The organism is Streptomyces sp. AM8-1-1 (assembly GCF_032229325.1).
Taxonomy (GTDB): Bacteria; Actinomycetota; Actinomycetes; order Streptomycetales; family Streptomycetaceae; genus Streptomyces; species Streptomyces achmelvichensis.
In genome coordinates this window covers 6389852-6503353 of the sequence record NZ_CP135086.1, presented here as the reverse complement: position 1 = coordinate 6503353, position 113502 = coordinate 6389852, and the positions used below count along the sequence as shown (strand labels likewise).

Here is a 113502-nt window from a genome sequence, read left to right as displayed (position 1 = left end):
TCACTTACCGGCATTCGGAGTTTGGCTAAGGTCAGTAACCCGGTAGGGCCCATCGCCTATCCAGTGCTCTACCTCCGGCAAGAAACACACGACGCTGCACCTAAATGCATTTCGGGGAGAACCAGCTATCACGGAGTTTGATTGGCCTTTCACCCCTAACCACAGGTCATCCCCCAGGTTTTCAACCCTGGTGGGTTCGGTCCTCCACGACCTCTTACAGCCGCTTCAACCTGCCCATGGCTAGATCACTCCGCTTCGGGTCTTGAGCGCGCTACTATGTCGCCCTATTCGGACTCGCTTTCGCTACGGCTTCCCCACACGGGTTAACCTCGCAACACACCGCAAACTCGCAGGCTCATTCTTCAAAAGGCACGCAGTCACGACGCAAGGAACAAGTTCCTTGCGCGACGCTCCCACGGCTTGTAGGCACACGGTTTCAGGTACTATTTCACTCCGCTCCCGCGGTACTTTTCACCATTCCCTCACGGTACTATCCGCTATCGGTCACCAGGGAATATTTAGGCTTAACGGGTGGTCCCGCCAGATTCACACGGGATTTCTCGGGCCCCGTGCTACTTGGGTGTCTCTTAAACGAGCCGCATGAATTTCAGCTACGGGGGTCTTACCCTCTACGCCGGACCTTTCGCATGTCCTTCGCCTATCCATACGGTTTCTGACTCGTCTCACCGCCGGCAGACGATGATAAAGAGATCCCACAACCCCGCATGCGCAACCCCTGCCGGGTATCACACGCATACGGTTTGGCCTCATCCGGTTTCGCTCGCCACTACTCCCGGAATCACGGTTGTTTTCTCTTCCTGAGGGTACTGAGATGTTTCACTTCCCCTCGTTCCCTCCACACTGCCTATGTGTTCAGCAGCGGGTGACAGCCCATGACGACTGCCGGGTTTCCCCATTCGGAAACCCCCGGATCAAAGCCTGGTTGACGACTCCCCGGGGACTATCGTGGCCTCCCACGTCCTTCATCGGTTCCTGGTGCCAAGGCATCCACCGTGCGCCCTTAAAAACTTGGCCACAGATGCTCGCGTCCACTGTGCAGTTCTCAAGCAACGACCAGCCACCCACCACCCCGCTGAAAACAGCGAGTTCACTGGGGCCGGCATCGCGAAGGACGAGCTCACGCTCGCACCCTCAGATACCCAACAGCGCGCCCGGCACAATTCCCTCGTCCTCACGTTCCACGCCGAAGCAGTACTAGTGACAACCAGAAAACCGTGCCGAATAGTCAACGTTCCACCCATGAGCTGACCACCGTCGAACATTTGCCGACGTAGTGGCTCTGGATCTCTTGCGAGATCTAGATGCTCCTTAGAAAGGAGGTGATCCAGCCGCACCTTCCGGTACGGCTACCTTGTTACGACTTCGTCCCAATCGCCAGTCCCACCTTCGACAGCTCCCTCCCACAAGGGGTTGGGCCACCGGCTTCGGGTGTTACCGACTTTCGTGACGTGACGGGCGGTGTGTACAAGGCCCGGGAACGTATTCACCGCAGCAATGCTGATCTGCGATTACTAGCAACTCCGACTTCATGGGGTCGAGTTGCAGACCCCAATCCGAACTGAGACCGGCTTTTTGAGATTCGCTCCGCCTCGCGGCATCGCAGCTCATTGTACCGGCCATTGTAGCACGTGTGCAGCCCAAGACATAAGGGGCATGATGACTTGACGTCGTCCCCACCTTCCTCCGAGTTGACCCCGGCAGTCTCCTGTGAGTCCCCATCACCCCGAAGGGCATGCTGGCAACACAGAACAAGGGTTGCGCTCGTTGCGGGACTTAACCCAACATCTCACGACACGAGCTGACGACAGCCATGCACCACCTGTCACCCGACCACAAGGGGGGCACCATCTCTGATGCTTTCCGGGCGATGTCAAGCCTTGGTAAGGTTCTTCGCGTTGCGTCGAATTAAGCCACATGCTCCGCTGCTTGTGCGGGCCCCCGTCAATTCCTTTGAGTTTTAGCCTTGCGGCCGTACTCCCCAGGCGGGGAACTTAATGCGTTAGCTGCGGCACCGACGACGTGGAATGTCGCCAACACCTAGTTCCCAACGTTTACGGCGTGGACTACCAGGGTATCTAATCCTGTTCGCTCCCCACGCTTTCGCTCCTCAGCGTCAGTAATGGCCCAGAGATCCGCCTTCGCCACCGGTGTTCCTCCTGATATCTGCGCATTTCACCGCTACACCAGGAATTCCGATCTCCCCTACCACACTCTAGCTAGCCCGTATCGAATGCAGACCCGGGGTTAAGCCCCGGGCTTTCACATCCGACGTGACAAGCCGCCTACGAGCTCTTTACGCCCAATAATTCCGGACAACGCTTGCGCCCTACGTATTACCGCGGCTGCTGGCACGTAGTTAGCCGGCGCTTCTTCTGCAGGTACCGTCACTTTCGCTTCTTCCCTGCTGAAAGAGGTTTACAACCCGAAGGCCGTCATCCCTCACGCGGCGTCGCTGCATCAGGCTTTCGCCCATTGTGCAATATTCCCCACTGCTGCCTCCCGTAGGAGTCTGGGCCGTGTCTCAGTCCCAGTGTGGCCGGTCGCCCTCTCAGGCCGGCTACCCGTCGTCGCCTTGGTAGGCCATCACCCCACCAACAAGCTGATAGGCCGCGGGCTCATCCTTCACCGCCGGAGCTTTCAACCCCTTCCCATGCAGGAAGGAGTGTTATCCGGTATTAGACCCCGTTTCCAGGGCTTGTCCCAGAGTGAAGGGCAGATTGCCCACGTGTTACTCACCCGTTCGCCACTAATCCACCCCGAAGGGCTTCATCGTTCGACTTGCATGTGTTAAGCACGCCGCCAGCGTTCGTCCTGAGCCAGGATCAAACTCTCCATGAATGTTTTCCCGTAATCGGGATGAACACCACAAGAGCGGAACAGCCGATCGGAATAAGACCGACTGTTCACAGCGTCCTCGCTGTGTCATTGCCTACCAACCACAAGGGCCGGCAGGACTTTCAAAGGAACCTCGCCATCCGAAGATGGACGGGGTATCAACATATCTGGCGTTGACTTTTGGCACGCTGTTGAGTTCTCAAGGAACGGACGCTTCCTTTGTTCCCGTTTCCGGGCCCTCCGGGCGCTTCCCTTCGTTTCCAACCTTACCAGACTCTTTCCGTTCCGTTTCCGGTGTGGAATTCGATCCAGTGGCCGTTGGAAGGCCTTTTGCCTTTCGGCACATTCACTACGTTAACCGATTCCCTTGGCTGCTCATAATCGAGTCACCGGGGCAGGATTTCGGCATGCCGAAATCGAACCCGTTCTGGGCTGGTCGTCTGTAGTGGGTGGCCGCTTCAGGTTGCTGAACAGCAGGGCCTGTCTCAAGCGGCTCGGGCTACGTTAGGCGTCTCGGGAGGCCGAGTCAAGTTGCCCTGCGGCGCGGCGTGTGTGCCCGGTACGGGCTCACCGTGGGGTCTCCGTCGATCCAGAAGCGCCATGGGTGGTGGGCTCCGTCGCCGCCGACGCCCGTGCGCGGACCGTTGCGGACCTGGTCAGGGGCAGGGGCGTTGCCGGGGAGCAGGGTCAGGGGTGAGTGACCGTCGGCGCAGAAGTCCGCACCGTTGAGGGTGCGGTCGACGTCGAGTGCCGTGGCCAGACGGGCCGGCCCCTTGGCCAGTTCTCTGTCATGACGGGCCGAGATTCGACGTTTGCGGGTGTGCTCCGCGCCTACCAGTACCTCACCGGCTCGCAGCAGGACACCGCCGGCGCGGCCGACCGGGCCGCACACCACGTTGAGGCAGTGCCACATGCCGTAGGTGAAGTAGACGTACGCGTGACCGGGCGGTCCGAACATGACGTCGTTGCGGGCGGTGCGGCCGCGGAAGGCGTGGGAACCGGGGTCGAGCTCCCCCGCGTACGCCTCCACCTCGGTGATGCGCAGTTCGATGGAACCGTCGTCGTGGTGGCGTGCGAGGGTGCAGCCGAGGAGTTCGGGTGCGACCTCCAGTACAGGGCGGTCGAAGAACTCCCGCGACAACGGCGTACGGTCGGGACTCTCGATCATGGCGTCCGAGGGTACCCGGGGAACCGGCTACGGTCGTGGGCGCGTATGTAGGGGTCAGGACCTAGAAGGAGTGGACATGGGCTTCAAGAAGCTGCTCGCGAGCATGGGCGCCGGCGGCGCCTCCGTCGAGACAGTGCTCACCGAGGAGAACGTCGTGCCGGGCGGGGTCGTCCAGGGCGAGGTGCGTATCCAGGGCGGTTCGGTGGACCAGCAGATCGAGGGGCTGTCCGTCGGACTCCAGGCGCGCGTCGAGGTCGAGGGCGGTGACCAGGAGGTCAAGCAGGACATCGAGTTCACCAAGCAGCGTCTCGGTGGCGCCTTCGAGGTGAAGGCCGGCGCGGTGCACGTGGTGCCGTTCGGGCTGGAGATTCCGTGGGAGACGCCGGTGACGAGCGTCGCCGGTCAGCAGCTGCGCGGGATGAACATCGGTGTGACCACGGAGCTGGAGATCGCGCGCGCCGTGGACTCGGGCGACCTGGACCCGATCAATGTGCACCCGCTGCCGGCGCAGCAGGCGATCCTGGACGCGTTCATCCAGCTCGGCTTCCGCTTCAAGAGCGCGGACATGGAGCGCGGGCACATCCGGGGCACGCGTCAGCGTCTGCCGTTCTACCAGGAGATCGAGTTCTTCCCGCCGCAGCAGTACCGGGGGCTGAACCAGGTCGAGCTCACCTTCGTCGCCGACGACCGTGAGATGGACGTCATCCTGGAGATGGACAAGAAGCCGGGCCTGTTCAGCGAGAGCAGCGACTCGTACAAGGCGTTCAAGGTGGGGCACCACGACTTCCAGTCGACCGACTGGAGTGCGTACCTCAACCAGTGGCTCGCCGATGTCGGCGGTCGGCGCAACTGGCTCTAGGTGCTGCCGTCCGGGCTGATCCGGACGACTGGCCCTAGGGTCGGATCGGCAGAGCTTCAACAGGACAGCCGCATCGGAGGTTCAGACGTGACCGAGCTCAAGAGGGCACCCCTTCCGCACGATTTTCATCCCGAGGTGCCGTCGTTCACGGTCGTGAGCGACGACATCGAGCCGGGGTCGGTGCTGAAGGATGCCCAGGTCCAGGCGGCGGGCAACACCTCGCCGCAGCTGCGGTGGGAGGGCTTCCCGGCGGAGACCAAGAGCTTCGCCGTGACGTGCTTCGATCCGGACGCGCCCACGGGCAGTGGTTTCTGGCACTGGGTGGTCTTCGACATTCCGGCGTCGGTCACGGAACTGCCGGCGGGTGCGGGCAGCGGGAAGTTCGAGGGGCTGCCCGACGGTGCCGTTCAGGTCCGCAACGACTACGGGTCGCGGGACTTCGGCGGCGCGGCTCCGCCGGCCGGTGAGAACCACCGCTATGTGTTCACCGTGTACGCCGTGGACAGCGAGAAGCTCGGTCCGGACGCGGATGTCTCGCCCGCGGTCGTGGGATTCAATCTGCGGTTCCACACGATTGCCCGTGCACAGCTGATCGGTGAGTACGAGGCTCCCGCGGAGCACTGACCGTTCGCTTGTTGTTTGCCCTGCCCTGGTCTTGGAGAGATCAGGGCAGGGCATCTTTTATTGCGTTGTCCATCTCGGCGCGCCCGGCCAGAGTTGATCCAAGCCCAGAGCCCGCCGAACAGGGCCGGGCCGGTGAACGGGAGGTGGGCGGGATGCGGGACACGCTGGTACTGAATGCGAGCTTCGAGCCGCTGTCGACGGTGACACTCAACCGTGCGGTCGTGCTGGTGCTCCAGGACAAGGCCGTCGTCGAGCAGGCCCACCCCGGACTCCGTGTGCGCGCGGCGGCGGTCGATCTCCCCGTGCCCCGGGTGATCAGGCTCTGCAGATACGTACGGGTGCCCTTCCGAAGACAGGCACCGTGGTCGAGACGGGGTGTGCTGATACGGGACCAGCACCGGTGCGCGTACTGCGGGAGACGGGCGACGACCGTGGACCACGTGGTGCCGAGGTCGCACGGTGGCGCGGACAGCTGGCTGAACACGGTGGCGTCGTGCTCCGAGGACAACCACCGCAAGGCGGACCGTACGCCGGAGCAGGCGGGGATGCCGCTGCTGCACCAGCCGTTCGTTCCGTCGCCGGCCGACGCGATGCTGCTGGGCATGAGAGCCGGTGAGCGCGCCGAGCTGCCGCAGTGGCTGGCGGCTCAGCCTGCCGCGTAGGCGGCGGAAGGATGTGGGAGCCCGTCCCGGACGACCGGGGCGGGCTCCGGTGTGTCAGCGCAGCACCAGCTGGACGATGGCGGCGCTGCCGACGACGACGATGAGCGCGCGGACGGCGGCCGGGGGCAGCCGTCGGCCGATCTTGGCGCCGACCTGGCCGCCGATGGCGGAGCCGACGGCGATCAGCAGCACGGCCTGCCAGTCGAAGTGGGCGACGAAGAGAAAGAAGATCGCCGCGACGCTGTTGACGACGGCGGCCAGGATGTTCTTGACGGCGTTGAGGCGCTGGAGACTGTCGTCCAGCAGCATGCCCATCAGGGAGAGGTAGATGATCCCCTGGGCCGCGGTGAAGTAGCCGCCGTAGACGCTGGCGAGCAGCAGTCCGGTGAGCAGGAGCGGGCCGCCGTCGGGGCGGGCGAGGGTGCCGTGGCGCTCGCGGTGACGCTGGACGGCCTTGGCGATCCAGGGCTGGAGAACGACCAGGACGAGGGCGATCCCCACGAGGACCGGCACGATCGTCTCGAACGCCGTGGACGGCAGCGTCAGCAGGAGTACGGCTCCGCTGACACCGCCGATCGCGGCCACGGCGCTCAGCCTCAGGACGCGCTTGCGCTGGCCGGTGAGTTCGGCGCGATAGCCGATGGCCCCGCTCACGGAGCCGGGGATCAGGCCGAGGGCGTTGGAGACGGTCGCGGTGACCGGGGGCAGGCCGGTGGCGAGGAGCACCGGGAAGGTGATCAGCGTGCCCGAGCCGACGATGGTGTTGATGGTGCCGGCGCCGATGCCCGCGGCGAAGACGGCGAGCATCTCCCAGATGGTCACGCTGTGCCCTTCGCTGATCGGTGCCTGCTGCACCGATCATGCCCGATGCCCCGCCCGTGTCCGACCGGGGGTGCGCGTCAGCTCACGGGGGGCTCTTCGCGCCGCTCCTTGCCGGTGTTGAAGCCGGGGCCTCCGCCGCTGCCCAGGTTCCCGAAGGCTCCGGACAGGCCCTTGAGGGCGTCGCCGATCTCGCTGGGCACGATCCAGAGCTTGTTGGCATCGCCCTCGGCGATCTTCGGGAGCATCTGGAGGTACTGGTACGAGAGCAGCTTCTGGTCCGGGTCGCCGGCGTGGATCGCCTCGAAGACCGTACGGACGGCCTGGGCCTCGCCCTCGGCGCGCAGGGCGGCGGCCTTGGCCTCACCCTCGGCGCGCAGGATCGCGGACTGCTTCTCACCTTCCGCGGTGAGGATCTGCGACTGCCGGATGCCTTCCGCGGTGAGGATGGCGGCGCGCTTGTCACGGTCGGCGCGCATCTGCTTCTCCATCGAGTCCTGGATGGAGGTGGGCGGCTCGATGGCCTTGAGCTCGACGCGGTTGACGCGGATGCCCCACTTGCCGGTGGCCTCGTCGAGCACACCGCGCAGGGCCGCGTTGATCTCCTCGCGGGAGGTGAGGGTCCGCTCCAGGTCCATGCCACCGATGATGTTGCGCAGGGTGGTGACGGTGAGCTGCTCGATGGCCTGGATGTAGCTGGCGACTTCATAGGTCGCGGCCCGGGCGTCGGTGACCTGGTAATAGATGACCGTGTCGATGTTGACCACCAGGTTGTCCTGGGTGATCACCGGCTGGGGCGGGAACGGCACGACCTGTTCACGGAGGTCGATGCGGTTGCGGATGGAGTCGATGAACGGGACGACGATGTTGAGACCCGCGTTCAGGGTGCGGGTGTAGCGCCCGAAGCGTTCGACGATGGCTGCGCTGGCCTGCGGGATGACCTGGATCGTCTTGATCAGGGCGATGAAGACCAGCACCACCAGAATGATCAGGACGATGATGATCGGTTGCATCGTGTTCCCTGTGCCCTTCGCTGCCGGATGGTGCAGATGATCGAGTTTCCCAGAACTGGGCCTGGGGTGTTGGGCGTTCGGCTTCGTTCCGTCACATCACGACCGCGGTCGCGCCGTCGATCTCGACGACGTCGACCTGCTGGCCGGCCTCGAAACTCATATCGGCGTCGAGGGCACGCGCCGACCAGACCTCGCCCGCGAGCTTGATGCGGCCACCATTGCCGTCAACTCGCTCCAGGACAACCGCCTGACGGCCTTTCAGTGCGTCGACTCCGCTGGCGAACTGGGGGCGTTGAGCCCGATGGCGGCTCGCGATCGGCCGGACGACCGCGATGAGGGCCACCGACACCACGGCGAATACGAGGACTTGGGCAACCGTGCCGCCGCCGAGTGCCGCGGCGACGGCTGCGGCGACCGCTCCGGCGGACAGCATCCCGAACTCGGGCATCGCCGTCAGAACCAGCGGAATGCCCAGTCCGACCGCACCGATCAGCCACCACACCCACGCGTCGATTTCCACATGGTCATGGTAGATCGGCAGGTCGTGCTCGGGACAGGGGGCGAGGCAGGTCGGCAGCGAACGGGCGGGCGCCGCTGCGGTGTTGGAGGGGCCGCGGTGGAGCGTGGGCAGCGGGGTGGTGCCGTCGGGGAGTGGCGTCGGACCGGGGCCGCGCGGAACAGGGCGGCCGCGGCGCCGTAAGCCGTCAGCCGTCAGCCGTCAGCCGAGCGGAAGGCCCTGCGCCGTCCAGCGTTCGCCGTTGCGCTCGACGAGCAGCGGGAGACCGAAGCAGAGGGAGAGATTGCGGGAGGTGAGCTCGGTCTCCATCGGACCGGCAGCCAGCACCTTGCCCTGACGGATCATCAGGACATGGGTGAAGCCCGGGGCGATCTCCTCGACATGGTGCGTGACCATGATCATCGAGGGGGCGTACGGGTCACGGGCGAGGCGGCCGAGACGGCGCACCAGGTCCTCACGGCCGCCGAGGTCCAGTCCCGCCGCGGGCTCGTCCAGGAGCAGCATCTCGGGGTCGGTCATCATCGCGCGGGCGATCATGGTGCGCTTGCGCTCGCCCTCGGAGAGCGTGCCGAACTTGCGCTCCAGGTAGTCGGTCATCCCGAGCCGGTCGAGGAAGGCGCGGGCGCGCTCCTCGTCGACGGCGTCGTAGTTCTCGTGCCAGGTGGCTGTCATGCCGTACGCGGCCGTGAGGACCGTCTCGAGCACGGTCTGCCGCTTGGGCAGCTTCTCGGCCATGGCGATGCCGGCCATGCCGATACGGGGGCGGAGCTCGAAGACGTCCACGCCGCCGAGGCGCTCGTCGAGGATCCTGACCGAGCCGGTGGTCGGGAAGAGGTAGCTGGACGCGATGTTCAGGAGGGTCGTCTTGCCGGCGCCGTTGGGGCCGAGGATGACCCAGCGCTCCCCCTCCTTGACCGACCAGGAGACGTCGTCCACCAGAGCGCGTCCGTCGCGGACCACGGATACGTCCACCAGCTCCAGTACATCGCTCATGAGCGCGTTGTCTCCCCATGCAATCGTCTTGAGGTCATAGGGGGCTTTTATGCACCTGTGGGCACAGCTCCCAGGGAAAACCTACGCCACCGGCCGGGTACCCCCGCCCCCCGGCCCGGTCCCTAGGCTGGGTCCATGCTTTCGGAACCACGCTCAGGACGACTGGCGGCATGGGGAAACGCCCTGTTGGCCGGACATGTATCACCGGACGACGCGGCTCTCGCGATCGTCGGCGAGGACGCGCTGCACCGGGTGGAGGGGCTTCCGGGCGAGGCCGGGCCCGTCGGGCTCACGCTGGCGCTCGGGCGGCTGCGCGGGCTCGGGGTGACCGGCTTCCGGGTCGCGCTGCCCGCGCCGGGGCATCCGCTGGGGCTCAGCGGACCGCCCGCCTTCAACGCGCGGGCGCTCGACGCGGAGGAGGCCGTCGTCGGGTACGGCGCGGCGTACGGGCTCGTGCCGGAGGTGTCCGAGGCGGGGCCGGCCGGCGATGTGCACGTCGAGGTCGTCTGGCACTGCCTGGAGGTACGAGAGGCACCGCCCGCGGACGTGCCGTCGCTCGGCGAGGCGGAGCGGGAGCTGGCGGAGGCGCTGCGCGAGGCGACGGAGGTGCTGTCGCGGCTCGATGTGGCGGCGTCCGGACCGGTGGCCGAGGCGGCGATCGACGCGTACCGGGCCCGGGCGGACCGGGGCCGGGAGACGCTCGCGCCCGGGTATCCGCCACGGGCGGCGCGGGTGTTGGAGCTGGCTCAGCGGATCGCGCTGCTGGTCTCGGTGGCGTACGAGAAGGGGCACGGGGGTGCGGTGAGCGCGTCCGAGATGGCGGCGCGGGGGGAGGCGCTGCGGCCGGTGGAGAGGGTGGCGCGGCGGGCGCAGGTGGCGGCGTACAACGCGTATGTGGAGGAGCGGGAGCGGTAGGGGTTGTGCCGGGGCGTGTGCCCCGGGGCCCTGGGTGCGGGACGTGCCCCGTGCCCCTGTCTGCGGGGCGTGTGCCCCGGGCACCTGGGTGTGCGGGGGCTTGGGGTGGGGCGGGTGGTGCGGCCCGGCTTCTTCGCGGGGCTCCGCCCCGGACCCCGCGCCTCAAACGCCGGCGAGGCTGAGTATCGGTGCCCCAGCACGCCGACGATGAAAGGGGCGCCTCGGGTAGGGCAGTGGTGCAGCCCGTACGCGGGGCTCCGCCCCGGACCCCGCGCCTCAAACGCCGGCGAGGCTGAGTTTTGGTGCCCCAGCACGCCGAGATGCAGAGGCACCTCAGGTAGTCGGCGGGGCTGAATGGCGGTACCCCAGCACGCCGACGATGAAGGAGCCGCCTCAGGTACGGCAGTGGTGCGGCCCGGCCCGTACGCGGGGCTCCGCCCCGGGCCTCGTATCCGAGCGCGCCGACGCCGGCGGGCATTCGAGCCCGCCGGCGTTGGCGAAGGGGTGTCAGCCGTTCAGGCCCAGGTTGCCGAAGGCCGGGTTCAGGACGCCGATCACGTTGACGCTGTTGCCGACCGCGTTCACCGGGATGTGGATCGGGGCCTGGATCAGGTTGCCCGAGGCGACGCCCGGGGAGCCCACGGCCTTGCCGTCGGCGTACGCGCCGCCGTCGGACGCCGACGCGGCCCCCGCGCCCGCGGCGACGATGCCACCGGCGACGATGGTCAGGACAGCGGCCTTCTTCAGGTTCATCACTTCGAAAATCCTCCTGGACATTCGCTGCGGCCGGCCGCCGCAGCACGCCATGGAGAACGCCCCACGGACGATCAGGATGCGCCGTCCGGGTGACATACACCCGACAGTATGAATCTCGGACCGGAGCGCGACGATCCGATCAATTGGTCAATCCGTGCCGTACGGCCCACAGCGCCGCCTGTGTGCGGTCCGCGAGGTCCAGCTTCATCAGGATGTTCGAGACGTGCGTCTTGACGGTCTTCTCGGACAGGACGAGCGCGCGGGCGATCTCGCGGTTGGACCGGCCGTCCGCGATCAGGCCGAGCACCTCCTTCTCGCGCTCCGTGAGCGAACCCCCGCGGCCCATGCCGTTGCCCGGCTCGTCCTGGGACAGCAGCGCGCCCGCGACCTCGGGCTGGAGCAGTACATGGCCCGCGTGGACGGAGCGGATGGCGCGGGCGAGTGCCTCCGGGTCGACGTCCTTGTAGACATAGCCCGAAGCGCCGGCCCGCAGGGCGGGGACCACGGTGCGCTGCTCGGTGAAGCTGGTGACGATCAGCACGCGCGCCGGGTTGGAGAGGTCACGCAGCTTGCGCAGGGCCTCGATGCCGTCGGTGCCGGGCATCTTCACGTCCATCAGGACGACGTCCGGTTTCAGTTCCTCCGCGCGGGCCACGCCCTCGTCCCCGTCGCCCGCCTCACCGACCACCTCGATGTCGTCCTGGACCTCGAGGAAGGTGCGCAGCCCACGGCGGACCACCTGGTGGTCGTCGACCAGCAGCACGCGAATAGTCCTGTCAGCCACCGGGGACCTCCATCTCGATCGTCGTGCCCTTGCCGGGCGCGGACTGCACGGTGAGCGTTCCCCCGACCCCGCCCGCCCTGTCACGCATCGAGACGAGGCCCAGGTGGCGGCCGGCCCGGCGGACCGTGCGGGGCTCGAAGCCCGCTCCGTTGTCGGTGACGCTGAGGACCGCGCCCTGGCCGCGTCGGGCCAGGACCACGTCGACCCGGTCGCCGCCGGAGTGCCGCAGTGCGTTGTGCAGGGCCTCCTGGGTGACCCGCAGCAGGGCCTCCTCCTGGGCCGCGGGCAGGGCCCGGACCCCGCAGGTGTCGAACGTGACCCGGGCGCTGTGGGCCCGGTCGAGGACCTGTATCTGCGTACGGAGCGTGTTGACGAGCCCGTCCTCGTCCAGCGCCGCGGGGCGCAACTCCACGACGGCCGCGCGCAGTTCGTCCGCGGCCTCGGCGGCCAGCGAGGCGACCTGGTGGAGCTCCCCCTTGGCGCGTGCCGGATCGCGGTCGACCAGGGCGGCGGCGGCCTGGGCCGTGAGCCGCAGGGAGAAGAGCTTCTGGCTGACGGCGTCGTGCAGTTCGTGGGCGAGGCGCGAGCGCTCCTCGGCGATGGTGAGTTCGCGGCTCCGCTCGTAGAGCCGGGCGTTGGTCAGGGCGATGGCCGCGTGCTGGGCCAGGATCGCCAGCAGTTCCTCGTCCTCCTCGGTGAATCCGCAGCCGCCGTCCGGCTTCGGGCAGCGCTTGTTGGCGAGGAAGAGCGCGCCGATGGTCTCGTCGCCGTCCTTCACGGGCAGACCGAGGAAGTCGGACATGTCCGGGTGGGCGGAGGGCCAGCCCTCGAAGCGGGGGTCCTTGCGCACATCGCCGAGCCGCTCGGTCTTGGCGTCGCGGAGCATGGCGGCGAGGATGCCGTGCTGCCGGGGCAGCGGTCCGATCGCCTTCCACTGTTCGTCACTGACCCCGTCGACCACGAACTGTGCGAAGCCGCCGTGGTCGTCCGGGACGCCCAGTGCCGCGTACTCCGCGTCCAGGAGCTCCCGCGCCGAGGCGACGATCGTCTTCAGCACGTCGCGGACCTCAAGATGCCTGCTCATGGCGAGGAGCGCGGTGCTCACGGCCGCGAGGCCGGAGCGTGGTCGGTGGCTCATGAGCTCACCGTACCCGCGGGGTGTGACGGTCCGTATCGGCCCGCGGACGCAGTCGACCGGGCCGGGAGGCCTAGGTCCTCGCCGGCCGTTCGCGTGGAAACGCAACGAGAGGCCCTAGGTCGAAGAACCGAGCAGGGAGGGGTCCCGCGCACGAGGTGACGGGGCAGGTCGCGTTCCTACGGTGAGGGCATCGACGCGGACAAGGGGATGGACGTCATGCCGGTAGCAGTGATCACGGGTGCTTCGAAAGGGCTGGGGCACGCCCTGGCGGCGGCTCTCGCGGAGCGGGGCTGGGACCTCGTGCTGGGGGCGAGGACCGAGGACGTACTGAGGGAGAGCGCGCGGCGGGTGGCCGCTCACGGGACGCGGGTCGTGGCGGTGGCCGGTGATGTGACCGATCCTGCGCACCGCGTGGAGCTGGTGGCCGCGGCCCGCGGGCTCGGCGGGCTCGATCTGCTGGTGAGCAATGCCAGTGCGCTGGGGGCGGAGCCGCTGGTGCGCCTGGAGGCCCTGCCGCTGGAGGGGCTGCGGGCGGCGCTGGAGACCAATGTGGTGGCCGCGCTGGGGCTCGTCCGGGAAGCGTTGCCGCTGCTGCGGGCGTCCGACGTGGGGACGGTGATCGCGGTGAGTTCGGACGCGGCCTGCGAGGCCTACGAGACGTGGGGCGGCTACGGGGCGTCGAAGGCGGCGCTGGATCACCTCACCGCGGTTCTTGGGGTCGAGGAGCCGGGGTTGCGGGTCTGGGCCGTGGACCCGGGTGACATGCGGACGGATCTGTACGCGGCGGCGGTGCCGGAAGACGACGGCCCGCGCCCGGATCCGGTCTCGGTGGTCCCGGGGTTCCTGCGGCTGCTGGACGAGCGTCCGGTCAGCGGCCGGTACGGGGCGCCGGCGCTGCTGGGGTCCGTATGAGGGGCGGCCGTGGGGCCGCGGAGGGGGAAGGGGTCGCCGTGCTGGACACGCTGCGGGTGCCGGAGGAGCTCTCGGCGAGGGTGCCGGCCGAGGTGCGCGGCTCGGGTCGGGACGATGTACGGCTGATGGTCTCGCGGGGGACGCGGGTGACCCATCACGCATTCCGGGATCTGCCCGGCCTGCTGCGGGCCGGTGACGTACTGGTGGTCAACACCTCCGCCACGCTGCCGGCCGCCGTCAACGGCCGCCTCGGCGGCGAAGCGGTCGTCGTCCACTTCTCGACGCGTGGGGACGACGGCCGGTGGGGGGTGGAGCTTCGGGCCCCCGACGGCGGGGGCAGCACTCTTCCGCGCGCGGGCGGGCCCGCGGGCGCGCGCGTGAAGCTGCCCGGCGGCGAGCATCTGGTGCTGGAGGAGCCGCTGGCTCCCGGAGGCTTGCGGCTGTGGTGGGCGTCGGTGTCCGTGGCCGTGCCGGGGCTGCTGCGCCGCCACGGGAGGCCGATCCGCTACGGGTACACGGCCGGGGACCAGCCGTTGTCCGCGTACCGGACCGTGTTCGCGCTCCCCTCCCCCGACGGCACCGGCTCGGCGGAGATGCCGAGCGCCGCCCGGCCCTTCACACCTCGGCTGGTGGCGGAGCTGGTGAGCCGGGGGGTGCAGTTCGCTCCCCTCACCCTGCACACGGGGGTGGCCTCCGCCGAGGCCCACGAGCCGCCGTACCCGGAGCGCTTCGAGGTGCCCGCGGCGACGGCGTGGCTGGTGAACGCGGCACGGGCGGGCGGGGGGCGGATCCTCGCGGTCGGCACGACCGCCGTACGGGCCCTGGAGTCGGCGACGGGCCCCGACGGGGTGGTGGGGGCGACGTCGGGCTGGACCGATCTCGTGGTCACGCCCGAGCGGGGGGTGCGTGCCGTCGACGGGCTGCTGACGGGGCTGCACGAGCCCGAGGCCTCGCATCTGCTGATGCTGGGGGCGATCGCCGGGCGTGAGGCTCTGGGGCGGGCGTACGGCGAGGCGCTCGAACGCCGCTATCTATGGCACGAGTTCGGCGACATCCATCTCCTCCTGCCCGCGGAAAGCACTCACTCTTTGCATTGCTGAAGCAACGGATGGTGAAACGGTTTGCCCTCCCATGTGAGCCCGCGCATAGGACGCAGATCACTTACGAAGCAGACTAGTGGATACAAAAAGGGCACTTGATCAGGGGATGAATGGGCATACGGGCGATTTGCCCGACCCCTGATCCACTATCGCGGATCGTACGTCACACCTTTGCCAGGGCTTTTTGCTGGCGCTAAGAATTGCAGCCGTCGCCCGCCGTAGAGCGCAGCGCCGCTCCGGCCTGATGCGACTTCCGCTACTCGAAGAGGTACGACGATATGTCTGCGTTCAGCACCCGTATGACCAAGACCCGCAAGGTCTCGATCGCCGGTATCGCCGCCGCCGGTGTCGCCGCTCTGACCCTTTCCCTCGCCCCGGCCGGCGAGAGCGACGCCGCCGTCGCCGTCGCCGAGCCCCAGGCCGCGCAGAAGATCGCCCCGGTGGCGATGACCCTCGACGCGCCGAAGACGCTGTCGCTCGACGCCGACCAGTCGGCGTCCGCGGCCAAGGTGAAGGCCGCGGCCGACGCCGCGGCGAAGAAGGCGGCCGCCGAGGCCGCCGCCACGAAGAAGGCAGCTGCCGACGCTGCCGCGAAGAAGAAGGCCGCCGCCGAGGCTGCCGCGAAGAAGCGGGCGGCCGACCAGGCCGCCAGCCGTGCCGCCGCTCGCAAGCCCGTCTACGCCAACAACCTGGACGGCTGGATCCGCGAGTCGCTCGACATCATGAAGAAGCACAAGATCCCGGGCAGCTACCAGGGTCTGCACAAGAACATCATCCGCGAGTCCAGCGGTAACCCGAACGCCATCAACAACTGGGACATCAACGCGATCAACGGCGTCCCCTCGATCGGCCTGCTCCAGGTCATCAAGCCGACCTTCGACGCGTACCACGTCGCCGGCACCAAGCACAGCCAGTACGACCCGGTCGCCAACATCGTCGCCGCGGCCAACTACGCCGCCGACCGCTACGGCTCGATCGACAACGTCAACAGCGCCTACTGAGGCTGACGACCCACACGCCGGAGGGCGGCACCCCATGCGGGGTGCCGCCCTCGGGCGCGTTCCGGTTCCGTCTACTTGCGCATGACCTCGGGCTCGTGGCGGCGCAGGAAGCGCGCGACGAGGAAGCCGCAGAAGGCTCCGAGGGCGAGCAGGGCGGCCATGTCCATGCCCCAGGCCGCTGCCTCGTGGTCCCACAGCGGGTCGGTGCTGGTCGGGTCGTCGGGGTTCGGGCTGATCTTGTTGAAGTCCAGCGTGGCCCCGGCGGCGGCGACCGCCCACCGCGACGGCATCAGATACGAGAACTCGTTGACGCCGATGGTGCCGTGCAGGATGAACAGACACCCGGTGAACACGACCTGGATGATCGCGAACATGACCAGCAGCGGCATGGTCTTCTCGGCGGTCTTCACGAGCGCCGAGATGATCAGGCCGAACATCATCGAGGTGAAGCCCAGCGCCATGATCGGCACGGACAGTTCGAGCATCACCGCGCCGCCCATGACCAGACCCTCGGAGGGCAGCTCACGGGTGGAGAAGCCGATCGCGCCGACCAGGGCACCCTGGAGCACCGTGATCATGCCCAGGACGATCACCTTGGACATCAGATACGCGGAGCGTGACAGACCCGTCGCGCGCTCGCGCTCGTAGATCACCCGCTCCTTGATCAGCTCACGGACCGAGTTGGCGGCGCCCGCGAAGCACGCGCCGACCGCGAGGATCAGCAGGACCGTGGTCGCCGTGCCGTTCGGGATGATCCGGCCGGTCTGCGCGTTCACGTTCGGCAGCAGACCCTTGTCCGGGTCGATGAGCAGGCTGACCGCGCCGAGCACCGCCGGCAGGATCAGCATCAGCGCCATGAAGCCCTTGTCGGACGCGATCACCGACACATAGCGGCGGACCAGCGTGATCAGCTGGGAGCCCCAGCTCTGCGGCTTCGGCGGCTTGCTCTGCTGCGTCACCAGGTTCACCGGCTGCGCGGCCACGGCGTCGATGTCGGCCGCGTACATCTGGTAGTGCTGCGACCCGCGCCAGCGGCCCGCCCAGTCGTAGTCGCGGTAGTTCTCGAACGCCGAGAAGACATCGGCCCAGGTGCTGTAGCCGAAGAAGTTGAGCGCTTCCTCCGGCGGACCGAAGTACGCGACGGAGCCGCCCGGAGCCATGACAAGCAGCTTGTCGCACAGCTGGAGCTCGGCCACGGAGTGGGTGACCACGAGGACGGTGCGGCCGTCGTCGGCGAGGCCGCGCAGCAGCTGCATCACATCGCGGTCCATGCCCGGGTCGAGACCGGAGGTCGGCTCGTCCAGGAAGATCAGCGACGGCTTCGTCAGCAGCTCCAGGGCGACCGAGACGCGCTTGCGCTGGCCGCCGGAGAGCGAGGTGATCTTCTTGTCCTTGTGGATGTCGAGCTTGAGCTCGCGCAGCACCTCGTCGATACGGGCTTCGCGCTCCGCGTTCGCGGTGTCGCCCGGGAAGCGGAGCTTGGCCGCGTACCTGAGCGCCTTACGGACCGTGAGCTCCTTGTGCAGGATGTCGTCCTGCGGGACCAGACCGATGCGCTGGCGCAGCTCGGCGAACTGCTTGTAGAGGCTCCGGTTGTCGTAGAGCACGTCGCCCTGGTTGGCGGGCCGGTAGCCGGTGAGCGCCTTCAGCAGGGTGGACTTGCCCGAGCCCGAGGGGCCGATGACGCCGATCAGCGACTTCTCCGGCACGCCGAAGGACACGTCGCGCAGGATCTGCTTGCCGCCGTCGACCGTCACCGTGAGGTGGCGGGCGGAGAAGGAGACCTCGCCGGTGTCGACGAACTCCTCGAGCTGGCCGCCGACGATACGGAACGTCGAGTGACCGACGCCGACGATGTCGTTCGGGCCGATGAGGGCCGTACCGGACTTGGCGATCGGCTGACCGTTGACGTACGTACCGTTGTGGGACCCGAGGTCACGGATCTCGAAGCGGCCGTCCGGGTGCGAGCTGAACTCGGCGTGGTGGCGCGAGACCTGGAGGTCGGAGACCACCAGTTCGTTCTCCAGCGCACGGCCGATACGCATCACGCGGCCGAGCGAGAGCTGGTGGAACGTGGTCGGGCTGCGGTCGCCGTAGACCGGTGGCGCCCCCGCCGCGCCGCCGGATCCGCCCGGACCGGGCTGGTGCGGGACCTGTGCCTGCTGCGGCTCGGGCCAATTCTGCGCCGGAGCCTGCTGCCACTGCTGCTGCGGCGGCTGCTGTTGGGCCGGAGCCTGCTGAGCTGCCGCCTGCTGGGACGCCGCCCCCTGTGCGCTGTAGGCACCCGCCGCCGCACCGGACAGATTCAGTCGCGGTCCGTCGGTGGCGTTGCCCAGGTGCACGGCCGAGCCGGGACCGATCTCCATCTGATGGATCCGCTGGCCCTGGACATACGTGCCGTTGGTGCTGCCGTGGTCTTCGATGACCCAACTGCGGCCGCCCCAGCTGATGCTGGCGTGCCGCCACGAGACCCTGGCGTCGTCGATCACCAGATCACCCTGCGGATCACGTCCGAGGGTGTACGACCTGGACGGATCGAGCGTCCAGGTCCTTCCATTCAATTCCAGTACGAGTTCCGGCACTCCATGCCCCACTAGTTGTCCCCCGAGTTACCCCCATCACAGGGAGTCTAGGGATGGCGAACATCGTGGGGAACTATTTCAGGCGCGGTCCCGTATCCGAAAGTCGGGCCATGTGAAGACCCCGTCCCGGTTGCCCGTTGACGGGGGAGAAACACCCCCGGAGAGTGGTAAGCACCCATCAGTCGGCACGGATCATGCTGGACTGGGGACAACTGGGTCAAACCCAGCAGGGATCGGGGGGTCCGGGATGAGCGCGACCGGCAGCGACGACAAGGTGCCCTGGGTCGATGTGGTGCTGTCGTCGATCGCCGCGGTGAGCTGGGCACTGGTGGGCATGGCGGGGGCGGCGGCGCTCGGCCTGCATCTGCTCGGCGCCGACGCATCGGCCTCGCTGGGCCCGATGACGGCGGCCGTCGTGGTGCTCGCCGTGAACGGTTCGGTGTCGCCGAGCGGTGATGTGTCCGCGTTCGGACTCGACGGCGCGACGGCCGAAACGGCCGTCGACTTCACGCCACTTGGGGTGGGTCTGTTCGGTGCCCTGCTCCTTGCGTACGTCTTTCTACGCTCTCTGCGGCGGGCCGGTCCGCACATCTCGGGAGGTGAACTCGGCGCTCGCGCGGGCGGTGTGGTCCTCCTGTTCGTCGCGACCGTCGGCGGGCTCGCGTGGGCGGGCCATGACGTCATCACCATCGACGGCGCGGAGCTGGGGCTCGACGGCGCGATCCCGGGAACCGGCGGGGACAGCGGAATCGAGGTGCCGGGACTCGGCAACATCGGTGACATCGGAGGGCTGCTGCCGGACCGCATCGGGGACCTGGTGGACGCGGAGGCGGCCGTCGGGTTCAGCGTGAACACCGCGGACTCGCTGGCGGGCGCGCTGCTGTGGGTGATCGGCGTGCTGGTCGTCGCACTGCTCGCCGGCCGGCGAGCCCCGCTGCCGAGCGGCGCGCTGTGGGAGGCGGTACGGCGGCACATCCGTCCCGCGGCCTCGGCGATGGTCGCGGTGATGCTGGTCGCCGTGCTCGCGGGGTACGCGGCGGCGGCCTACGCGGCCGTGGGGGACGACCACCCGAAACGGATCGCGGGTGCGGCACTGCTCGGCGCCCCCAACGGGGTGTGGCTCGGCGTCCCGCTGGGGCTGTTCGTGCCGTGGGACGGCGAGGCCACGGGTGAACTGGCGAAGGTGCTGCCGGACCCCCTGGACGAGTTCCTGCGGATCTCGGCGGACGAGCCGGCGACCGTGGGCAGGCTCGCCGAACTGGACGGGCGGGTGTGGCTGCTCGCGGTGGCGACGGCCGTGATGATGCTGTACGCCGGGGTGTTGGCGGCGTCCCGGACACCGGTCGGCCGCCGGGGAGCGGCGGGTTTCGCGGGCCGCTGCACGGTGCGGCTCGCCGTGGTGGGCGCCCTGACGCTGCCGCTGCTGGTGTGGCTGACGGACGTGTCCGCCGACGCGTCCCTGTCGGTCCTCGGCTTCGACGCGTTCGGTGCGGGCATCGAGCTGCACGGCCGGGCGGACATGGCGCTGGTGCTGGGCGCGGCATGGGGAGCCGCCGCGGGCGGGGCGGGGGCGCTGCTGGTGTACGTCACCCGGGGCGGCCGGCGGGAGGAAGGTGCCGTGGCGGCCGGGGTGAGCGAGGGGCCGGGGCCGTACCGGCCGGCGTCCCCGTACCGGCCGGCGTCCCCGTACCGGCCGCCGAACCCCGACACCAACCCATATCTGCGCCTGCCGCCCGAGGTCCGCGACGCGCCTGTGGAGGGCGGGGCCGCGCGGGACCGGGCTTCGTGGGGGCGGGATGCGGAGGGCCGGGATGCGTGGGGCCGGGATTCGGAGGGCCGAGGGGCACCTTCGCGGGGCGGCGACGCCCCTCCGCCCGGCCCGGGCTCTTCTCCGGGGAAGGATCCCGGCGCTCGCCCGGCAGGGGCTGCCGGCGAGAGGGACCGTGGTGGCCCTCCGGAGATCCACGGCGCGCCGACGGTCGCGGGACCCATGCCTCCCCTGCCGCCGCGCCGCCGGCCCCCGCCCGAGCAGGAGGACGGCCCGCCGCCGCCCAGGCCGCCGAAGTCCGGCAGATAGCCGGTCACCGGGTCGGACGCCTGTCCGCTCCTCGGGACGCGACGTCTCGCCGTCGTCCGGGCCCGATACGGTGGAACCACCATGAGCGCATCGCAGACTTCCGACGTACGCACCCTTCTCGTCAAGATCTTCGGGAAGGACCGTCCCGGGATCACGGCCGGTCTCTTCGACACCCTCGCCGCCTTCTCCGTCGACGTCGTCGACATCGAGCAGGTCGTCTCCCGTGGCCGCCTCGTGCTGTGCGCGCTGGTGACCGCCCCGACCGCGGGCGGCACCTCGGAGGGCGAGCTGCGGTCCACCGTCCACAGCTGGGCCGAGTCGCTGAAACTTCAGGCCGAGATCATCTCGGGCACCGGTGACAACCGGCCGCGCGGCAGCGGCCGTTCCCATGTCACCGTGCTCGGGCACCCGCTGACCGCCGAGTCGACCGCGGCCATAACGGCCAGGATCGCGTCCACCGGTGGAAACATCGACCGTATCTTCCGGCTCGCGAAGTACCCGGTCACCGCCGTGGAGTTCGCCGTCTCCGGTGTGGAGACCGAGGCCCTGCGTACGGTCCTGGCGACCGAGGCCGCCGGTATCGGCATCGATGTCGCGGTGGTGTCGGCGGGTCTGCACCGCCGCGCCCAGCGCCTCGTCGTGATGGATGTCGACTCCACGCTCATCCAGGACGAGGTCATCGAGCTGTTCGCGGCCCACGCGGGCTGCGAGGACAAGGTCACCGAGGTCACCGCCGCGGCGATGCGGGGCGAGCTGGACTTCGAGCAGTCGCTGCACGCGAGGGTGGCGCTGCTGGCCGGGCTCGACGCCTCGGTCGTGGACAAGGTGCGCGCGGAGGTACGGCTGACGCCGGGCGCACGCACCCTGATCCGTACGCTCAAGCGGCTCGGCTTCCAAGTGGGCGTGGTCTCCGGCGGGTTCACCCAGGTCACGGACGACCTCAAGGAGCGGCTGGGGCTGGACTTCGCGTCGGCCAACACGCTGGAGATCGTCGACGGGAAGCTCACCGGCAAGGTGATCGGCGAGATCGTGGACCGGGCGGGCAAGGCGCGGCTGCTGCGGAGGTTCGCGGCGGAGGCCGGCGTACCGCTGGCGCAGACGGTAGCGATCGGCGACGGTGCCAACGATCTGGACATGCTCAACGCGGCCGGGCTCGGGGTCGCGTTCAACGCCAAGCCGGTGGTCCGCGAGGCCGCACACACCGCGGTCAATGTGCCGTTCCTGGACACGGTCCTGTATCTGCTGGGGATCACCAGGGAAGAGGTCGAGGCGGCGGACGAGCCGAACGCCGAGCACTGAGCACTGGGCCCTGGGTCCTGAGCTGCGGGCGTCGGCGGCACACGCTGCGGCGCAGGTGAGCGGGCGGGCCGGAGACGGCCGAGGCCCCGGCACGGTGTGCCGGGGCCTCTCGTCTGCTGCTGGGGCGCTGCGGTCCACTCCGCCGGGCGCCGAGCGGGGCGGGCACGCGAGACGGCAAACCGCCCGCGTACCGACCGGGGCTCAGCCCACCGCCTGCTTCACCAGCGCTGCGATCCGCGTCTCCACCTCGGGTGTCACCTCGGTCAGGGCGAATCCGGCCGCCCACATCGTGCCCTCGTCCAGCTTCGCCTGGTCGCTGAACCCGAGCGTCGCGTAGCGCGCCGTGAACTTCTCCGCGCTCTGGAAGAAGCAGACGATCTTGCCGTCCAGCGCGTAGGCGGGCATCCCGTACCAGAGCTTCGGCGCGAGGGCCGGGACACTGCCGGTGATGACGGCATGGACCCGCTCGGCCATGACCCGGTCCGAGTCCCGCATCTCCGCGATCTTCGCGATCTTCGCGATCACGTCCCGTACCGCCTCCGCCGCCTTGTCCGCGCGCGAACTGCGGCGGGCCGCCTTCTTCAGCTCCTGGGCATGATCCTTCATCGCGGCCCGTTCGTCGGCCGGGAATCCCTCGTGTGTTCTGCTGCTGCTTTCGCCGCTGCTCATGGAGCCCTCCCCTTGGGTCACCGGCAACACGTCACCGAGAATGCCGGAACGATAACCGGCCACCTCGGCAGGTGGTGCACGGTTCCTCGGCGGCGCGTCCGCAGCCGAAGGACCGAACTACGGCCCCGGCACAGCCCGATGGGCCGCGGGGCCGTCGTCCGGCCTCCGTCGATTCCGGCCGGGTGTCGACACGGACAGCCGGCGGTCCAGCGCGGCTCAGTCGTGCGGCGCCCAGTACTCGAGCAGGGTGCCGACCCCGTGCTCCAGGGACTTCCAGGAGCCGGTGAAGCCGACGACGGCGAACGACGACGTCGGAAAACCGCTCTGGGTCATACGGGCGAGCGCATCCCCTTCCGCCTTGCCGGCGAGGGCGTCGGCCAGCGCGTGCATACCGGGGTTGTGACCGATGACGAGCAGGTCGTTGATCGAGTCGTCGGTCTCGTTCAGCAGCGCGATCAGGTCACCGAGCGAGGCGTCGTACAGACGCTCCTCGTACACCGTCTTCGGGCGGTGCGGCAGCTCGTGCACCGCCAGCTTCCACGTCTCACGGGTTCTGGCCGCCGTCGAGCACAGCGCCAGGTCGAAGGCGATTCCGGTTTCGCCGAGCCTGCGGCCTGCCACCGGGGCATCCATGCGGCCGCGGTCGGCGAGCGGGCGCTCATGGTCGGATACTTCCGGCCAGTCGGCCTTCGCATGCCGGAGGAGCACGATCCTGCGGGATTCGGGGGGTCCGGGGGGTGTGCCACCGGACGACGTGGCGACGCTCATGCACTCCAGCTTCGCATGAAATGCGCCAACGGGCGCAGGGTGTTGACCGGCTGCCCCACCACGAGTGATTCCGTCAGCGTGCGAGTGTGTGCCGGATGTGCTCGAGGATGCGTCCCATCGCGGGGTCGCCGTTCGCGGCGTGTGCCTGCGCCGGATCGGCGATCACGACGAGCAGGACGACGAAGGCGAGCATCGGGAGCGCCACGGCCCACCACGGAAGCCGGATGTCGACGCTGCCCTTGGTCCGTGACGGGGACTGCGTGTGGGCCGGCATGGCCGCCTCCGTGGGGTCTGTGGCTGATGACCTCAAACCTACGGATCATGCGTCCGGCGGCCCATCCGGTGACCCACCCACTTCACCCTGACCCTGGCCCCCTAGGGGACGGTGGTGCTAGCACCACCATCGAAGCGCGGCAGGCCAACGACCGTGTCAGGGAGAGGCGATGGAGGCGATGACGCCGATCACCACGGTCACGGCGAGCATCGCGCCGAAGACGAGGAGAAGCTTCTTCTGACCGTTCGGGGGGTTCGGATCGAGCACAGGCATGGGTTCAGTTTCGCACGACCGCTTCGTCCTCGATCGTCCGGTCCCGGCCGGCCAGCACACCGACCGCGATCTGTGGCACGAGCAGCCCCGCCATCAGCGCGATCGGCAGCCCCCAGCCACCGCTGTGCTGGTAGAGCACCCCGACGAGCAGGGGCCCGGGAATCGAGATCAGATAACCGGTCGACTGGGCGAAGGCGGAGAGCCGTACCACGCCGGCGCCGGTCCGGGACCGCATGCCGATCATGGTGAGGGCGAGCGGGAAGGCGCAGTTGGATATCCCGAGCAGCAGCGCCCAGGCCCAGGCTCCGGCGGCCGGGGCGAAGAACAGCCCCGCGTAGCCGGTCAGTCCGCACAGGCCCAGGGCGATCACGATCGGACCCTGGTTCTTCATCCGGGTGGCGAGCCGCGGGATGACGAACGCCAGCGGCACACCCATGACCATGGTCACGGCGAGCAGCACTCCGGCGGTCGAGGCCGAGACCCCCGCGTCGCGGAAGATCTGCGGCATCCAGCCCATCGTGATGTACGCGCCGGTGGCCTGGAGCCCGAAGAAGCAGGCGAGCGCCCAGGCCGTGGGGCTGCGGGTGATCTTCGGAGCGGGCGCCTGACGGGAGCCGGCCGCGGCGTCGGCCCGCTCGCGCTCGGCGGCGGGGCTGCGGTCGCGGATCAGGGCGACCCAGGGCAGTACGGCGAGGACGGCCACCAGGGCCCAGACGGCGAGGCCGGTACGCCAACTGCCGCCGAGCGCCTCGGTCATGGGCACGGTCGCGGCCGCCGCCAGAGCGGTGCCCAGCGCCAGGGCCATGGAGTAGAGGCCGGTCATGGAGCCGACGCGGTCGGGGAAGTACCGCTTGACGATCACCGGCATCAGGACGTTGCTGACGGCGATGCCCATCAGGGCGAGTGCGCTGGCGGCCAGGAAGCCGGGCGTACCGCCGGCGAACGGGCGGATCAGCAGCCCGGCGGCGATGGCGACCATGCCGGCGCAGACGACGGCGCCGGGTCCGAAACGGCGGGCGAGACGGGGGGCCGCGATCCCGAAGACGGCGAAGCAGAGCGGCGGTACGGAGGTGAGGACGCCGGCGACGCTGCCGCTCATCTGCAGACCGTCCCGCGTCTCCTCCAGGAGGGCGCCGAGGCTGGTGATGGCGGGACGGAGGTTGAGTGCCGCGAGGACGATGGCGGCCATGACGAGCCGGGTGATCCAGACGGTTCCCAGCCGGGTTCCGGGTGCCGCGGCGGTACGGTCCGTGGCGGCGGGCCTCGAAGGCAGGGGCTGGGCCTGCGACTCGCTCGGGGTCTGGGTCTGTGTCTCGTCCGGCATGAGGCCATCATAGAATCATGGGATGATTGGTTGTCCAATCCCGGACAACCGGTTCCGAGCAAGGAGCACGATGTCGCTGACCTCTCCCCGGCGCTCAGGGCTCACCGACCAGGTGATCGCGCAGCTGCGGAATCAGATCACCTCGGGCGAGTGGCCGGTCGGTTCACGGATTCCGACGGAGCCCGCGCTCGTCGAGCAGCTCGGCGTTGCCCGCAACACCGTCCGCGAGGCGGTCCGCGCACTCGCCCACAACGGTCTGCTGGACATCCGGCAGGGGTCGGGCACCTATGTGCTCGCGACGAGCGAACTGGCGGGCGTGATGCACCGGCGCTTCGCCGACGCCAGTCCGCGGCACATCGCGGAAGTGCGCTCCACGCTGGAGTCCTCTGCGGCGCGGATGGCCGCGGAACGCCGTACGGAACGCGATCTGAAGCAGCTGGACGCGCTGCTGGCCCGGCGGGAGGAGGCGTGGGCGACCGGCGAGGCGGAGCGGTTCGTCGCGGTCGACGCGACATTCCACCTGGCCGTGGTGGCCGCCTCGCACAACGACGTGCTCAGCGAGCTGTACGCCGACCTCGGCGATCTGCTCAGGGACTGGCTGCGCGACGACGTGGGCGCCGAGCTGCGCCCGGAGAACCACATGGACCACGCCCGCCTCGTCGAGGCGATCCGCGCGGGCGACGGCGACACGGCGGCCGCGGAGGCGGCGGGCTATCCGTTCCTGTGCCTCAGGGGGCGGCCTGCGGCTGGTGGCTGACCCAGGCGGAACGGACTTCCTTCCAGCACCGGTCGGTGATCTCGACGTACCCAGCGGGGGCGATGTCGGCGGGAGAACCGTCGACGTCGATGTCCCACCAGCGCTCGCACTCGATGTGCAACCGGACCCGGTCGACGGCGGGGTACGGATTGTGGCAGAAGGCGGTGGCCTGCGAGCCCTCGACGACGGTGCGGCAGTCGGCCGCGTAGACGGGCACAGGGGGCGCGGGAGCGGGCTTGGACATGGGCCGGTGAGGCTGGGAGAACGCGTCCGGAGTCACCCACAGGAGGAGTGTCACCGCTGCAAGCACGGGCGCCGAGCGCCAGTTCGTACGCATGAGCAGGACCTCCTCGGCCGTACGGCGGCGCAATCGCCGCGGCTGCACCACAAGGGGGATTGCTTCTCCAGAGTCCCTGTGATCCGGCGAAACCGCGCGGCGTCGGGGTCCGAACGGGGGTGTGCGCTGCTCGTGGCTTACGGGCTGCGGTCGTGCGGGTCGGGCGAACGGAGGGCCTGGCGCGAGGCGGGCGCCGGGGCGGCAGCGGCTTCGGCGGGGTCGTAGCCCGGGGCAACAGGCGGCCTGACACGGTGACCGGTGCCGGAACAGCGTCACCCGGACGCCGCAAGCCGGGAATGACGGGCAGCGACCCGCGGAAGCCAAGCGGGCCCGGGTGTGCCATCGGTACGGCGGGCAGCCGGTCATGGCGACGGCGAGTGGCCCGCAGCCGAAGCAGCGGCGCACCCGCCGGGCGTGGACGGCGGGCAGCCGGACTCGGGCCGGCAGGAGCGCGGGCCGGTGGCCGAGCCGAGGCGGCAAGGCCGGGACGGCGCAGGGCCACGGCAGCAACAGGGCACGGCAACCGCCAGCCGTCGCGGCGACCATCGGCAGGCAGCGGGGGCCGACCGGCCGGGCCGAAGCAGCACGGCCCGCACGACGTCACCCGGTCCCGTCGACAGCGGTCCACGGCGGGCAACGGGCGGCGGCGAGAGCCAGGGACCAGCCTCCGGGCGCCGACCGGCCGGGCCGAAGCGACACGGCCGGGGACGGCGCAGGGCCAGGACAGCAGAGCACTGCAACCGCCAGCCGTCGCAGCGGCACTCGGCAGGCAGCGGGGGTTCGGGCGAGAGCCAGGGACCAGCACCGGCGCCGACCGGCCGGGCCAAAGCAGGGCCCGCACGCTGTCCCCCGGCCCCGTCGACAGCGGTCCACGGCGAGCCGAGCCGGGGCCGAGCCCATCGGCCCCTGGGGCGCAGCCGGCGCCCCCTCCCGCCCTGGGCGAGGGGACAGTTCTGCGGCTACCGGCAGTCCGGAGCAGAGCCCGGCGCACCGCCGCGTCCGCGTACAACGAACGCCGGGCAGCCCGCACCCGCGGGCTGCCCGGCGTTCACAGCGACCGGCCCGAGGGACAAGCCGCCCCGCACGCCGACGCCGAAGGCGTCCTACGCGCCCATCATGTGGACGCCGCCGTCCACGTGCACCACCTCGCCCGTCGTCCGCGGGAAGAAGTCCGACAGCAGGCCCACCACACCGCGGCCCGCCGGGTCCGGGTCCGAGAGGTCCCAGCCGATCGGGGCGCGGTGGTTCCAGACGTCCGCGAGCTCCTCGAAGCCCGGGATCGACTTCGCCGCCATCGACTTGATCGGACCCGCCGAGACCAGGTTGCAGCGGATGTTCTGCGCACCGAGGTCACGGGCCAGGTAGCGGTTCGTGGACTCCAGCGCCGCCTTCGCCACGCCCATCCAGTCGTACTTCGGCCATGCGATCGTCGCGTCGAAGGTGAGGCCGACGATCGAGCCGCCACGCTGCATCAGCGGCAGGCAGGCCATGGCCAGCGACTTGTACGAGTACGCCGAGACCTGGACGGCGGTCGAGACGTCGTCCCAGCTCGCCTCGAGGAAGTTGAACGCGCCCTGCGGGCCGAAGGCGATCGAGTGCACGATGCCGTCGAGGCCCGACTCGTCGCTGGAGTGCTCACGGATCTTGTCGGCGAGACCGTCCAGGTGCTCCTGGTTGGTGACGTCCAGCTCGATGACCGGGGCGGGCTTGGGCAGCCGCTTCGCGATGCGCTCGACGAGGGTGAGGCGGCCGAATCCGGTGAGGATGACCTCCGCGCCCTCCTCCTGGGCCACCTTGGCCGCGTGGAAGGCGATGGAACCGTCCGTGAGGACGCCCGTGACGAGAATGCGCTTGCCGGCGAGGATTCCACTCATGTGATCAGTGACCCATGCCCAATCCGCCGTCAACGGGGATGACGGCTCCAGTGATGTACGAGGCGTCGTCGGAGGCGAGGAAGCGCACCGTGGCGGCGACCTCTTCCGGCTTCGCGTAACGGCCGAGCGGCACCTGCGAGACGATGCCGGCGCGCTGGTCGTCCGTGAGCGCCTGCGTCATGTCGGTGTCGACGAAGCCGGGCGCGACGACGTTGAACGTGATGTTGCGCGAGCCGAGCTCGCGGGCCAGGGACCGGGCGAAGCCGACCAGGCCGGCCTTGGAGGCGGCGTAGTTGGCCTGTCCCGCGGAGCCGAGCAGGCCGACCACCGACGAGATCAGGACGACGCGGCCCTTCCTGGCGCGCAGCATGGCCCGGTTGGCGCGCTTGACGACGCGGAAGGTGCCGGTGAGGTTGGTGTCGAGGACGGCCGTGAAGTCGTCCTCGGACATGCGCATCAGCAACTGGTCCCTGGTGACACCGGCGTTGGCCACCAGCACCTCCACCGGACCGTGCTTCTCCTCGATCTCCTTGTAGGCCTGCTCCACCTGCTCGGCGTCGGTGATGTCGCACTTGACGGCCAAGAAGCCGTCCTTCTGCAGGGCGGCGGGATCGCCGGAGCGGTACGTGATCGCGACCTTGTCGCCGGCATCGGCGAACGCGCGGGCGATGGCGAGGCCGATGCCCCGGTTTCCTCCGGTGACGAGAACCGAGCGGCTCAACGGATCACCCTTTCGATAGCGGTCTGGTATGCGAAAACCTATCGGTCCCATCCCCTTCGCGGAGAATCGGGCCCTGACAGCGCCTCGTTCGAGTCACTGTCGGGTCCCTACAGAAAGACGCTGGGCAACGGCCACCCCGGCGCGACATGATCGGGGCGACCCGTCTCGACGACAGGAGACATTTCGTGCCTCATACCATCGACGAAGCCTTCACGGCACTGCCGCTGCGGGCGCTCGCCGACGCGGCGCTCGCCAGGGCGCGGGCGCTCGGCGCCGACCACGCCGACTTCCGCTTCGAGCGCGTACGCAGCGCGGCGTGGCGGCTGCGCGACGCCAAGCCGGCCGGCTCATCGGACACCACGGACCTCGGGTACGCGGTGCGGGTGGTGCACGGCGGCGCCTGGGGCTTCGCCTCGGGGGTCGACATGACCATGGACGGGGCCGCCCGGGTCGCGGGCCAGGCGGTCGCGATGGCGAAGCTGTCGGCGCAGGTGATCGCTGCGGCCGGCTCCGACGAGCGTGTGGAACTTGCGGACGAGCCGGTGCACGCGGAGAAGACGTGGATCTCGGCGTACGAGATCAACCCCTTCGAGGTAGCGGACGAGGAGAAGACCGCGCTGCTCGCCGAGTGGAGCGGGCGCCTGCTGCGGGCGGACGGGGTGGCGCATGTGGACGCCTCGCTGCTCACCGTGCACGAGAACAAGTTCTACGCCGACACCGCGGGCACGGTCACCACGCAGCAGCGGGTGCGGCTGCATCCGCAGCTCACCGCGGTCGCCGTGGACGAGACGACCGGCGAGTTCGACTCGATGCGGACCATCGCGCCGCCGGTGGGGCGCGGCTGGGAGTATCTGACCGGCACGGGCTGGGACTGGGACTCCGAGCTGGAGCAGATCCCGGAACTGCTCGCGGAGAAGATGCGCGCCCCCAGCGTGCAGGGCGGCCGCTACGACCTCGTGGTGGACCCCTCGAACCTCTGGCTCACCATCCACGAGTCGATCGGCCACGCCACCGAGCTGGACCGGGCGCTCGGCTACGAGGCGGCGTACGCGGGCACCTCGTTCGCCACCTTCGACAAGCTGGGCAAGCTGGCGTACGGCTCCTCGGTGATGAACGTGACCGGCGACCGCACCGCCGAGCACGGACTCGCCACCATCGGGTACGACGACGAGGGCGTGCAGGCGCAGTCGTGGGACCTGGTCAAGGACGGCACCCTGGTGGGCTACCAACTGGACCGCCGGATCGCGAAGTTGACGGACCTCGGCCGTTCCAACGGCTGTGCGTACGCGGACTCCCCCGCTCATGTGCCGGTCCAGCGGATGGCGAACGTCTCGCTCCAGCCGGCGGCCGGCGGGCTGTCGACGGAGGATCTGATCGGCGGGGTGGAGCGCGGGATCTACGTCGTGGGCGACCGCTCGTGGTCGATCGACATGCAGCGCTACAACTTCCAGTTCACGGGTCAGCGGTTCTTCCGTATCGAGAACGGCCGGCTGGCCGGTCAGCTGCGCGATGTCGCCTACCAGGCGACGACGACGGAGTTCTGGGGTTCGATGGAGCAGGTCGGCGGCCCGCAGACATATGTGCTGGGCGGCGCCTTCAACTGCGGCAAGGCCCAGCCGGGCCAGGTCGCCGCGGTCTCCCACGGCTGCCCCTCCGCCCTGTTCCGCGGTGTGAACATCCTGAACACGACGCAGGAGGCCGGGCGATGAGCGGGCGCGGCACGATCCGCCGGGGGTCCGGGGGTCGTCCCCCGGGCACGCACAGTCTGAACACGACGCAGGAGGCCGGGCGATGAGCGGGCGCGGCACGATCCGCCGGGGCCCCGGGGGGCGTACCCCGGGCACGCACAGTCTCAACACCACGCAGGAGGCCGGACGCTGATGTCGACGAATCGCCACACCAAGCCCCACGAGATCGTCGAGCGCGCGCTCGAGCTGTCCACCGCCGACGGCTGCGTCGTCATCGCCGACGAGCAGTCCTCCGCCAATCTGCGGTGGGCCGGCAACGCCCTCACCACCAACGGCGTCACCCGCGGCCGCACCCTCACGGTGATCGCCACCGTCGACGGCAAGGAGGGCACCGCCTCCGGTGTCGTCTCCCGCTCCGCCGTCACCGCCGCGGACCTCGAACCACTCGTCCGGGCCGCCGAGGAGGCCGCCCGTACGTCCGGTCCGGCCGAGGACGCCCAGCCGCTGGTCTCCGGGGTCGAGGCGTCGCCCGACTTCACCGACGCTCCCGTGGAGACCTCGTCGGCCGTCTTCGGGGACTTCGCGCCGGCGCTGGGCGAAGCGTTCGCCCGCGCCCGGGCCGGCGGGCGGGAGCTGTACGGCTTCGCGAATCACGAGCTGACCAGCACCTATCTCGGCACCTCCAGCGGCCTGCGGCTGCGGCACGACCAGCCGAACGGCACGCTGGAGGTGAACGCCAAGTCCCCGGACCGCTCGCGGTCCGCGTGGGCCGGCCGTTCCACGCGCGACTTCAAAGACGTGGACCCGGCGGCCATGGACGAGGAGCTGGCACAGCGCCTCGGCTGGGCCGAGCGCCGGATCGAGCTGCCGGCAGGACGCTACGAGACCCTGCTGCCGCCCACCGCGGTGGCCGACCTGCTGATCTACCAGCTGTGGTCGTCGACGGCCCGGGACGCGGCCGAGGGCCGTACGGTCTTCTCCAAGCCCGGCGGCGGGACCCGCGTCGGCGAGACGCTCTCCCCCCTGCCGCTGACGCTGCGCAGCGACCCGAACGCGGCGGGCCTGGAGTCGGCGCCGTTCGTGATCGCGCACGCCTCGGGGGACGACGCCTCGGTCTTCGACAACGGTCTGCCGCTGCCGGCGACGCAGTGGGTGCGCGACGGCAAGCTGGAGCATCTCGTGACCACGCGGCACAGTGCCGCCCTGACGGGCCTGCCGGTGGCGCCCGGCGCCGGGAACCTGATCCTGGACGGCGGCGGCGAGCGGTCGCTGGACGAGATGGTCGCGGCGACCGCCCGCGGGCTGCTGCTGACCTGTCTGTGGTACATCCGTGAGGTCGACCCGGCGACGCTGCTGCTCACGGGTCTGACCAGGGACGGCGTCTATCTCGTCGAGAACGGCGAGGTGGTCGGCGAGGTGAACAACTTCCGTTTCAACGAGTCACCGGTCGATCTGCTCTCGCGCACGACGGAGGCGGGCCGGACGGAGAAGACGCTGCCGCGCGAGTGGGGCGACTGGTTCACCCGGGCCGCGATGCCCGCGCTCCGGGTCCCCGATTTCAATATGAGTTCGGTCAGCCAGGGCGTATAACCTCGGAGGCGTCTGTAGGGACAGACGCATTCACCGAAGGAGACGCGAGAGAAGTGACGGACATCGTCGACGAGCTGCAGTGGCGCGGGCTGATCGCCCTGTCCACTGACGAGGACGCATTGCGCAAGGCGTTCGCGGACGGTCCCGTCACGTTCTATTGCGGCTTCGACCCGACCGCACCCAGCCTGCATCTGGGCAATCTGGTCCAGATCCTCACGATGCGCCGGATCCAGCTGGCGGGGAACCGCCCGCTGGGTCTGGTCGGCGGGGCGACGGGTCTGATCGGCGACCCCAAGCCGAACTCCGAGCGCACGCTGAACGCGCCGGAGGTCGTCGCGGGCTGGGTGGACCGGCTGCGGGCGCAGATCGAGCGCTTCCTCGACTTCGACGGCCCGCACGCCGCGACCATGGTCAACAACCTGGACTGGACGTCGGGTCTGTCGGCAATCGACTTCCTGCGGGACGTCGGCAAGTACTTCCGGGTCAACAAGATGATCGCGAAGGAGGCGGTCGCCCGGCGGCTGAACTCGGACGCGGGCATCAGCTACACCGAGTTCAGCTACCAGATCCTTCAGGGCATGGACTTCCTGGAGCTGAACCGGCGGTACGGCTGCACGCTGCAGACCGGCGGCAGCGACCAGTGGGGCAACCTCACCGCGGGGACGGACCTGATCCACCGGGTCGAGCCGGAGGCCGTGGTGCACGCGCTGGCCACCCCGCTGATCACCAAGGCGGACGGCACCAAGTTCGGCAAGACGGAGTCCGGCACGGTCTGGCTGGACGCGGAGCGGACCACGCCGTACGCCTTCTACCAGTTCTGGCTGAACGCGGACGACCGTGACGTCTCCAAGTTCCTGCGGATCTTCAGCTTCCGGTCCCGCGAGGAGATCGAGGAGCTGGAGAAGCTGACGGAGGAGCGTCCGCAGGCGCGCGCCGCCCAGCGCGCGCTCGCGGAGGAGCTGACCACGCTGGTGCACGGAGCCGACGAGTGTGCCGCCGTCGTCAACGCCTCCAAGGCGCTGTTCGGTCAGGGCGATCTGTCCGAGCTCGACGAGCCGACGCTGCGTGCCGCTCTCTCGGAGCTGCCGCACGCCCGGGTCGCCGAGCTGGCGCCGGTCGTCGATCTGTTCGCCGAGGTCGGTCTCGTACCCAGCAAGTCGGCCGCCCGCCGCACCGTGAAGGAGGGCGGGGCCTACGTGAACAACACCAAGGTCACGGCCGAGGACGCGGTCCCCGGCCAGGAGGATCTGCTGCACGGCCGCTGGCTCGTCCTGCGCCGCGGCAAGAAGAACCTCGCCGCCGTCGAGGTGGCCACGGCCTGACACGGCCGCCGGCCGGGCTGTCTGTCAGCCCGGCCGGCGACCGCGGTGCCGAGGGGACCCGTTCCGGGTCAGGCGCGTTCCTTCTTGCTGCCGCGTACCGAGGTGTACGCCATGTCACCGAGGAAGACGATCACGATCGCCGCTCCCAGCTGGAGCGCGTGCCGGCCCCAGTCGATGCCCGGGGTGGCCGCGATGCCGAAGGCACGCGCCAGGGCGTTGCCGATCAGGGCGCCGATGATGCCGAAAATGGTGGTCAGCCAGAGCGGGCTGTGCTGCTTGCCCGGGATGATCGCCTTGGCGATCAGGCCCAGCACGAATCCGACGATGATGGCCCACAACCAGCCCATGGCTGCCTCCTTGTCAGGCTCTGCGAGCAGGTACGCCGCCAGTCTCGGCCCATCGCGCATACCGCGCATGTCGGGCGACGCCATCCGTGCACGGCACCCGGCATCGCCCTGCGCGCGTCCACCCGACCCCCTCTCGTAGCCGACGGAACGGCGGCGTACCGTGGACGGGGTCAGGACCAGGGAGCGTCCGGCAGGGAAATCGGGTGGTGATCGTGATGCGGAAGCAGACGAACGCAGAGGTCTTCCGGATCACCGGGGCCCGGCAGGGTCTTGCCGACGATGTCCGCGGACGGCAGCGGCGTTATGTGATCTCGATGTCGGTACGGACCATTTCCGTGATTCTCGCCGCCACCTTGTGGAATGTGGAACGTCATGTGGCGATCGTGGCCCTCGTGCTCGGCATCCTCCTGCCCTATGTGGCCGTCGTGATCGCCAACGCGGGCCGTGAGAACGCCCCTTCGATGCCGTCGACGTACGTGCCCGCACCGTCGCGGCCGATGCTCCCGCCTCCCGCGACGACCTCCTCGGCGACCTCTTCGGCGAGCGCCTCGGCGGAATCCGAGGCCGGTGCGGGGCCCTTTGCGAAAGAGACTCCGGAGCGCGAACGGGGCTGAATTCCCCGGGCTTGCCAAGCTCAGGAAAAGCTCAGATCAATCATGAAGTTCCGGTGCCTCGCACCCCGTTACCCGTGACATACTTCGTACGCGCTCCGCATCCCCCGTCGGAGCGACGGACCGACGCCGGGCAGCTCCCCCCGTGGCTGCTCGGCGTCGCCTTTGTGAGGGCACGGTGGGGGACAATGATCCGGTGAGTGACGAGACCCCGATCTGTTCCGCCAAGGGCTGCCGTACGGCAGCGGTGTGGGTGCTGGCGTGGAACAACCCGAAGCTGCACACGCCGGACCGCCGCAAGACCTGGCTCGCGTGCGACGAACACCGTGAGCATCTGTCCCACTTCCTAGACCTGCGCGGCTTCCTCAAGGACGTCGTGACGCTCGAGGAGTGGGAACGGAACGCCGGAGCGTCCGGCGAGCGCTGAGAGCCTGTCGGGTGACCTCTGAGGCTCAGCCGCCGATCGCCGACATGGGGCGGTCGGGCTGGAGGAACGAGGGGTCGTCGAGACCCGAGCCGGCCTTCTTGCCCCACATGGCCAGCCGCCACAGCCGGGCGACCTCCTCGTCGGGCGCGTCCGAGCGCAGCGCGGCACGCAGGTCCGTCTCCTCGCGGGCGAACAGACAGGTGCGGACCTGGCCGTCGGCGGTGAGCCGGGTGCGGTCGCAGGCGCGGCAGAACGGGCGGGTGACGGAGGCGATGACGCCGACGCGATGCGGTCCGCCGTCCACCAGCCAGCGCTCCGCGGGCGCCGAGCCGCGCTCGCCGTCGTCCTCGGCGGTGAGCGTGAAGCGGGTGCGCAGGGACTCCAGGATGTCACCGGCGGTGATCATGCCGTCGCGCTTCCAGCCGTGCTGGGCGTCCAGCGGCATCTGCTCGATGAAGCGCAGTTCGTAGTCGTGCTCCACGGCCCAGGCGAGGAGGTCGGGCGCCTCGTCGTCGTTGAGGCCCGGCATCAGCACGGTGTTCACCTTGACCGGGGTCAGGCCCGCGTCCCGGGCGGCCTCCAGGCCGTCGAGGACGTCGCGGTGCCGGTCGCGGCGGGTCAGCGTCTTGAAGACGTCGGGTCGCAGGGTGTCCAGCGAGACGTTGACGCGGTCCAGGCCCGCGGCCTTGAGCGCGGCCGCCGTGCGCTTGAGTCCGATGCCGTTGGTGGTCAGCGACATCCGGGGGCGGGGCTCCAGGGCCGCGCAGCGCTCCACGATCCCCACCAGGCCGGGCCGCAGCAGCGGCTCGCCGCCGGTGAACCGGACCTCGGTGATACCGAGGGTGGTCACGGCGATACGGATGAGGCGGACGATCTCGTCGTCGCTGAGCAGATCGGGCTTGGCCAGCCACTGCAGTCCCTCTTCGGGCATGCAGTAGGTGCAGCGCAGATTGCACCGGTCGGTCAGGGAAACGCGCAGGTCCGTAGCCACACGGTCAAAGGTGTCGATGAGCACTGTGGGCCCCCTCCCCGGAACGGAACGGATCTGTCTGGATCTGTTGTGCGGATCTCTCTGTTGTCGAGCCTACGTCAGGGCTGTGACATCGGTAGGGGCCCGATTGTCACGAGGTACGACGCGGCCGCGTCGTAGGACTCTACGACGCGGCCGCGCTGTGGACCCGTACAACCGTCCGTACGGGAACCGGATCAGTGGGCTCCGGTGCCGGTGAGGGACTTGACCTCCAGCTCCGCGTACTTGCCCTTGTCGGGCTCCTCCTTGGAGAGCAGCGAGCCGACCCAGCCGAGCAGGAAGCCCAGCGGGATGGACACGAGGCCGGGGTTCTCCAGCGGGAACCAGTAGAAGTCGAGGTTCTTGAACATCGACGTGGGCTTGCCGGAGACGACAGGCGAGAAGAGCACCAGGACCACGGAGGCGGTCAGACCGCCGTAGATGGACCACAGGGCGCCCTGAGTGGTGAACCTCTTCCAGAACAGGCTGTAGAGGATCGTGGGCAGGTTCGCGGACGCGGCGACCGCGAAGGCGAGGGCGACGAGTCCGGCGACGTTGAGGTCGCGGGCGAGCGCACCGAGGCCGATGGAGACGACGCCGATGGCGACCGTCGCCCAGCGGGCCGCGCGGACCTCTTCCTTCTCGGTGGCCTGTCCCTTGCGGATGACGTTGGCGTAGATGTCGTGCGCGAAGGACGAGGACGAGGCGAGCGTCAGTCCCGCGACCACGGCGAGGATGGTGGCGAAGGCGACCGCGGAGATGACCGCGAGCAGGATGGCGCCGCCGGCGGAATCGACGCCGCCGATGTGCAGCGCCAGCAGTGGCGCCGCCGTGTTGCCCGCCTTGTTGGACGCGGTGATTTCTTCCGGCCCGACGAGTGCCGCCGCTCCGAAGCCGAGCGCGATGGTCATCAGGTAGAAGCCGCCGATGATGCCGATGGCCCAGATGACCGACTTACGGGCGGCCTTGGCCGTCGGGACGGTGTAGAAGCGGATGAGGATGTGCGGCAGTCCGGCGGTGCCGAGGACGAGGGCGATCCCGAGGGAGATGAAGTCCAGCTTCGAGGTCTCGGTCACGCCGTACTTGAGTCCGGGCTCCAGGAACGCCGAGCCCTTGCCGCTCTTCTCGGCCGCGGTGCCGAGCAGGTCGGAGATGTTGAAGTTGAACTTCAGCAGCACCAGGAAGGTGATGAGCAGGGTGCCCGCGATGAGCAGGACGGCCTTGACCATCTGCACCCATGTGGTGCCCTTCATACCGCCGATGGTGACGTACACGATCATCAGCAGACCGACGAGGGCGACGATCGCGACCTTGCCGCCGTCGCTGGTGATGCCGAGCAGCAGGGAGACGAGCACACCGGCGCCGGCCATCTGCGCGAGCAGATAGAAGATCGAGACGACGATGGTGGAGGTGCCCGCCGCGGTACGGACCGGGCGCTGGCGCATCCGGTAGGCGAGGACGTCGCCCATCGTGTAACGGCCGGAGTTGCGCAGTGGTTCGGCGACCAGCAGCAGCGCGACCAGCCAGGCCACCAGGAAGCCGATGGAGTACAGGAAGCCGTCGTAGCCGAAGAGGGCGATGGCACCCGCGATACCGAGGAACGAGGCCGCCGACATGTAGTCGCCGGAAATGGCCAGACCGTTCTGGAAACCGGTGAACTGACGGCCGCCCGCGTAGAAGTCGGAGGCGCTCTTGGTCTGCCGGCCGGCCCAGACGGTGATACCCAGGGTCGCCACCACGAAGAGCGCGAACAAAGTGATGATCAGCGGCCGGTGCTCGGTGGTCGCGCTGTCCGCCGCCAGCTGGAGGGTGTTGCTCACAGCTCTGCCTCCATCCGGGACTTGATCGCCTCACCCTTCGGGTCGAGCTTCGCCGCGGCAAAACGCGAGTAGAGCCAGGCGATGAGGAACGTCGTGGCGAACTGGGCGAGGCCGAAGACGAAGGCCACGTTGATGTTGCCGAAGAGCTTGGTGCCCATGAAGCCGCCCGCGTAGTTCGAGAGCAGCACGTACAGCAGGTACCAGCTGATGAAGGCGATGGTCAGGGGGAAGGCGAAGGAGCGGTAGGTGCGGCGCAGTTCGCCGAATTCCGGACTCTCCTGCACCTCGACGAACTGCTCTGTCGTGGGCTGGGCGGGACTGCCGTCCGGACCGCCCTTCGGCGGCGGTGCATCGGATGCCACGGAAATCTCCTCGCGACGCGGGTGCGGTGGGGATGGACAAGAAAGAACGTGCTGTCGGGGAACGGTTTGATGTTGCTCCACTCCCTGACAACGGCACGGAGAGCACGCCGGGCCGGTTCAACATCAGCCTTTTTCTTCTTGGTTTTCTTCTCGAACACATTGATGAGGGTCAAGATCGGCGATAGCTTCGCTGGTCATGTACCCGCCCATGCGCACCGGGTGTCTGGGCGGTTGTCACGGATGATGTGGAGAACCCATGGCTCATCTGGGATCCAGACGGCGGCGCGTTATTGCCCTGCCCGCAGGTCTGGCGCTCACGGCCTCGCTCGGCTTCCTTCCCGCGGGAGCCGCCTCGGCAGCCCCGGCGGACGAGACGCCCGCGGTGGTGGCGACCGACGGTCCGAAGCTGTCGTACGTGGTGAACGTCAAGAGCGGTCACAGCACTGCCAAGTCGGTGAAGAAGGCCATAGCCAAGGCCGGCGGTTCGGTGGTGATCGCCTACGACCAGATAGGCGTCATCGTCGTCCACTCGCAGAACCCGGACTTCGCCAAGACCATCCGTAAGGTCAGGGGTGTCGACTCGGCCGGTGCCACGCGTACCGCGCCGCTCGCCGCCGCGACCGACACGGCCATCGAGTCGGAGCGTCCGCTCACCGCCGCCGAGGCCAAGGCCGCCGCCACGAAGGCCGGCGCGGACCAGGACCCGCTCGAGCCGCTCCAGTGGGACCTGCCCGCCATCAAGGCGGACCAGGCCCACAAGAAGTCGCTCGGCAGCAAGAAGGTCACGGTCGCGGTCATCGACACGGGCGTGGACGACACCCACCCCGACCTCGCGCCCAACTTCGACACGCGCGCCTCGGCGAACTGTGTCACCGGCAAGCCCGACACCACTCCCGGTTCGTGGCGGCCCGCCGCGAACGAGAGCGACCACGGCACGCACGTCGCGGGCACGATAGCCGCGGCCAAGAACGGCGTCGGCGTCACCGGTGTCGCACCGGGCGTCAAGGTCTCCGGCATCAAGGTGTCGACCACCGAGGGCTTCTTCTACACGGAGGCCGTCGTCTGCGGCTTCGTGTGGGCGGCCGAGCACGGCGTCGACGTGACCAACAACAGCTACTACACCGACCCGTGGCTGTTCAACTGCAAGAACGACGCCGACCAGAAGGCGCTGATCGACGCCCACGCGCGCGCAATCAAGTACGCGGAGCGCAAGGGCGCGGTGAACGTCGCCGCGGCCGGCAACTCGCGGATGGACCTGGCGGCGGACGAGCTCACGGACACCACGAGCCCGAACGACACCACGCCGGGCACGCGCGTCATCGACCCGAGTGAGTGCCTGGACATTCCCACCCAGATCCCGGGTGTCGTCACGGTCTCCGCGCTCGGTGCGAAGAACCTGAAGTCCTCGTACTCCAACTACGGCAACGGCGTGATCGACATCTCCGCCCCCGGCGGCGACTCGACGATCTACCAGAAGCCCGAGGCTCCGGCCGTCGACGGCCGCATCCTGTCGACGCTGCCGAACGGCGGCTACGGCTACAAGGCCGGTACGTCGATGGCCTCGCCGCACGTCGCGGGCGTCGTCGCGCTCATCAAGTCGAAGCACCTGAACGCTTCGGCGGCCGCCGTGAAGGCGATGCTGTACGGGCAGGCCGACGACACGGCCTGCACGAACCCGTACGACATCGACGGCAACGGAACCGTCGACGCGGTCTGCGTCGGCGGCAAGCGGGACAACGGCTTCTACGGAACGGGCGTCGCCGACGCCCTGGACGCGGTTCGCCGGTAGTCGCAGCGCAGGAGGGGCCGGACGCGATCACCGCGTCCGGCCCCTCCGTATGTCTCGTCGTTCCTCAGGCCGTGGGTCAGGGCTTGACGAGGACCTTCAGCGCCGTGCGCTCGTCCATCGCGCGGTAGCCGGCCGGAACGCCGTCGAGCCCGACCGACAGGTCGAAGACCGGCGACGGGTCGACGGAGCCGTCCAGGACGTCCGGCAGCAACTCGGGAATGTAGGCGCGCACGGGTGCGACCCCGCCGCGCAGCGAGATGTTGCGGTCGAACATCACGCTCAGGTCCAGGCCGGTGCCGCTGCCGTGCGGCACGCCGACATAGCCGATCGCGCCGCCGTCGCGGGTGATCCCGACGGCCGTACGCATCGACTGCTCGGTGCCGACGGCCTCGATCACGGCGTGGGCGCCGCCGCCGGTCAGCTCGCGGACGGCCTCGACGGCCGCGTCACCGCGCTCGGCGACGACATCGGTGGCGCCGAAGGTACGGGCGATGTCGGTGCGGGCTTCGTGACGGCCCAGCGCGATGATCCGCTCGGCACCGAGCCGCTTGGCGGCCAGCACACCGCAGAGCCCGACGGCGCCGTCACCGACGACGGCGACCGTGGTGCCCCGGGTCACGCCGGCGCCGACAGCGGCGTGGTGGCCGGTACCGAGGACGTCGGAGAGCGCGAGCAGCGCCGTGAGCAGGCGGTCGTCGGACGCGGCCTCGGCGGGCAGCTTCACGAGGGTGCCGTCGGCGAACGGCACCCGGACCGCCTCGCCCTGGCCACCGTCGGAGCCGACGGAGCCCCAGAAGCCGCCGCGGGGGCAGGAGGTCTGGAGACCGGCGGCGCAGTACTCGCAGGTGCCGTCGGACCAGACGAAGGGCGCGACGACCAGATCGCCGGGGCGGAATCCGGTGACCTCGGCGCCCGCTTCCTCGACGACGCCCAGGAACTCGTGGCCGATGCGCTGCCCCGGCTGCCGGGCGCTGTCACCGCGGTACGCCCACAGGTCGCTGCCGCAGATACAGGCCCGCAGCACCCGCAGGACCACATCGGTGGGCTGCTGGACCGTGGGATCGGGCACCTCCTCCACGCGGATGTCGTGCGGGGCGTGGATGACGGTGGCGCGCATGCTGCGGGTCCTTGCTGATCAGTCGGATCGGACAACTGTCCGACTTCACGGTACGCCCGCGGGAACGGCCCCGAGACGCCGGCCGGGGTGTGCGCGTCAGGCGACCTTCTCCGGGGCCGGGGCCGGGGCCGGTGCCGCCGCGGCGGTCCCCCTGCCGGCCGGCTGCCAGCCGGGGCCGCGGAACACGCGCCCGGCCCGCTCCCGCCAGGTGGCCGCCGCCCGTACGTCGCGGGCGATGGCCGCGTACTCATGGGTGGCCACCCGCAGCGGGTTGTAGGTCTGGATGTTCTTGGTGAGCCCGAAGACGGGCCGCTCGGTCTCCGGCGCGAAGGAGCCGAAGATCCGGTCCCACACGATGAGGATGCCGCCGAAGTTGCGGTCCAGGTAGCCGCCCTGCGAGGCGTGGTGCACCCGGTGGTGCGAGGGCGTGTTCAGGACGTACTCGAAGGGCCGCGGCAGCTTGTCGATCCGCTCCGTGTGGATCCAGAACTGGTAGACCAGGCTGACGGACGAGCAGAACGCGAGCGCGGCCGGGTGCACTCCGCAGGCGACGAGCGGCAGATAGAACGGCCAGACGGTCAGGCTCGTCCAGGGCTGGCGCAGGGCCGTGCTGAGGTTGAACTTCCGGCTGGAGTGGTGGACCACATGGCAGGCCCACAGGATGCGGACCACGTGGTGCCCGCGGTGGTTGAAGTAGTAGAAGAAGTCCTGGGCGAGCAGCATCAGCGGCACGGTCCACCACAGGACGGGCACGCGGGCCGGGGTGAGTTCGTACACCACCGTGTAGATCGCCAGGATCGGGATCTTCCAGAAGAAGTCGAAGGCGAGGCTCCCGAGCCCCATCCCCAGACTGGTGGCGGCGTCCTTTGACTCGTATCCGGCGGCGTCGTCGTCGGGGTGGAGGCGGTAGCTGACCATCTCCAGGACGGTGAGCAGCACGAAGGCGGGTATCGACCACAGCACGACATCGGGCAGGTGCGGCATGCGTGCACGGTAGAGGCAGGGTGAGGGGCACGGCTAGATGGTGTTACCGACAAGTATGCGAGACGGGATGTCAGCAGACCGTCGTGCATCCCCGGGGGCGTCCCGACCTGCGGCCGCTCGGCGGACCGCCCGTCAGACCCCCACCGCGCCCAGCAGCGATCCCGCTCCGTACGTCACCGCCATCGCCACCGCTCCCCCGCCGACGTTCCGCAGCACCGCCCGGCCGGCGGGGGCGTCTCCGAGCCGCGCGCTCCACCAGCCGGTGAGGGTGAGAGCCACCAGGACCGAGACGACGGTCACCGGCAGCCGGAGCTGATCCGGCGGCAGCACGATCGCCAGCAGGGGCAGCAGCGCCCCGGTCGTGAAGGCGAGCAGGCTGGCGAAGGCCGCGCGCCAGGGGTCGGCCAGGTCGTCCGGGTCGATACCGAGCTCCACGCTCGCGTGGGCGCGCAGCGCGTCGCGCTCGGTGAGCTGGACGGCCGCCTCCCTGGCCACCTCCCGTGACAGCCCCCGAGCCGTCAACAGGCCGGTCAGTTCGTCGAGTTCGGCGTCCGGCTGCTCGCGCAGCTCACGCTTCTCCAGGGTCAGTGCCGCCTTCTCCGAGTCCCGCTGGGTGGACACGGAGACGTACTCGCCGGTGGCCATGGACATCGAACCGGCGAGCAGGCCGGCGAGGCCGGCGGTCAGCAGGGCGTCGCGGTCGGAGGTGGCACCGGCGACGCCCACCACGAGACCGGCGGTGGAGACGATGCCGTCGTTGGCGCCGAGCACCGCGGCCCGCAGCCAGTTCAGCCGCGAGCCGAGTGCTCGGCCGTGGGGCTCGTCATGCGGCGTTCGGGGAGTCGGTCCACTCATGCGGGGAGGTTCCCACCGCGGATGTCACCACGCACGCACCGACCCGCCCCGGGCGAACGCGGGACTGGTCGCGCCCTGCGGGACGTCGTCCAGCGGCCGGGCGATCTCCTGCGCCGTCGGACCGACACGCGCCGCGATCGGGTCGAGCAGGCCGAGGTCGAAGCCGTAGACCCGGGCGGCGTTGCCCCCGGCCATCGCCGCGATCTCGTCGGGCGGCAGACCCGCGTAGGCGATGCGGAGGCCTTCGCGGGAGTAGGGGGTGGTGCCTTCGTCGTGCGGGTAGTCGCAGCCCCACATGATCTTGTCGAGACCGATCCGGTCACGCAGCGGCACCTCGTGGGGCCGCATGAAGCTGGCCCCGACGAAACAGTTGTCCCGCCAGACCTCGCTCGGCCCCCGGCCCATCGCGGCGGCGAGCCCGGCACCGAACTTGGACTCGGCCGTCGCCGTCCGCGCCGCCGCCGCGACCAGCCTCCCGTGGTAGTAGTCGAGCATGTCGAGCACGCCCGGGATCCAGCCGGAACCCTGCTCGGTCAGCACCAGGGTGAGGCCGGGGTGGCGGCGGAAGGCACCGCCGAAGATCAGATGCCACAGCGCCCGGTGCGAGAACCAGGTCGTCTCCACCATGAAGACCGCCCGGGCCGCCGGTTCCTCGCCCAGCGGCGGGGACGCCGACCCGCCGTGATGGTTGACGGGCACGCCGAGCTCGTCGCAGACCGCCCAGATCGGGTCGTACGTCTGCGAGTACAGCTCCGGCAGTCCGGAGCCCGGCGGGGTGCCGGGCAGCAGGATCCCGCCGGTGAGACCGGCCTGCCGGGTGCGGCGGATCTCCCGCACCGCCTCGTCGGGGTCGTTCAGCAGGATCTGCGCGACCCCGGCCCGGCGTCCCGGGGCCTCGGCGCAGAAGTCGGCGAGCCATCGGTTGTGGGCGCGCAGTCCTGCCCAGCGCCGCTCGTACTCCTCGCGGGTGGGCGCCGGGGCCATCAGCGAGGCGCTGGGGAAGAACGGCGGGATGGTGTTCGGATAGACGACCTCGGCGACGATGCCGTCCGCCTCCAGTTCCGCGAGCCTGCGCGCCGAGTTCCAGTTGCGGTCGGCCGTGTCGGCGAGCAGGTCCTCGTACGGATTGACGTAGGTGGCGGCCCAGGCGTCGAAGTCGTCGTGGTGGCGTTTCTCCAAGTACGGCTTGTAGTCGAGGAGATCGGCTCCGGCGTGGCAGTCGGCGGAGATGACGGTGTAACGGTCGGCGGGCATCAGGAGACCCCCAGGACCGGGAAGTCGTGGTCGGTCAGCCAGTGCCGGCCCACGTCGCGCGACGCCGCCCAGGAGGCTTCCACGGCCTGCTGGTCGGCGGACTGGCCGAGCTCTGCCGGTGTGGGGCCGATACGCCGGGCAACGGGCTCCAGTTTCGCGGTGTCGAAGCCGAAGACCTCGGCGGCGGCCAGTCCGAGCATCCGGCGGGTCTCCGCGACGGGGATGTCGTGGAAGGTGTTCCGCAGCCACTCGCGTGTCTTCGGCCAGGTGCCCTCGGGATGCGGGAAGTCGCTGCCCCACAGGATGTTGTCGACGCCGATCTCGTACCGCTGGGCGAGTTCGCGGCGCTTGGTGTTGGTGGCGCAGACGAAGACCTGCCGGTCGAGGTACTCGCTGGGTGGGCGGCGCAGTTCGGCGAACGGAGAGAGCTTCTTGCCGCCGTGCGCCCCGAGGTAGAGCCGGTCCATGAACCAGAGCAGGTTCGGCAGCCACCAGCAGCCGGACTCGGCCACGCCGAACCGCAGGCCCGGGTGGCGTTCGAAGACTCCGGACCAGAGCAGGAACCACAGCGGGCGGGCCGGCCACCAGGTGACCTCGGAGACATAGATGCCCAGATGGTCGCCGTACTCGTGGCGCGGTGCCGCGCCGGAGTGGGTGACGAGGGGCATGCCCGTCTCCTCGGCGGCCGCCCAGACCGGGTCGTACCGCCGGTCGTGGTACGGGGCCTTGTCCATCCACATCGAGGGGATCATCAGGGCGCCGAGGCCCGACTCCCTGGCCCGGTGGATCTCGGCGACGACGCGCCCGACCTCGCCCGTGACGGGCAACAGCGCCACCCCGCAGTGCCGTTCGGGGTGTTCGCCGACGAACTCGGCGAGCCACCGGTTGTGGGCCTGGGCCCCGGCCATCCCGAGGTCCGGGTCCTGGTCGCCGCGGAGACCGAGCCCGACACCGAAGGGCGCGGCCGTGCCGCTGTCGACGGCGTCCGCGTCGGGGAAGACCACTTCGGCGGCGATTCCGTCACCGTCGAGTTCCTTGATGCGCTGATCCGAGTCCCAACCTCCCTTCAGGCCCTCCTCGTTGTCGCTGAACCACCGGGCGGCGAAGTCCTCGTTGCGCACGCCGAGGCGTGTCATGTCCTCACGCCGGGCGTCCCGGCCGGCGAGGAACTCGTCGAACGCGCGGTGGAACCGGGCGTCCAGATAGGGCCGGTACCGTTCCGTCGGCAGTCCGGCGTGGCAGTCGGAGGAGATGATCAGGTACGGGTCGTTCCGGTCCGTCATGACACGTCCTCAATCCAGGATGAAGCGCTCGAGGTAGGAGGGGTCGGTCCGGTCGAGCATCGACGCCGACCGGGCGCGGATCTGCCGGTCGCTGTGCTCGCCCGGCGGCAGCATCCAGAAACGGCCGGCGCGGATGCCCTCGACGACGAAAGCGGCGACGTCCTCGACCGGGGTGAAGGCCACGTCCTGCCCGGCCTCCTTCATCGCCGCTTCCCACTGGCCGAGGGTGCGGTACGGGGTCCTGCGGGGCCGCTCCTTCGCATAGCGCGCGGGCCTGTTGCGGTGCGACTCCCACAGTCCGGTACGGAGCATGTGGGGGCCGGGGAAGAGGACGGAGGCGCCGACGCGGGCGTTCTCCGCCTTCAGATGGGCGTACAGCGACTCGGTCATGGTGACGACGGCCGCCTTGGTGACGGCGTAGACGGAAGCGGTCGGCAGCGGGGCGATGCCCCCGTCGCCGGAGGAGGTGTTGACGACGTGGCCGGGCTCGCCGCTCGCGATCATCCGCGGCACGAAGGCCTGGATGCCGTGGAAGACACCCCAGACGTTGACGGCGAAGGCCCACTTCCAGTCGTTGGGCTCGTGCTCCCACATCCGTCCCTCGGCGCCCGATCCGACGCCCGCGTTGTTGCAGAGCACATGGACGGCGCCGAAGGCTTCGTAGGCGGCGTCGGCCAGCGCGAACACCGCCTCGCGGTCGGAGACGTCGACCACCCGGGCGAGCACCTTCGCGCCGTCGCCGGCGAGTTCACCGGCGGCCTCGCGCAGGGCGCTCTCCTCGACGTCGGCGAGGACCACCGCGAGACCCTCGGCGGCGAACCGCCGTGCCATCGCGCGTCCGATGCCACTGGCGGCGCCGGTGACCACGGCGACCTGTCCTTCGGTCAGTCTCATCGGACGCTCCCGGCGGGAGGGCCGTCCAGGATCTGCTGCGGGTCGTCGTAGCGCTGGTGGAGGTAGGGCAGGAACTCCCGCGCGCTCACCCGCCCGGCGACCATGCCCTTCTGGTCGCTGGTCTTCTCGCCGATGGTCAGCTCGACGACGCGGTGTACGGGGAGGTCGGCGACGGGGTCGTACATGGACTCGCGGAGCACCACGTCGCCGGTGAGGCGTTCCAGTCTGCGGACCTTCTCGTGGCGGACGCAGTGCACGAGGACGGGGTCGGCGTCGAACCCCGAACCGTCCACGGCGGGCAGGAACTTGAAGTAGAAGTCGAGCTTCTCGGCCGGCTCCGGCAACGGGAGCGGTCCGGCGACGGCGCCGCGCACTTCCACGAAGGCGATGCCGTGCCGTGCGAGCGCGGCACGGACGACGAGTCCGTCCCGTTCCAGGGTGACGTCGCCCAGCTTCTTCGGCTCCCCGAACACCTCGCGGCCGCCGATCAGCGCGCGTTCATGGGTCATCGGCATGACCAGCGGGTACCAGCCCTCGCGCCCGTCGTGCCGGGCCGATACCGCGACCGAACCGGCGCCGAGCGGATAGCCGGGCAGTTGCACCCGGCTGACGGCGGCCCGTACGAGCGGCCGTTCGGCCGGCACCAGCGGTGGCGGCAGTACGGCGGCCACCGCGTCCGGATCGCTCTCCCACACCGCGACGACGCCCGTCGACCAGATGTCGGGGAGCTTCGTTCCTGCCGCGCGGGCGGCGGAGATCTCCGCCGCCGAGCGCGCGCCGTACCGTACGCGTGTCATGTCGTACCGCCCTTCCTGGGAGTGCCTTTCCGGGGGGTCCGCCGCACAGCGGGCTGTAACACAGTTACACCGGAGCCGATGAAGGGTAAAGAGCCGTGCAGGCACGAGAATTGAGGGCATCATGACCCGTACCGCGCTGACCCGTGACGATGTTCTCGACGCGGCGGCCGCCCTCGTCCGGCAGCTCGGCCCGCAGGCCCTCACCATGCGCAAGCTCGCCGCCGAACTCGGCACGGCCGTCACCTCGATCTACTGGCACGTGGGCAACCGCGAGTCCCTTCTGGACGCGCTGGTGGAGCGCACGGTCCACGAGATGGGAGCGATCCGGCCCGCCGGCCGCACCCCCGCGCAGCGCATCGTCTCGGTCGCCCGCCGCCTCCACCGCGAGCTGCGCGAGCGGCCCCATCTGATCGCGATGGTGCACGAACGCGGCCTCACGGACCGGATGTTCCTGCCCGCACAGCAGGCCCTCGTCCACGAGGTGCACGCGGCCGGGCTGCGCGGCGCCCGCGCCGCGGAGGTGGTGCGCTCCGTGCAGTACCAGGTCGTCGGCTTCGTCCTCGTCGAACGCAACCGCGACCGCGCGCCCGTCCAGTCCCCCGCCCGGGGGGAGCTGTGGGACACCCGTACCGCGGAGCACGACCCGGCGCTGGCGAGGGCGCTCTCGCGGCCGGCGGACCCGGAGAAGCTGTTCGAGACATCGGTACGGGCGTTGGTGAGCGCACTCCTTGAGCCACCGGCGCCACCGGCGCGGACCCGCGCGGCGGACCCGGCCTAGAGCCTCTCGTCCGGGCGGCCCGCACCCGCCGGTGCCATGCGTTCTGGTACACGGTCAGGTGACGCCCGGGCAGGTGTTGTCAGTCCCGGCCCGTATTCTCTGTGACCATGCTCGACGACATCTCGACAGCGGCACCGTGGCCGGCCGCGTATCCCCGGGGATACGCGGTCGTCGACGTGGAGACCACCGGACTCGCCCGCGACGACCGGATAATCTCCGCTGCCGTGTACCGCCTCGATGCCCGGGGTGAAGTCGAGGACCACTGGTACACCCTGGTCAACCCCGAGCGTGACCCGGGACCGGTGTGGATCCACGGGCTGACGAGCGATGTACTCGAAGGCGCCCCGCTGTTCGGGGACATCGCCGCCGACTTCTCCGAACGCCTCGACGGCCGGGTGCTCGTCGCGCACAACGCCATCTTCGACTGGTCGATGATCGCGCGGGAGTACGCCCGCGCGCGGGAGACGGCGCCCACCCGTCAGCGGCTGTGCACCATCGCCCTGGCCAAGGAGCTCCGGCTGCCGCTGCCCAACCACAAACTGGCGTCGCTCGCCGCGCACTTCGGGGTCGTGCAGCAGCGGGCGCACCACGCGCTCGACGACGCGCGGGTGCTGGCCGAGGCCTTCCGGCCGAGTCTGCACACCGCGGCCCGGGACGGGGTGCGGCTGCCGCTGCTCGAATGCCGTCCGCTGACCGAGTGGTCGGACTCCCCCGTCACCCCGCGCATCGGCCATCAGCCGTCGTACGGACAGTCGCCCTACGGGCGGGGCACCTGGCGTCCCGCGCGCCGCCGCCCGGCCTGCCCCTACCCCAACCCCGGACGGTACGAAGCGGACAAGCCCCTCAAGCAGGGCATGCGGGTGGCGTTCTCGGGCGACACCTCGGTGGAGCGCGAACTGCTGGAGGACCGGGCGATCGAGGCGGGACTCCACATCGCCACCAGCGTCTCCCGGCTCACCAGTCTGCTGGTGAGCAACGACCCGGACTCGGCCACCTCCAAGACCGTCAAGGCGAAGTCGTACGGCACCCCGGTGATCGACGAGGCGGCGTTCACCCAGTTGCTGCGGGATGTGGACCCGGCAGACGGGTGATGACCGGGCGTGCCGCCCACGCTTCGGCGACCGGGCCCCGCACCCTGTGGCGCATGGCACGTTGCGAGGTTTGCGGAAACGACTACGGCATGTCCTTCGAGGTGCACGCGCAGGGCGCGGTGCACGTCTTCGACTGCTTCTCCTGCGCCATTCACCGCATGGCGCCCATCTGTGAGCACTGCCGGGTCCAGATCATCGGCCAGGGCGTCGAGGTCGGGGGTCACTGGTACTGCGGCGGGCACTGCGCCCGGGCGGAGGGGCAGGTGGGCATCGTCGACAAGGTGTGAGGTCCGGCGGAGCCGGCCCGGACGGGACCCACCGTCCGGGCGCCGCGCCGCAGCGGGTACGGTCGAAGCCGTGTACCGCTTCCTGTTGTCCCGGCAGTGGGTGATCCTCACCCTCATCGGTCTCGTTCTCATCCCCACGATGGTCGAGCTGGGTTTCTGGCAGTTGCACCGCCATGAACGGCGGGTCGAGCAGAACGCGCTGATCGCCCGGAACCTGGAGGCGAAGCCGGTCCCGGTGACCGAGCTCACCTCCCTCGGGCACACCGTTCCCCGCGCGGACTACTGGCGCCGCGTCACCGCCACCGGCACGTACGACACCGCGCACGAGGTCGTCGTCCGCCGCCGCACCAATGCCGACGAGCGGGTCGGCTTCCACGTCCTGACCCCTCTGGTGCTCGCCGACGGCCGGGCCGTCCTCGTCAACCGCGGCTGGATCCCCACCGCGGCCGACCAGCAGGCCTTCCCGACCGTCCCGCCGGCCGCCAGGGGCACGGTGACGATCACCGGCCGGCTCAAGGCGGACGAGACGACGAAGGACAGCGGCATCAAGGACCTCGCCGGTCTGCCGCCGCGCCAGATCATGCTGATCAACAGCGCGCAGCAGGCGAAGGCGCTGGGCCGGCCGGTGCTCGGCGGCTATCTGGAGCAGTCGGCGCCCGAGCCGGCCGGGAGCAGCCCCGAATTGATCGCCGAACCCGACCACCAGTCGATCGGCGCGCACATGGCGTACGCCGTCCAGTGGTGGCTGTTCACCGCCGGGGTACCCGTCGGCTGGGTGATTCTCGTCCGCAGGGAAATGCGGGACCGGCGGACCGCGGCGGCACGGAGCACGCCGGAGCCGGCGCCCGCGAACGTCTGACGGCCCCTCGGGGGAAGGGCATACCGCCTGCTTAACGGCCGCGCGCTGAGGGAACACGCCACTGCGTGACCCTACGCATCGAGGACTACGCGCTCATCGGCGATCTGCAGACCGCGGCCCTGGTCGGCACGGACGGATCCATCGACTGGCTCTGTCTGCCCCGCTTCGACTCGGCGGCATGCTTCGCCGCCATCCTCGGTGACAAGGACAACGGCCACTGGCGGATCGCTCCCGAGGGCGCGGGCACCTGCACCCGGCGCGGCTACGTCGGGGACTCGCTCGTCCTGGAGACGCTGTGGGAGACGCGCACCGGCACGGTCAAGGTCATCGATTTCATGCCCCAGCGGGACGCCACTCCCGATGTGATGCGCATCGTGGAGTGTGTCAGCGGCCGGGTCGAGGTGACCTCGACGCTGCGGCTGCGCTTCGACTACGGCTCGATCGTGCCGTGGATGCGCCGGGAGGACGGCCACCGGGTCGCGGTCGCGGGGCCGGACTCGGTGTGGCTGCGGAGCGAACCCGAGGTCAAGACGTGGGGCCAGCAGTACAGCACGGTCTCCTCCTTCACGGTCCGCGAGGGCGAGAAGGTGGCCTTCGTGCTCACCTGGCATCCCTCGCACGAGCCGCGGCCCGACCTCGTCGACCCCTACGAGGCACTGGAGTCCTGTGTGTCGGACTGGGAGGAGTGGGCCCACCGGTGCGACATGAAGGGGCCCTACCGCGAGGCCGTCATCCGCTCCATCATCACCCTGAAGGGGCTGACGTACGCGCCGACCGGGGGGATCGCCGCCGCCCCGACCACCTCACTGCCGGAGGAGCTGGGCGGCGTACGCAACTGGGACTACCGCTTCTGCTGGCTGCGTGACTCGACCCTGACCCTGGGCGCGATGATCGCGGCCGGCTACCAGGACGAAGCCGAGGCCTGGCGGGACTGGCTGCTGCGGGCGGTCGCGGGTGACCCGGCCGACCTGCAGATCATGTACGGCCTGTCCGGGGAGCGGCGGCTGCCCGAGACGGAGCTGCCGTGGCTGGCCGGGTACGCGGGCTCCCGTCCGGTGCGCATCGGCAACGCCGCCGTGGACCAGCTCCAGCTCGATGTCTACGGCGAGGTCATCGACTCCCTGTATCTGGCGCGGGAGGCGGGCCTCGCGCCGGAGAAGCACGCGTGGTACCTCCAGCTGAGCCTGCTCGGCTTCCTGGAGTCGAAGTGGCGTGAGCCGGACGAGGGCCTGTGGGAAGTACGGGGTCCGCGCCGTCACTTCGTGCACTCCAAGGTGATGGCGTGGGTGGCGGCGGACCGCGCGGTGCGGACCCTGGAGCAGGACCCGGCGCTGCGCGGTGACGTGTCGCGCTGGCGGGCCATGCGGGACGAGGTGCACCGGGAGGTGTGCGAGAAGGGGTACGACCCGAAGCGGAACACGTTCACGCAGTACTACGGGTCCAAGGAGCTCGACGCCGCGACGCTGCTCATCCCCCAGGTGGGGTTCCTGCCGCCCGAGGACCCGCGGGTGATCGGGACGGTGGACGCGGTCCGCGCCGAACTCGGCACGCAGGGCGGCCTGGTCCGGCGCTACAGCACGGAGGGCCGCACCGTCGACGGGCTGCCGGGCGACGAGGGGGCGTTCCTGGCGTGCTCGTTCTGGCTGGCGAACGCGCTGCGGATGACGGGGCGGGGGAAGGAGGCGCGGGAGCTGTTCGAGCGGCTCCTCTCGCTGCGCAACGACGTGGGGCTGCTGGCCGAGGAGTACGACCCGGTCTCGGAACGGCAGCTGGGGAACTTCCCGCAGGCGTTCAGCCATATCGCTCTGGTGCACACGGCTCTCGCGCTGAGCGCGGACGAGGATGCAGGATAGGCCCATGGATCTTGGACTGAAGGACCGCGTCTACATCGTCACGGGTGCCTCGCGAGGGCTGGGGAACGCGTCCGCGCGTGCGCTGGTCGCCGACGGGGCGAAGGTCGTCATCACCGGGCGCGACGAGAAGACCGTCGCGGACGCCGCGGCCGAGCTCGGCGCGAACGCCGTCGGGGTCTCGGTGGACAACGCCGAGCCGTCGGGCGCGGAGCGCCTGATCGCCGCCGCGCGGGCGCACTTCGGGCGCTTCGACGGGGTGCTGATCAGCGTGGGCGGGCCGCCGCCCGGGTTCGCCGCGGACAATTCCGACGAGCAGTGGCAGTCGGCGTTCGAGTCGGTGTTCCTCGGAGCGGTGCGGATGGCGCGCACCGCCGCGGCGGCGCTCGGCGAGGGCGGCGTCATCGGCTTCGTGCTGTCGGGCTCGGTCCACGAGCCGATCCCCGGCCTGACCATCTCGAACGGGCTGCGCCCGGGGCTCGCGGGCTTCGCGAAGTCCCTCGCCGACGAGCTCGGTCCGCAGGGCATCCGTGTGGTGGGCCTGCTCCCCGCGCGGATCGACACGGACCGGGTGCGGGAGCTGGACGCGCTCTCGGGGGACGCGGACGCGGCCCGCGCGTCGAACGAGTCCCGTATTCCGCTGCGGCGCTACGGCACCCCGGAGGAGTTCGGCCGCACGGCGGCGTTCCTGCTCTCCCCCGCCGCCTCGTATCTCACCGGCATCATGCTCCCGGTGGACGGCGGCGCACGCCACGGCTTCTGACCGCCCGGGCCGACCGATCCGCCGTCAGGACACCCTGCGCGGGGTGTGCTTCGCCGCGCGCAGGTGGGCCTCCGTCGGCAGCGACTCCAGTCCCGCCGACTCGCGCGCGTGGGTGACCGCCTCGTCCGTGAGGCGCGCCAGCGTCTCACGGGGGGACGCATGGGGCTCCAGCAGGAGGCCCACCCGCGTCGCCGGGGCCGTACGGCTGCCCCTGAGCATGATGTGGGCGCGGGCCACCCCGTCCAGGGACTCCGCCTCGCGCTCCAGGACGCCCTCCAGCGCCCGGCCCCGCAGCAGCGCGCCCTCGCCGTCGCCGCTCTCGACCAGGACCTCCGCCAGGCGCTTGCGGCGCAGTTGGGCGATGAAGTGCCACAGCGCCAGGAGCACCAGCAGCGCGAGAACGGCGATGACCACCGGCCACCACCAGCCCTCGTCGCGCCACCGCTCCCGGTCGGCGTCGCTGAGCAGTACGTCGTGCGGTCCGTCCCAGGGCCACCAGGACGGCACCGCGAGGCCCGCCGCGGCCGCGAGCACGCCTCCGCCCAGGCACACGAGCACCAGGCCGGCGAGGCCGATCAGGACCCGGTTGACGATCCGGAGCACGGTGCCTCACCCCTTCTTCGCGGGCGGCCGGCCGACGTGCACGGCCAGGGACGGCGGCTTGGCGAGCCCGAGTTCGGTGATGCCGAAGCCCACCGCGGCGTCCAGGTCCCGGCGTACGTCGTCGAGTTCGCGGAAGTGGGAGCGGGCTCGCACGGACACCTTGCCGCGCCGCATCCGCACCCGTACGGACTGCACCCCGGACACCTCCATCGCCCGGTCGCGCAGCACCAGGGCCGCCGCCTCCCGGTCGAGGCCCGCACGGACGGAGGGGGCCTCGCGCCGCATCGGCAGCAGCCACCGCAGTCCCGGGCTCAGGGCGAGGACCAGGAGCACGAGGCCGAGGAGCACCGCGACGGACGCGGCCACCATCACCCAGGTGTTGTCGGCCTGCCAGGTGGCGAGGCGCTCCGCCGTGACGCGGCGCCACTGCATGCCCGGCCGGCCCGCACGGACGGCGGCGACGTCGTACAGCAGGACGCCCGCCCCGCCGAGCACGACGAGCGCCAGCAGTGCGGCCGGCACCCTGCGCACCGACCAGAAGCGCCCTGCCCTGCCGCCGTCGCCCTCCGCCGGTGCACCGGCGCGGTCGTAGGCCGCCGCCGAGGAGGACTGGTCGAGGTCGAGCACGGGTGCCCCGGGCGGTACCGGCTCACTCATCTGATCCTCCCCTGCCCGGCCGAGCGTGAGTGCACCGAGTGCAGCCGTTCGACGAGCACGGCGACCTCGGGCACGTCCATCCCCGCCAACGCCTTTACCCGCTCCGCGACCCGGCGACGCACGGCTCCGCACTGCGCTCCGATGTCGGAGGGGTAGTCGAGCTCCAGGGTCACCCGCACGCGCGCGATGTCACGGTGCACCGTGACCGAGGCATGCGGCGGACTGCCGCCTTCCGGGACGGCGTGGAGCGCCTCGCGTGCCGCGCGCGCGGCGATCTTCGCCACGACCCGGTCGGCGATGACGGTCGCCCCGCGCTCGCCGGCTGCGACGCTTCCCCCGCCTTCGGGGGCGGGACCGGCGGCCACGGCGGTCACCGGGGCCGGTCGCCGCGCTCGCGACTGCGGAAGAACTCTCCGGGTTCGAGGTCACCCTCGAGGAACCGGCCCACCACAAAGCCGACCGCCCCCAAGGCAGCGACCAGCAGGAACGCGCCGAAACCGCCGAAGTATCCGGCGAAGGCGAGCGCCATGCCGGCGATCAGGCCGACCACAGCCATGCTCATCGTGAGCTCCTCTACTGGATACGTGGCTCGGGCTCGTCGTCCTCTTCATCGGGCAGCTTGACGTCGCCTACCGCGATGTTGACCTCGACGACCTCAAGACCTGTCATCCGCTCGACGGCGGAGATCACGTTCTCGCGGACCGCGCGGGCCACGTCGGCGATGGAGACGCCGTAGTCCACGACGATGTCCAGGTCGAGCGCGGTCTGCACCTCGCCGACCTCGGCCTTGACGCCGCGGCTGGCGCTGGAGCGGCCGCTGCCCGGTACGCGGTCGCGGACGGCGCCGAAGGTACGGGACGCCCCGCTGCCCATCGCGTGCACGCCGATGACATCGCGGGCCGCGAGTCCGGCGATCTTCTCGACGACACCGTCGGCGATGGTGGTGCGTCCACGGGACGCGGGGTCCCCGGAACCACGCTTGGTCGTCGACGGCTTCCTCGGCTCTTCGCCCGAGCCGGACAGATCTCTGCCGGGAGGGTCGGGCCGGTTCCTCGGCGCGGTTTCAGTCATCGCCGTGTGTCCTTTCCGGGCGATTACGGGCTTCGTGTCCACATTAGGACGGGATGCCCGCTTTCGCTCCGGAGATGCGCCAGGTCACGACAGCAACCAGCGCCGACGCGTCACGGTCGAGGTGGGGCCGCACAGGCCAGGATTGCCGGGCGGGCCGGGGAGAGGGCGAGGCCGGCGTCGTACGGGAATCACACGGCGGCCGACTCGCCCACCCGGGGGACGGCCGGCCGCCCGGTGTCAGTCCCCGATACCCGCGAGATCCCGCAGCCGGCGCGCCTGCGCCGCGCGCTCGGCGGTGCGCTGCTCCTCGTAGGAACGGCCGTGGACGCCCTGGAGCAGCGCCTTCGTCTCGATCACGGCGTCGCGCGGGGCGGCGAGCAGTGCGGAGGCCAGGTCGCGCACGGCGCCGTCGAGTTCGTCGCCAGGGACGACAAGGTTGGCCAGCCCGGTGCGCTCGGCCTCCTCGGCGTGCACGAAGCGGCCCGTCGCGCAGATCTCGAGCGCGCGGGCATAGCCGACGAGCGACACCAGGGGGTGCGTGCCGGTGAGGTCGGGGACGAGTCCGAGGCTGGTCTCGCGCATGGCGAACTGCACGTCCTGCGCCACGACCCGCAGATCGCAGGCAAGGGCGAGCTGGAAGCCCGCTCCGATCGCATGGCCCTGAACGGCCGCGATCGTGATGACATCACTACGACGCCACCAGGTGAATGCCTCCTGGTACTCGGCGATGACAGCGTCGAGCTCCGCGTCGGAGCCCCGTGCCAGATCGAGGAAGGACGGCTCACCCTCGAAACCCTCGGGCGTGAACGCCTGCCGGTCGAGACCGGCGGAGAAGGACTTGCCCTCACCGCGCAGCACCACGATCCGTGCAGTGCCCGGCAGTGACCGACCCGCCTGCGCCAACGCCCGCCACAGAGCGGGAGATTGGGCGTTGCGCTTGTCCGGGTTGGTCAGGGTCACCGTGGCAACAGCGTCCTCGACGGTGAGCCGTACGCCGTCCTTGTCGAGCACAGAGTCGAGCGAAGTCATGGGGGCGCCTCCGGTTCAGGTGCAGTCAGGTGCAGATTAGCTAAGCGACTGCACAGTAACCACCCGGTCGGACAACCGACCGACCGGGTGGCCACCGCCTGGAACCGGTGGACCGAAGGAGCCAGGTCGTCAGGCCGAAGCCTTCTTGCCTCGTGTTGCTCCGCCGCGTCCCCGCAGCGTGACTCCGGACTCGCTGAGCATCCGGTGGACGAATCCATAGGAACGGCCGGTCTCTTCGGCCAGCGCCCGGATGCTCGCACCGGAGTCGTACTTCTTCTTCAGGTCTGCCGCGAGCTTGTCGCGCGCGGCGCCGGTAACCCGGCTGCCCTTCTTCAGAGTCTCGGCCACCCGTGCCTCCTCATGGGAAGTGCGCTCTGGACTTCTCATGATCACCCCTTGAGGGCTTCCTGGCCACCCATTCGGCAAGGTCCGTACGACGAGCTTTGCGGTGCGCGGGGCCGTCGCCACGACCGGAGCCCATGATTCCGAGTGTCCGTAGTCGCACGTCAGGCCGATCTTTCCGAAGAACGGCCAGGTCAGAACGGGTGGGCAGGAGCCGGCGCAGGCAGGGACACGGACGGCGGCAATCCGCTCGGCGCCACGCCGCAGTACGAGACGCACTCACTCAGATGATGGATCACGTGTCGGCCGAATGATCCATACGGAGTGGATCAGTGCGCCGCAGACCCCCGGACCGGGGGCCGCGCGGCCCCCGGCGGCGGTCAGGCGAGGGCGACCAGGTCCGCGTAGTCCTTGCCCCACAGGTCCTCGACGCCGTCCGGCAGCAGGATGATCCGCTCCGGCTCCAGCGCCTCGACCGCTCCCTCGTCGTGCGTGACGAGGATGACCGCGCCCTTGTAGGTGCGCAGCGCGCCGAGGATCTCCTCGCGGCTGGCCGGGTCGAGGTTGTTGGTGGGCTCGTCGAGGAGCAGGACGTTGGCCGACGAGACGACGAGGGTGGCCAGCGCGAGACGGGTCTTCTCGCCGCCGGAGAGGACCCCGGCGGGCTTGTCCACGTCGTCCCCGGAGAACAGGAAGGAACCGAGCGTCTTGCGCACCTGGACCAGATCGAGGTCGGGCGCGGAGGAGCGCATGTTCTCCAGGACCGTGCGGTCGGGGTCGAGGGTCTCGTGCTCCTGGGCGTAGTAGCCGAGCTTGAGGCCGTGGCCCGGGGTGACCTCGCCGGTGTCGGGCTTCTCCACCCCGGCCAGCAGCCGCAGCAGCGTGGTCTTGCCCGCACCGTTCAGACCGAGGATGACGACCCGGGAGCCCTTGTCGATCGCCAGGTCGACATCGGTGAAGATCTCCAGCGATCCGTACGACTTCGACAGACCCTCGGCGGTGAGCGGGGTCCTGCCGCAGGGGGCGGGGTCGGGGAAGCGCAGCTTGGCGACCTTGTCGGCCATGCGGACGTCTTCCAGACCCGAGAGCAGGCGCTCGGCGCGCCGGGCCATGTTCTGCGCGGCGACGGTCTTGGTGGCCTTGGCGCGCATCTTGTCGGCCTGGGAGTTGAGCGCGGCGGCCTTCTTCTCGGCGTTCTGGCGTTCGCGCTTGCGGCGCTTCTCGTCCGCCTCGCGCTGCTGCTGGTACAGCTTCCAGCCCATGTTGTAGACGTCGATGTTCGAGCGGTTGGCGTCCAGGTAGAAGACCTTGTTCACGACCGTCTCGACCAGGTCGACGTCGTGGGAGATGACGATGAAGCCGCCGCGGTAGGTCTTCAGGTAGTCGCGCAGCCAGACGATGGAGTCGGCGTCGAGGTGGTTCGTCGGCTCGTCCAGGAGCAGGGTGTCCGCGTCCGAGAACAGGATGCGGGCGAGCTCGACCCGGCGGCGCTGACCACCGGAGAGCGTATGCAGCGGCTGGCCGAGCACCCGGTCGGGGAGCCCGAGCGCGGCGGCGATGGTGGAGGCCTCGGCCTCGGCGGCGTATCCGCCCTTGGTGAGGAACTCCGTCTCCAGGCGCTCGTACTTCTTCATCGCCTTCTCGCGGGTGGCTCCCTGGCCGTTCGCCATCCGGTCCTCGTTCTCGCGCATCTTCTTCAGCACGGAGTCGAGGTCGCGGGCGGAGAGGATCCGGTCGCGGGCGAGAGTGTCGAGGTCGCCGGTGCGCGGGTCCTGCGGGAGGTATCCGACCTCGCCGGAGCGGGTGATGGTGCCGGCCGCGGGGATGCCCTCACCCGCGAGGCACTTGGTGAGCGTGGTCTTGCCGGCGCCGTTGCGGCCGACCAGGCCGATGCGGTCGCCCTTGGCGATACGGAAGGAAGCGGACTCGATGAGTACGCGCGCGCCGGCGCGCAACTCGATGCCGGAAGCGGTGATCACGGACAGACTCCAGGGCGGGTGGACGGCGGAAGGGACGGTCGCGGAAGCTTCGACGCCGTCTAATGCGCAAGGAGAATGGCCATGGAGGCCAGTCTAACCGGGCGGTGCAAGTGGTTTTGCCGCTGCTGGGGCGGGGCGACGGCCCCCGGGGAGGCCCGGCCGGGCCCACGCGGACGCGATCGCGGCAAAAGGGGCGAGTCGCCACGGAATGATCAATACTCGGCGCCAGGTGGCGCCGGCGGCGGGCCGGCGCCACGCCCGCGCAGCCGAGGGTGGTGGCTCATGCAGTTCGACGACGACGCCGATCTGGACACGTCCGAGGTCCGGGACGTGCGGGGCAGCCGTGTCCCCGGCGGCAGGGCGACCATCGGCGGCGGCATCGCGGGACTCATCGCGCTGATCCTCGGACTGTTCTTCGGCGTCGGACCCGAACAGCTCGGCCTCTCCTCGGGCGACACCGCCCCGGCCCCGACGGCCTCCACCCAGGCCGAGGTCGATCAGGCGTGCCGGCGGGGGTCGGACGCCAACACCCGCGAGGACTGCCGGATCGTCGCTGTGGTCAACAGCGTGCAGGACTACTGGCGTGCGGAGTTCCCGCGACGGCAGGGGCGCTACAGCGACGCCCGCACCGTGATGTTCGCCGGGCAGGTGGGCACCGCCTGCGGGGCCGCGACCGCGGCGGTGGGGCCCTTCTACTGCCCCGCCGACCGGCAGGTCTATCTGGATCTCGGCTTCTTCGACGATCTGCGGACGAAGTTCGGGTCGACCGGCGGACCGTTCGCCCAGGCCTATGTGGTCGCCCATGAGTACGGCCACCATGTGCAGAACCTGATGGGCACCCTCCAGCGCGCCCAGGACAGCCGGCAGGGCGCGAACAGCAACGCGGTGCGGGTGGAGCTCCAGGCCGACTGCTACGCGGGCGTCTGGGCGCACCACGCCACGACCACTCCCGACGAGCGGACCGGCAGGCCGCTGCTGACGACGCTGACGGACGCCGACATCAGGGACGGCCTGGACGCGGCGGCCGCGGTCGGCGACGACCGGATCCAGGAGAGGTTCCAGGGCCGCGTCACCCCCGAGTCCTGGACGCACGGCTCGGCGGCGCAGCGCCAGCAGTGGTTCTACACGGGCTACCGGACCGGCGACATGGCGCGCTGCAACACCTTCGCCTGACGGCCCTGGCGGGGCTCCGGGCGTTGTCGGTGGCCGGTGCCAGACTGAGACCCAGATCACATCCCCACCGTCGAGCATGAAGGAGTGATCGGAATGGCACAGTCACCGAGCATCAGTCCGACCCTGGTCTATGCGGACGCCAAGGCCGCGATCAAGCAGCTCACCGAGGCCTTCGGCTTCACCGAGCACGCGGTGTACGAGGACGAGGACGGCCGGGTGGTCCATGCCGAGCTGATGTACGGCAACGGCATGGTGATGCTGGGCAGCAAGGGCACCGGCGGCGAGTTCGCCAAGCTGATGACGGACGCCGGGCCCGCGGGTGTCTTCGTCCATGTCGACGATGTCGACGCGCACCACGGCAAGGCCGTGGAGCACGGGGTGGACGTGGTGATGCCGCCGACCGATCAGGACTACGGGGCGCGGGACTACATGGCGCGCGACATCGAGGGCAATGTGTGGAGCTTCGGCACATACGCACCGGGGACGGCATAACCGGAGGAGCCGGGTCCGGCCCCTCCGGGGATGACGGGACAGCCCTCAGGCGCCGCCGGTGTGCACCTGGAACGCGGCCCTGCGCACGGCCTTGGCGAGTGCCGGGTCCGGATGCGCGGCCGCGAGTGCGACCAGGACCTGGACCGTGCGGGGGTGGCCGCCGGCCCGGACCTCGTCCAGGAGCGCAGGGACGGTGCCCTGGACCGCCGAGTCGAGGTGGCGCAGCAGGAGTTGGGGCTCACCGTGGTCGGCGACGGCCGCCGCGGTGTCCACCCAGAGCCAGGTGGCTTCCTCCCGGGTGAGGACCTCGGCGGCGTCCTCGGGGTCGGCCCCGTCGTACTCCGCGAGCCACAGCAGCGCGTAGGGGCGCAGGGAGGGCTCGTGCGCGGCGGCACGGACCTCGCCCTCGGCGGGGGCGCCGACGACGCGCAGCGCCTCGAAGGCGAGTCCGCGCAGCAGGGCGTCCTCGCCGCGGGCGACGCCGAGCAGTTCGGCGACGGCGCTGGAGACCGTACGGGCGGCCAGCCAGGCGCGGTACTCGGCGCGGGCCGGACCCGGGGTGAGACGGGCGCAGCCGCGGAGCATGTCCTCGGCCGACTGCTCGATGTTGCCGGCGGGGCTCTGGGCGGCGACACAGATCTGTTCGAGCTTGACCCACACCGCCCAGTTGCCGAGCGGGGTGAGCGTCGCGGAGCTGCCCGCGTCGAGCGTCAGGGCGCCGACGGCGGACAGACCCTCCAGGGCCCAGTCGAGCAGCGGAGGCAGCGGGGCGTCCGAGGCGGCGGGGACGGGCTGCTCCTGAAGGCCGTACGGCACCTCGCAGCGCTCCTCGCGCAGTTCGGCGACGCGCTGCTCCAGCAGGTCGAGCAGCGCGGGCACCAGGACCGGGCCGGCGGAGAGCTGGAGGAGCGAGAGCAGTTGGGGCACGGCCTCGACGACCTCGGCCACCGCGGTGGGGGCGACGTCGGCGGGGGCCGGGTGGATCAGCGACCAGGCGTCGAAGAGGGCGACCCAGCCCCGCAGTACGGCCATGTCGTCGCGGTCCCAGGCGCGCAGACGCCAGCCGGGGCGTGCGGTGTCGCCGTGCAGTTCGACCAGACCGGCGAGACGGGCCCGGTCCCAGCCGGTGCGGACCTGGAGCGGTGTCAACTCCAGTGCGGCGGCGGCCCGTTCCTGCGCCCGGTCGGCGAGCGGAGCGGTGCTGGGGTCCCTTTCGACGGCCGCCCAGCGGGCGATGCGGACGGCGTCCGCGAGGACCGCCCGCGCCTGACGGGCGAGCTCCGCGGGCGGGGGTGTGCCCTCGGGGGGCCTCGGTGCCGGCCGGGTGCGCCGGGTCGTCACGGCCCGTCGTGCGGCGGCCAGTGACCGCGGGCGGACAAGACGGAGTCTGGAGTTGCGCGCCAATTGCTCATCAGGCTTTCGGGACGTCACAGGGAGCAGTGTTCCCGCTGTATGCCCGAAAGCCCAAACGGAACCTGGTGGGCCGCCTACAGAAGGGGGGTGAGGAAGCGGCGCAGCGCCTCTTCGTAGTGGGCCGGGCCGGCGTTCCACATGGCCGCGTGAGGGGCCTCGCGGACCGTCTGGAGGCTGACCAGATCGGGGCGGGCGGCCGCGAGGTCGCGGGAGCGCTGCCAGGGCGCGAGCGTGTCGTCGGGGCCGTGGAAGATCAGGGTGGGCGCCGTCAGGGCGCCGGGGTCGGCGACGTCCCGCAGCCGGTCGCCGTACAGGCCCGTCCTGCCCTGCGCGGCCCGGACGGCCAGGGGCAGCAGGACGGCGGGGGTGCGGCGGGCGGAGGCCAGACCGCGCAGGGTGGCTTCCCAGTCGAGGACCGGTGAGTCGAGGACGAGGCCGCTGATCCGGTCGCGCAGACCGGAGTTGGCGGCTGCGTACAGGGCCATGGAGGCACCGGTGGACCAGCCGTGGACGACGATCTGGTCGGCGCCGTGGCGTACGGCGAAGCGGATGGCGGCGTCGAGGTCGCGCCATTCCGAGTCGCCGAGGTGGTTGAGGCCGTCGGGGGACCTGGGCGCGTCGGGGTCACCGCGGTAGCCGAGCCCGAGCACCGGGCAGCGCTGGCTCCGGAGGAACGGCAGCAGATTCAGGGGGTGTTCGCGGGTGGTGCCGAGACCGTGCACGGCGATCACCCAGGTGCCGCGGATGCCCGGCACGAACCAGGCGGGCAGCGGGCCGAGTTCGCCGGGGATGCTGACCTCGGAGCAGTCGATGTCGAGCGCCTCCCGCGGACTGCCGTGGTACAGCTGCGGCGTCATCCGGACCCGGGTGCCCGGACCGAGGGTGCCGAGGACGACGCGCTCCAGACGGCGCACGAGCGTGTCGGCCGCATGCGGCACGTCGTCCAGCACCGGGCCGACGATGGCGTGGATGCCGGGGCCGACGAGCCCGTATCTGCCGGGGCGCCGCGAGGCCAGGCTGCGCGTGAGCGTGACCCGGCCGGCGGCCACGGCGTGCACGGTGAGCTTCGGCTCTCCGGGCAGCGGGCGGCCGGGCGGCGCCTTGAGCGCGGCGTCGCTGGCGTAGCGGCCGGCCGCGAACGCGGCCGCGCCGGCACCTATCAGAGTGGTGACGGCCGCTGCCGTCGCTGTAGCCGGGCGCACTGCTCCAGTGTCGGTACCGGCGGGCCGCCCTGCCAGTGGACGGACGCCACCGGTGTCAGCGGCCCTGGCCGTAGCCCCGGAGTTTCTCCCCGACCTCGGCCAGCTGGGCGCCGGAGAGCAGGGTGGGAGTGCGGCCGGGCACCGAGGACGCGGTCAGCCAGAGCCGGCACATCCACTCCAGCTGGGCGGTGCGGTCGTACGCCTGGTCGAGGGTGTCGCCGTAGGCGACGGTGCCGTGGTTCTGGAGCAGGCAGGCCGTGCGGTCCTCCAGGGCCGCCCGCATGGCCGCGGCCAGCTCGTCCGAGCCGTAGAGGGCGTAGGGGGCGACGCGTACGGGTCCGCCCAGCGCCGCCGTCATGTAGTGGATCGGCGGCAGCGTGGGGACGAGGGTGGAGACGGCCGTGGCGTGCACGGCGTGGGTGTGCACCACGGCCCTCGCCGGGGTGCCTCGGTAGACCTCCAGATGCAGCGGCAGCTCGCTGGTGGGCTTGAGGTCGCCGAGCACCTGGTGGCCGTCGAGGTCGACGGCGACGGTGTCCTCGGGGGTGAGCCGGTCGTAGGGCACTCCGCTCGGGGTGACCAGGACGAGGTCGCCGGCCCGTACCGAGACATTGCCCGATGTGCCGACGACCAGGCCTTCCGCCGCCGTCCTGCGGGCCGTGGCCACGAGGTCGCGCCATGCCCGGTCGATGGTCTCCTGCCGCTCCGCATCGGTCATGCGGCGATCCTGCCAGGCCGCCGCGGGGGCAGAGAGGCCGGGCGTGACGCAGATCACGGAATCGAAGATCGGAGCCGCGGAGAGGCCTGTTTGCGGCACCGACCGAAAGCGGAGTCACAGACCCTCACTTGGAGACACCACAAAGCCCGTCCCAGTTCATCTTCCGTTCACTCAGGTTTCCTAGGTTCCACTGGCCACTGACGTCCATAGATTGCCTGGGTAAATGGAACACATCACGCTGCTGCTCGCGATCGTGATCGTGACGGCTCTCGTGTTCGATTTCACGAACGGTTTCCACGACACCGCCAATGCGATGGCGACGACCATCTCGACCGGAGCCCTGAAGCCCAAGACCGCGGTGGCCATGTCCGCCGTGCTCAACCTCGTCGGCGCGTTCCTGTCCGTGGAGGTCGCCAAGACGATCTCCAGCGGCATCGTCACCGAGTCAGGCATCACCCCAGAAGTCATCTTCGCGGCGCTCGTCGGCGCCATCCTCTGGAATCTGCTCACCTGGCTGATCGGCCTGCCCTCCAGCTCCTCGCACGCCCTGATGGGCGGACTGGTCGGCGCCACGATCGCCTCGGTCGGCGTCAGCGGCGTCAACGGCGGCACCGTCGTCACCAAGGTGCTGATCCCCGCGATCGCGGCGCCCCTGGTCGCGGGCATCGCCGCCTACCTCGCCTCCCGGCTGACCTACAGGATCAACCGGAACACCGACGAGAAGACCACCGCCAAGGGCTACCGCGCCGGTCAGATCGCCTCGGCGGGCCTCGTCTCGCTGGCCCACGGCACCAACGACGCCCAGAAGACGATGGGCATCATCACGCTGGCCCTGGTCGCCGGTGGCGTCCTCTCCCCCGGGTCCAACCCCCCGATGTGGGTCATCCTCTCCGCCGGTATCGCGATCGCGCTCGGCACCTACCTGGGCGGCTGGCGCATCATCCGCACCATGGGCAAGGGCCTCACCGACCTCCAGCCGCAGCAGGGCTTCGCCGCCCAGACCAGCGCGGCCAGCGTCATCCTCGCCTCCTCCAACCTCGGCTTCTCGCTGTCGACCACGCACTCCTGCTCCGGCGCGGTGATGGGCGCGGGCCTCGGCCGCAAGGGCGGCGTGGTCCGCTGGTCCACCGCCACCCGGATGTTCGTCGCCTGGGGTCTGACCCTGCCGGCGGCCGCACTGGTGGCGGCGGGCTCGGAGCTCGTCACACGTCAGGGCGACTGGGGCGTGGCAGCCGTCGTGGTCTTCCTGATCGGCTCCTGCGCCGCGATCTGGCTGGTCTCCCGCCGTCAGGTGGTCGACCACACCAACGTCAACGACACGAGCGTGGACGGCGAGCCCGCGGGTGTCGTGACCGCCGCCATCGCGGCCGTCACCCCGCCGCCGGCCGGCACCCCGGCCCCGGCCCAGGACATCCAGACGACCATCCCGGCTCCGGCCCCCGAATCCGAGCCGGCCCGCACGGCCGCGGTGTAAGGACAGAAACAGCATGAGCATCGACTGGGCAGCTCTCGGCTCCGTCTTCGGCGTGAGCCTCGTCGCCACCGTGGCCCTGGTGGGTCTGTTCACCCTGGGCGTGGTGGGACTGAGCAAGCAGGAATCGGCGTCCGCGCAGGGAGGCTCGGCGGTCCTGGCACGCACCGGCGCCTATGTGTGCTTCGCGCTCTGCGCGGCAGCGGTGACGTACGGGATCTACCTCATCGTCAGCTGACGCCACAGCGTCAACACGCGCATCGAGAGCCGGGCCGGGCACCCTTTGGGGTGACCGGCCCGGCTTTCGGGTGTGGGGCTCAGCACACTGTCCCGTCGCAGGTCAAAGGCAAGTTGACGCCGTTCGGGCGGCATGGTGGACTGCCGGGGCCATCTACGGCGGCAGCAGAGGAAGCCGGTGCAAATCCGGCGCGGTCCCGCCACTGTCACCGGGGAGCAGTCCCCGGAAGCCAGGAACTCTCACCGCCGTTCACGTCGAACCAGGGCGCGGACACCCTGAGTGAGGACATATCGCCATGCCCGGCTGCGGTTCCGTTCCTGCTGTGAGTACGGCCCTGAGTTCACGGTTGCACCGAGGCGAGATCCCGGCCTGAACCCATGCGTGCCGACCGAGTGTTCGTGTACGGCTCCATCGCCGGCCTGACCTGCGACCTGCTTCTCGGTGATCCCCGCCGGGGACATCCGGTCGCCGCGTTCGGGCGGGCCGCCGGGGCCGTCGAGCGTGTGTTGTGGCGTGACCACCGCGGCTGGGGTGCGCTGCACTCCCTGCTGTGCGCCGGGGGTGCGGCCGCCGCCGCGGCCCTCGTCGCGCGCGGCGCGCGGGGCAGTTCCGCCGCGTCCGTCGCCCTGACCGCGGCCGCCACCTGGTCGGTCGTCGGGGGCACATCGCTGGGGCGCGAGGCCCGGGCCATCGGCGGGGCGCTCGCCGCCGGTGATGCGGAGCTCGCCCGGGAGCGGCTGCCGCATCTGTGCGGCCGCGATCCGCAGAGCCTGGACGAGCAGCAGATCGCGCGGGCCGTCGTCGAGTCCGTCGCCGAGAACACCTCCGACGCCGTGGTCGGCGCCCTGGTGTGGGGTGCCGTGGCGGGCGTGCCCGGTCTGGTGGGCTTCCGGGCGGTCAACACCCTGGACGCGATGGTCGGGCATCTCTCGCCCCGGTACCGGAAGTTCGGCTGGGCCTCGGCACGGCTGGACGATGTGGCCGGCTGGCCCGGGGCCCGGCTCACGGCCGGACTCGCGGCGCTCGCGGGCGCGGACGGCCGGGGGGCCGTCCGCGCCTGGCGGGCCGACGCGGGCCGGCACCCCAGTCCCAACGCCGGGCCCGTGGAGGCCTCGTTCGCGGGGGCGCTCGGTGTCCGGCTCGGCGGAACGCTCTCGTACGGCGGGCGGGTCGAGCACCGGCCGGTCCTCAACGCCGAAGGGCGTGCCGTGGAGTTCGGCGACATCGAACGCGCCGTGCGGCTCTCCCGCCGCATCGGCTTTCTGACGCTGGCGGTCTGCGCCGCGGGCCGCGTCACGGGTCACGCACTGCGCGCCCGGCGCGCACGAAGGAGGCGGGGATGAGCCGGCGCAAGGGCGGCGGGCTGCTGGTCGCGGGCACCACGTCCGACGCGGGCAAGAGCGTCGTCACGGCCGGGATCTGCCGGTGGCTCGTACGACAGGGCGTGAAGGTCGCCCCCTTCAAGGGGCAGAACATGTCCCTCAACTCGTTCGTGACCCGTGAGGGCGCCGAGATCGGCCGCGCGCAGGCCATGCAGGCGCAGGCCGCGCGGGTGGAGCCGAGCGCCCTGATGAACCCGGTCCTGCTCAAGCCGGGCAGCGACCGCTCCAGCCAGGTCGTGCTGATGGGCAAGCCGGTCGGCGAGCTCAGCGCCCGCGGCTACCACGGGGGCCGGCAGGAGGCCCTCCTCGGCACCGTCGTGGAGTGCCTGGAGGAGCTGCGGGGCACGTATGAAGCCGTGATCTGCGAGGGGGCGGGCAGTCCGGCCGAGATCAATCTGCGGCGTACGGACATCGTGAACATGGGCATCGCCCGGGCCGCACGGCTTCCGGTGCTGGTGGTCGGGGACATCGACCGCGGTGGGGTGTTCGCCTCCTTCTTCGGTACGACGGCACTGCTGAGCGCGGCCGACCAGGAGCTGATCGCGGGCTATCTGGTCAACAAGTTCCGCGGGGACGTGTCCCTGCTGGAGCCCGGTCTCGACATGCTGCACGGCCTCACCGGACGGCGGACGTACGGCGTTCTGCCCTACGCGCACGGGCTCGGCATCGACGAGGAGGACGGGCTGCGGGTCTCGATGCGCGGCACGGTGCGGGAGTCGGTGCTCGCCCCGCCCGTCGGCGAGGACGTGCTGCGCGTCGCGGTCTGCGCCGTACCGCTGATGTCCAACTTCACCGACGTCGACGCGCTGGCGGCCGAACCGGGCGTCGTCGTGCGGTTCGTGGACCGCGCGGAGGAACTCGTCGACGCCGACCTGGTGATCGTGCCGGGCACCCGGGGCACGGTCAGGGCGCTGGACTGGCTCAGACAACGGGGGCTCGCGGACGCCCTCGTACGGCGGGCCGCCGAGGGCCGGCCGGTGCTGGGCATCTGCGGCGGCTTCCAGATGCTCGCCGAGCACATCGACGACGAGGTCGAGTCGCGTGCCGGAGCCGTCGACGGGCTCGGACTGCTGCCCGTCCGGGTGCGGTTCGCGGCCGAGAAGACCCTCGCCCGCCCGGTCGGCGAGGCACTGGGCGAGCCGGTCGAGGGCTACGAGATCCACCACGGCGTCGCCGACGTACTCGGCGGCGACGCCTTCCTGGACGGCTGCCGGGTCGGCGCGGTCCGGGGCACCCACTGGCACGGCTCGCTGGAGAGCGACGGCTTCCGCCGTGCCTTCCTGCGCGAAGTGGCCCGGGAGGCGGGGCGCCGCTTCGTCCCCGCACCGGACACCTGCTTCGCCGCGCTGCGCGAGGAACAGCTCGACCGCCTCGGCGATCTGATCGAGGAACACACGGACACGGGTGCGCTGCTCCACCTCATCGAGTCGGGCGCACCGGCAGGACTTCCCTTCATCGCACCTGGAGCGCCATGAGCACCGAGACCACCGTGCTGTTGCTGTCCACCGCCGACACGGACCTGCTGGCGGCCCGGGCATCCGGCGCGCCGTACCGGATCGGGAACCCGACCCGTATCGACGTGGCCGAGGAGCTGCCCGCCCTGCTGGAGGGCGTCTCCGTCGTCGTCGTACGGCTGCTGGGCGGCCGGCGTGCCTGGGAGGACGGGCTCGCGGCGCTCAAGGCGTCCGGCCTGCCGACCGTGCTGCTGGGCGGCGAGAGCGTGCCCGACGCGGAGTTGATGGCCGAGTCGACCGTGCACGCGGGGACGGTCGCGGAGGCTCTGCGGTATCTCGTCGAGGGCGGTCCCGCGAACCTCGTCCAGCTGGCCCGTTTCCTGACGGAGGACGTGCTGCCGGCCGGTCAGGGCCGCGCCACGGACACATCGGGCAGGCACAGCGCCGAGCCGCGGAAGATGCCCGAGTGGGGTCTGCACGGCGACCGCGCTCTCGTCGAGGGCAGGCCGACGGTCGGCGTGCTCTTCTACCGCGCCCACGAACTGTCCGGGAACACCGGTTTCGTCGACACGCTCTGCGACCGGATCGAGGCGCGCGGCGCCAACGCGCTGCCCGTGTACTGCGGTTCACTGCGGGGGGCGGACGCGGAGCTGTACGAACTGCTCGGCCGCGCGGACGCCCTGGTCGCGACCGTGCTCGCGGCCGGCGGCACGCGCGCCAGTGACGCCAGTGCGGGCGGGGACGACGAGGCCTGGGACATCGGGGCGCTCGCCGACCTCGACGTTCCCGTGCTCCAGGGACTGTGCCTGACCTCGTCCCGCGCCGCCTGGGAGGAGTCGGACGCGGCCCTGTCCCCGATGGACGCCGCGATGCAGGTGGCGATCCCCGAGTTCGACGGCCGGCTCATCACCGTGCCGTTCTCCTTCAAGGAGCAGGGGCCCGACGACGTACCGGTGTACGTCGCCGACCCCGAGCGGGCCGCGCGGGTCGCCGGAATCGCCGTGCGCCACGCGCGGTTGAAGCACAAGCCGAACGCCGAGAAGAAGCTCGCGGTCGTCTTCACCGCCTATCCGACGAAGCACTCCCGGGTCGGCAACGCCGTCGGCCTCGACACGCCCGCCTCCGCGGTGCGGGTCCTGGACGCCCTCAAGGACGCCGGCTACCGGGTCGACGGCCACCCCGACAACGGGGACGAGCTGATCCACCGGCTCATCAACGCCGGTGGCCACGACGTGGAGTGGCTGACCGAGGAGCAGCTGGCCGCCGCCCCGGCGCGGGTGCCGCTCGCGGACTACCGCAGCTGGTTCGACAAACTGGAGCCCTCGCTGCGCGAGAGCATGCTGGAGCACTGGGGCGAGCCGCCCGGCTCGCTGTACGTGGACGGCGACGACATCGTGCTGGCGTCCCTGCAGTTCGGGAACGTCGTCGTGATGATCCAGCCGCCGCGCGGCTTCGGCGAGAACCCGATCGCGATCTACCACGACCCGGACATGCCGCCCTCGCACCACTACATGGCGGCCTACCGGTGGCTGGAGGAGTCGTTCGGCGCCGACGCGGTCGTGCACATGGGCAAGCACGGCACCATGGAGTGGCTGCCGGGCAAGGGGCTGGGGCTCTCCGCGGGCTGCGGCCCCGACGCGGTGCTCGGTGAACTGCCGCTCGTCTACCCCTTCATCGTCAACGACCCCGGCGAGGGCACCCAGGCCAAGCGCCGCGGTCACGCGACCGTCGTGGACCATCTGGTGCCGCCGATGGCGCGCGCCGACACCTACGGCGACCTGGCCAAACTGGAGCAGCTGCTCGACGAGTACGCGCTCGTCAGCGATCTCGACCCGACGAAGGCCCCGGCGGTACGGGCGCAGATCTGGACGCTGGTGAAGGCCGCCGAGCTGCACCACGACCTGCATGTCGACGAGCAGCCCGGCGACGACGACTTCGACTCGTTCGTCATGCACATCGACGGCTATCTGTGCGAGATCAAGGACGTCCAGATCCGCGACGGCCTGCACATCCTGGGCGGCGGCCCCGAGGCGGAGGCGCGGGTCAACCTCGTCCTGGCCGTGCTGCGCGCCTCCCAGGTGTGGGGCGGCAACGCCAACGCCCTGCCAGGGCTGCGGGCCGCCATCGCCGAGCACTTCGGGCTGGTGGAGAAGGAACTGCTGGGCGAGCCCGGCGCGCCCGTGAAGGTGCCCGTCGAGCTCACCGAGCTGGTCGAGGGACCGGCCAGGACGGGCGCGGACGCGATCGACCTGCTGGAGCAGCTGTGCCGGCGGCTCGCGGAGGGCATGGAGGCGCGCGGCTGGGAGATCGCGGACGCCGCCGGGCTGGTGCGCGAGGTGCTGGGCACCGAACTGCCCGAGGCGGTGGCCGTACTGGGGTTCGCCTGTACGGAGGTCGTGCCGCGGCTCGCCCGGACGACGGACGAGATCGGCAACATCCTGCGGGCGCTGAACGGCGGCTATGTCCCGGCGGGCCCGTCCGGCTCCCCGACGCGCGGCCTGGTCAATGTGCTGCCGACGGGGCGGAACTTCTACTCGGTCGACCCCAAGGCCATCCCCTCGCGGCTGTCCTGGGAGGTCGGCCAGTCGCTCGCCGACTCGCTGGTGGCCCGCTATCTGGCGGACACCGGCGACTACCCGCGGTCCGTCGGCCTGACGGTCTGGGGCACGTCCGCGATGCGCACCCAGGGCGACGACATCGCCGAGATCCTCGCGCTGCTGGGCTGCCGCCCGGTGTGGGACGACGCCTCCCGCCGAGTGACCGGCTTCGACGTCGTGCCGCTCGAAGAGCTGGGCCGGCCGCGCATCGATGTGACCGTGCGCATCTCCGGCTTCTTCCGGGACGCGTTCCCGCACGTGGTGGGGCTCATCGACGACGCGGTGCGGACGGTGGCCGAGCTCGACGAGCCGGCCGAGGCCAACTTCGTACGGGCGCACGCCGACGAGGACACGGCCGCGCACGGCGACCGGCGGCGCGCGACCGCTCGTATCTTCGGCTCGAAGCCGGGCGCGTACGGCGCGGGTCTGCTGCCCCTGATCGACGCGCGCAACTGGCGCAGCGACGCCGACCTGGCCGAGGTGTACGCGGTGTGGGGCGGCTACGCCTACGGGCGCGAGCTCGACGGCCGTGCGGCGCGCGGTGACATGGAGACCGCGTTCCGCCGGATCGCGGTCGCCGCGAAGAACGTCGACACCCGCGAGCACGACCTCGTCGACGCGGACGACTACTTCCAGTACCACGGCGGCATGGTGGCGATGGTGCGCCATCTGACGGGCACCTCGCCCGAGGCGTACGTCGGCGACTCGGCCACCCCGGACCAGGTGAAGACCCGGACGCTGGGCGAGGAGACGCACCGCGTGTTCCGGGCGCGGGTGGTCAACCCGCGCTGGATGGCGGCGATGCGGCGCCATGGCTACAAGGGCGCCTTCGAGATGGCCGCGACGGTGGACTACCTGTTCGGGTACGACGCCACGGCCGGGGTCGTCGACGACTGGATGTACGAGAAGTTGTCGGCGGAGTACGTCTTCGACCCGGAGAACCGCGAGTTCATGCAGAAGTCCAACCCCTGGGCGCTGCGCGGGATCTCGGAGCGGCTGCTGGAGGCGGCCGAGCGCGGGCTGTGGGCGGAGCCGGACGCGGAGACGCTGGAGCGGCTGCGCGCGACGTACCTGGAGCTCGAGGGCCAGTTGGAGGGCGACGAGTGAACGGCTGCGCCACCGCCCCTGACACCGCACCTCCGTCGAGGCCGAAGACCACCGAGGAGCTTGTATGAGTACCCCGTTCCCCTTCACCGCCGTGGTCGGGCAGGACGACCTGCGTCTGGCGCTGCTGCTCAACGCGGTGTCCCCGCAGGTCGGCGGCGTGCTGGTGCGGGGCGAGAAGGGCACCGCCAAGTCCACCGCGGTACGCGCCCTGTCCGCCCTGATGCCCGAGGTGGACGTCGTCTCCGGGTGCCGGTTCTCCTGCGATCCTGCGGCCCCCGACCCGGCGTGCCCGGACGGGCCGCACGAGGCGGGCGGCGCCGGATCCCGGCCGGCCAGGATGGTCGAACTGCCCGTCGGGGCGTCCGAGGACCGGCTCGTCGGCGCGCTCGACATCGAGCGGGCGCTTGCCGAGGGCGTGAAGGCCTTCGAGCCCGGCCTCCTCGCGGACGCGCATCGCGGCATTCTCTACGTCGACGAAGTCAACCTGCTGCACGACCACTTGGTCGATCTGCTGCTGGACGCGGCGGCGATGGGTGCCTCGTACGTCGAGCGCGAGGGCGTCTCGGTGCGGCACGCCGCGCGCTTCCTGCTCGTCGGGACCATGAACCCCGAAGAGGGCGAGCTGCGGCCGCAGTTGCTGGACCGCTTCGGGCTCACCGTCGAGGTCGCCGCGTCGCGCGAGCCGGACCAGCGTGTCGAGGTGGTGCGTCGGCGCCTGGCGTACGACGACGATCCGGCCGGCTTCGCGGCACGGTGGGCCGACGAGGAGACCTCGCTGCGTGCCCGGATCGTGGCCGCGCGGGCGCTCCTGCCCTCGGTCCGTCTCGGAGACGCGGCGCTGCGGCAGATCGCGGCCACCTGCGCGGCGTTCGAGGTGGACGGTATGCGCGCCGACATCGTGATGGCCCGCACGGCGACCGCGCTGGCCGCCTGGGCCGGGCGCACCGACGTCCTGGCGGAGGACGTACGGCAGGCCGCTCTGCTGGCACTCCCCCACCGGCGGCGGCGCAATCCGTTCGACGCGCCCGGTCTCGACGAGGACAAACTCGACGACACGCTCCAGGAGTTCGGCGGCGACGACCGGAGCGAGGCCGAGCGGGGCGAGGACGACGACCCCGATCCCGACCCGGACGGAGGGGGCGGTGGCCGGCCTCCGCAGGACGGGCCCGACGACGCGCCGTCGCCGGGGGACGCATCGTCGGAGGACTCACCCGCGCGCGAGGAGCAGGCCGAGGAGGGCCGGCCCCGGTCGTCGGGCGGCGGCGAGCAGCAGCCGGTCCACGCCGGGGAGCCGTTCCGTACCAAGGCGTTGAGCGTGCCCGGGATCGGCGAGGGCGCGGCGGGCCGCAGGTCGCGCGCCCGGACCGAGCACGGCCGGACGACCGGCGCCCGGCGGCCCCGTGGCGCCCTCACCAAGCTGCATCTGGCGGCGACGGTGCAGGCCGCGGCCCCGCACCAGCGGGCACGGGGGCGCAGCGGTCGCGGTCTGGTGGTCCGCCGCGACGATCTGCGGCAGGCGACCCGGGAGGGACGCGAGGGCAACCTCGTCCTGTTCGTGGTCGACGCTTCGGGGTCGATGGCGGCGCGGCAGCGGATGACCGCGGTCAAGGGCGCGGTGCTGTCGCTGCTGCTGGACGCCTACCAGCGGCGGGACAAGGTCGGTCTGGTCACCTTCCGCGGCAAGGACGCGGAGGTGGCCCTGCCGCCGACCTCGTCGGTGGACGCGGCCGCAGCCCGGCTCGATCTGCTGCCGACGGGCGGCCGGACGCCGCTGGCGGCCGGACTGCTCAAGGCGCAGCACGTGCTGCGGGTGGAGCGGCTGCGCGATCCCTCGCGCCGGCCGCTGCTGGTCGTGGTGACCGACGGCCGGGCCACGGGCGGGGTCGAGCCGGTGGCGCTCGCCTCGCGGGCCGCGCGGCTGCACGCGGCCGAGGGGACGGCGTCGATCGTCGTCGACTGCGAGTCGGGTCCCGTGCGGCTCGGGCTCGCACGCTCGCTCGCCGGGGACCTCGGCGGCACCGCCGTCACGCTCGACGAGCTGCGGGCCGACGCCATCGCCGGGCTCGTGAAGGACGTCCAGACCGCCAGGAGGGCCGCGTAATGCCGCAGGGACAGCCGTCCGTCGTACCGGACGACGGGCTCACCACCCGCCAGCGCCGCAACCGTCCCCTCGTCGTCGTCCACACGGGCATCGGCAAGGGCAAGTCGACGGCCGCGTTCGGGCTCGCGCTGCGTGCCTGGAACCAGGGGTGGCCCATCGGGGTGTTCCAGTTCGTCAAGTCGGCGAAGTGGAAGGTCGGCGAGGAGAACGCGCTGAAGGTGCTGGGGGCGTCCGGCGAGGGCGGCAGCGTGGACTGGCACAAGATGGGCGAGGGCTGGTCGTGGGTGCAGCGCGACAAACAGCTCAACAACGAGGAGGCGGCGCGCGAGGGCTGGGAGCAGGTCAAGCGCGACCTGGCGGCCGAGACGTACCGGCTGTACGTCCTCGACGAGTTCGCCTACCCGATGCACTGGGGCTGGGTGGACACCGACGAGGTGATCTCGGTGCTGCGGGACCGACCCGGTGGTCAGCACGTGGTGATCACCGGTCGCAACGCCCCTGCGGAACTGATGGACTTCGCCGACCTGGTGACCGACATGTCGAAGGTGAAGCACCCGATGGACGCCGGCCAGAAGGGGCAGCGGGGCATCGAGTGGTAGCACGTCTCGTCGTCGCGGCCCCCTCGTCGGGCAGCGGCAAGACCACCGTCGCGACGGGCCTGATGGCGGCCCTCGCGGCGACGGGCCTCACGGTGTCCGGACACAAGGTGGGCCCCGACTACATCGACCCGGGCTATCACGCGCTCGCGACGGGCCGCCCGGGCCGCAATCTGGATGCCTATCTGTGCGGGCCGGAGCTGATGGCACCGCTGTTCGCGCACGGCGCGGCAGGGGCGGACGTCGCCGTCGTCGAGGGTGTGATGGGCCTGTACGACGGAGCCGCCGGCGCCGGCGAACTGGCGTCGACCGCGCAGATCGCCAAGCTGCTGCGGGCGCCGGTGGTGCTCGTGGTCGACGCCTCCTCGCAGTCGCGGTCGGTGGCCGCGCTGGTGCACGGGTTCGTGAGCTGGGACCCGGAGGTGCGGATCGGGGGCGTGATCCTCAACAAGGTCGGCTCGGACCGGCACGAGGCGCTGCTGCGGGAGGCCGTCGAGGAGGTCGGGGTGCCGGTGCTCGGCGTGCTGCGGCGGGCGGCTCCCGTGGAGACGCCGTCCCGGCATCTGGGGCTGGTGCCGGTGGCCGAACGGCGGGGGGACGCGGTCGCCGCGGTGGCCGCGATGGGTGAGCTGGTACGGCGCGGCTGCGACCTGGCCGCGCTGCTCGCGCTGGCACGCGGTGCGTCGGACCTCGGGGGTGAGCCGTGGACCGCGTCCGGCCTCCGGCCGTCTCCTCCATCGCCGGACGGGCTGGATGCACCGGGCCCGCGGACGATCGAGGCGCGGGGGTCCGGGAGCGGAGCCCACGGCGAAGGAAAGGGGCGGGACGGGGAACAGCCCCGGCGCAGGCGACCCGTCGTCGCCGTCGCGGGCGGCCCGGCCTTCACCTTCTCGTACACCGAGCACGCCGAACTCCTCACCGCCGCCGGCGCCGACGTCGTCGTCTTCGACCCGCTGCGGGACACACGGCTCCCCCACGGGACCGACGGGCTCGTCATCGGCGGCGGGTTCCCCGAGGTGTACGCGCCCGAGCTCAGCGCCAACGAGCCGCTGCGTCAGGCCGTCGGCGAACTGGCGCGCTCCGGTGCGCCCGTCGCCGCCGAATGCGCGGGGCTGCTGTATCTCGCGCGCTCCCTCGACGGGCAGAAGATGTGCGGTGTCCTGGACGCGGAAGCGCGGATGGGCGCGGCGCTGACCCTCGGGTACCGCGACGCCGTCGCCGTGAGCGACAGCGCTCTGGCCGTCGCCGGGACACGGCTGCGCGGGCACGAGTTCCACCGCACCGTCGTCGAACCGGGCGCCGGGCCCGTCGCCGCCTGGGGGATGCACCGGCCGGAGCGGCGGCTCGAAGGATTCGTCCAGCAGGGCGTGCACGCGAGCTATCTGCACACGCACTGGGCCGCCGAGCCCGGGATCGCCCGTCGATTTGTCGAGAGGTGTACACGATGAGCAGGCTGATCGGGGTCGGAGTCGGGCCCGGTGACCCGGAGTTGGTGACCGTCAAGGGCGTGCGCGTCCTGCGGGAGGCCGATGTCGTCGTCGTGCCCGTCATGGAGACGGGCGAGCGGGGACGGGCCGAGGCGACCGTGCTGCACTACGTCGACGCCGCCAAGGTCGTACGTATCGTCTTCGCGCTCAACGAGCGCACCGACCGGGCCCGGCGCGAGGCCGCGTGGGACGCGGCCGGCGCGCACGTCGCCGAACTGCTGCGGGACGGCGGCAGCGTGGCGTTCGCGACCATCGGTGACCCCAACGTGTACTCGACGTTCACCTATCTCGCGCACACCATCGGCGAACTCGTCCCCGGTACGGCCGTGGAGACCGTGCCCGGCATCACGGCGATGCAGGATCTGGCGGCCCGCAGCGGAGCGGTGCTGACCGAGGGCACGGAGCCGCTGACCCTGGTGCCGGTCACCGCGGGCGCCGCCGTGCTCAAGGACGCGCTGGACGGGCCGGGGACGGTCGTGGCGTACAAGTTCGGGCGGCTCGCCGCAGAGGTGGCGACCGCCCTGCGGGAGACGGGCCGGACCGAGGGAGCGGTGTGGGGGTCGGCGCTCGGGCTGCCGGAGGAGTCGATCCGGCAGGCGTCCGAGCTGACGGAGGGGCCGCTGCCGTATCTGTCGACGCTCATCGCTCCCGCACCGCGGGACGGCGCCCGGGGCGGCAAGTTGTGACCCCGCATCCGACGCGTACGCGCACCTGTTCACTCGGCGATGCCGACCACCAGCCAGATGAAGCCGACCCCCGCGGCCGTGCACAGCAGGGTCGACCTGGCCGGGTGGGTGTGGTGTGCCTCGGGGAGGATCTCGGCGGCGGCGAGGTAGAGCAGGGCGCCGCCGAAGAACCCGAGATAGCTGCCGAGAAGTTCCACCGGAAGGGTGAACAGCAGGGTCGACGCCGCGCCGACGACGGGCGCGAGCGCTCCGGCGAAGAGCATCGCCACCGCCTTGGCCCGGGTGTTCCCGTACAGGCTGGTGATCGTGTACGTGTTGAAGCCGTCCGCGAAGTCGTGGGCGATGACGGCGAGCGCCACCGTGGTGCCCATCGCCCCGCCGACCTGGAACGCCGCGCCGATCGCGACACCGTCGAGCAGACTGTGGCCCACCAGCGCCGCCGCGGCCGTCAGCCCCACCTGCGGCACCTTCTCCCGCTCGTCCGCCCCGTGCGCCGCCTGCCGGCTCGCCAGCAGACGCTCCACCAGGTGGGCCGTGAGGAAGCCGCCGACGAACAGCAGCAGCGCCTGCGGTACGCCGAACACCTCGTGCCCCGCCGCCTCCAGGGCCTCCGGCAGCAGGTCAAGGCCGACCACGCCGAGCATCAGCCCTCCGGCGAGGCCCAGCACGAGGTGGCGGCGGTCGGTGACGCGTTGCGCCGTCCAGCCGCCGAACAGCGTCATCAGGAACGCGCCGAGCGCGACGAACACCGCCATGCGCCCTTGCTAGCGGATTGACCGCCTTCTTCGCACATCCCGGATTGCGATCCGTCGCAATCACCCGATTGACCCGAGAGGACCCCCGCTCATGGCCGATGCCGCCCTCCACGGCAAGGTGACCTTCGTCGGCGCCGGCCCCGGTGCCGCCGATCTGCTGACGTTCCGCGCCGCGCGTGCCATCGCCGACGCCGACATCGTGATCTGGGCGGCGAGCCTCGTGCAGGCCGAAGTGCTCGACCACGCACGCGAGGGCGCCGAGATCCTCGACTCCGCTGCGCTGTCCCTGGAGGACGTCGTGGCGGTCTACCGGCGGGCGCACGACGAGGACCTGAAGGTCGCCCGTATCCACTCCGGCGACCCCGCCCTGTGGGGCGGCACCCAGGAGCAGCTCGACCGCTGTGTGGAGCTGGGCATCGAGGTGGAGATCGTGCCGGGCGTCTCCTCGTTCTCGGCGGTCGCCGCGATCGCGCAGCGCGAGCTGACGATCCCGGAGGTCGCGCAGTCGGTGATCCTGACGCGGCTCGGGGGCGGGAAGACGCCGATGCCGGAGGGCGAGGAGGTACGGGAGTTCGCCCGGCACGGCACGACAATGGCGCTGTTCCTGTCCGCGGCCCGCTCGGGCCAGTTGACGCAGGAGCTCCTCGAAGGCGGCTACCCGACGAGTACGCCGGTGGTGATCGCGTACCAGGCGACCTGGCCCGAGGAGCTGATCCTGCGCTGCACCCTCGGCACGCTGGAGGAGACGGTCAAGGAGCACAAGCTCTGGAAGCACACGCTGTTCCTGGTCGGCCCGGCGCTCTCCGCCTCGGGGACCCGCTCGCATCTGTACCACCCGGGCCACTTCCACGGATTCCGCAAGGCCGACCCCGCCGCCCGCAAGGCGCTGCGCGCACAGGGCGCCACCCCGTGATCACGGTCATCGGCACCGGGACCGGCGCGCCGCCCTCCGTCCGGGACGCCGAGGCGCTCGACGCGGCGACCCTGGTGGTCGGCGCACGGCGGCATCTGACGGCGGCCCGAGTGCCGGCCGCCGCCGAGCAGGTGGCGATGGGGCCGCTCGGGCCGGCGCTCGACGCGATCGAGAAGGCCCGGGCGGACGGTGCGGCGCGCGTCGTGGTGCTCGCCTCCGGCGATCCGGGGTTCTTCGGGATCGTCCGGGTGCTGGCCGAACGCTTCGGCGCGGACGCCCTGGACGTGCGGCCCGGGGCCGCGTCGGTGGCGGTCGCGTTCGCCCGGGCCGGGCTGCCGTGGGACGACGCGGTCGTCGTCAGCGCGCACGGCCGTGATCTGCGGACCGCGGTCAACGTGTGCCGTGCGCACCCCAAGACGGCGGTGCTGACCGGGCCGGGAGCCGGGCCGGCGGAGCTGGGCGCCGAGTTGGCGTACCGGTCCGCCGACCGTGTGCTCGTGGTGGCGTCGGCGCTCGGCGACCCGGAGCACGAGCGTGTCGAGCGGCTCACTCCGGCGCAGGCCGCGGAGCGCGAGTGGGACGCGGTGAGCGTGGTGCTGTGCCTGGACGAGTCCCGGTCGGTCGCCGCCGGTCAGCGGACGATCGCCGGGCGGCACCTCGGGCCGTCCCGATGGGCGCTGGACGAGAGCGCGTTCGCACACCGCGACTCGATGATCACCAAGTTCGAGGTGCGGGCCCTCGCGCTGGCCCGGCTCGGGCCGCGTATCGGCGATCTCGTCTGGGACATCGGCGCCGGCTCGGGCTCGGTGGCCGTGGAGTGCGCCCGGTTCGGCGCGGCGGTGGTGGCGGTGGAGAAGACCGCGGACGGGGTCGGACGGATCCGGGCCAACGCGTTCTCGCACGGCGTGGACGTCCGCGCGGTGCACGGGTCGGCGCCCACCGTGCTCTCCCAACTGCCTGACCCGGACGCGGTGTTCATCGGCGGTGGCGGCGCCGACCTGCCCGCCGTCGTCGCGGCCTCGGCCCGGCGGGCCCGGCGCACCGTGGTGGTCGCGCTGGCGGCGCTGGACCGGGTGCCCGCGGTGCGCGGCGCCCTGACCGCGGCGGGTTTCACCGCGGACGGCGTTCTGCTGAACTCGGCACGGCTGGCGCCGCTGCCGGGTGACGTGACGCGGCTGGCGGCCGCGAATCCGGTCTTCCTGCTGTGGGGCGACCGCCCCGTACAAGCGCCTACCGAAGGAGCAGTTCAGTGATCGGCCTGATCTCCGCGACGGCGGCGGGCGCCGTCGCCCGCGACCGGCTCGCCGCCGCCTGGCCCGGCCGCACCCGGGTGTACGAAGGCCCGGTGCGCGACGCCGTGGAGCGCGCGTTCGCGGAGTGCGGGCAGCTGGTGTGCTTCCTCGCGACGGGCGCGGTGGTCCGGCTGGTCGCCCCGCTGCTCGCGGGCAAGGCGGCGGACCCGGGTGTGGTGTGCGTCGACGAGGGGCAGCGGTACGCGGTGTCGCTGCTGGGCGGGCACGGCGGCGGCGCCAACCTCCTTGCGGAGCAGGTGGCGGACGTCCTCGGCTGCGAGCCGGTGGTGACGACCGCGACGGACGCGACGGGGGTGCCGGGCCTCGACACGCTCGGCTGGCCCGTCGAGGGCGCGGTGGCGTCCGTGACCCGCGCGGTGCTGGACGGCGACCCGGTGGAGCTGCGGGCGGACGTGGTGTGGCCGCTGCCGCCGCTGCCCGCGCATGTGGGGCCCGCGGCCGGCGGCAGCGCGGTACTGCATGTCACGGACCGGGTCATCGGCATCGGCGCCGGCGACGCGGTCCTGCGGCCGCCGTCGCTGACCGTCGGGGTCGGCGCGTCCTCCGGGGCGCCCGCGGAGGAGATCATCGGTTTGATCGAGGAGACGCTGCGCGATGTCGGCCTGTCCGCGCTGAGCATCGGCGAACTGGCGACGGTGGACGCGAAGGCGTCGGAGCCGGGCATCGTGGCGGCCGCCGGGCACTTCGGCGTACCACTGGTGACCCACGCGGCCGAACGCCTCGCCGACATCGACGTGCCGAACCCTTCCGAGGCGCCGCTCGCCGCGGTGGGCACGCCGTCGGTGGCGGAGGCCTCGGCGCTCGCGGGCGGCGGCCAACTCCTGGTGCCCAAGCGGAAGTCGAGCCCGAAGGAGCGGGCCGCGATGGCGACCTGCGCGGTGGTCCGCAGGCGGCCGCGCGGCCGCCTCGCCGTCGTCGGGCTCGGCCCCGGCGCCCGCGATCTGCTCACCCCGCGGGCGGCCGCCGAACTGCGGCGCGCCTCCGTGCTCGTCGGTCTCGACCAGTACGTCGACCAGATCCGCGACCTGCTCCGGCCCGGCACCCGCATCCTCGCATCGGGGCTGGGCGCGGAGGAGGAACGGGCGCGCACCGCCGTCGCCGAGGCGTGCGCCGGTCATGCGGTCGCGCTGATCGGCAGCGGCGACGCGGGGGTGTACGCGATGGCCTCCCCCGCGCTCGCCGAGGCGTCGGACGACATCGACGTCGTCGGGGTGCCCGGTGTGACGGCGGCGCTGGCCGCGGCCTCCATCCTGGGCGCGCCGCTGGGCCACGACCATGTGTCGATCAGCCTCTCGGACCTGCACACCCCGTGGGAGGTCATCGAGCGGCGTGTGCGCGCGGCCGCCGAGGCGGACATCATCGTGACCTTCTACAACCCGCGCAGCCGCGGCCGGGACTGGCAGTTGCCGAAGGCACTGGCCATCCTCGCCGAGCACCGGGCGCCGGACACCCCGGTCGGCGTCGTGCGCAACGCGTCCCGGCCGGACGAATCCAGCCGCATGACGACCCTCGCCGGAGTGGATCCGGCGACGGTGGACATGATGACGGTCGTGACGGTCGGCAACACGGCCACCCGGGACATCGCGGGCCGCATGGTGACCCCCCGTGGCTACCGGTGGCAGTCATGACCCGGCGCACCACCCCTTCCCCACGTCCCACGCCGCATCCCGGAGCCGCCCTGTGAACCGCGTCGTTCACCCCATCGAGCAGGAGTCGTTCCGGCGGCTGCGGGCGCGTCTGGACACGAGTGTCTTCCCGCCGCTGACCCGTGCCGTCGTGGAGCGTGTCGTGCACTCGGCCGCCGATCTGGACTACGCGGCCGATCTCGTCTGCGACGAGGCCTCGTTGACGGCGGCGCACGCCGCCCTGCACGCGGGCGCCCCCGTCGTCACCGATGTGGAGATGGTCGCCGCCGGGATCACCCGCCGCGAGACCGTCTGCCGGCTGAGGGACGCCACCGCCGGTCCCGGGCTCACCCGATCCGCCCACGCCGTACGTCTCGCGTACGAGCAGGTCGGCCCGGGCGCCGTCTGGGTCGTCGGGTGCGCTCCCACCGCACTGGAAGAGCTGCTGGTGCTCGACGCCGAGCCGGCGCTCGTCATCGGTCTGCCCGTCGGCTTCGTCGGGGCCGTCGAATCCAAGGCCGCGCTGCGCGAGAGCGGGCTGCCGGCCGTGAGCAATGTGTCCGAGAAAGGCGGCAGCGCCGTCGCCGCGGCGGCGCTGAACGCCCTGCTGTACCACCCCCACACCGAGGAGAACGCGTGACCACCCCGCCCGCACTGCTGATCGCCGGCCACGGCACCCGTGACGAAGCGGGGGCCGAGGCATTCCGGGACTTCGTACGGGAGCTGGGCCGCCGGCACCCCGAACTCCCCGTCGCCGGCGGCTTCATCGAGCTGTCCCCGCCGCCGCTCGGCGAAGCCGTCACCGAACTGGTGGAGCGGGGCGTGAAACGCTTCGCGGCGGTGCCGCTCATGCTGGTGTCGGCCGGGCACGCCAAGGGCGACATCCCGGCCGCACTGTCCCGCGAGAAGGAGCGGCACCCCGGCATCTCGTACACCTACGGCCGCCCGCTCGGCCCGCACCCCTCGCTGCTGCGGGTGCTGGAGCGGCGGCTCGACGAGGCGCTCGGCGGGGCCTCCCGCACCCCGGGCGACCGCGCCGATGTCACCGTCCTGCTGGTGGGCCGGGGTTCGACCGACCCGGACGCCAACGCCGAGGTGCTGAAGGCGGCGCGACTGCTGTGGGAGGGCCGCGGCTACGCCGGCGTGGAGACGGCCTTCGTCTCGCTCGCCGCGCCCGACGTGCCGAGCGGGCTCGACCGCTGTGTCCTGCTGGGCGCGCGCCGCATCGTCGTGCTGCCGTACTTCCTGTTCACCGGCATCCTGCCGGAGCGGGTGCGCGCGCAGACGCAGGGCTGGGCGGAGGCGCACCCGGAGGTGGAGGTGTTCTCGGCCGATGTCGTGGGCCCCACCGAGGAGTTGCTCGACCTGGTGATGGAGCGCTACCGCGAGGCGGTCGCCGGCGACATCCGGATGAACTGCGACACCTGCGTGTACCGCATCGCGCTGCCGGGGTTCGAGGACAAGGTGGGGATGCCGCAGCAGCCGCACTTCCATCCGGACGACGACGGACATCACCACGGCCATCACCACAGCAGCCATGCACACGCACACTGACGGACACGATCTGCGTCATCACGGTGACGCGGAGGTGCGGGACGCGGCGTCGGGTCTGACCGATCTCGCGGTCAATGTGCGGACGGGCACTCCGCCGCCGTGGCTGCGCGAGCGCATAGCCGGCTCGCTGACGGGCCTCGCGGCCTATCCGGACGGCCGCGCGGCCCGCGCCGCCGTGGCCGCCCGGCACGGTCTCCCGGTGGAGCGGGTGCTGCTGACGGCGGGCGCGGCCGAGGCGTTCGTGCTGCTGGCCCGTGCCCTGACGCTGCGTCATCCACTGGTGGTGCACCCGCAGTTCACCGAGCCGGAGGCGGCTCTGCGGGACGCGGGCCACCGGGTGGCGCGGCTGCTGCTGCGCGAGGAGGACGGCTTCCGGCTCGATCCCGCCGCGGTGCCGGACGCGGCGGATCTGGTGATGGTCGGCAATCCGACCAATCCCACGTCCGTCCTCCACCCGGCCGCCGCCGTCGAGCGGCTGGCACGTCCGGGCCGGCTGCTGGTGGTGGACGAGGCGTTCATGGACGCCGTGCCGGACGAGGCCGAGAGCCTGGCGGACCGTACGGACGTCCCCGGGCTGGTCGTGCTGCGCAGCCTCACCAAGACCTGGGGGCTGGCGGGCCTGCGGATCGGCTATGTGCTGGCCGAGCCGGAGACGATCGCGGCGCTGGAGCGGGCACAGCCGCTGTGGCCGGTGTCGACACCGGCCCTGGCCGCGGCGGAGGCCTGCATGGACGCGGCGGCGCTGAAGGAGGCCACGCGGGCGGCCGCGCTGATCGCCGTGGAGCGTGCCCATCTGCTGGCGGGCTTGGCGGAGTTCGACGAGGTACGGGTGGTGGAGGCGGCCGAGGCCCCCTTCGTCCTCGTCCATGTGCGTCGCGGCGCCGAGGTCCGCGAGCAGCTGCGCAGGCTGGGCTTCGCGGCCCGGCGGGGCGACACGTTCCCCGGGCTCGGGCCGGGCTGGCTGCGGCTCGCGGTGCGGGACCGGACGACGACCAACCGTTTTCTCCAGGCGCTGGACCAGGCGTTGACGATGGTCGGGTAGGGGCGGCGGCCGGGCAGGGGCCCGGGGTCCCCCCGGGCCCCGAACCCCTGCTCCCCACCCCCGGGCCCGCACGCGCCATCCCCGGGCCCGCGCTCCCCCCTCGCCCGCCCCTCGCCCGCCCCCCCGGCTTGCCGGCGCGGGCCGCTCCGGTCAGCCGCGCGCGCGGCTGCGGGCGACGACGACCGCGGCGCCGCCGAGCGCCAGCAGGACCGCCGAACCTCCCGCGAGGTAGATCGTGGTGGCGCTGCCGCCGGTCTCGGCGAGGTTCTCCTTCGGGGCCTGCGTGGGCTCACCGCCGGACTGCGCCTGGACGCCGGTGGTCGGTTCCTCCGTCGGCGCCTTCGGCGGCTCCTGCTTCTCCGGCTCGCGGGCGGTGGGCGTTTCGCAGGTCGCCTCGGCAAGGGTGACGGAACCGTTCACCTCCGCGACGTTCAGCTTGAGAGGGTTCACCGCGACCTCGAGTTCGAGCGCGGTGGCCGCCGCCGTACGGGACGTGATGCGGGTCGAGGAGAGCTCGAGCGTCACCTCGCCGACCCCTGGCACCTCGATGCGCGTCGGACCGCCCGTCGTGAGGGTCACCTTCTTGCCGAGCACCCGCACATGCCCGAGAAGGTTCGACTCGGCCACCGGCTTGCGGCCCGCTTCGCACACCGCCTTCGAGGTGACCTGCTGGATCTCGATGAGGGACAGCAGCGGCAGGCCGGGGACATGCACCTTGGCACGCGCGAGGGAGGCGTACCCCTCGGCCTTCTTACGGTCGGCGGTGGCCTTCGCGGTGGCGACGTCCGCGCGCAGCACCTGGAAGGGCCTGCCGCCGTCGACCCCGTCCAACTCGACGGTGAGCGCGGTCTTGTCGGCACCGGCCGGGGCCTGCACCTCGTTGAGCGAGGCGCGGAGCGGGACGTTGACGGTCTTGTTGAGCAGGGACACGTCGAGCCCGGTACGGAGCACGACCGCACTCGCCCGTCCCCCGCCGCCGCCGGTGGCGTGCGCCGGACCGGCCAGGGCGACCGGCACCGCCATCAGGGCGACCGCGGCCGTGGCGGCTGCGCAGCGGCGTGCGGGCATGCGGAAGGCGTTGCTGTTCACGGTGGTGGAACCCCCACAGGAGACACGGCGTCGTCCGCCGCCCACGGGGACACGTGGGCGGCGGCGACCGAGACACCGGAATCTTTACGCACGGAGAGTGAACTGACAGACACCTGGCGTCAGTTCACCCCAAAGGGGGGTTTCCGCGACTGCATTCGATTCTTGATGCACGCACGTTCCCCGAAACCCGGCAGACACAGCGGTGAGGGAGGTGCGCCGGTCTCACCGGGGGTCGCGCACGGAAGTGCTTCAACGAACGGACGGAGCGCCGGGTCACGCTCGGTCAACACGGTGACGCGGGCGCGGTCGGCCGGCGACGAGGCCACGGCCGGCACGTGACGCGGGGTGCCGTCAGCCGACGACCTGACCGTTCAGGACCACCCGCCGCGGTGCCGCCAGCGCCCGCACGTCCGCCCGCGGATCCGTGTCGTACACGACGAGGTCCGCCGGAGCGCCCTCCTGAAGGGCCGGCCGGCCCAGCCACTCGCGTGCACCCCACGCGGTCGCCGACAGGGCCTCCACGGGCGGGATACCGGCCCGTACGAGCTCGGCCACCTCCGCCGCCACCAGACCATGGGCCAGCGAACCGCCCGCGTCCGTACCGACGAAGACCGGGACGCCCGCGTCGTAGGCCGCGCGCACGGTGTCGTAACGGCGCTCGTACAGCCGCCGCATATGGGCCGACCAGACGGGGAACTTGGACTCGCCGCCGTCAGCGAGCGCCGGGAAGGTGGCGATGTTGACGAGGGTCGGCACGATGGCGACCCCGCGCTCCGCGAACAGCGGGATGGTGTCCTCGGTGAGTCCGGTCGCGTGCTCGATGCAGTCGATGCCTGCCTCGACCAGGTCACGCAGCGCGTCCTCGGCGAAGCAGTGCGCGGTGACCCGCGCGCCCAGCCGGTGCGCTTCGGCGATGGCGGCCTCGACGGCGCCGCGCGGCCAGCAGGCGGTCAGATCGCCCGCCTCCCGGTCGATCCAGTCGCCGACGAGCTTGACCCAGCCGTCGCTGCGCCGGGCCTCCGCGCCGACGTACGCCACGAGGTCCTCGGGCTCGATCTCATGGGCGAAGTTGCGGATGTAGCGGCGGGTACGGGCGATGTGCCGGCCCGCCCGGATGATCTTCGGCAGATCGTCGCGGTCGTCGATCCAGCGGGTGTCGGAGGGGGATCCGGCGTCCCGGATGAGCAGCGTGCCGGCCTCGCGGTCGGTGAGCGCCTGCTTCTCGCTGGTCGCCTCGTCCACCGCGCCGTGGTGATCCAGCCCGACGTGGCAGTGCGCGTCGACGAGGCCCGGGAGCACCCATCCCTCGACCGTCGTCGTCTCCCCGGACGGCCGGTCGTAGCTGACGCGTCCATCGACGACCCACAGCTCGTCGCGGACGTCCTCCGGGCCGACGAGCACCCGCCCCTTCACATGCAGCGTCACGTGATCCCTCATGCCCAGCACTGTACGAGGGCGTGAGTAGGCTCGGCCGGGAGGACCCAGAACACCGCGACGAAGAAGGCACCACCGTGACACACCCGCTGCTGGACCTGGCCCCGCTCACCGCCGCGCAGTTCGCCGGCATCGAACGGAGGGTCGCCGCGCTGCTCGGCACCGAGCAGGATGTGGTGATCATGCAGGGCGAGGCCCTGCTCCCGCTGGAGGGGTGCATCCGCGGCGCCGCACGGCCGGGTTCCACCGCACTGAACGTGGTGACCGGGCCGTACGGACAGACCTTCGGGAACTGGCTCCGGGACTGCGGCGCGAACGTTGTCGACCTCGAGATCCCCTTCCACACGGCGGTCACCGCGGATCAGGTAGAGCAGGCGCTGGCCGCGCACCCGGAGATCGACTTCGTCTCGCTGGTGCACGCGGAGGCGGCCACGGGCAACACCAACCCCGTCGCCCCGATCGGTGAGGTCGTCCGCGCTCACGGTGCGCTCTTCATGCTCGACGCGGTGGCGTCGGTGGCGGCCGAGCCGCTGCTGCCGGACGCCTGGGGCGTGGATCTGTGCGTGATCGGCGCCCAGAAGGCCATGGGCGGCCCCGCCGGGGTCTCGGCGGTGTCGGTGAGCGAGCGCGCCTGGGAGCGGATTTCGGCCAATCCCGCGGCGCCGAGGCGCTCGTACCTCTCGCTGCTGGACTGGAAGGAGCGGTGGATCGACGGCGGCCGCACCGCACTGCTGCACGCTCCCGCGCAACTGGAGATGCTGGCACTGGAGGCCTGTGTGGAGCGCATCGAGACGGAGGGTCTCGACGCGGTGACAGCCCGCCACGCCTCGGCCGCTGCGGCCACGCGCGCGGGTGTCACCGCTCTCGGCGGCGGCCTCGAACCGTATGTGCACGAGGCGAGGGACGCCGCCCCGGTGGCGACGACGCTGCGCACCCCGCCCGGCGTGGACGCATCGGAGCTGGTGGCCCGGGCGCTGGCCGCCGACCCCTCCCTGCCGCTCATCGCCGGTGGCGGTGCGCTGTCCAAGGAGATGATCCGGGTGAACCACTACGGCGTGGACGCCACGCGCGGCGCTGTGCAGTCCTCCCTCGCGGCGCTGGGTGCCGCGCTCGCGGAGACGGGCGTGCGGGTGGACCTGGAGGCCGCTCGCCGCGCGGTCACCGAGGCCTGGCGCTGAGGCATCGGGGCCCGGCGCCGGGATCTCGTCCCGGGGGCCGGGCCTGCGTTTCCGGGAATTCTTCCGGAGAGTGAACGGCATTTCTCGCTGCGTCGAAGTCCGCGCTATTAAACCAATTCCATGAATTGTTTTACCGGTAGCAGCTTCCCGGCTTCTTCTGCCCCCGTTCCGCGACCCTAAACGTCAGAGATCCATCAAGAATCCGACGGGTGATTCGAGCAGATCTCGGAGTCGTTACGGACGTGTGACCGACCCCACAGGGCGCCCGATTGGCCGCTTATTTTCGGGGCAAACCCGACCATAGCGCCTCCTCGGGACCTTAAGACTCACGCACGCGCGATAACACACGAGGACGCTCCAGCCAACCCCTCCCCGCAATGCATTTTTTGAATTTGCTCGGTAAATTGCATCGACATGACCGCCGCACAAGAAGACCTTGTACGAGCCACTTCCCCGAGCGAATTCACGGAGATCGACACCCCACGAGTGGAGGACGGAGCCGCGATCTGGCGCATTGCCCGCGACTCCGAGGTCCTGGACCTCAACTCCTCGTACAGCTACCTGCTGTGGTGTCGCGACTTCGCGGCCACATCCCTGGTGGCGCGTGACGCGGGCGGCGAGCCGATCGCCTTCGTCACCGGCTACGCACGCCCCGACCGCCCCGAGACCCTGGTCGTCTGGCAGGTTGCCGTCGACCGGGAGCACCAGGGGCAGGGACTCGCCGGTGTGCTGCTGGACGCGCTGACCGTCAAGGTCACCGGCGATCGCGGCGTGACGCAGATGGAGACGACCATCACGCCGGACAACACGGCGTCCGACCGGTTGTTCACCTCGTACGCCAAGCGCCACGGCGCACAGCTCGAACGCGAAGTCCTCTTCGACGGCGATCTGTTCCCCGAGGGAACCCATCTGCCGGAAGTTCTGTACCGCATCGGCCCCATCTCCGCCTGATCCCCCCACACTTCTGGAGACTGCTGTGACCATCACCCCGCCCGCCCTGAGTGTCTTCGAGACCCTGGAGTCGGAGGTGCGCAGCTACTGCCGCGGTTGGCCCGCAGTGTTCGACCGTGCGCAGGGCAGCTACCTCCACGACGAGGACGGCCACACCTACCTGGACTTCTTCGCCGGAGCAGGCTCGCTCAACTACGGACACAACAACCCGGTGCTGAAACGCGCGCTGATCGACTACATCGAGCGTGACGGCATCACCCACGGCCTGGACATGGCGACGGTGGCCAAACGAGCGTTCCTGGAGTCGTTCCAGAACGTGATCCTGCGGCCGCGCGATCTGCCGTACAAGGTCATGTTCCCCGGCCCGACCGGCACCAACGCGGTCGAGGCGGCCCTGAAGCTGGCCCGCAAGGTCAAGGGCCGCGAGTCGGTCGTCTCGTTCACCAACGCCTTCCACGGCATGTCGCTCGGCTCCCTGGCCGTCACCGGCAACGCCTTCAAGCGGGCCGGCGCCGGCATACCGCTGGTGCACGGCACGCCCATGCCGTTCGACAACTACTTCGACGGCCAGGTCCCCGACTTCCTGTGGTTCGAGCGACTGCTGGAGGACCAGGGCTCCGGTCTCAACAAGCCGGCCGCCGTGATCGTCGAGACCGTGCAGGGCGAGGGCGGCATCAACGTCGCCCGCGCCGAGTGGCTGCGTGCGCTCCAGGACCTGTGCCACCGCCAGGACATGCTGCTGATCGTCGACGACATCCAGATGGGCTGCGGCCGCACCGGCGGCTTCTTCTCCTTCGAGGAGGCCGGCATCACGCCGGACATCGTGACGCTGTCGAAGTCGATCAGCGGCTACGGACTGCCCATGTCGCTCTGCCTGTTCAAGCCGGAGCTGGACGTCTGGGAGCCCGGCGAGCACAACGGCACCTTCCGCGGCAACAACCCCGCGTTCGTCACCGCCGCCGCCGCGCTCGACACCTACTGGGCCGACGGCCAGATGGAGAAGCAGACCCTCGCCCGTGGCGAGCAGGTCGAGCAGGCGCTGCTGGCCATCGTCGCCGAGAGCGGCGACACCGGGCTCAGCTTCCGCGGACGCGGACTGGTCTGGGGCCTGGAGTTCACCGACAAGCCGCGCGCATCGGCCGTCTGCGCCCGCGCGTTCGAGCTGGGGCTGCTGCTGGAGACCTCCGGCCCGGAGAGCGAGGTGGTGAAGCTGCTTCCCGCGCTCACCATCACGCCCGACGAGCTCGACGAGGGCCTGCGCATCCTGGCCCGCGCGGTCCGCGAGACCGCCTGACACCCGTACCTGAAGGAAAGGCATCAACTCACCGTGCTAGTCCGATCGTTCAAGGACATCGAGAACACCGATCGCCATGTGCGGTCCGCATCCGGCACCTGGGAGAGCAAGCGCATCGTGCTCGCCAAGGAGAAGGTCGGGTTCTCGCTCCACGAGACCGTGCTGTACGCGGGTACGGAGACGTCGATGTGGTACGCGAACCACATCGAGGCCGTGCTCTGTGTGGAGGGTGAGGCCGAACTCACCGACGACGAGACCGGCGAGACCCACTGGATCGAGCCCGGCACGATGTACCTGCTGGACGGGCACGAGCGCCACACACTCCGTCCGAAAACCGATTTCCGCTGTGTCTGCGTCTTCAACCCTCCCGTCACCGGACGGGAGGACCACGACGAGAACGGCGTCTACCCGCTGCTCACCGAGGAGGGCTGAAGAATGACCACCGCCGCTGTACGCACCGATCTCTACCCGACCCGAGGCGTTGGCGAGGTGGTGACCCCCCGCCAGGACCCGGTCGTCTGGTCGCCGCCGGGCGCTCCGGGGCCGATCGGCCAGAACGATCTGACGGGCTTCGAGCGCGACGGCTTCCTCACGGTCGAGGATCTGATCTCCGACGACGAGGTCGAGCTCTACCGTGCGGAGCTGGACCGGCTGATCGCCGACCCGGCCGTCCGCGCCGACGAGCGCTCGATCATCGAGCCGACGTCGCAGGACGTGCGCTCGGTCTTCGAGGTCCACAAGCTGAGCGAGATCTTCGCTTCGCTGGTGCGCGACGAGCGGGTGGTGGGCCGGGCCCGCCAGATCCTCGGCTCGGACGTGTACGTCCACCAGTCGCGGATCAATGTGAAGCCGGGCTTCGGCGCCTCGGGCTTCTACTGGCACTCGGACTTCGAGACCTGGCACGCCGAGGACGGACTGCCGAACATGCGCACCGTCTCGGTCTCGATCGCGCTGACCGAGAACCGTGACACCAACGGCGGGCTGATGATCATGCCCGGTTCGCACAAGTCGTTCCTGGGCTGCGCGGGCGAGACGCCGAAGGACAACTACAAGAAGTCGCTGCAGATGCAGGACGCCGGCACACCGTCGGACGCCGCGCTGACCCGGTTCGCGGACCGGCACGGCATCCGGCTGTTCACCGGCCGGGCCGGCTCGGCGACCTGGTTCGACTGCAACTGCATGCACGGCTCCGGTGACAACATCACGCCGTACGCCCGCAGCAACGTCTTCATCGTGTTCAACAGCGTGGACAATGCCGCGGAGGAGCCGTTCGCCGCTCCGGTACCGCGTCCGGAGTTCATCGGGGCACGGGACTTCACCCCCGTGCGCTGACACGTCGTGCGCTGACACGCTTCTGCGGCCCAGGGCCCGGCCGCCCCTCCTCGTGAGGGGTGGCCGGGCCCTGGGCCGTCCAACTGCCGTACCGCGCCGAGTACTCAGCCGCGTACTGACAGGGTCGGGTAGTCGGTGTACCCCTGGTCGCCGCCGCCGAAGAACGACGCGGTGTCCGGCGTGTTGTAGGGGCCTTCGGTCCGCAGCCGGGCGGGCAGGTCCGGGTTGGCGAGGAACAGCGCGCCGAAGGCGAGGATGTCGGCGATCCCGTCCTCGACCAGCGGCAGGACGCGGTGGTCGGTGGGACCCTCCGTCACCGGGTTCAGGATGAACGTGCCGCTGAACTGCTTGCGCAGGGCGAGCGTCACGTCCCGGGCGCCCGTGTTGGTCTCGGTGATGTGCAGATAGCCGAGGCCCAGCGGCTCCAACTGCTCGACCAGCGCCGGGTAGAGGGCTTCGGTGTCGGTCTCCGCGATGTCGTTGTACACGTTGCCGGGCGAGAGCCGCAGTCCGGTGCGCTCGGCGCCGATGGCCGCGGCGACGGCCTTGGTCACCTCCACCGCGAAACGGATGCGGTTCTCCACCGGGCCGCCCCACTCGTCGGTGCGCAGGTTGGTGTTGGGCGCGAGGAACTGGTGGATGAGGTAGCCGTTGGCGCCGTGCAGTTCGACGCCGTCGAAGCCGGCCGCGATCGCGTTGCGCGCCGCGGCGGCGAAGTCGTCCACGACCGAGCGGATCTCCTCGGCGGTCAGCTCGCGCGGGGCGAGGAAGTCCTTCGGGCCCTCGTGCGTGAAGAGCTGGCCGGCAGCCGCCACGGCGGACGGGGCCACGCTGGCCCGGCCGTCGGGGAAGAGCACCGGGTGACCGATGCGTCCGGCGTGCATGATCTGGGCGAAGATCGTGCCGCCCTCGGCGTGCACGGCATCGGTGACCCTGCGCCAGGCGGCGACCTGCTCGTCGCTGTGCAGCCCGGGGGTGTCGGGGTAGCCCTGTCCCGTCACGGACGGCTGGATGCCCTCGGTGATGATCAGCCCCGCGCCGGCGCGCTGGCTGTAGTACTCCACCGTGGAGTCGGTGACGGTGAGGCCGTCGCCGAACGCCCTGCTGCGGGTCATCGGCGCCATGGCGATGCGGTTGCCGAGCTGGGTGCCGGACAGGTCGATCGGGTCGAAGACGGTGGTCATGGGGGCTCCCGGAGAGTTATGTGGTCGGCCAAGTATCGGTGCCGGGAGCCACTGTAACTCATTAATTGGCCGACCAAGGTAAAGTTGTCCGCAAGACTGTCCCCGACGACAGCGCCTCGCCCGAGAAGGAGGGCCGATGATGTCCGAGACCGCGGCCGACCCCGCCTGTACGGTCCCGCTGCCGGGCTCCGCGCTCGGCGGTCCCGTCAGCCATGCCGTCTCCCGGGTCGCCCGGCTGCACCGCATGGCCGCGGGCAAGCTCCTCAAGGGCGCCGGCCTCTACCCGGGGCAGGAGTTCGTGATGATGCACCTGTGGGACGCCGGGCCGGTTCGGCAGTCCGAGCTGATCAAGGCCGTGGAGCTCGATCCGTCCACCGTCACCAAGATGCTCCAGCGGCTGGAGCAGGCCGGGCACGTGCGCCGCTACCCCGACCCCGCCGACCGGCGCGCCGTCCTGATCGAGGCCACCGCCGACAGCTGCGCGCTGCACTCCGCGGTGGAAGAGGCCTGGACGAACCTGGAGGAGCACACACTCCACGGGCTGAGCACCGACGAACGCACCGAACTGGTCCGGCTGCTGGCGAAGGTCGAGAAGAATCTCTGCGTGCAGGCCGGGGACTGCCCCGACCGGACGGAGCGTGGGGCTGAGGCGTCCGCCGACCGGAGCGAGGGCACGGCCGCGGAATCCCCCGCCCGGACCGAGGGCACGGCCGAGCAGTCCCCCGTCGCTCAGCCGACCCCCGTCGCTCAGTAGGCGCCCGCCGCTCAGCCCGCGAGCACGTCCAGCGCCCGGTCCACGTCGGCGGCCGAGTTGTAGAGGTGGAACGCGGCCCGGAGGTTCCCCGACCGGGCCGACACCACGACACCCGCGCGGGCGAGGTCGGCCACCCGGTCGTCGAGCCCCGGCACGGCGACGACGGCCGACTCGCCCGGCACGGCCTCGTACCCCAGCCGCGCCACCCCGTCGCGGAACCGCCGGGCCAGCGCGGTGTCATGGGCGTGCACGGCGTCGATGCCGATCTCCTCCAGCAGCGCGAGCGACTGCTCGGCCGCGTGGTACGAGGGGAAGGCCGGCGGCTCGTCGAAGCGCCGGGCCGAGCGGGCCAGTTCATCGACCGGGCCGTAGATCGACCCGTTCTCGTCCTCGGCGGCGAACGGCCCCGCGTGGATCGGCACCACCGACCGCTGCGCCTCCTCGCCCACGGTCAGGAACGAGACCCCGCGGGGGCACATCAGGAACTTGAAGGCGCCGGTGACGGTGAAGTCCCACGCGTCCGCGTCCAGCGGCAGCCAGCCCGCCGACTGGCTGGCGTCAAGGAGGGTGCGGGCGCCGTGCGCCGCCGCCGCGGCCCGGACCGCCGCCAGATCGGCGATCCGGCCGTCCGACGACTGCACCGAGGAGAGGGCGACCAGCGCCGTCCCGGGGCGCACCGCCTCCGCCAGGCCTTCCAGCGGCACGAAGCGGAGCTTGAGGTCACCGCGCACCGCGAACGGGGTGATCACCGAGGAGTAGTCCCCCTCCGGGAAGAGGATCTCCGAGCCGGGCGGGAAGGACTGCGCGACGAGCCCGACGTGCACCGCCACCGAACCGCCGACGGCCACCCGCGCCTCGTCCGTACCGGTCAGCCGGGCGAAGGACCGCCGGACGGCACCCACTCTCGGCCAGTCGCCCGCCCCGCCGGGCCGGCCGGCCGCGAGCTCCTCGACCAGCGCCGTGACGGCATCGGCCGCGCTGCGGGGCAGCAGCCCGGCGCTACAGGTGTTCAGATACGTCTTGTCCGGCGCGAACGCGGCACCGCCCAGGGTCTCCATGAGATCACCCTGCGGTGCGGCCAACCGCAGGTCAACCGCGAATCGTTGAGGGGTACCCGTCAGCGGTGCTTCATCGTCGGGCGCGCCGGACCCAGCCCGCACGATCAGTGCCGCGGGACCTCGCACGAGCCGTCGGTGTCGCACACGGGCGCGTCCCCGCCGTCCACGGCGACGGGTGTGAGGGTCCGGCCCTGCCAGGCCTGCTCCAGCGCCTGGGTGAACAGCTCGGCCGGCTGACCGCCGGAGATGCCGTAGCGCCGGTCGAGGACGAAGAAGGGCACGCCGTTCGCGCCCAGCTCCGCGGCCTCGCGCTCGTCGGTCCGTACGTCGTCGGCGTACGCGTCCTCGTCGGTGAGCACCGCGCGGGCCTCGTCCGCGTCCAGTCCCGCCTCGACCGCGAGCTCCACCAGCACCTCGGCGTCGAAGACCGAGCGCTCCTCGGCGAAGTTGGCGCGGTAGGCGAGGTCGAGCAGTTCGTCCTGGCGGCCGCGGGCCTTGGCGAGGTGCAGCAGACGGTGGATGTCGAAGGTGCTGCCGTGGCCGCGGCCCTCGGTGCGGTAGCCGAGGCCCTCGGAGCGGGCGTTGGAGGCGACGTGCTCCTCCATGGCCTGCGCCTCCTCGCGGCTGCGCCCGTACTTCAGGGCCAGCATGTCGACGACGGGCGCGGTGTCACCCTTGGCGCGGCCCGGGTCGAGCTCGAAGGACCGGTGCACGACCTCGACCTGGTCACGGTGGGCGAAGTCCGCGAGCCCCTTCTCGAAGCGCGCCTTGCCGATGTAGCACCACGGGCAGGCGATGTCGCTCCAGATCTCGACGCGCATGCTGATTCTCTCCAGGGTCCGAACGGTACGGAGGCCACCTCCGCTCCGACCTCAACACCCGCGGCACCCGCCTCATTCCACGGCGCGCGGCACGGTGAGCCGCATCACCAGGTGATTGCCCGAGAGCGGCTCGTCCGGGTCGGGTGTCCAGCCGTGTGCGGTGTAGAAGTCCTGGGCGCGCCGGTTGTGCTCGAAGACCTCCAGCCGGGCGGTGGTCACGCCCGCGCTGCGCCAGCCCTCCACGCACGCCCGGTGCAGCGCGGTGCCGATACCGGCGCGCCAGAGCGCGGGGTGGACATGGAGTTGGGTGAGCGTCATGACGCCGTCGACCGTGCGGGAGGCCGCCACGCCGGCGAGGGCCCCGTCCCGTTCCGCGCAGAGCACCGCACCGCGCTCGATGGCCGCCGCCCAGCCCGCGCGGGTGCGGGCGTGCTCGGCGGGGCTGTCGAAGGCCTCGTCCGGTATGTGCCCGCGGTAATAGGTGGCACGGGCCTCGGCGTGCAGGGCGGTGACGGCGTCGAGGTCCTCGGGAACGGCTGGTCTGATCATGGTACGGGGGACGCACGCGGCAGGCCGTGCGGTTGCGGGCGTGGTCAGGAACCGTCGCGCAGCCCGTCCGGCCAGCCCTCGCGGAACTCGATCTCGTCGTAGGTCACCACACACCCCTCGCCGACCGGCGACTGGGCGAGGAAGCCGACGAGCGCGGCACCGGCCTGTTCCTCGGTGCCGAGCGCGAAGATCCGGACGAAGGTCCACCGCTTGCCGTCCGTCGACGCGTGGAAGGCGAAGGCCTTGCCCGTACGGCTGATCCGCAGCCAGACGCTGTCGCCGTCCACCTCGAAGGAGTTGGCGTCGTCGGAGTAGCCGCGGGTCACCACCGTGCAGATGGTGGGCCTGTCCGGGGAGAGTTCCAGACAGAGCTTGGCCCACTCCCGCTCACCGACGTGCAGATAGAGCACACCGGCGTCGAAGGCGGCGGCGAATCCGACCGTGACGCGGGCGATCAGCTGGAAGTCCCCCTCCGGCGAGCCGAGCAGGCGCGGCGCGTCGGAGGCGGGGTCCAGCGAGTCGCCCGCCGGGGGCACGAAACGATCCTGCCGGGCCCCCGCCCAGCCGGTCAGCACCCCTTTCTCGTACGACCAGTTGGCGTCGGGGCCGTAGGGGCGCAGAGGGAAGGGGAGTTCAGGCAGCTCGATGGAGTCGGTCACCCGCTCAGCTTGCGGGAGTCTCGCGGCGTCCGTCCACCCGACGCGGCAGACCGAGCGGGTTGTCGTCCCGCAACTCCGGCGGAAGGAGCGCCTCCGGGGTCGTCTGATAGGTGACCGGCCGCAGCCAGCGCTCGATCGCGGTGGCGCCGACCGAGGTGGAGGTGGACGTGGTCGCCGGGTAGGGGCCGCCGTGGTGCTGGGCGGGGGCGACGGCGACACCGGTCGGCCAGCCGTCCACCAGCACCCGGCCCGCGAGCGGGGTGAGTTCGGCGAGCAGCTCCGCGCCGCGGCCCTCCCCTGCGGCCTCGGCGGCCGAGAGGTGCACGGTGGCGGTGAGATTGCCGGGCAGGCGTCCGAGCACGGCGGTGATCTCGTCGTCCGACTCGTACCGCGCGACCACGGTGACCGGGCCGAAGCACTCCTCCAGGAGCAGATCGTGCGGCCCGTCGGCGGTGAGCAGCCGCGCCGGCAGGGACAGGAAGCCGGCGCTCACGGTGTGATCCCCGCCGGCCCCGGGAGTGATCGGGGCCTCGACGAACGGCAGGTCCGCCCGTTCCCGTACGCCCTCGACGAAGGCGCCACGCATCCGGTGGTCGAGCATCACGCCGGGCTCGGTCTCGCTGACCGCGTCCGTGAGCGACTTGAGCATCCGGTCGCCCGCGTCGCCGGCCGGGGCCAGGACGAAGCCGGGCTTGGTGCAGAACTGCCCTTCGCCGAGGGTCATCGACCCCGCGAGTCCGGAGCCGATCTGCTCGGCGCGCTCGGCGGCGGCCTCCTCGGTGACCACCACCGGGTTGAGAGAACCGAGTTCACCGTGGAAGGGGATGGGGGTGGGGCGGGCGGCCGCGGCGTCGAAGAGGGCACGTCCGCCGCGTACGGAACCGGTGAAGCCGGCCGCGGCGACCAGCGGGTGCCGCACGAGTTCGACGCCGGCCTCGAAGCCGTGCACGAGGCTCAGCACGTCCTCGGGCAGACCGACCTGCTTCGCGGCCCTGCGCAGTACGGACGCGCACAGCTCGGCGGTCGCGGGGTGGTCGGGGTGGGCCTTGACGACGACCGGGCAGCCCGCGGCGAGCGCGCTGGCGGTGTCGCCGCCGGGCACGGAGAAGGCGAGCGGGAAGTTGCTGGCGGAATAGACGGCGACGACACCGAGGGGGATCTTGTAGCGGCGCAGGTCGGGCCACGGCGGGGTGCGGTCCGCGTCCGCGTGGTCGATGTGGACGTCGAGGTACGCGCCCTCGTCGACGACATCGGCGAAGGCCCGCAACTGCGCCGTGGTGCGCGCGAGTTCACCGGTGAGGCGGGTGGGGCCGAGCGCGGTCTCGGCGTCGGCCGCCTCGATGACGTGCTCGCGGGCCTCGTCGAGCAGGTCGGCGGCGGTGCGGAGCAGACGCGCGCGTACACTCCGGTCGGCGAGGGCGGGGCGGGCGGCGTGGGCGGAACGGACCACGCGGTCGATCTCCTCGGCCGTCGACTCCACCGCAACCTGCTCCCGCGGGTTCCCGGTTCGGGGGTCGACACTCCAGACTGGTGCTGCTGCCACCGCGGCTTCCTTCCCGGTCTTCTTGCCACCCACCAGGAGTTGTTCGGTATTCTGAACAGCGTTCCCGATGGTGAATATGTGGGGACTCTATTTCCGGGCGTTCTGCGCGGTCAAGAAGGAGCGAGGGCAATGTCGACGGCGGATTCTGGTGGGGCACAGGTCAAGTCCGCGGTGCGGACGGTGGAACTGCTCGAGTACTTCGCCGGGCGCCCCGGCATGCACTCCCTGGCCGCGGTCCAGGAGGCCGTCGGCTACCCCAAGTCCAGCCTCTACATGCTGCTGCGCACCCTGGTCGAGCTCGGCTGGGTGGAGACGGACGCCACCGGCACGCGCTACGGCATCGGCGTCCGCGCCCTGCTGGTCGGCACCTCCTACATCGACGGCGACGAGGTCGTGGCAGCCGCCCGGCCGACGCTGGACCGGCTCTCCGACGACACCACCGAGACCATCCACCTCGCCCGCCTCGACGGGACGAACGTCGTCTACCTCGCCACCCGGCAGTCGCAGCACTATCTGCGCCCCTTCACCCGCGTCGGCCGCAGGCTGCCGGCCCACTCCACCTCGCTGGGCAAGGCTCTGCTCGCCACCCACAGCGACGAGCAGGTGCGCAAGATGCTCCCGGAGACCCTGTCGTCCCTGACCGAGCACACCCTCACCGACCGCGAGAAGCTCATCGAGGAACTGCACCTCATCCGCGAGCAGGGCTACGCCGTGGACCGCGAGGAGAACACCCTCGGGTTGCGCTGCTTCGGCATCGCGATCCCCTACCGCACACCGGCCCGTGACGCGATCAGCTGCTCGGTCCCGGTGGCCCGGCTCACCCCGGCGCACGAGCAGATGATCAAGGATGCGCTGTTCGACGCGCGCGACCGCCTCACGCTCGCGACGCGCAGGCTCTGACGACCCGGCTCACGACCCCGACGCACGAACGCCGACGGCCCGCTCCCGGCACGCGGCCGGGACGGTCCGGCTGACGCTCCCGACGCACGAACGCCGACGGCCCGCCTCACGCCCCGACGCCGGCGCCCGCCTCCGCCGCGCGGCGGAGGCGGTTCCTCACCACGCACGACGTGCGCACGGTCACGGCACGGGAGCGTGGAGCCATGACCCGGACACCCCTCGCCCCCGCGCCTCCCGCCGCGATACGGCCGTCACGCGCCGCCGCCGTCCTGCGCGCCGTGGCGATCGTCGCCTGCGTCCCGTACGTCACCCTGAAGACCGCGTGGATGGCGGGCAGCACCATCGGCATCCCCGACGGGAGCGTCCTGCTGGGGAACCGCGCGACGCTGGGGCTCGCCAACGGCGTCACCGTCCTGATGGACTCGGCCGTCGTGGTCCTCGCGCTGCTGCTCACCCGGCCGTGGGGACTGCGGGTGCGGACCTGGCTGCTCGCCTTCCCCTTCTGGGTCGCCACCGGGCTGCTCGCACCGATCATGGCCGGCTTCCCGCTCCAGCTGCTCGTCTCCGCCTTCGGCGGGACGACGTCCGCCGACACCGCCACCGAACCGTTCCTCGACGACTGGGTCTTCGGCGTCGTCTACGGCGGCTTCATCCTCCAGGGCCTCGCCCTCGGCGCACTCTTCGTCCGCTACGCGCGCAATCGCTGGGCCGACCTGTGGCAGGCCCGGCTGCGTGACCTGCCGGCCGCGCCTTCCGCCAGGGTGGCGGCCGCCGCGGGTGCGCTCGCCGCGCTGCTGCCGGCCGTCATGCATCTGCTGTGGATGTGCGGTGCGACGCTCGGCCTCTCCGCCCGCCGGATCGACGAGCGCGCCGCCGATTTCCACGTCCTGGAGGGAGTGCGCCTCGCCTTCGTCCTGGCCGCCGTGGCCGGGGCTCTTCTCCTCACCTCCGGCCGTCATCGCGCCTCCTCGCTGCCGGTGAAGATTCCGCTCGGGGCGGCCTGGGTCGGCTCCGGCGCTCTCGCCGCCTGGGGCGGCTGGCTGCTGTTCGCCTCGCTGATGCCGCAGGACGACCGGTTCAACCGCTCCACGGGTCTGCTCCCTCTGACCTACGCTGTCGAGATGATCGCGGGCGTCCTCCTCATCGGCGCCGTCGTCTCCCAACTGCGGCGGCGCGGCGCGTGACCGAGCGTGCGAGCGGCCTGCTCCGGGCCTGGACCGGGGCGCTGTTCGGGTCCCGGGCCAGGCTGCGCTGGCTGCATCTCGTCCTGGGCGGCGCGCTGTTGATGCCGTACTGGCTCGTCGGCACCGTGGTGATCGGCCCGATCGTCGGCTCCGACAATGCCTTCGGCGGTTCGCTCACCCACCAGTTCGGGGCGTACGCGGTCGCGCTGCCGCTCGCCGCGCTGACCGCGCTGTTCCCGCCCGCCAGGCCGCTGTCGGTGGCGGCGGCGCGGGCGCTGTGCGGGGTGCCGGGGCAGCTGCTCGCGGACGGACCGGCGCACTCGCGGGCGGCCCGGGGACGGACCTCGGCCTGGTTCACGCTCCACATCGGGCTCGGGGGCCTGATCAGCGGTGCCTCGCTGGCGCTGCCGCCGTTCGCGGTGACGCTGATGCTGCTGCCGCTCTCCGGCGCGGTGCGGGAGTGGTTCCGGGCGCCGGACTACCCCGCCTGGCAGCTCGCCCTGTTCCCGTTCGCCGGGATCGCGATGCTCGTGGCGCTCGCGGCCTGCGTCGCGGCGGCCGGCGCGCTGCTGGCACGCCAGGCACCCCTGCTCCTCGGCCCCACCCCCGCCGACCGGCTCGCCGCCGCCGAGCGCCGGGCCACCGAACTGGCCGAGCGCAACCGTCTCGCCCGCGAACTGCACGACTCCGTGGGCCATGCGCTCAGCGCGGTGACCCTGCAGGCAGGCGCGGCGCGCAAGGTCCTGGACACCGATGTGGAGTTCGTCCGCGAGGCGCTGGCCGCGATCGAGGAGACCACCCGGCGTACGGTCGGCGAACTCGACTCCGTCCTCGGCCTGTTGCGCCGGGGGGAGATGGACCAGGCAGACGAGGCCGCCGAGGGCCCCGTGGCCACCGGTCCCGGACTCGACGCTCTGGACGGGCTGATGTCCCGCAGCGGCGTGCCCGTGTCGCTGACCGCGGAGGGCGACCGGGCTGCCGTGCCCCCGCCCGTCTCGCGCGAGGCGTACCGGATCGTCCAGGAAGGGCTCAGCAACGCCCTGCGCCATGCCGGGGCGCGCCCGGTTTCGCTGTGGATCGCCGTACGCGGCGAGGAGTTGGAGATCGTGATGGAGAACCCGCTGCCCGCCAGGGCCGCGACGGTGCGCCCGGGAGGCGGCCGTGGTGTGCGCGGCATCGCCGAGCGTGCGGCGCTGCTGGGCGGGGACGCCCACGCCGGACCGCACGGCGACGTGTGGCGGCTGCACGCCCGGCTGCCGCTGGGCGGTGCCCGGTGAGCGCGGTGCGGATCGTCCTCGCGGACGACGAACGCATGGTCCGCACCGCGCTGCGGGTCATCCTGGACGCCGAGCCCGGTCTGGAGGTGGTCGGCGAGGCGGCGACCGGCGCCGAGGCGGTGTCGGTGGTGCGTGAGCTGCGGCCCGACGTGGTGCTGATGGATGTGCGGATGCCGGAGATCGACGGCATCCGGGCGACCGAGCAGATCCTCGCCACCCTCGCGGACCCGCCGCGGATCGTCGTGGTGACGACGTTCGAGAACGACTCCTATGTGTACGACGCGCTGCGCGCCGGCGCCGCGGGCTTTCTGCTCAAGCGGGCCAGGGCGGAGGAGCTGGTGCATGCGGTGCGGCTGGTCGCCCGCAGCGACTCGCTCCTCTTCCCGGCCGCGGTGCGCTCGCTCGCGGCCGAGTACGCCCGGCAGAGGGCCGCCGCTCCCCCGCCGTGGGCGCAGCGGCTCACCGATCGGGAGGCCGAGGTCCTTCGGCTGATGGCGACGGGGCTGACGAACGCGGAGATCGCCGGGCGGATGGGCGTGGGACCGGCGACGACGAAGACGCATGTGGCCTCCGTGCTGGCGAAGACGGGGACGCGGGACCGCACCCAGGCGGTGATCGCGGCGTACGAGTCGGGGTTCGTCTCGCCGCGCTGAGGGTCCGCACCGGGAGCTCGCGTCCGGGAGGCCCCGCTGAGCCCCGACGCCCCGCCGGGGAGATGAGTAAATCCTGAGAAAAGGGGCCACAGGGGAACGCGCCGCCCCGTTCCGCTCGTCCCTTGCATGGGATGAACAAGACGATCAGGAACGCCGCCGCCTTCAGTCTGCTGCTGGTGCTCGCCCTGCTGGTGCGGGTCACCTGGGTGCAGGCGTACGAGGCCAAGGCACTCGCGGACAACGACCACAACCGACGGAAGATCATCGCGCAGTACGCGCAGCCGCTCGGCGACATCATCGTGGCCGGATCACCGGTCACCGGTTCCCAGCGGACCGCCGGCAGTGATCTGGCGTACAAACGCACCTACACCGACGGCTCGCTGTACTCGGCCGTCACCGGCTACAGCTCGCAGGCATACGGAGCCACCCAGCTCGAGGGCATCCACAGCACGATCCTCGACGGCACCGACACCCGGCTGAAGAACCCCGTGGACGCGCTCACCGGCAAGCAGCAGAAGCCGGGCGACGTACTGACCACGATCGATCCGGCGGTGCAGAAGGCGGCCTCCAAGGCGCTCGGCGACACCAAGGGCGCGGCGGTCGCGATCGACCCGAAGACGGGCGCCATCCTCGGGATGGTGAGCACGCCCTCGTACGACCCCTCGTCGATCTCCGGGACGTCGGACTCGGCCGCCTGGAAGAAGCTGCTCGACGACCCGGACAAGCCCCTGGTCAACCGGGCGCTCCGGCAGCCGCTGCCGCCCGGCTCGACGTTCAAGCTGGTCGTCGCCGCTGCCGCGCTGGAGGACGGTCTGTACGGCTCGGTGGACGAGAAGACCGAGAGCCCCGACCCGTACACCCTCCCCGGTACGACGACGGTCCTGAAGAACGAGAACGCCTCCGCACCCTGCGAGAACGCCACCCTCCGCACGGCGCTCCAGTACTCCTGCAACAACGTCTTCGCCAAGCTGGCCGCGGACCTGGGCGAGGACAAGGTCCGGGAGACGGCGGAGAAGTTCGGCTTCAACGACAAGCAGAGGGACGTCCCGGTGCGGGCCTACCCGAGCGTCTACCCGAGCGGTATGGACAAGGCGCAGACGGCGCTGTCGGGCATCGGCCAGTTCGACGTGACGGCGACCCCGCTGCAGATGGCCATGGTCTCGGCCGCGATCGCCAACGGCGGGGTCATGGAGTCCCCGCACATGGTCTCGAAGACCGTGGACGGCGACGGCAACACCCTGGACTCGTACGAGGACGGCTCGTCGGACCGGATCGTCTCGGAGTCGGTCGCCGAGGAGCTGCGCAGCGCGATGGTGACGGTCGTGGACGAGGGCACCGGCACCAACGCGCGGATCGACGGCGCCGAGGTCGGCGGCAAGACGGGCACGGCGCAGCACGGCGAGAACAACAGCAAGACGCCGTACGCGTGGTTCACCTCGTACGCCAAGAGCTCCGACAGCGGGAAGGAGGTCGCGGTGGCGGTCCTCATCGAGGACTCGGGCGCGGCCCGCTCGGAGGTCAGCGGCAACGGCCTGGCGGCGCCGATCGCACAGAAGATGATGAAGGCGGCGCTGAGGTAGCGGTGTCGGCACGGGGCCGCCGGACATCGCCGGCGGCCCCGTTGATCAGCTGCGTGATCGGCCGGACCTCCATGCCGCGAGCGGCACTAGTGCCTCGACAGGGCAAAGCGTGCCGCGAGCCGCACTAGACGAGCCACCAGCCCTGGTTGGAGCCCCCGTTGCGCTCCCACATGATGAGCTGCGTGCCCCAGACGCCGGTGCCTCCCGGAACGTCGATCACGTGGCCGGAGGGGTCGTTCACAATGGGGTTGGCGCCCGTGCCTCCGCTGAAGACCTGGTTCCATTTGCTGTTGCAGTGCCACAGGATCAGCTTGGCGCCCGGGCGGGTGTCGTCGTGCCGGTCCAGGCACAGACCGTTCGCGGAGTTGACAATCGTCTGTCGCCCCCGGGAGTCGGTGCTCGTGTACCAGCGCTGGTTCGCGCCTCCGTTGCACTCCCACTGGATCACCGCGGCACCGGGCCCCGCGGCACCGCTGCCGTCCATGCAGAGCCGGGTGGCGGCGTTCATGAGCCGTCCGCTGAAGGTGACCGCGGACGCCGGCTGCCCGGTCACGAGGCTGCCGCCGATCAGCGCCAGGGTTGCGGCGGCCACCGCTGTCGTGCGTCTGACCGCCTTCTTCGATGTGAATCTTGCCGTCATGTTTCCCCCCAAGAGACAGCCGTGTCCCCCCGGGACACGGCAGTGGTCAAGATCAATGATAACTGCGCGTCAGGAGACGGCACACAGCGCCATGATCACGCGGTGCGCGACGGCCCGGGCCCGGCGAGGACGTGCCGTCCTGACATCCGGCCGGCCGATGCCGTCCTTCGCGAGGGACGCTGTCCGGCTCACAGCAGTGCCCTCAGGTTCTCCACGCTGCGGTTGCCCTCCCGGCGTACCCCCACGGGGATCAACGCGGCGCGGGACGGCAGCCGTACGCCCCCGGTGAACGCCACCCGGGTGCCCCCGCCTTCGGGGGTCGCCGCGACGCCGATCAGCAGGAAGCGGCTCTGCAGCCAGCACCAGCCCGGTCGCTGCACGCCGCGCAGCCGGGCCCGCATGCCGTACCTGCTGCGGACCTGCGCCTCGACGTGTTCCCCCTGTCGGCTCACGACGCGCAGCCGCTCCATGTCCGTCACGACCTGCCCGAATCCGCCCTCCAGGTCGCCCAGCAGGGACCAGACCCGCTCGAAGGGTGCGTCGACGTACGCCTCGGTCACCGCGGCGCCGCGGATGCCGGCGGCCAGGGCATGCAGGCGGCGTACGGGGTCGAGGTCGGTGGTCGGCCAGCGTTCGTTCATGACGTCCACGCCTTCCGGAAGGTGTCGCGGGCCCGGTGCAGCCGCGATTTGACGGTGCCCGTGCGCACACCGAGCAGGGCCGCGGCGGTGCGCTCGTCCAGGCCCTCCACGTCACGCAGCATCAGCACCGCGCGGTGTTCCGGGGAGAGCCGGTCCAGTACGTCCCTGATGTCGGCGGAGAGTTGGGGGTCGCCGCGGGCCGGGAGCGCGCTGAGATCGGCCGGTACGGCGCGGGCCGAGCGGTGGGCGGTGCGGACCGCCTCGCGCACGGCGATCGTCCGGACCCACCTGTGCAGGGCGGCCGGGTCCTTCAGGGTGCGCAGCGACCGGAAGACCGCCACCAGGGCCTCCTGCGCCGCGTCCGCTCCCTGGTCCAGGGCGATGGGCGCGCAGACGCGGCCCACGTACGGCGCGAGGAGGTCCAGGAGTTCGGCCATGGCGAGCGTGTCTCCGCGCTGGGCGGCTCGCACGAGCCGGGCTGTCGGATCGTCCGGTCGCTCAACGGGCACGGGCCGCGTCCTTCCACCACGCCACGCGCAGGGCGGCGCACGCCAGGAGGGCGCACAGGGGGGTGTAGAGCACGAGGTTGAGCCGGTGGAAGGCGGTGCCGGTCTCCTCGGCGAACAGCCAGTAGATCCCCGCGAGGGCGCGCAGCGAGAGGCCCGCGGCCACGGCCAGGGTGCAAAGACGGAGGACCGGGTGGCCGGGGCGGCGGGAGTGGGCGCCGACCAGGGCGGCCGCGGCGAGGAGGAGGGCGGCGAGAGGGAGCAGGACCGGCGGTGTGAACGGCACGTCCCTGCCGAGAACCGCTCGGGACAGGCTCCCTTCGTCGGCCGCCGGCCAGGTCGCGCCCGTCGCCCAGTACAGGTGGAGCAGGGCGTCCGCGGTGAGCACCGAGACGACGAGCACGGCTGCGCGGGCGGGCGGAACGGTGGTGCTGAGCCGGTACGACATGGGTCCTCCTGCGGCGACTCGGGAATCCGTCACCCTCCAGAGGAGCCGTCCGCGCGAAACGTTCCGTCGGGGTGGGCGCATTCTTTCCCGAGCGCGCCCACCCCGGCAAAGCTCAGGAAACTCCGAGGAGTTGCTCGATCGGGTCGATGGCGAAGTACACCGCGAACAGCACCGCCGTGCCCCACAGCAGCCAGTGCACCTCGCGTGCCTTGCCGAGCACCGCCTTGATGACGACGTAGGCGATGAAGCCCGCGCCGATGCCGTTGGTGATGGAGTACGTGAACGGCATGACCGCGATCGTCAGGAACGCGGGGATGGCGATCTCGTACCGCTCCCAGTCGATGTGCCGCACCTGGGCCATCAGCAGGAAGCCGACGGCGACCAGCGCCGGGGCGGCCGCCTGGGCGGGGACGACGGTCAGCAGCGGGGTGAGGAAGAGCGCCAGTCCGAAGAGGGCACCGGTGACCACGGAGGCGAGCCCGGTACGGGCGCCCTCGCCCACACCGGCGGCCGATTCGATGTACGAGGTGTTGGAGGAGGCGGAGGCGGCCCCGCCTGCCGCCGCCGCGGCGCCGTCGATCAGCAGGACCCGGCCGAGGTTCGGGACCTTGCCGTCCTCGTCCAGCAGGCCCGCCTCGCTGGAGATGCCGACGACGGTGCCCATGGTGTCGAAGAAGTCGCTGAGGATCAGGGTGAAGACCAGCAGCACCAGCGTGATGACGCCGATCTGCTCGAACGCGCCGAAGAGGCTGAAGGCGCCGACGAGCCCGAAGTCGGGCGCGGCCACGACGTCGTCGGGCACGGCCGGCACGGTCAGGCCCCAGGCGAGCCGGTCGACGGTGGCGAGTTCGTTGATGACGATCGCGAGGACGGTCGTCACGACGATGGAGATGAGGATCGCGCCCTTCACCTTGCGCGCCATCAGCGCGACGGTGAGCAGCACCCCGACGCAGAAGACCAGCACGGGCCAGCCGGAGAGCTGACCGCTGCCGCCGAGCTGCACCGGCACGGTGCTCTCGTCGCCGGGGATGCGGGTGACGAACCCGGCGTCGACGAACCCGATGAAGGCGATGAAGAGCCCGATGCCCACGCTGATCGCCTGCTTCAGCGACGAGGGGATGGCGTGCATGATCGCCTCGCGAAGTCCGGTGACGACCAGGACGCAGATGAGGATGCCTTCGAGCACCACCAGACCCATCGCGTCGGGCCAGCTCATCAGCGGGGCTATCTGGAAGGCGACGACGGCGTTGAGCCCGAGTCCGGCGGCCACGGCGAGCGGGAGATTCCCGCCGAGGCCCATGATCGCGGTCATCACGGCCGCCACCAGCGCGGTGGAGGTGGCCAGTTCGGCCGCGGAGAGCTGGTGGCCGAACTTGTCCTCGGCGCTGCCGAGGATGATCGGGTTGAGCACGAGGATGTAGGCCATCGTGAAGAAGGTGGCGAAGCCGCCACGGATCTCCCGCGCATAGGTCGAGCCCCGTGCGCTGATGCGGAAGTACTGGTCGACCTGTGCGGACATGGCTCTCCTCGGGGACGGTCCGGCCGGTGAAGACAGCTGGGATTGTGCCCCTCGGGCGAGCGTTTTCAGGTCAACGGTGTGTAACGTCCGCCCACCGCTTGAGCGTCGCGACCGCGGCCGCTTCCTGGTCCGCGGGCAGATCCGTGAGCTGTGCCGCGTGGTTGGTGCCGGGAGCCACGAAGCGGTACGAGTCGTGGCGGCTCGGCGTGAACTGCTCGGCGCTCCAGGGGTCGTTCTCCCCGTAGACGAACATCATCCGCCGGCCGCTGGTCCGCACCCACCGGTCCACGTCCGCCATGGGCCCGTTGTCGTACGCGCCGCGCATCGCGGCCGGGAGCACCGAGTCGGGCCGGTAGAGCCCGGGGTGGCGGCGGACCCCGCGCAGATGCGGGAACGCCAGGTCCGCCCAGCCGAGTTGGGTGGCGGCCTGCCGGTAGTAGGGGCCCGAGCCGTTGGTGCCGAGGTTCTCGTCCTTGTAGACGTGCAGGCCGTGCTTCGTCGACCAGTCGTAGAGCTCGTCGTCGTCGGCGGTCCGCGCGTCGGGGACGTCCGGGCAGTCCGCGGCGCTGCCGCCCTGCCAGAAGTTCCAGACCTGGTCGAGCACGGCGAACTCGTAGGCGCGGTCCGTGGTGCCGAGGGTCTCCTCGAAGGTGTCGCCGTTCTTCCGGGCGTCCGCCTCGAACATCGGCAGCAGCCGCTCGCGCCGGACCAGCAACTCGCGCTGCACGGCGTCGAGTGCGTGGCGGCACTCGGCCGTGCCGACGGTCGCGAAGAAGCGGTCGTAGGCACTGTCGTCCGCGTTGTCGGCGTCGTTCGGTGCGACGAAGGCGACGACGGCGTCGAGATCGCCGGGGTAGTACCGCTCGTGATAGGTCGCCGTCATACCGCCTTTGCTCGCTCCGGTACCCAGCCACCGGCCGCGTTCGATGACGCGCAGCGCCTGCGTCACCCGGTGCTCGTCGCTCGCCTCCTGCCAGACGGTGAGCTTGGACCAGTCGTCCCCGGCCGCGCCCGCGGGCCGGGAGGGGCCGAAGTAGCGGTGTTCCACGGACACCTGATTGGCGTCGAGCACCGTGGTGACCTGGGCGGTGCCGGAGGCCAGGGTGTAGCCGCCGGTGTGCAGCACCGTGGGCCGGTCGGTCGCCTTGTGCCAGAGGGTGAGCCGCTGGGTGAAGCTGCCCCGCCCGGGCCGGCGGTGGTCGACGGGCTGGGCGTAGGTGAGCGCGTAGTGCGGGTGACCCTGCTTCTCGCCCACCGCGACGACCGTCATGCCGGGGATGCGCTCCAGCTGCCCGCGGATGTCTTCGGAGTCGGCCCGCGCGCTCGCCTCCCCGGTGAACTGCATCGTGACCAGGGTCAGTACGGCGCCCAGCAGTGCGGCGAGCCTCGTGGAACGCAACGGCGGTACCCCTTGAGTACGACGGCGGGCAGGCCGCATCGTACGACGGACGCCCGCCGGGCCCGCGGCTCAACCCGCGTACGGGTCCGGGTTCCTGCCCGGCCGGGCGAGGAAGGCGAAGTCGCAGCCGGTGTCGGCCTGCGTGATCTGCTCGCCGTAGAGCGCGCCGTACCCCCGTTCGTACCGCTCGGGCGGTGGTGTCCAGGCCGCCCGCCGCTCGGCGAGCTCCGCGTCCGGCACCTCCAGCCGCAGTGTCCGGGCCGCGACGTCCAGGGTGATCGGGTCGCCGCTGCGGACCAGTGCCAGCGGGCCCCCGATGTGCGATTCGGGGGCGATATGAAGGACGCAGGTGCCGTAACTCGTGCCGCTCATCCGGGCGTCGGAGATCCGGACCATGTCGCGTACGCCCTGCCGGAGCAGATGGCCGGGCAGCGGCAGCATGCCGTACTCGGGCATGCCGGGGCCGCCTCGGGGGCCCGCGCCCTGGAGCACCAGCACATGGTCGGCGGTGATGCCGAGCGCCGGATCGTCGATGGTGCGCTGCATGGTCCGGTAGTCGGGGAAGACGACGGCGGGGCCGGTGTGCTTCAGCAGCCGGGGATCGGCGGCGATGTGCTTGATGACGGCGCCGTCGGGGCAGAGGTTGCCGCGCAGCACCGCGACCCCGCCCTCGTCGGCCAGCGGCTTGTCCCGGGGGCGGATGACGTCGGGGTTGTGGACGAGCGCCCCGGCGAGCTGTTCGCGCAGGGTGGCGTGGGCGACGGTGGGCCGGTCCAGATGCAGGACGTCGGTGAGCCGGGTGAGGAAGGCGGGGAGTCCTCCCGCGAAGTGGAAGTCCTCCATCAGATACCGGCCGCCGGGACGGACGTTCGCCAGCACCGGGACCGTGCGGGCGATGCGGTCGAAGTCGTCGAGGGTGAGCGCGACACCGGAGCGGCCGGCCATCGCGATCAGATGGATGACGGCGTTGGTGGAGCCGCCGAGCGCGAGCACGGTGGCGACGGCGTCCTCGTAGGCCTCGCGGGTCAGGATGCGCGACAGCTTGAGGTCCTGGCGTACGAGGTCGACGATCCGGCGGCCGGACGCGGCGGCCATCCGCTCGTGCCCGGAGTCGACGGCCGGGACGGACGAGGCACCGGGGACGGTCACGCCGAGAGCCTCGGCGGCGGCGGTCAGCGTGGAGGCGGTGCCCATGGTCATACAGGTGCCGGGCGAACGGGCCAGACCGTTCTCCAGCTCGGCCAGTTCGGCGTCACCGATCAGCCCGGCGCGCCTGTCGTCCCAGTACTTCCACATGTCCGTGCCGGAGCCGAGCACTTCGTTGCGCCAGTGGCCCGGGAGCATGGGCCCGGCGGGGACGAAGACGGCGGGCAGATCGGCGCTGGCCGCGCCCATCAGCAGGGCGGGTGTGGACTTGTCGCAGCCGCCCATCAGCACCGCGCCGTCGACGGGATAGGAGCGCAGCAGCTCCTCCGTCTCCATCGCCAGCAGGTTGCGGTAGAGCATGGGGGTGGGCTTCTGGAAGGTCTCGGAGAGTGTGGAGACCGGGAATTCGAGCGGGAAGCCGCCGGCCTGCCAGACCCCGCGCTTGACGGCCTGGGCGCGGTCGCGCAGATGGACGTGGCAGGGGTTGATGTCGGACCAGGTGTTGAGGACCGCGATGACCGGCTTGCCGAGGTGTTCCTCGGGGAGGTAGCCGAGCTGGCGGGTACGGGCGCGGTGGCTGAACGAGCGCAGCCCCTCCGTGCCGTACCACTGGTGGCTGCGCAGCTGTTCGGGACTGCGGTCGGTCATACGAACCGGCCCCGGACGAGATCCGCGACCACGGCACGCCGCTCCCCGGCCAGGACGCGGCTGGGCGGACGCACGTCACGGCGGCACAGTCCGAGTGCGGCGAGCGCCTCCTTGACGACACTGACGTTGTCCGCCGACTGGTGGGCGGCGCGCAGTTCCTCGAAGGGCCTGATCCGCTCCCAGATGTCCATGGCGTCCGCGTACCGGCCCTCGCGCAGGGCGTCCCGCAGGGCGAGGGAGATCTCCGGGGCGACGTTGACGAGCCCGGAGGTGAAGCCGGTGGCGCCGCCGGCCCAGTAGGAGGGCGCGTAGAGCTCGGCGAGTCCGGCGACCCAGACGAACCGGTCGAGGCCGGCGTCACGGGCGAAGGCGGCGAAGGCGGCCGCGTCATGGACCGCGTACTTCACGCCGAGGACATTGGGGCACAGCCGCCCGAGCTCGGCCAGCGTGCCACCGGTGAGGTGCGCGTTGCGGATGTACGGGACGACCCCGAGCTCCGGTACGGCGTCGGCGATCGCGCGGTGGTAGTCGATCCAGCCGTCCTGCGAGACGTACGGGTGGACCGGCTGGTGCACCATCACCAGCCGGGCCCCGACCTCCGCCGCGTGCCGGGCGGCCGCGACGGCGGTCGGCACCTCGTGCCCGACGCCGGCGACGACCGTGGCCGCCCCGTCCGCCTCCTCGACGGTCACCTCGACGGCCCGGCGGCGCTCGTCGGGGGTCAGTGCGTAGAACTCTCCGGTGTTGCCGTTGGGCGTGAGCGTGGTGACCCCGGCGTCGATCATCCTGCGCAGCAGGGCGCGTTGGGCCTTCTCGTCGACCGTGCCGTCCTCGGCGAACGGGGTCACGGGGATGGCCACGGCATCGGCGAGCGCGGCGCGCAGGGCGGTGTGACGTTCCTCGGTCATCGGTGGTCCTCCTCGGGGGAGCGCGGCTCGGCGGAGCCCTGCTGGGGAAAGGCGCGGCGGAGGAAGGCGGCGATGTGGTCGTACAGGGCGTGGGCCGCCCCCTTCGCGTCACCGGCCGCCGCGAGCCGCAGGATCTCCCGGTGCTCGGCCGCCTCCCGCTCCCACGACGGGTCGGCGGCCCAGGCGACGGCCGAGACGAGCGCCGCCTGGTCGCGTACGTCGTCGAGCATCCTGACCAGCATCGGATTGCCGCACGGGAGGTACAGGGCGCGGTGGAACTCCCGGTTGGCCAAGGAGCGTTCCGCGCGGTCGGCGGCGGCATCGGCCTTCGCCAGCGCCTCGCCCGCGGCGTCCGGAGGGGCCGAGCGGCGGACCGACCGGCGCACCGCCTCCGGTTCGAGCAGCAGCCGCACGTCGTACACCTCGTGCGCCATGGCGGTGTCCACCGTGCGCACGGTGACGCCCTTGTACTGGCTCATCACCACCAGGCCGGTGCCGGCGAGCGTCTTGAGCGCCTCGCGCACCGGTGTCTTCGACACCCCGAACTGCGCGGCCAGTTCACTCTCGACGAGCGCCTGCCCGGGCCGCAGCCCGCCGGTGAGGATCGCGTGCTTGACGGTGTCGAGCACGTACTGGGTGCGGGAGGGGATGGAGGCCGGAGCAAAGGACATCGACGGCTCGCGTTCTGCTGGGTCATATATGAGATACGACGTACGACGCTGTGAGCTTGTCCGTCTACGGCGTCCCGCGTCAAGACCCGCGACGACGGCCGACAGGGTCCGGCCGCACGCCGGCTGTAGGTCACCTGCCCGATCCGCCGCGGCCTCCTCAGTCGTCACGCTGACCCTCACGACGGGATCGGGAGAGGCGGGTGGGCTGTGGGCCGGCGGACGGGTGCGGTGCTGCGGGACCGCAATGCGGGGCTGTATCTGGCCGGGGTGGTCGTGTCGGGCTTCGGCTCGTCCGCGATGTGGCTGGTGTCCGGAATCTGGGTCAAGTCGCTGACCGGGTCGGACAGTCTGGCGGCGCTGACGACGTTCGCGATGTGGGCTCCGGTGCCGGCCGGCCCGCTGCTGGGAACGGTCGCGGACCGGGTACGCCGCCGGCCGCTGCTGATCCGTACCAACCTCGCGATGTCCCTGCTCCTGCTGCCCCTGTTGGCGGTGGACTCGGCGGCGCGGGTGTGGATCCTGTTCGCCGTCCTCGTGGTCTACGGGATGAGCACCGTCGTGCACGACGCGGCGGAGGCGGGACTGGTCGCGACGGTGGTGGACAGCAGACTGCTCGGCGACTTCAACGGGCTGCGGATGACGGCGAACGAGGGCATGAAACTGATCGCGCCGCTCGCCGGGGCGGGCCTCTTCGCCCGGTTCGGCGGCGCCTCGGTGGCGCTGCTGGACGCACTCTCGTTCGCGCTGGCCGCCGGCATCTTCATGACCCTGCGGGTACCGGAGGAGCGGCCGGTCCGCCCGGCCGCGGGCGCCTGGCGCTCGGAGACCGCCGAGGGGGTGAGGTTTCTGTGGCACTCGCCGGTGCTGCGCCCTCTGGTGCTGGGCGGCGGCACGGTCATGCTGCTGGCGGGCCTGAACGGCGCGCTGATCTTCGCCGTGAGCGACGAGGTGCTCGGCCGCTCCCCCGCGTATGTCGGTGTGCTGTACGCGGTGCAGGGCATCGGATCGGTGATCAGCGGACTTCTCGCAGGCCCGCTGCTGCGCAGGATGCCGGAGCGGACGTACGCCGCCGCCGGCACCGCGCTGTTCGCCGCGGCGGTGGCGCTGCGCTCCCTGCCGTTCGACGCGGCGGCTCTGGCGTGCAGCGCGGCGATCGGGCTGGGGCTGCCGTGCGTCCTGGTCGCGGCGCTCACGGCGGTGCAGCGGGAGACGCCGGACGCGCTCCTCGGCCGCACGGCCGCCACCGCGAACACCCTGGTCTTCGCCCCGAACGCGGTGGCGCTCGCGGTGGGTGCGGGGCTGGTCGCGGTGGTCGACGTGAGGGTGCTGCTGCCGGTGACGGGCGCGGCGGGACTGGTACTGGCAGCGGCCCTGCGAGGGCGGCGGGGCGCGCCTGTCCCCTCCGCGGCCCGAGGACCCGCGGGAGGCTCAGCCCACCCGTGACACCGCCTCCGCCACCAGCTCCAGGTCCGCGTCCGACGCCAACCCCGCGTGGTACAGCCGCAGTTGTGTCGCTCCGAGCTCCGCGGCCCGCGCGGCGTCCTCGGCCAGCGTGCCCGGGCTGCCGCCCATCCCGCCGACCACGGTGAGGTTGGCGGCCAGTACGTCCGCGTGCCCGCGGCGGTCCGCGAACGGCTTCAGCAGCTGCGCGCCACCGGTGCACGGCACCACCACACCGTCCGCGACG

At 71.2% G+C, this 113502-nt stretch carries 108 protein-coding genes, 2 rRNA genes, 1 pseudogene and 1 riboswitch (2 of these 112 only partly in view); of the genes and pseudogenes, 51 read left to right on the top strand and 60 right to left on the bottom strand.

The features are described 5' to 3' along the window. The 3 genes from RPQ07_RS28995 to RPQ07_RS28985 form a co-directional block, all read right to left on the bottom strand. Positions 1-1035, bottom strand: a 23S ribosomal RNA gene (locus tag RPQ07_RS28995) (it extends 2089 nt beyond the left edge of the window). 298 nt (positions 1036-1333) lie between these two features. Next, a 16S ribosomal RNA gene (locus tag RPQ07_RS28990) occupies positions 1334-2859 on the bottom strand. Together the 16S and 23S rRNA genes form the textbook arrangement of a ribosomal RNA operon. Before the next feature lie 523 nt (positions 2860-3382). Further along, positions 3383-4024 (bottom strand): DNA-3-methyladenine glycosylase, encoded by a 642-nt coding sequence (locus RPQ07_RS28985; protein WP_313947165.1) that lies wholly within the window; start codon positions 4022-4024, stop codon positions 3383-3385. A 76-nt stretch (positions 4025-4100) separates the two neighbouring features. Between RPQ07_RS28985 and RPQ07_RS28980 the strand changes: the two genes are divergently transcribed. The 3 genes from RPQ07_RS28980 to RPQ07_RS28970 all read left to right on the top strand — a co-directional run bounded on the left by RPQ07_RS28980 (position 4101) and on the right by RPQ07_RS28970 (position 6169). Next, positions 4101-4883, top strand: a complete 783-nt coding sequence (locus RPQ07_RS28980; RefSeq protein WP_313947164.1) for a sporulation protein — start codon at positions 4101-4103, stop codon at positions 4881-4883. A gap of 87 nt (positions 4884-4970) precedes the next feature. Next, entirely contained in the window at positions 4971-5507 is a 537-nt protein-coding gene (locus tag RPQ07_RS28975) for a YbhB/YbcL family Raf kinase inhibitor-like protein (RefSeq protein ID WP_313947163.1), read from the top strand. Between the two features lie 152 nt (positions 5508-5659). After that, entirely contained in the window at positions 5660-6169 is a 510-nt protein-coding gene (locus RPQ07_RS28970) for an HNH endonuclease (RefSeq protein ID WP_313947162.1), read from the top strand. 54 nt (positions 6170-6223) lie between these two features. Here the strand turns inward: RPQ07_RS28970 and RPQ07_RS28965 are convergent, their stop codons facing one another. From RPQ07_RS28965 to RPQ07_RS28950, 4 genes are all read right to left on the bottom strand, one after another. Next, complete coding sequence (locus RPQ07_RS28965) at positions 6224-6991, bottom strand: sulfite exporter TauE/SafE family protein (RefSeq protein ID WP_313947161.1); 768 nt, start codon at positions 6989-6991, stop codon at positions 6224-6226. Positions 6992-7068: 77 nt separating this feature from the next. Next, entirely contained in the window at positions 7069-8001 is a 933-nt protein-coding gene (locus RPQ07_RS28960; protein ID WP_313947160.1) for an SPFH domain-containing protein, read from the bottom strand. A gap of 91 nt (positions 8002-8092) precedes the next feature. Then, positions 8093-8521: an NfeD family protein gene (locus tag RPQ07_RS28955; RefSeq protein ID WP_313947159.1), complete on the bottom strand. Its 429-nt coding sequence runs from the start codon at positions 8519-8521 to the stop codon at positions 8093-8095. Between the two features lie 198 nt (positions 8522-8719). Then, positions 8720-9511, bottom strand: a complete 792-nt coding sequence (locus tag RPQ07_RS28950; RefSeq protein WP_313947158.1) for an ABC transporter ATP-binding protein — start codon at positions 9509-9511, stop codon at positions 8720-8722. Between the two features lie 135 nt (positions 9512-9646). Here RPQ07_RS28950 and RPQ07_RS28945 point away from each other — a divergent pair, with 135 nt between their 5' ends. Further along, complete coding sequence (locus tag RPQ07_RS28945) at positions 9647-10426, top strand: hypothetical protein (protein ID WP_313947157.1); 780 nt, start codon at positions 9647-9649, stop codon at positions 10424-10426. A 507-nt stretch (positions 10427-10933) separates the two neighbouring features. Here RPQ07_RS28945 and chpE read toward each other — a convergent pair. The 3 genes from chpE to RPQ07_RS28930 all read right to left on the bottom strand — a co-directional run bounded on the left by chpE (position 10934) and on the right by RPQ07_RS28930 (position 13104). After that, entirely contained in the window at positions 10934-11182 is a 249-nt protein-coding gene (gene chpE / locus RPQ07_RS28940) for a chaplin ChpE (RefSeq protein ID WP_313947156.1), read from the bottom strand. 139 nt (positions 11183-11321) lie between these two features. Then, positions 11322-11966 (bottom strand): response regulator transcription factor, encoded by a 645-nt coding sequence (locus RPQ07_RS28935; protein WP_313947155.1) that lies wholly within the window; start codon positions 11964-11966, stop codon positions 11322-11324. Continuing rightward, positions 11959-13104 (bottom strand): GAF domain-containing sensor histidine kinase, encoded by a 1146-nt coding sequence (locus RPQ07_RS28930; protein WP_313947154.1) that lies wholly within the window; start codon positions 13102-13104, stop codon positions 11959-11961. Before RPQ07_RS28930 ends, RPQ07_RS28935 begins: the two co-directional genes overlap by 8 nt. Before the next feature lie 216 nt (positions 13105-13320). Here RPQ07_RS28930 and RPQ07_RS28925 point away from each other — a divergent pair, with 216 nt between their 5' ends. The 3 genes from RPQ07_RS28925 to RPQ07_RS28915 all read left to right on the top strand — a co-directional run bounded on the left by RPQ07_RS28925 (position 13321) and on the right by RPQ07_RS28915 (position 16117). Beyond that, complete coding sequence (locus RPQ07_RS28925; protein WP_313947153.1) at positions 13321-14016, top strand: SDR family oxidoreductase; 696 nt, start codon at positions 13321-13323, stop codon at positions 14014-14016. After that, positions 14013-15116 (top strand): S-adenosylmethionine:tRNA ribosyltransferase-isomerase, encoded by a 1104-nt coding sequence (locus RPQ07_RS28920; RefSeq protein WP_313947152.1) that lies wholly within the window; start codon positions 14013-14015, stop codon positions 15114-15116. Before RPQ07_RS28925 ends, RPQ07_RS28920 begins: the two co-directional genes overlap by 4 nt. A gap of 278 nt (positions 15117-15394) precedes the next feature. Then, positions 15395-16117 (top strand): transglycosylase SLT domain-containing protein, encoded by a 723-nt coding sequence (locus RPQ07_RS28915; RefSeq protein ID WP_313947151.1) that lies wholly within the window; start codon positions 15395-15397, stop codon positions 16115-16117. 71 nt (positions 16118-16188) lie between these two features. On the opposite strand, the gene RPQ07_RS28910 is transcribed toward RPQ07_RS28915, so the two are convergent. After that, positions 16189-18699 (bottom strand): FHA domain-containing protein, encoded by a 2511-nt coding sequence (locus RPQ07_RS28910; RefSeq protein WP_313947150.1) that lies wholly within the window; start codon positions 18697-18699, stop codon positions 16189-16191. 247 nt (positions 18700-18946) lie between these two features. Between RPQ07_RS28910 and RPQ07_RS28905 the strand changes: the two genes are divergently transcribed. Together RPQ07_RS28905 and serB are read left to right on the top strand one after the other, a co-directional pair. Continuing rightward, the gene (locus RPQ07_RS28905; RefSeq protein ID WP_313947149.1) at positions 18947-20776 is read left to right on the top strand and encodes a streptophobe family protein; all 1830 of its coding nucleotides are present in this window, start codon (positions 18947-18949) and stop codon (positions 20774-20776) included. An 81-nt stretch (positions 20777-20857) separates the two neighbouring features. Continuing rightward, complete coding sequence (serB, locus tag RPQ07_RS28900; protein WP_313947148.1) at positions 20858-22075, top strand: phosphoserine phosphatase SerB; 1218 nt, start codon at positions 20858-20860, stop codon at positions 22073-22075. A 201-nt stretch (positions 22076-22276) separates the two neighbouring features. Here serB and RPQ07_RS28895 read toward each other — a convergent pair whose 3' ends face one another. From RPQ07_RS28895 to RPQ07_RS28875, 5 genes are all read right to left on the bottom strand, one after another. Next, entirely contained in the window at positions 22277-22744 is a 468-nt protein-coding gene (locus RPQ07_RS28895) for a hypothetical protein (protein ID WP_313947147.1), read from the bottom strand. Positions 22745-22960: 216 nt separating this feature from the next. Beyond that, the gene (locus RPQ07_RS28890; protein ID WP_313947146.1) at positions 22961-23512 is read right to left on the bottom strand and encodes a histidine phosphatase family protein; all 552 of its coding nucleotides are present in this window, start codon (positions 23510-23512) and stop codon (positions 22961-22963) included. Between the two features lie 73 nt (positions 23513-23585). Next, on the bottom strand, positions 23586-23786 hold the full coding sequence (locus tag RPQ07_RS28885; RefSeq protein ID WP_313947145.1) for a hypothetical protein: 201 nt from the start codon (positions 23784-23786) through the stop codon (positions 23586-23588). A gap of 156 nt (positions 23787-23942) precedes the next feature. Next, the gene (locus RPQ07_RS28880; RefSeq protein ID WP_313947144.1) at positions 23943-24059 is read right to left on the bottom strand and encodes an SGM_5486 family transporter-associated protein; all 117 of its coding nucleotides are present in this window, start codon (positions 24057-24059) and stop codon (positions 23943-23945) included. 4 nt (positions 24060-24063) lie between these two features. Then, positions 24064-25383 carry an MFS transporter gene (locus tag RPQ07_RS28875; protein WP_313947143.1) on the bottom strand — a complete coding sequence of 440 codons (1320 nt, stop codon included), beginning with the start codon at positions 25381-25383 and terminating at the stop codon, positions 24064-24066. Between the two features lie 70 nt (positions 25384-25453). Between RPQ07_RS28875 and RPQ07_RS28870 the strand changes: the two genes are divergently transcribed. Continuing rightward, a complete protein-coding gene (locus tag RPQ07_RS28870) occupies positions 25454-26140 on the top strand; it encodes a FadR/GntR family transcriptional regulator (RefSeq protein WP_313947142.1) in 687 nt (228 codons plus the stop codon). Here the strand turns inward: RPQ07_RS28870 and RPQ07_RS28865 are convergent. The 3 genes from RPQ07_RS28865 to fabG form a co-directional block, all read right to left on the bottom strand. After that, the gene (locus tag RPQ07_RS28865; RefSeq protein WP_313947141.1) at positions 26112-26477 is read right to left on the bottom strand and encodes a hypothetical protein; all 366 of its coding nucleotides are present in this window, start codon (positions 26475-26477) and stop codon (positions 26112-26114) included. The two genes, RPQ07_RS28870 and RPQ07_RS28865, sit on opposite strands and share 29 nt — an antisense overlap. A gap of 1103 nt (positions 26478-27580) precedes the next feature. Further along, positions 27581-28351, bottom strand: a complete 771-nt coding sequence (gene fabI, locus RPQ07_RS28860) for an enoyl-ACP reductase FabI (RefSeq protein WP_313947140.1) — start codon at positions 28349-28351, stop codon at positions 27581-27583. Between the two features lie 4 nt (positions 28352-28355). After that, on the bottom strand, positions 28356-29072 hold the full coding sequence (gene fabG / locus RPQ07_RS28855; protein ID WP_313947138.1) for a 3-oxoacyl-[acyl-carrier-protein] reductase: 717 nt from the start codon (positions 29070-29072) through the stop codon (positions 28356-28358). A gap of 185 nt (positions 29073-29257) precedes the next feature. Here fabG and RPQ07_RS28850 point away from each other — a divergent pair, with 185 nt between their 5' ends. The 3 genes from RPQ07_RS28850 to tyrS all read left to right on the top strand — a co-directional run bounded on the left by RPQ07_RS28850 (position 29258) and on the right by tyrS (position 33672). Beyond that, on the top strand, positions 29258-30781 hold the full coding sequence (locus RPQ07_RS28850) for a TldD/PmbA family protein (protein WP_313947137.1): 1524 nt from the start codon (positions 29258-29260) through the stop codon (positions 30779-30781). Between the two features lie 171 nt (positions 30782-30952). Beyond that, complete coding sequence (locus RPQ07_RS28845; protein ID WP_313947136.1) at positions 30953-32350, top strand: TldD/PmbA family protein; 1398 nt, start codon at positions 30953-30955, stop codon at positions 32348-32350. Between the two features lie 53 nt (positions 32351-32403). Continuing rightward, the gene (gene tyrS / locus RPQ07_RS28840; RefSeq protein ID WP_313947135.1) at positions 32404-33672 is read left to right on the top strand and encodes a tyrosine--tRNA ligase; all 1269 of its coding nucleotides are present in this window, start codon (positions 32404-32406) and stop codon (positions 33670-33672) included. A 68-nt stretch (positions 33673-33740) separates the two neighbouring features. Here the strand turns inward: tyrS and RPQ07_RS28835 are convergent, their stop codons facing one another. After that, positions 33741-34019: a GlsB/YeaQ/YmgE family stress response membrane protein gene (locus RPQ07_RS28835; RefSeq protein WP_313947134.1), complete on the bottom strand. Its 279-nt coding sequence runs from the start codon at positions 34017-34019 to the stop codon at positions 33741-33743. A 215-nt stretch (positions 34020-34234) separates the two neighbouring features. Between RPQ07_RS28835 and RPQ07_RS28830 the strand changes: the two genes are divergently transcribed. Then, on the top strand, positions 34235-34633 hold the full coding sequence (locus tag RPQ07_RS28830) for a DUF3099 domain-containing protein (RefSeq protein ID WP_313947133.1): 399 nt from the start codon (positions 34235-34237) through the stop codon (positions 34631-34633). A gap of 193 nt (positions 34634-34826) precedes the next feature. Beyond that, positions 34827-35057 (top strand): hypothetical protein, encoded by a 231-nt coding sequence (locus RPQ07_RS28825; protein ID WP_313947132.1) that lies wholly within the window; start codon positions 34827-34829, stop codon positions 35055-35057. Between the two features lie 25 nt (positions 35058-35082). Here RPQ07_RS28825 and moaA read toward each other — a convergent pair whose 3' ends face one another. From moaA to RPQ07_RS28810, 3 genes are all read right to left on the bottom strand, one after another. Beyond that, positions 35083-36072: a GTP 3',8-cyclase MoaA gene (moaA, locus tag RPQ07_RS28820; RefSeq protein WP_313947131.1), complete on the bottom strand. Its 990-nt coding sequence runs from the start codon at positions 36070-36072 to the stop codon at positions 35083-35085. A gap of 191 nt (positions 36073-36263) precedes the next feature. Beyond that, a complete protein-coding gene (locus RPQ07_RS28815; RefSeq protein ID WP_313947130.1) occupies positions 36264-37886 on the bottom strand; it encodes a cation acetate symporter in 1623 nt (540 codons plus the stop codon). After that, positions 37883-38248 carry a DUF485 domain-containing protein gene (locus tag RPQ07_RS28810; RefSeq protein ID WP_313947129.1) on the bottom strand — a complete coding sequence of 122 codons (366 nt, stop codon included), beginning with the start codon at positions 38246-38248 and terminating at the stop codon, positions 37883-37885. The genes RPQ07_RS28815 and RPQ07_RS28810 overlap by 4 nt, the downstream gene beginning before the upstream one ends. Before the next feature lie 256 nt (positions 38249-38504). Between RPQ07_RS28810 and RPQ07_RS28805 the strand changes: the two genes are divergently transcribed. Then, complete coding sequence (locus RPQ07_RS28805) at positions 38505-40037, top strand: S8 family peptidase (RefSeq protein WP_313947128.1); 1533 nt, start codon at positions 38505-38507, stop codon at positions 40035-40037. A gap of 76 nt (positions 40038-40113) precedes the next feature. On the opposite strand, the gene RPQ07_RS28800 is transcribed toward RPQ07_RS28805, so the two are convergent. The 7 genes from RPQ07_RS28800 to RPQ07_RS28770 all read right to left on the bottom strand — a co-directional run bounded on the left by RPQ07_RS28800 (position 40114) and on the right by RPQ07_RS28770 (position 47221). Next, positions 40114-41154: a zinc-dependent alcohol dehydrogenase family protein gene (locus RPQ07_RS28800; RefSeq protein WP_313947127.1), complete on the bottom strand. Its 1041-nt coding sequence runs from the start codon at positions 41152-41154 to the stop codon at positions 40114-40116. Between the two features lie 96 nt (positions 41155-41250). Then, positions 41251-42138 carry a sterol desaturase family protein gene (locus RPQ07_RS28795; protein ID WP_313947126.1) on the bottom strand — a complete coding sequence of 296 codons (888 nt, stop codon included), beginning with the start codon at positions 42136-42138 and terminating at the stop codon, positions 41251-41253. Between the two features lie 132 nt (positions 42139-42270). After that, positions 42271-42993 carry a VIT family protein gene (locus tag RPQ07_RS28790; protein ID WP_313947125.1) on the bottom strand — a complete coding sequence of 241 codons (723 nt, stop codon included), beginning with the start codon at positions 42991-42993 and terminating at the stop codon, positions 42271-42273. Positions 42994-43017: 24 nt separating this feature from the next. Next, positions 43018-44247, bottom strand: a complete 1230-nt coding sequence (locus RPQ07_RS28785) for an amidohydrolase family protein (protein ID WP_313947124.1) — start codon at positions 44245-44247, stop codon at positions 43018-43020. After that, positions 44247-45530, bottom strand: coding sequence for an amidohydrolase family protein (locus tag RPQ07_RS28780; RefSeq protein WP_313947123.1), 1284 nt, complete (start codon positions 45528-45530; stop codon positions 44247-44249). The genes RPQ07_RS28785 and RPQ07_RS28780 overlap by 1 nt, the downstream gene beginning before the upstream one ends. Positions 45531-45539: 9 nt before the next feature. Next, on the bottom strand, positions 45540-46424 hold the full coding sequence (locus tag RPQ07_RS28775) for an SDR family NAD(P)-dependent oxidoreductase (RefSeq protein ID WP_313947122.1): 885 nt from the start codon (positions 46422-46424) through the stop codon (positions 45540-45542). Next, the gene (locus RPQ07_RS28770) at positions 46421-47221 is read right to left on the bottom strand and encodes an acetoacetate decarboxylase family protein (protein WP_313947121.1); all 801 of its coding nucleotides are present in this window, start codon (positions 47219-47221) and stop codon (positions 46421-46423) included. The genes RPQ07_RS28775 and RPQ07_RS28770 overlap by 4 nt, the downstream gene beginning before the upstream one ends. Before the next feature lie 121 nt (positions 47222-47342). Here RPQ07_RS28770 and RPQ07_RS28765 point away from each other — a divergent pair, with 121 nt between their 5' ends. The 6 genes from RPQ07_RS28765 (at position 47343) to RPQ07_RS28740 (ending at position 52849) form a co-directional block, all read left to right on the top strand. Further along, positions 47343-47999 carry a TetR/AcrR family transcriptional regulator gene (locus tag RPQ07_RS28765; protein WP_313947120.1) on the top strand — a complete coding sequence of 219 codons (657 nt, stop codon included), beginning with the start codon at positions 47343-47345 and terminating at the stop codon, positions 47997-47999. Between the two features lie 101 nt (positions 48000-48100). Next, on the top strand, positions 48101-49090 hold the full coding sequence (locus RPQ07_RS28760) for a DEDDh family exonuclease (RefSeq protein WP_313947119.1): 990 nt from the start codon (positions 48101-48103) through the stop codon (positions 49088-49090). A gap of 53 nt (positions 49091-49143) precedes the next feature. Next, complete coding sequence (locus RPQ07_RS28755) at positions 49144-49377, top strand: hypothetical protein (protein WP_313947118.1); 234 nt, start codon at positions 49144-49146, stop codon at positions 49375-49377. A gap of 70 nt (positions 49378-49447) precedes the next feature. Continuing rightward, complete coding sequence (locus tag RPQ07_RS28750; protein WP_313947117.1) at positions 49448-50236, top strand: SURF1 family protein; 789 nt, start codon at positions 49448-49450, stop codon at positions 50234-50236. 65 nt (positions 50237-50301) lie between these two features. Beyond that, positions 50302-52089, top strand: coding sequence for a glycoside hydrolase family 15 protein (locus RPQ07_RS28745; RefSeq protein ID WP_313947116.1), 1788 nt, complete (start codon positions 50302-50304; stop codon positions 52087-52089). Positions 52090-52093: 4 nt separating this feature from the next. Further along, the gene (locus tag RPQ07_RS28740) at positions 52094-52849 is read left to right on the top strand and encodes an SDR family oxidoreductase (protein ID WP_313947115.1); all 756 of its coding nucleotides are present in this window, start codon (positions 52094-52096) and stop codon (positions 52847-52849) included. A 24-nt stretch (positions 52850-52873) separates the two neighbouring features. Here the strand turns inward: RPQ07_RS28740 and amaP are convergent, their stop codons facing one another. From amaP to RPQ07_RS28700, 8 genes are all read right to left on the bottom strand, one after another. Continuing rightward, positions 52874-53452 carry an alkaline shock response membrane anchor protein AmaP gene (amaP, locus tag RPQ07_RS28735; protein ID WP_313947114.1) on the bottom strand — a complete coding sequence of 193 codons (579 nt, stop codon included), beginning with the start codon at positions 53450-53452 and terminating at the stop codon, positions 52874-52876. Positions 53453-53458: 6 nt separating this feature from the next. Continuing rightward, complete coding sequence (locus tag RPQ07_RS28730; protein ID WP_313947113.1) at positions 53459-54109, bottom strand: DUF6286 domain-containing protein; 651 nt, start codon at positions 54107-54109, stop codon at positions 53459-53461. Next, positions 54106-54474 (bottom strand): hypothetical protein, encoded by a 369-nt coding sequence (locus RPQ07_RS28725; RefSeq protein ID WP_313947112.1) that lies wholly within the window; start codon positions 54472-54474, stop codon positions 54106-54108. Before RPQ07_RS28725 ends, RPQ07_RS28730 begins: the two co-directional genes overlap by 4 nt. Before the next feature lie 5 nt (positions 54475-54479). Beyond that, positions 54480-54671, bottom strand: coding sequence for a hypothetical protein (locus tag RPQ07_RS28720; RefSeq protein WP_313947111.1), 192 nt, complete (start codon positions 54669-54671; stop codon positions 54480-54482). Between the two features lie 11 nt (positions 54672-54682). Next, positions 54683-55180, bottom strand: a complete 498-nt coding sequence (locus RPQ07_RS28715) for an Asp23/Gls24 family envelope stress response protein (protein WP_313947110.1) — start codon at positions 55178-55180, stop codon at positions 54683-54685. Between the two features lie 237 nt (positions 55181-55417). Next, on the bottom strand, positions 55418-56209 hold the full coding sequence (locus RPQ07_RS28710) for an enoyl-CoA hydratase/isomerase family protein (RefSeq protein ID WP_313947109.1): 792 nt from the start codon (positions 56207-56209) through the stop codon (positions 55418-55420). Positions 56210-56338: 129 nt separating this feature from the next. After that, the gene (locus RPQ07_RS28705) at positions 56339-56557 is read right to left on the bottom strand and encodes a helix-turn-helix domain-containing protein (protein ID WP_019060653.1); all 219 of its coding nucleotides are present in this window, start codon (positions 56555-56557) and stop codon (positions 56339-56341) included. Between the two features lie 374 nt (positions 56558-56931). Beyond that, on the bottom strand, positions 56932-58530 hold the full coding sequence (locus RPQ07_RS28700) for an ABC-F family ATP-binding cassette domain-containing protein (protein WP_313947108.1): 1599 nt from the start codon (positions 58528-58530) through the stop codon (positions 56932-56934). A 282-nt stretch (positions 58531-58812) separates the two neighbouring features. On the opposite strand from RPQ07_RS28700, the gene RPQ07_RS28695 reads away from it, so the two are divergent. Both RPQ07_RS28695 and RPQ07_RS28690 read left to right on the top strand, forming a co-directional pair. Next, positions 58813-59703 carry a neutral zinc metallopeptidase gene (locus tag RPQ07_RS28695; RefSeq protein WP_313947107.1) on the top strand — a complete coding sequence of 297 codons (891 nt, stop codon included), beginning with the start codon at positions 58813-58815 and terminating at the stop codon, positions 59701-59703. Positions 59704-59796: 93 nt separating this feature from the next. Further along, positions 59797-60195, top strand: coding sequence for a VOC family protein (locus RPQ07_RS28690; protein ID WP_313947106.1), 399 nt, complete (start codon positions 59797-59799; stop codon positions 60193-60195). A gap of 45 nt (positions 60196-60240) precedes the next feature. On the opposite strand, the gene RPQ07_RS28685 is transcribed toward RPQ07_RS28690, so the two are convergent. The 3 genes from RPQ07_RS28685 to RPQ07_RS28675 form a co-directional block, all read right to left on the bottom strand. Then, the gene (locus tag RPQ07_RS28685) at positions 60241-61536 is read right to left on the bottom strand and encodes a hypothetical protein (RefSeq protein WP_313947105.1); all 1296 of its coding nucleotides are present in this window, start codon (positions 61534-61536) and stop codon (positions 60241-60243) included. Between the two features lie 146 nt (positions 61537-61682). After that, positions 61683-62810, bottom strand: a complete 1128-nt coding sequence (locus RPQ07_RS28680; protein WP_313947104.1) for an alpha/beta hydrolase family protein — start codon at positions 62808-62810, stop codon at positions 61683-61685. A 55-nt stretch (positions 62811-62865) separates the two neighbouring features. Then, complete coding sequence (locus tag RPQ07_RS28675) at positions 62866-63528, bottom strand: class II aldolase/adducin family protein (protein WP_313947103.1); 663 nt, start codon at positions 63526-63528, stop codon at positions 62866-62868. A gap of 223 nt (positions 63529-63751) precedes the next feature. Here RPQ07_RS28675 and RPQ07_RS28670 point away from each other — a divergent pair, with 223 nt between their 5' ends. The 9 genes from RPQ07_RS28670 (at position 63752) to cobI (ending at position 76647) form a co-directional block, all read left to right on the top strand. Further along, on the top strand, positions 63752-65002 hold the full coding sequence (locus RPQ07_RS28670) for an anion permease (RefSeq protein WP_313947102.1): 1251 nt from the start codon (positions 63752-63754) through the stop codon (positions 65000-65002). 13 nt (positions 65003-65015) lie between these two features. Continuing rightward, positions 65016-65237, top strand: a complete 222-nt coding sequence (locus RPQ07_RS28665; RefSeq protein WP_313947101.1) for a hypothetical protein — start codon at positions 65016-65018, stop codon at positions 65235-65237. A gap of 118 nt (positions 65238-65355) precedes the next feature. Continuing rightward, positions 65356-65497, top strand: a riboswitch (cobalamin riboswitch). A gap of 117 nt (positions 65498-65614) precedes the next feature. Continuing rightward, a complete protein-coding gene (locus tag RPQ07_RS28660) occupies positions 65615-66580 on the top strand; it encodes a cobalamin biosynthesis protein (protein WP_313947100.1) in 966 nt (321 codons plus the stop codon). Beyond that, the gene (locus tag RPQ07_RS28655; protein ID WP_313947099.1) at positions 66577-68094 is read left to right on the top strand and encodes a cobyric acid synthase; all 1518 of its coding nucleotides are present in this window, start codon (positions 66577-66579) and stop codon (positions 68092-68094) included. Before RPQ07_RS28660 ends, RPQ07_RS28655 begins: the two co-directional genes overlap by 4 nt. After that, a complete protein-coding gene (gene cobN, locus RPQ07_RS28650) occupies positions 68091-71777 on the top strand; it encodes a cobaltochelatase subunit CobN (RefSeq protein ID WP_313947098.1) in 3687 nt (1228 codons plus the stop codon). The genes RPQ07_RS28655 and cobN overlap by 4 nt, the downstream gene beginning before the upstream one ends. 64 nt (positions 71778-71841) lie before the next feature. Continuing rightward, positions 71842-73878, top strand: coding sequence for a putative cobaltochelatase (locus tag RPQ07_RS28645; protein WP_313947097.1), 2037 nt, complete (start codon positions 71842-71844; stop codon positions 73876-73878). Continuing rightward, on the top strand, positions 73878-74477 hold the full coding sequence (gene cobO / locus RPQ07_RS28640; RefSeq protein ID WP_313947096.1) for a cob(I)yrinic acid a,c-diamide adenosyltransferase: 600 nt from the start codon (positions 73878-73880) through the stop codon (positions 74475-74477). The genes RPQ07_RS28645 and cobO overlap by 1 nt, the downstream gene beginning before the upstream one ends. After that, positions 74471-75922, top strand: a complete 1452-nt coding sequence (locus tag RPQ07_RS28635) for a cobyrinate a,c-diamide synthase (RefSeq protein WP_313947095.1) — start codon at positions 74471-74473, stop codon at positions 75920-75922. Before cobO ends, RPQ07_RS28635 begins: the two co-directional genes overlap by 7 nt. Beyond that, positions 75919-76647 (top strand): precorrin-2 C(20)-methyltransferase, encoded by a 729-nt coding sequence (cobI, locus tag RPQ07_RS28630; protein ID WP_313947094.1) that lies wholly within the window; start codon positions 75919-75921, stop codon positions 76645-76647. Before RPQ07_RS28635 ends, cobI begins: the two co-directional genes overlap by 4 nt. A 29-nt stretch (positions 76648-76676) precedes the next feature. Here the strand turns inward: cobI and RPQ07_RS28625 are convergent, their stop codons facing one another. Beyond that, entirely contained in the window at positions 76677-77402 is a 726-nt protein-coding gene (locus RPQ07_RS28625; RefSeq protein WP_313947093.1) for a ZIP family metal transporter, read from the bottom strand. Between the two features lie 91 nt (positions 77403-77493). Here RPQ07_RS28625 and cobM point away from each other — a divergent pair, with 91 nt between their 5' ends. Genes cobM through cobC form a run of 6 tightly spaced genes read left to right on the top strand, consistent with a single transcriptional unit; the run spans position 77494 to position 83849 of the window. Beyond that, complete coding sequence (gene cobM, locus RPQ07_RS28620) at positions 77494-78315, top strand: precorrin-4 C(11)-methyltransferase (RefSeq protein WP_313947092.1); 822 nt, start codon at positions 77494-77496, stop codon at positions 78313-78315. Continuing rightward, a complete protein-coding gene (cbiE, locus tag RPQ07_RS28615) occupies positions 78312-79568 on the top strand; it encodes a precorrin-6y C5,15-methyltransferase (decarboxylating) subunit CbiE (protein WP_313947091.1) in 1257 nt (418 codons plus the stop codon). Before cobM ends, cbiE begins: the two co-directional genes overlap by 4 nt. Next, positions 79565-81256 (top strand): precorrin-3B C(17)-methyltransferase, encoded by a 1692-nt coding sequence (gene cobJ / locus RPQ07_RS28610; protein WP_313947090.1) that lies wholly within the window; start codon positions 79565-79567, stop codon positions 81254-81256. Before cbiE ends, cobJ begins: the two co-directional genes overlap by 4 nt. Before the next feature lie 52 nt (positions 81257-81308). Beyond that, positions 81309-81893 carry a precorrin-8X methylmutase gene (locus RPQ07_RS28605; protein WP_313947089.1) on the top strand — a complete coding sequence of 195 codons (585 nt, stop codon included), beginning with the start codon at positions 81309-81311 and terminating at the stop codon, positions 81891-81893. Continuing rightward, the gene (locus RPQ07_RS28600; RefSeq protein ID WP_313947088.1) at positions 81890-82807 is read left to right on the top strand and encodes a sirohydrochlorin chelatase; all 918 of its coding nucleotides are present in this window, start codon (positions 81890-81892) and stop codon (positions 82805-82807) included. Before RPQ07_RS28605 ends, RPQ07_RS28600 begins: the two co-directional genes overlap by 4 nt. Beyond that, positions 82791-83849 carry an Rv2231c family pyridoxal phosphate-dependent protein CobC gene (gene cobC / locus RPQ07_RS28595; RefSeq protein WP_313947087.1) on the top strand — a complete coding sequence of 353 codons (1059 nt, stop codon included), beginning with the start codon at positions 82791-82793 and terminating at the stop codon, positions 83847-83849. The genes RPQ07_RS28600 and cobC overlap by 17 nt, the downstream gene beginning before the upstream one ends. 150 nt (positions 83850-83999) lie before the next feature. Here the strand turns inward: cobC and RPQ07_RS28590 are convergent, their stop codons facing one another. After that, positions 84000-84938 carry an SCO1860 family LAETG-anchored protein gene (locus tag RPQ07_RS28590; protein ID WP_313947086.1) on the bottom strand — a complete coding sequence of 313 codons (939 nt, stop codon included), beginning with the start codon at positions 84936-84938 and terminating at the stop codon, positions 84000-84002. A gap of 351 nt (positions 84939-85289) precedes the next feature. Further along, positions 85290-86375, bottom strand: a complete 1086-nt coding sequence (locus tag RPQ07_RS28585) for an amidohydrolase family protein (RefSeq protein WP_313947085.1) — start codon at positions 86373-86375, stop codon at positions 85290-85292. A 74-nt stretch (positions 86376-86449) separates the two neighbouring features. Here RPQ07_RS28585 and RPQ07_RS28580 point away from each other — a divergent pair, with 74 nt between their 5' ends. From RPQ07_RS28580 to thpD, 5 genes are all read left to right on the top strand, one after another. Beyond that, positions 86450-87550 carry a pyridoxal-phosphate-dependent aminotransferase family protein gene (locus RPQ07_RS28580; protein WP_313947084.1) on the top strand — a complete coding sequence of 367 codons (1101 nt, stop codon included), beginning with the start codon at positions 86450-86452 and terminating at the stop codon, positions 87548-87550. A 414-nt stretch (positions 87551-87964) separates the two neighbouring features. Then, positions 87965-88501 (top strand): diaminobutyrate acetyltransferase, encoded by a 537-nt coding sequence (ectA, locus tag RPQ07_RS28575; RefSeq protein WP_313947083.1) that lies wholly within the window; start codon positions 87965-87967, stop codon positions 88499-88501. A 25-nt stretch (positions 88502-88526) separates the two neighbouring features. Beyond that, positions 88527-89795: a diaminobutyrate--2-oxoglutarate transaminase gene (gene ectB, locus RPQ07_RS28570; protein ID WP_313947082.1), complete on the top strand. Its 1269-nt coding sequence runs from the start codon at positions 88527-88529 to the stop codon at positions 89793-89795. A 33-nt stretch (positions 89796-89828) separates the two neighbouring features. Then, positions 89829-90227 carry an ectoine synthase gene (locus RPQ07_RS28565; protein ID WP_313947081.1) on the top strand — a complete coding sequence of 133 codons (399 nt, stop codon included), beginning with the start codon at positions 89829-89831 and terminating at the stop codon, positions 90225-90227. Between the two features lie 3 nt (positions 90228-90230). Next, the gene (gene thpD / locus RPQ07_RS28560; protein WP_313947080.1) at positions 90231-91127 is read left to right on the top strand and encodes an ectoine hydroxylase; all 897 of its coding nucleotides are present in this window, start codon (positions 90231-90233) and stop codon (positions 91125-91127) included. 104 nt (positions 91128-91231) lie between these two features. Here thpD and RPQ07_RS28555 read toward each other — a convergent pair whose 3' ends face one another. After that, the gene (locus tag RPQ07_RS28555) at positions 91232-92311 is read right to left on the bottom strand and encodes an alkene reductase (RefSeq protein ID WP_313947079.1); all 1080 of its coding nucleotides are present in this window, start codon (positions 92309-92311) and stop codon (positions 91232-91234) included. A 136-nt stretch (positions 92312-92447) separates the two neighbouring features. Between RPQ07_RS28555 and RPQ07_RS28550 the strand changes: the two are divergent. After that, positions 92448-92942, top strand: a pseudogene (locus RPQ07_RS28550) (MarR family winged helix-turn-helix transcriptional regulator); the annotation flags it as partial. Between the two features lie 134 nt (positions 92943-93076). On the opposite strand, the gene RPQ07_RS28545 reads toward RPQ07_RS28550, so the two are convergent. The 5 genes from RPQ07_RS28545 to RPQ07_RS28525 all read right to left on the bottom strand — a co-directional run bounded on the left by RPQ07_RS28545 (position 93077) and on the right by RPQ07_RS28525 (position 97695). Then, on the bottom strand, positions 93077-94123 hold the full coding sequence (locus RPQ07_RS28545) for an aminotransferase class V-fold PLP-dependent enzyme (protein ID WP_313947077.1): 1047 nt from the start codon (positions 94121-94123) through the stop codon (positions 93077-93079). Positions 94124-94227: 104 nt separating this feature from the next. Then, the gene (locus RPQ07_RS28540) at positions 94228-94944 is read right to left on the bottom strand and encodes a DsbA family oxidoreductase (RefSeq protein WP_313947076.1); all 717 of its coding nucleotides are present in this window, start codon (positions 94942-94944) and stop codon (positions 94228-94230) included. A 72-nt stretch (positions 94945-95016) separates the two neighbouring features. Then, positions 95017-95493: a GNAT family N-acetyltransferase gene (locus RPQ07_RS28535; RefSeq protein WP_313947075.1), complete on the bottom strand. Its 477-nt coding sequence runs from the start codon at positions 95491-95493 to the stop codon at positions 95017-95019. 44 nt (positions 95494-95537) lie between these two features. Further along, the gene (locus RPQ07_RS28530; protein WP_313947074.1) at positions 95538-96152 is read right to left on the bottom strand and encodes a DUF1349 domain-containing protein; all 615 of its coding nucleotides are present in this window, start codon (positions 96150-96152) and stop codon (positions 95538-95540) included. Between the two features lie 4 nt (positions 96153-96156). Then, on the bottom strand, positions 96157-97695 hold the full coding sequence (locus RPQ07_RS28525) for an aldehyde dehydrogenase (NADP(+)) (protein ID WP_313947073.1): 1539 nt from the start codon (positions 97693-97695) through the stop codon (positions 96157-96159). 129 nt (positions 97696-97824) lie between these two features. Here RPQ07_RS28525 and RPQ07_RS28520 point away from each other — a divergent pair, with 129 nt between their 5' ends. The 5 genes from RPQ07_RS28520 (at position 97825) to RPQ07_RS28500 (ending at position 103289) form a co-directional block, all read left to right on the top strand. Beyond that, entirely contained in the window at positions 97825-98595 is a 771-nt protein-coding gene (locus tag RPQ07_RS28520) for an IclR family transcriptional regulator (RefSeq protein WP_313947072.1), read from the top strand. Between the two features lie 203 nt (positions 98596-98798). Then, on the top strand, positions 98799-99779 hold the full coding sequence (locus RPQ07_RS28515) for a hypothetical protein (RefSeq protein ID WP_313947071.1): 981 nt from the start codon (positions 98799-98801) through the stop codon (positions 99777-99779). Beyond that, positions 99776-101056, top strand: a complete 1281-nt coding sequence (locus RPQ07_RS28510; RefSeq protein WP_313947070.1) for a sensor histidine kinase — start codon at positions 99776-99778, stop codon at positions 101054-101056. The genes RPQ07_RS28515 and RPQ07_RS28510 overlap by 4 nt, the downstream gene beginning before the upstream one ends. Before the next feature lie 35 nt (positions 101057-101091). Beyond that, on the top strand, positions 101092-101709 hold the full coding sequence (locus RPQ07_RS28505) for a response regulator transcription factor (RefSeq protein ID WP_313949060.1): 618 nt from the start codon (positions 101092-101094) through the stop codon (positions 101707-101709). A gap of 131 nt (positions 101710-101840) precedes the next feature. Next, positions 101841-103289 carry a peptidoglycan D,D-transpeptidase FtsI family protein gene (locus RPQ07_RS28500; RefSeq protein WP_313947069.1) on the top strand — a complete coding sequence of 483 codons (1449 nt, stop codon included), beginning with the start codon at positions 101841-101843 and terminating at the stop codon, positions 103287-103289. Between the two features lie 124 nt (positions 103290-103413). Here RPQ07_RS28500 and RPQ07_RS28495 read toward each other — a convergent pair whose 3' ends face one another. The 9 genes from RPQ07_RS28495 to RPQ07_RS28455 form a co-directional block, all read right to left on the bottom strand. Further along, entirely contained in the window at positions 103414-103929 is a 516-nt protein-coding gene (locus tag RPQ07_RS28495) for an RICIN domain-containing protein (RefSeq protein WP_313947068.1), read from the bottom strand. A 188-nt stretch (positions 103930-104117) separates the two neighbouring features. Next, a complete protein-coding gene (locus RPQ07_RS28490) occupies positions 104118-104570 on the bottom strand; it encodes a hypothetical protein (protein ID WP_313947067.1) in 453 nt (150 codons plus the stop codon). Next, entirely contained in the window at positions 104567-105079 is a 513-nt protein-coding gene (locus RPQ07_RS28485; RefSeq protein ID WP_313947066.1) for an RNA polymerase sigma factor, read from the bottom strand. Before RPQ07_RS28485 ends, RPQ07_RS28490 begins: the two co-directional genes overlap by 4 nt. Further along, positions 105069-105524 (bottom strand): DUF3995 domain-containing protein, encoded by a 456-nt coding sequence (locus RPQ07_RS28480; protein ID WP_313947064.1) that lies wholly within the window; start codon positions 105522-105524, stop codon positions 105069-105071. Before RPQ07_RS28480 ends, RPQ07_RS28485 begins: the two co-directional genes overlap by 11 nt. A gap of 112 nt (positions 105525-105636) precedes the next feature. Next, complete coding sequence (locus tag RPQ07_RS28475) at positions 105637-107043, bottom strand: NCS2 family permease (protein ID WP_313947063.1); 1407 nt, start codon at positions 107041-107043, stop codon at positions 105637-105639. 70 nt (positions 107044-107113) lie between these two features. Further along, positions 107114-108442 (bottom strand): S28 family serine protease, encoded by a 1329-nt coding sequence (locus RPQ07_RS28470; RefSeq protein ID WP_313947062.1) that lies wholly within the window; start codon positions 108440-108442, stop codon positions 107114-107116. Positions 108443-108511: 69 nt separating this feature from the next. After that, entirely contained in the window at positions 108512-110236 is a 1725-nt protein-coding gene (gene araD, locus RPQ07_RS28465) for an L-arabinonate dehydratase (RefSeq protein WP_313947061.1), read from the bottom strand. Next, complete coding sequence (locus RPQ07_RS28460; protein WP_313947060.1) at positions 110233-111144, bottom strand: dihydrodipicolinate synthase family protein; 912 nt, start codon at positions 111142-111144, stop codon at positions 110233-110235. Before RPQ07_RS28460 ends, araD begins: the two co-directional genes overlap by 4 nt. Then, positions 111141-111815, bottom strand: coding sequence for a GntR family transcriptional regulator (locus tag RPQ07_RS28455; RefSeq protein WP_313947059.1), 675 nt, complete (start codon positions 111813-111815; stop codon positions 111141-111143). The genes RPQ07_RS28460 and RPQ07_RS28455 overlap by 4 nt, the downstream gene beginning before the upstream one ends. A gap of 207 nt (positions 111816-112022) precedes the next feature. Between RPQ07_RS28455 and RPQ07_RS28450 the strand changes: the two genes are divergently transcribed. Continuing rightward, positions 112023-113258 (top strand): MFS transporter, encoded by a 1236-nt coding sequence (locus RPQ07_RS28450; protein WP_413777789.1) that lies wholly within the window; start codon positions 112023-112025, stop codon positions 113256-113258. On the opposite strand, the gene RPQ07_RS28445 is transcribed toward RPQ07_RS28450, so the two are convergent. Then, positions 113244-113502, bottom strand: partial view of a hypothetical protein gene (locus RPQ07_RS28445; RefSeq protein ID WP_313947058.1) — the 3' end only. 905 nt of this gene lie beyond the right edge of the window; 259 of the gene's 1164 nt are visible here — the last part of the coding sequence; the start codon falls outside the window, past its right edge; the stop codon is at positions 113244-113246. The two genes, RPQ07_RS28450 and RPQ07_RS28445, sit on opposite strands and share 15 nt — an antisense overlap.

Excerpts from the sequence above, each read along its gene's own strand:
- RPQ07_RS28800 (WP_313947127.1), bottom strand. The coding sequence starts at position 41,154 with ATGCGCGCCACCGTCATCCACGCCCCGCACGACATCCGCGTGGAGGAG.
- araD (WP_313947061.1), bottom strand. The coding sequence starts at position 110,236 with ATGACCGACCGCAGTCCCGAACAGCTGCGCAGCCACCAGTGGTACGGC.
- RPQ07_RS28455 (WP_313947059.1), bottom strand. The coding sequence starts at position 111,815 with ATGTCCTTTGCTCCGGCCTCCATCCCCTCCCGCACCCAGTACGTGCTC.
- RPQ07_RS28985 (WP_313947165.1), bottom strand. The coding sequence starts at position 4,024 with ATGATCGAGAGTCCCGACCGTACGCCGTTGTCGCGGGAGTTCTTCGAC.
- RPQ07_RS28950 (WP_313947158.1), bottom strand. The coding sequence starts at position 9,511 with ATGAGCGATGTACTGGAGCTGGTGGACGTATCCGTGGTCCGCGACGGA.
- RPQ07_RS28475 (WP_313947063.1), bottom strand. The coding sequence starts at position 107,043 with ATGTCCGCACAGGTCGACCAGTACTTCCGCATCAGCGCACGGGGCTCG.
- RPQ07_RS28625 (WP_313947093.1), bottom strand. The coding sequence starts at position 77,402 with ATGGCGGTGTTCGTCGCGCTCGGCGCGTTCCTGATGACGCTGTTCGGC.
- RPQ07_RS28585 (WP_313947085.1), bottom strand. The coding sequence starts at position 86,375 with ATGAGGGATCACGTGACGCTGCATGTGAAGGGGCGGGTGCTCGTCGGC.
- RPQ07_RS28755 (WP_313947118.1), top strand. The coding sequence starts at position 49,144 with ATGGCACGTTGCGAGGTTTGCGGAAACGACTACGGCATGTCCTTCGAG.
- cobC (WP_313947087.1), top strand. The coding sequence starts at position 82,791 with ATGCACACGCACACTGACGGACACGATCTGCGTCATCACGGTGACGCG.
- RPQ07_RS28740 (WP_313947115.1), top strand. The coding sequence starts at position 52,094 with ATGGATCTTGGACTGAAGGACCGCGTCTACATCGTCACGGGTGCCTCG.
- RPQ07_RS28920 (WP_313947152.1), top strand. The coding sequence starts at position 14,013 with ATGAGGGGCGGCCGTGGGGCCGCGGAGGGGGAAGGGGTCGCCGTGCTG.
- RPQ07_RS28895 (WP_313947147.1), bottom strand. The coding sequence starts at position 22,744 with ATGAGCAGCGGCGAAAGCAGCAGCAGAACACACGAGGGATTCCCGGCC.
- RPQ07_RS28655 (WP_313947099.1), top strand. The coding sequence starts at position 66,577 with ATGAGCCGGCGCAAGGGCGGCGGGCTGCTGGTCGCGGGCACCACGTCC.
- RPQ07_RS28520 (WP_313947072.1), top strand. The coding sequence starts at position 97,825 with ATGTCGACGGCGGATTCTGGTGGGGCACAGGTCAAGTCCGCGGTGCGG.
- RPQ07_RS28865 (WP_313947141.1), bottom strand. The coding sequence starts at position 26,477 with ATGCGTACGAACTGGCGCTCGGCGCCCGTGCTTGCAGCGGTGACACTC.
- RPQ07_RS28695 (WP_313947107.1), top strand. The coding sequence starts at position 58,813 with ATGCAGTTCGACGACGACGCCGATCTGGACACGTCCGAGGTCCGGGAC.
- RPQ07_RS28780 (WP_313947123.1), bottom strand. The coding sequence starts at position 45,530 with ATGACGGACCGGAACGACCCGTACCTGATCATCTCCTCCGACTGCCAC.
- RPQ07_RS28775 (WP_313947122.1), bottom strand. The coding sequence starts at position 46,424 with ATGAGACTGACCGAAGGACAGGTCGCCGTGGTCACCGGCGCCGCCAGT.
- RPQ07_RS28515 (WP_313947071.1), top strand. The coding sequence starts at position 98,799 with ATGACCCGGACACCCCTCGCCCCCGCGCCTCCCGCCGCGATACGGCCG.
- RPQ07_RS28675 (WP_313947103.1), bottom strand. The coding sequence starts at position 63,528 with ATGACCGATGCGGAGCGGCAGGAGACCATCGACCGGGCATGGCGCGAC.
- RPQ07_RS28545 (WP_313947077.1), bottom strand. The coding sequence starts at position 94,123 with ATGGAGACCCTGGGCGGTGCCGCGTTCGCGCCGGACAAGACGTATCTG.
- RPQ07_RS28795 (WP_313947126.1), bottom strand. The coding sequence starts at position 42,138 with ATGCCGCACCTGCCCGATGTCGTGCTGTGGTCGATACCCGCCTTCGTG.
- RPQ07_RS28875 (WP_313947143.1), bottom strand. The coding sequence starts at position 25,383 with ATGCCGGACGAGACACAGACCCAGACCCCGAGCGAGTCGCAGGCCCAG.
- RPQ07_RS28765 (WP_313947120.1), top strand. The coding sequence starts at position 47,343 with ATGACCCGTACCGCGCTGACCCGTGACGATGTTCTCGACGCGGCGGCC.
- cobO (WP_313947096.1), top strand. The coding sequence starts at position 73,878 with ATGCCGCAGGGACAGCCGTCCGTCGTACCGGACGACGGGCTCACCACC.
- RPQ07_RS28915 (WP_313947151.1), top strand. The coding sequence starts at position 15,395 with ATGTCTGCGTTCAGCACCCGTATGACCAAGACCCGCAAGGTCTCGATC.
- RPQ07_RS28770 (WP_313947121.1), bottom strand. The coding sequence starts at position 47,221 with ATGACACGCGTACGGTACGGCGCGCGCTCGGCGGCGGAGATCTCCGCC.
- RPQ07_RS28930 (WP_313947154.1), bottom strand. The coding sequence starts at position 13,104 with ATGAGCCACCGACCACGCTCCGGCCTCGCGGCCGTGAGCACCGCGCTC.
- RPQ07_RS28490 (WP_313947067.1), bottom strand. The coding sequence starts at position 104,570 with ATGAACGAACGCTGGCCGACCACCGACCTCGACCCCGTACGCCGCCTG.
- cobI (WP_313947094.1), top strand. The coding sequence starts at position 75,919 with ATGAGCAGGCTGATCGGGGTCGGAGTCGGGCCCGGTGACCCGGAGTTG.
- RPQ07_RS28660 (WP_313947100.1), top strand. The coding sequence starts at position 65,615 with ATGCGTGCCGACCGAGTGTTCGTGTACGGCTCCATCGCCGGCCTGACC.
- RPQ07_RS28830 (WP_313947133.1), top strand. The coding sequence starts at position 34,235 with ATGCGGAAGCAGACGAACGCAGAGGTCTTCCGGATCACCGGGGCCCGG.
- RPQ07_RS28890 (WP_313947146.1), bottom strand. The coding sequence starts at position 23,512 with ATGAGCGTCGCCACGTCGTCCGGTGGCACACCCCCCGGACCCCCCGAA.
- RPQ07_RS28715 (WP_313947110.1), bottom strand. The coding sequence starts at position 55,180 with ATGACTGAAACCGCGCCGAGGAACCGGCCCGACCCTCCCGGCAGAGAT.
- cobM (WP_313947092.1), top strand. The coding sequence starts at position 77,494 with ATGGCCGATGCCGCCCTCCACGGCAAGGTGACCTTCGTCGGCGCCGGC.
- RPQ07_RS28495 (WP_313947068.1), bottom strand. The coding sequence starts at position 103,929 with ATGACGGCAAGATTCACATCGAAGAAGGCGGTCAGACGCACGACAGCG.
- cobN (WP_313947098.1), top strand. The coding sequence starts at position 68,091 with ATGAGCACCGAGACCACCGTGCTGTTGCTGTCCACCGCCGACACGGAC.
- RPQ07_RS28500 (WP_313947069.1), top strand. The coding sequence starts at position 101,841 with ATGAACAAGACGATCAGGAACGCCGCCGCCTTCAGTCTGCTGCTGGTG.
- RPQ07_RS28535 (WP_313947075.1), bottom strand. The coding sequence starts at position 95,493 with ATGATCAGACCAGCCGTTCCCGAGGACCTCGACGCCGTCACCGCCCTG.
- RPQ07_RS28845 (WP_313947136.1), top strand. The coding sequence starts at position 30,953 with ATGTCGACGAATCGCCACACCAAGCCCCACGAGATCGTCGAGCGCGCG.
- RPQ07_RS28460 (WP_313947060.1), bottom strand. The coding sequence starts at position 111,144 with ATGACCGAGGAACGTCACACCGCCCTGCGCGCCGCGCTCGCCGATGCC.
- RPQ07_RS28870 (WP_313947142.1), top strand. The coding sequence starts at position 25,454 with ATGTCGCTGACCTCTCCCCGGCGCTCAGGGCTCACCGACCAGGTGATC.
- RPQ07_RS28945 (WP_313947157.1), top strand. The coding sequence starts at position 9,647 with ATGCTTTCGGAACCACGCTCAGGACGACTGGCGGCATGGGGAAACGCC.
- RPQ07_RS28785 (WP_313947124.1), bottom strand. The coding sequence starts at position 44,247 with ATGCCCGCCGACCGTTACACCGTCATCTCCGCCGACTGCCACGCCGGA.
- RPQ07_RS28925 (WP_313947153.1), top strand. The coding sequence starts at position 13,321 with ATGCCGGTAGCAGTGATCACGGGTGCTTCGAAAGGGCTGGGGCACGCC.
- RPQ07_RS28540 (WP_313947076.1), bottom strand. The coding sequence starts at position 94,944 with ATGCGCGTCGAGATCTGGAGCGACATCGCCTGCCCGTGGTGCTACATC.
- RPQ07_RS28555 (WP_313947079.1), bottom strand. The coding sequence starts at position 92,311 with ATGACCACCGTCTTCGACCCGATCGACCTGTCCGGCACCCAGCTCGGC.
- RPQ07_RS28905 (WP_313947149.1), top strand. The coding sequence starts at position 18,947 with ATGAGCGCGACCGGCAGCGACGACAAGGTGCCCTGGGTCGATGTGGTG.
- RPQ07_RS28980 (WP_313947164.1), top strand. The coding sequence starts at position 4,101 with ATGGGCTTCAAGAAGCTGCTCGCGAGCATGGGCGCCGGCGGCGCCTCC.
- RPQ07_RS28645 (WP_313947097.1), top strand. The coding sequence starts at position 71,842 with ATGAGTACCCCGTTCCCCTTCACCGCCGTGGTCGGGCAGGACGACCTG.
- RPQ07_RS28885 (WP_313947145.1), bottom strand. The coding sequence starts at position 23,786 with ATGCCGGCCCACACGCAGTCCCCGTCACGGACCAAGGGCAGCGTCGAC.
- RPQ07_RS28665 (WP_313947101.1), top strand. The coding sequence starts at position 65,016 with ATGAGCATCGACTGGGCAGCTCTCGGCTCCGTCTTCGGCGTGAGCCTC.
- RPQ07_RS28970 (WP_313947162.1), top strand. The coding sequence starts at position 5,660 with ATGCGGGACACGCTGGTACTGAATGCGAGCTTCGAGCCGCTGTCGACG.
- serB (WP_313947148.1), top strand. The coding sequence starts at position 20,858 with ATGAGCGCATCGCAGACTTCCGACGTACGCACCCTTCTCGTCAAGATC.
- RPQ07_RS28480 (WP_313947064.1), bottom strand. The coding sequence starts at position 105,524 with ATGTCGTACCGGCTCAGCACCACCGTTCCGCCCGCCCGCGCAGCCGTG.
- RPQ07_RS28505 (WP_313949060.1), top strand. The coding sequence starts at position 101,092 with ATGGTCCGCACCGCGCTGCGGGTCATCCTGGACGCCGAGCCCGGTCTG.
- RPQ07_RS28790 (WP_313947125.1), bottom strand. The coding sequence starts at position 42,993 with ATGAGTGGACCGACTCCCCGAACGCCGCATGACGAGCCCCACGGCCGA.
- RPQ07_RS28710 (WP_313947109.1), bottom strand. The coding sequence starts at position 56,209 with ATGACTTCGCTCGACTCTGTGCTCGACAAGGACGGCGTACGGCTCACC.
- RPQ07_RS28960 (WP_313947160.1), bottom strand. The coding sequence starts at position 8,001 with ATGCAACCGATCATCATCGTCCTGATCATTCTGGTGGTGCTGGTCTTC.
- thpD (WP_313947080.1), top strand. The coding sequence starts at position 90,231 with ATGACCACCGCCGCTGTACGCACCGATCTCTACCCGACCCGAGGCGTT.
- fabI (WP_313947140.1), bottom strand. The coding sequence starts at position 28,351 with ATGAGTGGAATCCTCGCCGGCAAGCGCATTCTCGTCACGGGCGTCCTC.
- ectA (WP_313947083.1), top strand. The coding sequence starts at position 87,965 with ATGACCGCCGCACAAGAAGACCTTGTACGAGCCACTTCCCCGAGCGAA.
- RPQ07_RS28720 (WP_313947111.1), bottom strand. The coding sequence starts at position 54,671 with ATGAGCATGGCTGTGGTCGGCCTGATCGCCGGCATGGCGCTCGCCTTC.
- RPQ07_RS28835 (WP_313947134.1), bottom strand. The coding sequence starts at position 34,019 with ATGGGCTGGTTGTGGGCCATCATCGTCGGATTCGTGCTGGGCCTGATC.
- RPQ07_RS28670 (WP_313947102.1), top strand. The coding sequence starts at position 63,752 with ATGGAACACATCACGCTGCTGCTCGCGATCGTGATCGTGACGGCTCTC.
- RPQ07_RS28690 (WP_313947106.1), top strand. The coding sequence starts at position 59,797 with ATGGCACAGTCACCGAGCATCAGTCCGACCCTGGTCTATGCGGACGCC.
- RPQ07_RS28805 (WP_313947128.1), top strand. The coding sequence starts at position 38,505 with ATGGCTCATCTGGGATCCAGACGGCGGCGCGTTATTGCCCTGCCCGCA.
- RPQ07_RS28730 (WP_313947113.1), bottom strand. The coding sequence starts at position 54,109 with ATGAGTGAGCCGGTACCGCCCGGGGCACCCGTGCTCGACCTCGACCAG.
- RPQ07_RS28880 (WP_313947144.1), bottom strand. The coding sequence starts at position 24,059 with ATGCCTGTGCTCGATCCGAACCCCCCGAACGGTCAGAAGAAGCTTCTC.